This is a genomic window from Amycolatopsis sp. NPDC043887, from assembly GCF_056435665.1.
The window spans coordinates 85,606-198,187 of the sequence record NZ_JBWKEB010000009.1 but is presented as its reverse complement, the minus strand read 5'-3'; the positions used below and the strand labels follow the sequence as shown (position 1 = coordinate 198,187).

Here is a 112,582-nt window from a genome sequence, read left to right as displayed (position 1 = left end):
CCCGGGATCGCGATCTACGGGCTGAACCCGGTGCCGACCGGCGACGATCTGCGCCCGGCGATGACCTTCAAATCGTCCGTCGTGCTCACGAAGCGGATCCCGGCCGGCGAATCGGTCTCGTACGGCCACAGCTGGACGGCCGAACGCGACACCACGCTCGCGCTGGTTCCCGTCGGATACGCCGACGGCGTGCCGCGGTCGCTGTCCGGGCGGATGGACGTCCTGCTCGCAGGGAAGCGGCGGCCGGTCGTCGGCCGCGTCTGCATGGACCAGCTCATCGTCGACTGCGGAGACGACGAGTCGTCCATCGGCAGCGAAGTGATCCTCTTCGGCCAAGGCGCTTCCGGCGAGCCGACGGCCCGGGAATGGGCCGACAAGCTGGGGACGATCGACTACGAGATCGTGACTTCGATGTACCGCCCGCGTATCCACCGGACGTATCTGGAGGCAGGCTCGTGACACCTTCACGAAGACTGCTGGCCATCGTCGGCGGTGTCGGGGCGGTGGCCACCGGCACCGCCGCCGCGATCGCCGTCGCCGCACAGCAGCGGCGGCAGAGTGAGGATCCGTTCGTGGACGAGCCGTTGGGGGATCTCGCACCGGCTCGGACATCGACAGTGGCGGCGGAGGACGGCACGCCGCTCGCGGTCGAGGAGATCGATCCGGCCGATGGAGGAGAACCGGAGCTGACCGTCGTCGGCGTGCACGGTTTCGCGTTGTCGAAGCGCTGCTGGCACTTCCAGCGGCGAGACCTCGCGTCGCTGAAGCTGCCGCGCGTGCGACAGGTGTACTTCGACCATCGCGGGCACGGGCAATCCGGCGCCGCGACCGCCGAGACCAGCACCATCGAGCAGCTGGCGCGCGACCTCGACATGGTCCTTCGCTCGGTGGTGCCGGAGGGGCCCATCGTGCTCATGGGGCACTCGATGGGCGGCATGGTGATCATGGAGCTCGCCTCGGAGCATCCCGAGCTGTTCGACGACCGTGTCTGCGGAGTCGCGTTCATCGCGACCGCGGCGGGTGAAGTCGGCGCTCGGGGACTGCCGAGATCACTGCTCTCGAAGTACAACCCGCTCACACGAGGCGTCGGCGGGCTGGCTGGCTGGCAGCCGGGGCTCGTCGAGTTCGTGCGCGCGGCGGGTGGGCAGCTGACCCGGCAGGCCGTGCGCAGGCTGGCGTTCGGCAGCCGTGACGTGTCGCCGCGACTCGTCGACTTCATGCTGGAAATGCTCGAAGTCACGCCGGTGCGCGGGCTCGTGAACTTCGTCGACACGCTCGGCAGCCACAACCGGTACGCCGCGCTCGCCGGGTTGAAGCACGCGCACGTGCTGGTCGTCGGCGGGGATTCCGACCGGTTCACGCCGATCGCGCACGCCGAGCGGATCGCGGCGGAGCTGCCGGACGCGGAGCTGGTGCGCGTCCGCGGCGCGGGGCACATGGTGCAGCTGGAACAACCCGAACTGGTGAACAGCCACCTGATCGACTTGGTGCAACGATGCACGGGCACCGATGGTGAGACTTCCGAACGGCGGACCTGGTGGTGGCAACGCTGATGAATTTCGCTTTCCCGACTCCCGAGTCGACGATGGACTTCGGGCGTGAGCTCGGACGCTCGCTGCGCGCGGGCGATCTGGTGCTGCTCGCCGGGCCGCTCGGGGCGGGCAAGACGACGCTGACCCGCGGGATCGCGGACGGTCTCGGGGTCGGAGGGCGGGTCAGCTCGCCGACGTTCGTACTGGCCAGGGTGCATCCGGCGGGGGCTTCCGGGGTCGCGCTGGTACACGTGGACGCGTACCGGCTCGGTGGGGATCTCTCGCAGCTGGACGACCTGGACCTCGACACCGAACTGGAGCGATCCGCGCTGGTCGTCGAATGGGGCGAAGGGTCCGCTGAACGCCTGTCGGACGACTACCTCGTCGTGCGGCTTGAGCGCCGTGAGGACGATGTCCGCTTGGTCACCCTGGAGCCGCACGGCACCTGGACGTCCCGCACGCCAGACCTGCGTTTAGCGGGCTAATCGCGATCTGGGGCGTGGGCAGGGCGACCTGCGTTTAGCGGGCTAATCGCGATCTGCGGGCCGACCTGCGTTTAGCCCCCTAATCGCGATCTGTGCTGTCCGACTTGTGTTTCGCGGGCTAAACGCGATCCGCCGGGCCGACGACGGAGCGCGCGATCCCCAGGTCGACAAGGTCTTGGGGGCGTAGCCGCAGTCGGTCCGCGAGGGCGGGGGCTTCGTCGGCGGACAGCTTGAGGATCGCCGCGGCCGCTTCCGGCGAGGTCACCGAGAAGTACGCGCTGGGCGTCACCCACGTCGACCCCGGCGCCGCGAACGCGAGCGCGCCTCCGGACCCACCTTCCCCGATCACCAGGGTCGTGATCGGCACGGCCGCGCTCGCGACCGCCTCGAACAACTCCGCGATCGCCGCGCCGGCCCCGGCCCGCTCGGCCGCCTCGTCGTTCGCCGCGCCCGGGGTGTCGACGAGGGTGAGGACCGGGATTCCGAGCCTCGACGCGAGCCGCACCAGACGCGCCGCCGTCCGAAAACCCGCGGGCGACGTCGGCGTTCCGCATTGCGCGGCGTACGCGATCGCTCGGCCGCCTCGCCAGCCGAAGCCGCATAAGACACCGGAGTCGAGTCCGCCGCACCTGTCGCCCGAGACCTCCTCACGCCAGTCGAAGTACGCGTCGAGGTACTCCGCTGCCCTCGGCCGCTCGGCGGAGCGCGCGGCTTGGACCGCGTCCCATCCGCTGTCGGGCAAGTCCGTCACCCCGAGCGCGCCAGGCGGCTCCGCGGCTTCCGGCGTCGGCGAAGTCAGGAGGCCCAGCCACCGTTCCAGTGCGGCGGGAAGGTCGGCAGACGCCACGATCTGATCGACTTGGCCCCACGCGAGCTTCGCTTCGGCCGTGTACGCCTCCGCGGGGGCGCCGACGGGCCGCACGCGGGAACCGGCGAAACCGACCTGTGCCTCGGGCAGCGCGAGAACGACGTCGGCGCTCGCGCCGAGGGTCGCCCAGCCGCCGCCCGTGGTCGGATCGCGCAGCACCGAGATCTGCGGCACCGACCGGGCTCCGGCCGCCGCCCGCGCGATGCGCTGCAACTGCGAAAGGGCCCGCATCCCATGCTGCATGCGGCTGCCGCCGGTCGCGATCAGTGACACCACGGGCAACCTGGATTCGACCGCCCGCGCGAACGCCGCTTCGACGCGGTCACCGGTCCGCAGACCGATCGACCCGCCCAGGAAGCCGAACTCGAAGGCGATCACGACCGCTTCGACGGCGCCGATACTGGCGGTCCCGCAGACCACGGACTCGTCTTCTCCAGTTCGCTCTTCGGCGGTCTCGCGTGCCGAGCGGTAACCCGGCCAGCCGATCGGCCCGTCGCCTGGCTCCTCGGAACGCGGGACGTCCAGATCCTCGAAACCGGTCGCGATTCCCTTGATGACGGACCGCGCCGAGGGACTTCTCATCCGAGCGCCCGCTTCATGACCTTGCCCATGTCGTTGCGCGGCAACGCTTCCAGATAGCGGACCACCCGAGGCCGTTTGTGCGGCGACAACAGGCGCGAGACGTGGTCGGCGAGTTCCGACTCCGCCGGGCGTTCTCCTTCGGGCACCACCCAGGCCACGATGCGCTCGCCGAGGTCGTCGTCGGGCTCGCCGGTCACCGCCACCTCCGCGACGCCGGGATGCTCCATGAGCGCGTTCTCGATCTCGCCCGCGCCGATCTTGTAGCCGCCGCTTTTGATCAGATCCGTCGCCTTCCGGCCGACGATCTTCACGTATCCGGCCCCGTCGCGGGTCGCCATGTCGCCGGTCCGGAACCAGCCGTCGTCGAAGGCGGTTTCGGTGGCGTCGGGGCGGTTGAGGTACTCGGTGAACAGGTTCGGCCCACGGACCTGGATCTCGCCGACGGTCTCGATCTCCTCGACGGGCTTGCCCGCTTCGTCGACCAGCCGGAGATCGACGCCGCGCAGCGGGACACCGACTGTGCCGGGCACGTGTTCGCCGTCGGCGCGAATGCTGGTGTTCATGAGGGTCTCGGTCATCCCGTAGCGCTCGATCACGCGCCGGCCGGTCGCCGCGGTGATGCGCTGGTGATCGTGGACGGGCAGCGCGGCCGATCCGGAGACGAGCAGCCGGGCGCCGCCGAGGGCTTCGGCGAGCGACGGGTCTTCACCGACTTCGCCCGCGATGCGGTGGTACATGGTCGGGACGCCGAACATCATCGTCGCTCCGGAGGCGAGTTCGCGTGCGACGCCTTCGGTGGAGAAACGACCGAGATGCCGGACCGAGCCGCCGCGCCGGAGCGGCCCGAGGATGCCGAGGATCAGGCCGTGCACGTGGAACAGCGGCAGACCGTGGACCAGGACGTCGTCGGCGGTCCATTCCCAGGCGTCTTCGAGCGCGTCGAGAGTCGTCGAGATGGCGCGCCGGGGGAGGACGACGCCCTTGGGCGGGCCGGTGGTGCCGGAGGTGTAGACGATCAGCGCCGGGGCTTCGGCGTACGGTTCGGCGGGGAGATCGACAGGCGTGCCTTCGAGGACGACGTCGCGGCGCGGCAGGCCGCTGAGCCCCGCGGGCAGGTCGACGCCCGGTTCGGCGAGTACGAGGACGGGCTCGCTGTCGGTGAGGATGTGCGCGAGTTCGCGCTCGCCGATCTTCGGGTTGAGCGGGATGGCGGGGACGCCGGCGAGCAGGGCGGCGATGACGGCGACGCTGGTGTGCACCGACGGCGTCGCCCAGACGGCGACGCGGTCGCGCGGCAGGTCGCGGGCGAGTGTGCCGGCGATGGCCGCGACGTCGTCGTAGGTGAGGGAGATGTCGCCGAAGCGCAGCGCCTCCTTGGCCGAGCCGCTCGCCAGCGTGGGGAACAACCGATCGGGCACCGTGTGACCTCCTGCTCGATTCCGCCGGCCGGGCACGTGGCCCTCGCAGGACCGTACCGCGCTGCCCACCCGCACCCCTGCGACCAGCTTCACACCCGCGGCGGGATCGCGTTTAGCCCCCTAATCGCGATCTGCGGGCCTGAGGCGCCAAGCTCCACCGGATCGCGTTTGGCGGGCTGAACGCGATCTGCGGGCGGAGAGCGGGAGCGACTTTAGCCCCCTAAACGCGATCCGGCGTCAGGGGAGCGGCGACGCCACCCGATCGCGTTCAGCCCGCTAAACGCGACCCGGGACGCTGGTCGTAGGCTGGGTAACCGTGCTGGTACTGGCCATCGACACCTCGACCCCGGCGGTCACCGCGGGCCTCGTCGCCCTGGACGGCGACGTCCTCGAGTCGCGCGGCGACCGCGTCACGGTCGACCCGCGCGCGCACGGCGAGCTGATCACGCCCCACGCCCTCGAAGCCGTCAAGGCCGCGGGTGTCACGCTTCGCGACCTCGACGCCATCGTCTGCGGCGTCGGCCCCGGCCCCTTCACCGGCCTTCGCGCCGGCATGGCCACCGCCGCGTCGCTCGCCCACGCCCTCGGCATCCCCGCGTACCCGGTGTGCAGCCTCGACGCGATCGCCGCCGACGTCGCCCCCGGCGAAGCGCCCTTCCTCGTCCTCACCGACGCGAGGCGTCGCGAGGTCTACTGGGCCGCGTACGCCGCCGACGGCTCCCGCACCGACGGCCCCCACGTCGAGCGGCCCGCCGACCTCGAGACCACCATCAAGGTCGCGGCGGGTGACGGCGCGCTCCTCTACGCGGACACCCTGGGTGTCCAGCCGATCGAGCCGCGCTTCCCGTCACCCGTCGGACTGGTCAAGGCCGCCCGCGAGGACTTCAACAAGAAGCCAAGCCCACTTACCCCGCTGTATCTCCGCCGCCCGGACGCCGTCGAACCGGCCGCGCGCAAGAAGGTGACCACGCCGTGAGGCTGGAACCCTTACGCCGCAAGGACATCCCCCGCTGTGTCGAGATAGAGAAGATCCTTTTCCCCGGCGATTCGCCGTGGAGCGCCTACGCCTTTCACGCCGAACTCGACGTTGGCGGCTACTACCTGGTCGCCCGTCCGGACGAAAGCGACGAGGTCATCGGTTACGCCGGGCTCGCCGTCGTAGGCCGCCGCGGCGACTACGAGGCGAGCATCCACACGATCGGCGTCGACCCCGGCCACCAGCGCAAGGGCATCGGCACCACGCTGCTGAAGGCGCTCCTCGACCGCGCGGACGAACTCGCCGCGCCGGTCTTCCTCGAAGTCCGCACCGACAACGACGCGGCGATCACGCTCTACGAGCGGCACGGTTTCGAACGCGTCGGCCTCCGGAAGCGCTACTACCAGCCTTCCGGCGCCGACGCCTACACGATGGCCCGCCCGCGGGCCCAGGTCCGAGACGAGGTGGCGGGCTGATGCCGCGCATCATCATGGGCATCGAGAGTTCGTGCGACGAGACCGGTGTCGGCCTCGTCCGCCTGCACGACGACAACACGGTCGAACTCCTCGCCGACGAGGTCGCCTCCAGCGTCGACCAGCACGCCCGCTTCGGTGGCGTCGTGCCCGAGGTCGCCAGCCGCGCGCACCTGGAGGCGATGGTCCCGACGGTCGAGCGGGCCTTCGAAAAAGCCGGGCTCCAACTGTCCGATGTGGACGCGATCGCGGTCACCGCGGGACCCGGGCTTGCCGGCGCGCTCCTGGTCGGCGTCGCCGCGGCCAAGGCCTACGCCGCCGCGCTCGACATCCCGCTCTACGGCGTCAATCACCTGGCCGGGCACATCGCCGTCGACACGCTCCAGCACGGCCCGCTGCCCGACCGCTGTCTCGCCCTGCTCGTTTCGGGCGGGCACACGCAATTGCTGCTGGTGGACGACATCGCGTCCGAGATCACCGAACTCGGGTCCACTGTGGACGACGCGGCGGGCGAGGCCTACGACAAGGTCGCCCGCGTACTCGGCCTGCCGTACCCCGGCGGCCCGCCCATCGACAAGGCCGCCAAGAACGGTGACGGCGCGGCCATCGCGTTCCCCCGGGGGATGACCGGGCCGCGCGACGCGAAGTTCGACTTCTCCTTCTCCGGCCTGAAAACCGCCGTCGCGCGCTGGGTCGAAGGCGCCGAACGCCGCGGTGAGGACATTCCCGTCGACGACGTCGCCGCGTCGTTCCAGGAGGCCGTCGCCGACGTGCTCACCATGAAAGCCATCCGTGCCGCAAAGGAACACGGCGTGGACACGCTGGTGATCTCCGGCGGCGTGGCGGCGAATTCGCGACTGTCCGAACTCGCCGCCGAGCGTTGCGCCGAAGCCGGGATCACCCTGCGGGTTCCGCGGCCGCGGCTGTGCACCGACAACGGCGCGATGATCGCCGCGCTCGGCGCGCACGTGGTCGCCGCCGGACGGCCGCGGGCATCACTCGACTTCTCCGCGAATCCGGCGCTGCCCGTGCAGATCGTCTCGATCTAGCGCGATTCGGCGGCGGTGCGTGGCGCCGGGGCGAGGTCGAGCAGTTCCTCCAGCGCGGCCACCGACAACGCGGCGGCATCGCCGTCGCCGTAAGGGTTTCCGGCATGTGTCGGATGGAGGTCGCCACACAGGATCTTCGCCGCGGTGTCCGCGATGAGGCCGGTGTCCGTCCCGACCAGCCAGGCGCAGCCGGCCTCGACGGCTTCGCGTCGTTCGGTGACGTCGCGGAGCACGAGGACGGGCGTGCCGAAAGTCGGCGCTTCCTCTTGGATACCACCGGAATCGGTCAGGACGAGCTCGGCGAGCCGCAACGCGCGCACGAGGTCGGGGTATTCGAGCGGCTCGGTGATCGTCACCCGCGGGGTCCCGCCGAGCGCGGTCTTCACCTGATCCCGCACGGCCGGATTGGGATGCACCGGGAACAGCACCTGGACGTCGCTGTGCTCCGCGACGATCAGTTCGATGGCCGCGAGCGTGCGGCTCAGCGGCTCGCCCCAGGACTCGCGCCGATGCGACGTCACGAGGACGAGGCGTTCGCCCGCCTCGGCGATTTCCATCTCCAGCAAGGCGAGCGCGGTGTCCCTCGCCGGGAGATCCCGCTCGGCGATCGCGATCACCGCGTCGACGACGGTGTTGCCGGTGACGGCGATCCGCTGGCGCGGAACACCTTCCGTGCGCAGCGCGGCCGCGGCGGCCGGCGTCGGCGCGAGATGCAGGGCGGCGATACGCGAGATCATCTGCCGCGTCCCCTCTTCGGGGAACGGTGCGGCGAGGTCGTGCGTCCGCAGGCCCGCCTCCAGATGCACGACCGGGATGCCCTGCCAGAACGCGGCGAGCGCGCCGGCCAGCCCCGTCGTGGTGTCACCCTGGACGACGACCGCGGCCGGTGCGACGCGTCGCAGCACATCGTCGAGCGCGGGCAGCAGCCCGGAAACGAGTTCCGCCTGCGTGCCGGTGGTCCGGGGCGGGGTGTCGAGCCAGGCGTCGACCGGCAGTCCGAACGGGATCAGCGCCTGTTCCACCATGCCCTGATGCTGTCCGCTGTGGACGACGAAGGGCCGTAGGTGCGGGTGCTCCGCCAGCGCCAATGCCAGCGGCGCGAGCTTGACCGCCTCCGGCCGTGTTCCGGCCAGCAACATCACATCCACGCGTTCGCGCTCCTCATCCACATTTCGAGTGTCCCGCAAAGCGCGGGTGAAGGCCGCCGGCGTGCGAGGGGCCCACGCCGGCGGCCGTTCCGTCCGGGGAAGCGTCAGCTCCCCATCTCGCCGAGCCGTTTCGTGCGGCGATAGCCCGCGATGACCGCGATGGTTCCGAGAACCAGCAGGATCACCCCGGCGGCCAGCCACCAGCCGACATCGGCCCCGGTGGCGGCGAGGGCACCCACCCCGCCACCGGCGACGCCGACTCCGGCGCCAGGCAACTTGTACATTTCGACCTCACTTCACCCAGGTCAGGCGGTGGTCGCCGGACGCCGGTTGCGGACGACGCGGATACCGACCGGGATGGCGACGGCGCCGAGCAGGCCGAGACCGATCCACAGTCCGGCGCCCGAAGCGAGCGGCACCGGCAGACCGGCCGGACCACAGGTGGCCGACGAGACGATCACGTCGCCGGAACCGAGCGGGTTGAGCGCCTGTCCCAGCAGTTTCACGTGGATGGCGTTGACCGTGAGGCTGCCGTCACCGTTCTTGATCTGCTCGTTGAGGATGATCGTCGCGACGTTGGCGTCGCCGAGACCGACCTTGACCTGTGTGTTCGGTGCCGGCGTCGAGTCGACGGCGCCCGCGCTGCCGAGGTTCGCACCGACCAGGTTCGTCGCACCCTGCACACCCTTCTGGGTCGCGGTGCAGGTGGCTTCGACGACCTTGACGCCGACATTACCGAGTGCGCTCTTCAGCAGCGGCAAGCCGACATCGGCGGTGCTGGCCTTGGCGGTCACGGCACCGGAGTTGTCGTCGCGCTTGGCTTCGGTGTTGATCGCGCCCGCGGTCAGCACACCGGTGAGGTTGGCCTTCGCGAGGCTGTTGGTGGTCGGCCCGGAGGTCTTCGCTTCGGCGAGCGGCCCGGCCTTCACCGCGTCGAGGCCGAGGAGTTTCACATCGACCTTGACGCCATACGCGGAGCCGTCACCGGGGGCCGCCGAGGCGGGCGCCGCACCGGCGATGGCCACACTCGCCACCACAGCGGCGAGCAGTCCGCCTCGTCGCAAGAGGTGCGTGTTCTTCAACTGGTCCTCCGAATTGATTCGTGGGGAGTTTCTCTTGATCTGCGGTCGGCGCGAGGGCGCAACCGTCGCGGACGAATCCTCAGCTGGCCTGACTCGGCTCGCGGATCGTCTATCGCCGAGTGTTTCTTAAATTGAACAAAAAACTGCGAGGATCACCGGATCAGGTGGTCTTGCGAACATTTCCCGCAGGTCGCCGAAGGGTTCACCCTTTCGGCCTAGTCAGTTTCTGCACGATCGTGCCGAAAGGGCTCATGATCACGTTGGAAATGCGAACCCCGGTCGAAAGGGCCGGTTCCCGCTGACTTACTCTCGTCGGCGAGTTCCTGTCCGCTGCGCCGGATCCCGTCGTCTGCTGCGTCTTTCCTGAGAGGGTCACCGTGGCCGTTGCGAGCGCTCCCTTGCCGAGTTCCAGCCGGTTTCCGCTGCGTATGGCGGTACTGGCGGTGCTCGCCGTCGCGGTCGGCCTGGTGCTGGCCGAACGTCTGTACCGGGTTTTCGAAGTCCAGCTCTCCGGCCTGATACTGAGGGTCATCACCACATCGGGTGTCTTCGTCGCCGGTGAACGCGAGACTGTCTACTTTGGGTTGTCGGGCGATACTCCACTCGGGTTAAGAATGACTCCGGAATGCTCGTCGGCATTCATGTTGCTGCCTCTGTTGCTGGTGACCGCCGTCATGTTGTATTTCCGTCCAGGAAATGCGAAGAGGCTCTTCGTTTCGCTGGCCATTTCCGCGATCGTCGTCATTCTTGTCAATCAGATGAGGGTTTTGGCCATTGTCGGGCTCGTGAACGTGATGGGTATCGACGAAGGCTATTACTGGGGTCACACCCTGCTCGGTTCGATGGTCAGTGTCCTCGGCGGCGCGGTCGCCCTCGTGCTGTTCGTCTGGCTGGGCACCCGCAAGCCGCGTGCCGAACGAGGGGCCGCCTGATGGGCGGCGGCTCGATCAAGATCCTTCTCGCGATCACGCAGGCCTTCGCGCTCACCATGAGCGTGGCGTTCATCGTGTACGTGGTCGTGATCGTCGTGCCGTACCTGCGGCGCAAACCCGCTCCCGTCGGTGACGCCGCCGACTTCACCTGGCACTTCTTCGTTCCGTGCCGGGACGAACAGACCGTCATCCGGGAAACCGTGCGGTACCTGCGGTCGACGTTCCGGCACGCGCACGTCTGGGTCGTCGACGACGACTCCGAGGACCGCACGGCGCGGGTGGTGAGGTCGATCTGGCGCCGCAACGGCGGCTACGACCCGTACCTGCACCTCGTTCCCCGGCGTCGTCCGGAGGCGCGGACGGGCAAGGGGGACGCGCTCAACGCGGCCTATCAGGCGCTCAACGACTGGATGGGACCGGACGCGAGCCGTGACGACGTGGTGGTCGTGGTCGTCGACGCGGACGGGCGGCCGGCGGCGAACTGTCTCGAGGTGTGCGCCGCGGACCATCTCTTCGGCGACGAAACGATCGGCGCCGTGCAACTGGACGTCTGGATGGGCAACGCCGACACCCGCCCGCCGGGGAAGAACTGGTTTTCGCGCGCTTTCGGGCTGAAGCTGGCCCAGATGCAGGATCTCGAGTTCCGCACGGCCATCGCGGCCATCCAGACCTCGCGCGGGTTCACCGGCACGATCTCCATGGGCGGCAACGGTCAGTTCACGCGACTGTCCGCATTGGACTCGATCGCCGGACCGGACGAGCAGCCGTGGCGCGGTTCGCTGCTGGAGGATTTCGAACTCGGCGTACACCTGCTGACCGCGGGCTGGCGGACCGGCTACACCCCGGATTCCCATGTGAAGCAAGAAGGTCTGTACAGCCTCCGGCGGTTCCTGGTGCAGCGCACGCGCTGGGGCCAGGGCACGATGCAGTGTTCGCGGTATCTCCGGCGGATCTGGGATTCGCCGCATGTGAGCACGCTGGGTGCGGCGGAGATGATGTACTACCTCGCGCAGCCGTGGATGCAGCTGCTCGGCTCGCTGCTGTACCCGATCCCGTTCATCCTGCTGCTCTTCAGCACCGCGGGTGATCCGGCGCAGGTGTGGACCTGGTTCGCCGACGACGGCGCGTGGATCCTGTTCGCCATCTACGGCTCGTTCGGGCTGCTGCCGTTCATCGTGTGGGGCCCGATCTACCAGTTCAAATGCCTGAAAAGCCGCAATGTCCTGCGTGGACTGGGCATGGGCTTCGCCTACGCGCTGTACATCTACACGTTCTACATCACGTCGTGGCGGGCGCTGTTCCGGCTGGTGCGCGGCCGCAACGGCTGGTCGAAGACGAGGCGGAACACCGAGCACGCCCCCGGGGTCAAGGTCGCGCTGGACTCCTGACCCCGGGGACGGTTTCAGAGCGCGGGCAGGATCCGGACGTCGTCCGCCTTCACGAAGGCGATGCGGTGTCCGAACTGGATCTGCACGTACTTCGTCTTGCCCTTGACGACCACGTGGTTCGCCGGGTCGAACGTCGTCGCCGAGTAGTACTCGGAACCGAGGACGTTGCCGAGCGAGTACCGCTGTCCCGCCGAGAACGTGTACGGCAGCGGGACGACCTGCTGCACCGGCACGTTCGCCGGATAGGCCTCGGCTTCGGGATACGCCCGCCCGAACACCGGCACGGTCGCCAGGCCGGGCTTCGGCGTGACGACCAGGCCGAACGCCGGACTCGTCGTGCGCTGGTCGCGGAACCAGCCCTTCTGGCCGAGGTACCAGATAGCCGTCCAGCCGTCACGCCGCTCGGCGACCACGTACCGCTGGCCGGTCTCCGCCCGGCTGCCGATGTCGGAAACGGCCATCGTGCTCGCCGAACCGTCCGGGCGCAGGCCGATGTCCTTGAGCAGCGGCGCCGAGTCGCTCGGCTCGCTGCGCAGCACGACCGAACCGGAACCCCTTGCCGGGCAAGGCTTTCCGGCCGTCTCGCAGCCGGTGAACGCGGGCTGGTTCGTGGCGAAGTCCGGGGTGATGGTCACCAGCGGTGAGCCGGGACGGCCGAAGCCGGAAAGCGGCGCGCCCATCAGCTCGAAGTAGTGCGCCCAGTTCCAGTACGGGCCCGGATCCCAGTGCATGCCCCTGATGGTCGAGGGGATCGTGCCGGGGACGTTGTCGTGGCCGAGAATATGCGCGCGGTCGAGTGGGATGTCGTACTTCCGCGCGAGGTAGGCGACGAGCTTCGCGGAGGTGCGGTACATCGCCTCCGTGTACCAAGTGCCCTTCGCGGCGAAGCCCTCGTGCTCGATGCCGACGGACTTCGCGTTGACGTACCAGTTGCCCGCGTGCCAGGCGACGTCCTTGGTCGGCACGTGCTGCGCGATCTGGCCGTCGGACGAGCGGATCGTGTAGTGCCAGCTCACGTACGTCGGGTCGGTGACAAGGTCCATCGCCGTGTCCCAGTAGCCCTCGGTGTCGTGGATGATGATGTATTCGACCTTCTGACTCTTCGGCCGGTCCGCTTTGTCGTGGTTGCCGTAGTCGTTGTCCGGCAACTCCTGGTACGGCGCCGGCACGGAAAGGCACGAGACCTTCTTCGGACACTCGATCTTCGGGGCTCCGGCCTGGGCGCGCGCCGGGCTCACCGGTGAAGCGGCGAGGGTGACGTTCTGGCCGTCGTCGGTCCTGCGGCTGACGCCCTTGGAGATGGTGTCGAAGACTTCGTCGGCGAAGACCTGCGCTCCCTCCGCGTCCTTCGCGCCGCTGTAGCGCGCGATGGCGGCCCTCCAGTCGCCGGTCTCGCGCTGGTACTTCGCCAGCAGAGCGGCGCCACCGCGGATGTTCTGCGTGGTGTTCGTGCGCAGCGTCGCGACGTCCTGGCCGATGAGCGCGGCCGCGTCGTCGATGGTCTGGAGGCCGGGCGGGGGAGGCTTCGGCGCCGGAGTCACCGGGAGCTTCGCCGGGCGGGCGTCGTCGCCGCGCGGGTCCTCCTCGCCTTCGTCGTGATGCGTGCCCGTGCCCGCCTCGCGGAGGTCGGTCAGGTGCATCGGGCCGTACCCCGCGGACGTGCTCGGGGTGCCGGCGTTGAAATCCCAGCGCGACTCCAGGAAGGAGACGCCGAGCAGGACGTTCTCCGGGACGCCGAACTCCCGCGCGGCGGCCGCGAAGTCCCGCTGACGCTGCTGGTCCGCAGGGGCGGCTTCGGCGGGGACAGCGGCGAGGAGGCCTGCTGCGAGGGCGAGGACGGCGAGCCCGGCGGTCCGTTTGGACCGGCGTCGGAGTGGCTCGAGGGTTACGGGACGGAAGGGACGCGGCATGGGCGTATACCCCCAGTGACTAGGTCTGCTGAACAGGACCGACCCCAATGGTCGGAACCTAACCAGAAACCGGCTTCGTCCGTAAGGTCCCTCCAGATCGCGATTAGGGGGCTAAACGCAGGTCGGTGGCAAGGTGGGGGCATGACTGGGGTGAAGGAGCTTCTGCAGGAGAAGGACCACGTCTTCCTCGACTTCGACGGTCCGGTGTGCGACGTGTTCGCCAGGCTTCCGGCGAGCGAGGTGGCGGACAGGCTCAAACGCCTCATCGAGCCGGAGGTGATCGCCTCGTCCGATCCGTTCGACGTGCTCCGGTACGCCGCCTCGTGCGGACCGAACGCCGCGCACGTCGTCGAGCGGCAGTTCAACCGCTTCGAGGGGGAGGCCGTCGCCCTGATCTCGCCGGCTCCCGGTATCGCGGAAGTGCTCCGCGAATGGCGCGCGCAGGGGTTCACGGTGACGATCGTCAGCAACAACTCCGTCGACGCGATCAGGTCCTTCCTGGGGCTGCACGAACTCGCCGTGCACATCCGCGGGATCAGCGCGCGGACGACGAGCGATCCCGCGCTGCTGAAGCCGGGGCCGGCGCTCCTCGACGCCGCGGTGAAGGCCCTGGTCACGTCGCCGGGGCAGTGCGTCATGGTCGGCGACTCGGCCGCGGACATCCTGGCCGCCCACGCCGCGGGCGTCGCTTCGATCGCTCTGGCGAAGACGCCTGCGAAGCGCAGGGCCCTCGCGGCTCTCGACCCCGATGCCCTGGTGACCGACCTCGCGGACTTGCGTTTAGCCCCCTAATCGCGATCCGGTGGTACCGGGCTCAACAAAACGGCCGGTCACGGGCTCGGAGGCCGAGTTTTCACGGGGTGAGCGGACCCTCCTTGCGAAGCTGGCACTCACATGGCTAGAGTGCTAATTGCACGGCCCGAACACGCCCCGGCACCCGCGACGGCGGGGGTGGTAGGAGCCGTAACTCATCCTGCCAACGCTTTCGACGACCGTGGAGGTCAACCCGGTGAGCGTGAACATCAAGCCGCTCGAGGACAAGATCGTTGTCCAGACGAGTGAGGCCGAGGAGACGACCGCTTCCGGCCTCGTCATCCCCGACACCGCCAAGGAGAAGCCCCAGGAGGGCAAGGTTCTGGCCGTGGGCCCGGGCCGCATCGACGACAAGGGCAACCGCGTCCCGCTCGACGTTTCCGTCGGCGACGTCGTCATCTACTCCAAGTACGGCGGCACCGAAGTGAAGTACAACGGTGAGGACTACTTGATCCTTTCCGCTCGCGACGTGCTGGCCGTCATCAACTGACGTCCGCTCTCAGCGCATGACGCCCCGGGCCCCGCATTGCCGGGGAACGGGGCGTTCGTGTTTTCCGAGCTTTAGAACTGGAAGGTAAGCGGAACAGGCCATGCCCAAGCAGATCAGTTTCGACGAGGACGCTCGTCGCGCGCTCGAGCGCGGGGTGAACAAGCTCGCCGACGCGGTCAAGGTCACCCTCGGCCCGCGCGGTCGCCACGTCGTGCTCGACAAGAAGTTCGGTGGCCCGACCATCACCCTCGACGGCGTCACCGTCGCTCGTGAGATCGAGCTCGACGACCCGTTCGAGAACCTCGGCGCCCAGCTCGCCAAGAGCGTCGCCACCAAGACCAACGACGTCGCCGGTGACGGCACCACGACCGCGACCGTGCTCGCGCAGTCGCTGGTGAAGGTCGGCCTGCGCAACGTCGCCGCCGGTGCCAACCCGACCGCCGTCGGCCGTGGCATCGAGGCCGCCGCGGAGAAGGTCATCGCGGTCCTCAAGGAGAAGGCGACCCCGGTCAAGGGTCGCGACAACATCGCCCAGGTCGGCACCGTCACCTCGCGTGACGCGGCCATCGGCGCCCTGCTCGGCGAGGCCGTCGAACGGGTCGGTGAAGACGGTGTCATCACGATCGAGGAGTCGTCCACGCTGGCGACCGAGCTCGTGATCACCGAGGGTGTGCAGTTCGACAAGGGTTTCCTGTCGGCGCACTTCGCGACCAACCCGGAGGAGCAGAAGGCGATCCTCGAGGACGCCTACATCCTGCTGGTCCGCGAGAAGATCTCGGCGCTGGCCGACCTGCTCCCGGTGCTGGAGAAGGTCGTCGAGGCCAAGAAGCCGCTGCTGATCATCGCCGAGGACGTCGACGGTGAAGCGCTGTCGACCCTCGTCGTGAACTCGCTGCGCAAGACGATCACCGCCGTCGCGGTCAAGGCGCCGTTCTTCGGCGACCGCCGCAAGGCGTTCCTGGATGACCTCGCGGTCGTCACCGGCGGCGAGGTCATCTCGGCCGAGATCGGGCACAAGCTGTCCGAGACCACGCTGGCCCAGCTGGGCAACGCCCGCCGGATCGTCGTCACCAAGGACGACACCACGCTCGTCGACGGTGCCGGCACCAAGGACGACATCGCGGCCCGCGTCGCGCAGATCCGCAAGGAGATCGAGAACACCGACTCCGACTGGGACCGCGAGAAGCTGCAGGAGCGGCTGGCGAAGCTCGGCGGCGGTGTCGCGGTGATCAAGGTCGGCGCGGCCACCGAGACCGAGCTGAACGAGCGCAAGCACCGCATCGAGGACGCCGTGGCTTCGACCAAGGCGGCCGTCGAAGAGGGCATCCTGCCCGGCGGTGGCTCGGCGCTGGTGCACGCGGTCAAGGAGCTCGACGGCGGCCTCGGCCTCGAGGGCGACGAAGCGACCGGTGTGCGCATCGTCCGCGACGCGCTGTCCGCCCCGCTGTTCTGGATCGCGACCAACGCGGGCCATGAGGGCGCGGTCATCGTGAACAAGGTCCAGGAGCAGAGCTGGGGGCACGGCTTCAACGCCGCCACCGGTGAGCTCACCGACCTGCTGGCCGCCGGCATCGTCGACCCGGTCAAGGTGACCCGGTCCGCGGTGGCGAACGCCGCTTCCATCGCCCGGCTCGTGCTCACGACGGAGAGCTCCATCGTCGAGAAGCCGGTCGAGGAGGAGCCCGCCGCGGCCGGTCACGGCCACGCGCACTAGTTCCACCCCTGAAGCGGGGCGGTACTCCATCCGGAGTGCCGCCCCGTTTTCGTGCCCGCCGCCGACCTGCGTTTAGCCCCCTAATCGCGATCCGGCGCGCTCTGCGGTGCCGCGCCGCGGACCTGCGTTTCGCGGGCTAATCGCGATCCGGCGGTCGGGAAGCGGCGTCCGAGGCCGACCTGCGTTTCGCGGGCTAAACGCGATCTGGGTGGCGCGGGTGCCCAGGGTCGCACCGACCTGCGTTCAGCCCCCTAATCGCGATCCGGGGCGGGAGACGCGGAAGGGCGGCACCCCACCCGGATGCCGCCCTTCCGCGTCGCCGACTCGGCCGGTTCAGCCGTTCGACATGCTCAGTGTGCGCTTGTCCGCCTTGATGATGTGCTCGCGTTCCGATTCCGACAGTCCGCCCCAGATGCCGTACGGCTCGTGCACGGCGAGCGCGTGGTTCCGGCACATGGCCAGTACCGGGCAGGCCAGGCACACGGCTTTGGCCCTCGCCTCGCGGCGGGCTCTGGCTGGCCCGCGCTCGCCGTCAGGGTGAAAGAAGGACGCGCTGTCCATGCCTCGGCACGACCCTTCGAGCTGCCAGTCCCATACATCCGCGTTGGGCCCCGGGAGCCTGCGTGTGTCCGCCATCCTGACCGCCTCCGTCATCCGGTCGAAGCGTTTACCTGCTCTGCTGCGCTGCGGATACTCCATTCGGTGCAACGGCGGTAACGTTAGAAGCGCGCCAATACTTGTTCAAGAGATTCAAGACGATTCAGCCGTTAGGCATCCCCCGGATGTGTGAGCGGTACTTTCCGTTCCGGTTGCCTCGGTCCCTGCCTGCCTGGATATTGGGTCGAGTGGGATCTCGGATCAGCAGTGAAGAACCCACCCTGCCGGTGGCCTCGGTCGCTCGCCGGCTCGGGGTCGCGCCGTCCACCCTGCGCACCTGGGACCGCAGATACGGCGTAGGACCGAGCCGCCACACCAACGGCCGTCACCGTCGCTACGGCAGCTCCGACATCGGCCGCCTCGAACTGATGCAGCGCGCGTTGCTTCGGGGCGCCTCGACGGCTGAAGCGGCGAAGTACGCGCTGGAGCAGATGCCCCGGACGGCGACGGAGCAGCCGGAAGCCGTCGTGGTCCAAGTGGAGGAGCGGGCCACCGCGCCGCCCGCCGACGATCATGACGTTCCTTCCCGTCTCGCCAGGCGTTTGAGCACCGCCGCGCTCGCGATGGATTTCGGCGCGGTCCAGCGCATGCTCGCCGACGCGATCCGCGAACTCGGCGTCCTGCCGGCCTGGACCGGTGTCGTGTCGCCGGTCCTGACCGCGCTCGGCGCGCGCTGGCGCGGTGTCAGCGCCGGCGCGGAGGTCGAATACCTGCTCGCCGAGTGCGTGTACGCCGCGCTCGTCCGCGCCACGCCGGTGCTGCGCGAACCGCGTAACCAGCGCCCAGTCCTGCTGACCTGCGTCCCGGACGAGCGCGACAACCTGCCCATGTACGCGCTCGCCGCGGCGCTGGCGGGACGCCGGATCGGCGCCCAGCTGTTCGGGGCGTCCCTGCCCGCCGAAGTGCTCGCCGTGACCGTGCGCCGCAGCGTCCCGGCCGCCGTGGTCCTGTGGTCGGGACGGCGTGCGACCGCGGACCCTCGCCTGTTCGCCAGGATCTCCCGCGGCCGTCAGCGCAGCAGGCTCTTCGCGTGCGGCCCCGGCTGGGATCCCGCCACCCTCCCGGACAAGATCGAACTGCTCGGCGAACTGACGACCGCCGCCGACCGGATAGAGCACGTTCTTGTCGGTGCGAGGCGATAGAAAGGACGCATGGAATCGTCCTTGCGGTCCGCCGCGTTCGGTGACGGCGTGCCGCCGCCGAGCTTCTTCGCGGTGCCCGCGTCGCCTCGCGGACGGTTGCTTGCCGCGATCGGGCTCGGCGCCCGCGGCCGGTACGCGGCGGCGGCCACGCTGCTGAACGGTTTGCGCACGGGCAAGGATCCGGTGGTCGCGTCACTGGCCGCGAGCACGCTGGCGTCGCACCGGCGGCAGCTGGGCGGGCACGCGGCGGCCCTCGTCCTCGACGGCGAGGCGCTCGCACGGGTGATCACGGAGCCGCGAGGCGAACCCGACCCCGACGGTCTGGACGCCGAGGGCGCGCGGGCGGACGCACTCCTCGGTCTCGCGGCGGACAACCTGGGGCGCGGCAGGCTGGCCGCCGCTCGGAGGTTGCTTGCCCGCGCGGAAGTGCACACCGGCAACTGGCGGACCCGGACGAGGGCGGGCTGGGTCGGCGCGGAAATCGAACTGGCGAGTAACATTTCCGCCGCGGCGATCGCACCTGCGGAAATGGCGTGGGAAACCGCGCGTGCCAGGGGGGCGTGCCGACACGTCGTCAAATCACAGCTTGTACTCGGCGTGACGATCGCGAATGCCGGTTCCGCTGAGCGGGAGCGCGCGAAAGCGCTGGTCGAGAGCGCGCGCGAAACCGCCGAAAAATACGAATTCAATTCACTTCTGTGGGTCGCATGCCTGGTAGAGGCGGACTTCGGGGCAGGACACGCCGATGAGTATCGATTCAGAGGCGCGGAAGTGTTGCACGCAGTGTTACGGCATGCGGATCCTTGCGGGAGGTGGCTCGCCCGGGAATCTCCGTGGGTACCCCTCTGATGGCGTCTAGCCTGTTGGAGGGCCCATTCCGGCAACCGGGCTAAGAACTTTCAAAAAAAGCCACCGGATCGTGTCAAGGTTCGGGCTAAAGCGTCCGATAGGGGAAGTGGAATGTCACCCGGCTGCAGGAAGGAAACCCCGTGACGACGGTCTTGATCTGCGACGACCGACGCAGTGTCCGCGAAGGGCTCACTCGAGTGATGTCCGCGGTCCCAGGGGTCAGTCGCATCGACTGCGTAGCGCACGGTGACGAGCTGCTGGCCCGGTACTCCCGTCAGCCGGTCGACGTCGTGCTGGTCGGTACCCAGCGCGCCGTCCCGACCGGCGTCGAAGCCACCCGGCGGCTCGTCTCGGCGAACCCCCAAGCGAACGTGATCGTGTTCGGCGCCCCGGACGACGCGGGCAGCATCGCCGCCGCCATCGCCGGCGGCGCCCGCGGCTACCTGCGCTGGGACGCCTCGCGTCCCGAGCTGGTCGCCGCACTGGCGCACACGCTCGCCAGCACCTCGGTGCCAGCGCCGCGTCAGCCGTCCGACCCTGGCGTCCAGCTCACCGAGCGAGAGCTTCAGGTGCTTCGCGGGATGAGCCAGGGCAAGAGCAACGGGCAGATCGGCCGCGAGCTGTATCTGTCCGAAGACACCGTGAAGACCCACGCGCGCCGCTTGTTCCGCAAGCTCGGCGTGCGAGACCGCGCTCAGGCGGTCGCCCACGGATTCCGCCGTGGACTTGTTTCCTGACAACGCTTTCTTGATTTCAACGGCGAGATCGCACAACGGGTGACGAACGGGCCGGGGGCGTACCCCTGGCCCGTACCTGTGTTCCCTGTCACGCTTCGCGCATTTATGTTCACCGCTCGGGCACCCTTGCCCGAGCGAGTCCGCCTCCGGGTGGACCGTCGTACACCACTGTGTCCCGGCTCGTTGAAAGTTCGACTACGAGCGAAAGGGACCAGGAAGATCCGGGTTCAGCGTGCTCGCCGGCAGGTCGGCGCGCCGATGGCGGCCGTCAACGAAGGCGGCGAGCCCGGGCGGTACGGTAACTGTCACCGGTAGTGGATTCCGAAGTCACACGCCGGACTCTTTGCACGCCTATACGTAACACTGGGACTGTTGTCTGCGATGGCCAATGTGGGGGACGGACTGGATGAGCCGGTCGCCGCTGCTGTTGAGGGTGATCCTCAAGCGGTCGAGCGGTTGCTGGCGGCCATCCGTCCTTTGGTAGTGCGGTACTGCCGCGCTCGGGTTGGCAGGCAGGAGCGTTCGTTCGCTTCCGCAGACGACGTTGCTCAGGAGGTGTGTCTCGCGGTGCTCACGGCATTGCCTTCGTACCGTGATCAGGGCCGCCCGTTCCTGGCCTTCGTCTACGGGATCGCCCAGCACAAGGTGGCCGACGCGCATCGCGCCGCGGCCCGCAACCGCGCCGAGCCGGTCGCCGAAGTCCCCGATGAGATCGAGGGCGGCGTCGGTCCCGAGCAGCGTGCCCTTCAAGGCGAGTTGAACGAGCGCATGTCGCAGCTGCTGCGCGTCCTTCCCGACAAACAACGTGAGATCGTGGTCCTGCGGGTGGTCGTGGGATTGTCCGCCGAAGAGACGGCCGAGGCCGTGGGGTCCACCCCCGGCGCCGTCCGGGTGGCCCAGCATCGGGCCCTCGCGCGCCTACGTAAGGTTCTGGCCGCTGAGGAGGTGATCTGAGTGACCGATCGCGACCATCGGTTCTCCCCTGAGACCGATCGTGAACTGACGGCCTTCGAAAGAGGGCTGACGCCCTCGGAGGCCGAGTTCGCCGCGGATCTGTCGGCCGTCCAGGCCGATGACGCGCTGCTCGACGCACTCGGTGGCTCGGACCCGAAGATGGCCGACGACCTCGGCGATCAGGAACTCAACGCGCTGCTGCTGGCCTGGCGGCGTGACATCGACAGCGAGCCGCTCGCGGAACTAGTCGACGTCGACACCGCCGTCGTCACCGTGAAGACAGCCGCGCTCGCCCGTAAACACGGGGGAAGACGCCGGCTGCTGGTCCCGGTGGCCGCCGCGGCGGCCGTCCTGGCCATCGCCTTCGCCGGTACCGGTCTCGCCGCGAAGGAGGCGCAGCCTGGTGACACGCTCTGGGGCCTGACCAAGGTGCTTTACGCCGACCACGCCCGGTCGGTCGAGGCCGCCGCGGCGGCCAAACTCGATCTCGAGAAGGCCAACCTCGCGCTCGCCGGCGGGCGCCTCGACGATGCCCGCAAGGCGCTCGACGAGGCCCAGGCCGCGCTGAGCCAGGTGACCGACGAAGAGAACCGCGATCAGCTGCTCGAACAGCACCGCCAGTTGAGTGCTCAGCTGCAGAACCCCGGCCAGCAGCCTTTGCCGCCGGATCAGCAGCAGCCGTCGCAGACCCCGGCCGCGACCACACCGCAGCCCACTCCGCAGCCGACCGCTCCGCCGACGTCACTGCCCGGAGGCGGCAACCCCGGCACGAGTCTGCCGGGCACCACGACTCCCTCGCCGACTCCGCCGACCACGACCAGCGAGCCGCCGCCGCCCACGACGTCCACGACGCCGCCGGCCTCGGGCAACGACCCCGGTGGCTCGCGGAATGAGCCGACGCCGGGCGCCGGAGCGCAGGCTCCCGCCGCGGGCGAGACGACGTAGCACCCCGAAAACGCCGAAGGGCCTGGTGAGATCTCTCTCACCGGGCCCTTCGCCTTTAGCGGGCTAAACGCGATCAGTAGGCGCTTTCGTTGGCCGTGACACCGTCCGCGAACCCGCGGCAGTAGTCCCAGCTCACGTAGTCACCGGGGTTGGGGTCGAACGCGGGCTCGTGCGGCCGCATGCGGCCGTCGGCGAGCAGCTGCTCGAGACTGGCGCGCAGCAGATGCCAGTCGTGGTAGTGGGGCTCGTCGCATTCACCGCAGTCGACCACGATCCCGCGCACTCCGCGCGGCTCTAGGAGCGCCTGGTAGACGGCGAGATCGGAGAGGTCGGCCAGCAACTCGGTGCGTTCTTCGTCGCTGATCGGCTCGTCGAGCCGGTCGGCGTCGTCGATGAACGCGCGGGCCGGGTCGTCCGGGTCATCCGCGAACGGGTCTGGGGGCAACGCATCTTGCGGCACGCCTGCACGCTACCGGGCGCCCACCCGGGCCGGGCGGCCGCCCGGCCCGGATATCATGAGGGGCAGGCCCTCGCGTCGCCACAGCGACACGTTCATCACCGCTAGGAAGGCCCTTCGCCTGCTATGACCAGCGACAGCGTCACCGCCCCCGTCCCGAGCAAGTTCGCCATGCTCGGGCTGACCTTCGACGACGTGCTGCTGCTGCCGGCCGAGTCCGACGTGGTGCCCAGTGCGGTCAGCACCCGCACCCGGCTCTCCCGCAACGTCACCCTGAACATCCCGCTGGTCTCCGCCGCCATGGACACCGTCACCGAGGGCCGGATGGCCATCGCGATGGCCCGCCAGGGCGGGATGGGCGTGCTGCAGCGCAACCTGCCGATCGACGACCAGGCGGCCGCCGTCGAGGTCGTGAAGCGCTCCGAAGCGGGCATGGTGACCGATCCGGTCACGTGCTCGCCCGAGGACACCCTCGCCGAGGTCGACGCCCTGTGCGCGCGGTTCCGGATCTCCGGTGTGCCGGTCACGGACGCCGCCGGGTCGCTGGTGGGCATCATCACCAACCGCGACATGCGGTTCGAAGTCGACCACACCCGCGCGGTGCACGAGGTGATGACGAAGCCGCCGCTGGTCACCGCGCAGGTCGGCGTCACCGCGGAGGCCGCGCTCGGGCTGCTGCGCCGCCACAAGATCGAGAAGCTGCCGATCGTCGACGGCGCGGGCAAGCTGCGCGGGCTGATCACGGTCAAGGACTTCGTCAAGACCGAGCAGTACCCGAACGCCTCCAAGGACACCAACGGCCGCCTGATCGTCGGTGCCGCCGTCGGGGTCGGCCCGGACGGGCACAAGCGCGCGATGGCGCTGGCCGACGCCGGGGTCGACGTGCTGATGGTGGACACCGCGCACGGGCACTCCCGCGCCGTCGTCGAGACCGTCGCGCTGTTGAAGAAGGAGCTGGGCGACACCGTCGACATCGTCGGTGGCAACGTCGCGACCCGGGCCGGCGCGCAGGCGCTGGTGGAGGCGGGCGCGGACGGGATCAAGGTCGGTGTCGGCCCCGGCTCGATCTGCACCACCCGCATCGTCGCCGGGGTCGGCGTGCCGCAGATCTCCGCGATCTACGAGGCCGACCAGGCGGCGCGTCCGGCCGGGATCCCGGTGATCGGTGACGGCGGCATCCAGTACTCGGGTGACATCGCGAAGGCGATCGCGTCCGGCGCGTCCACGGTGATGCTCGGCAGCCTGCTCGCGGGCACCGCCGAATCGCCCGGCGACCTGATCCTGGTCAACGGCAAGCAGTTCAAGACCTACCGCGGGATGGGCTCGCTGGGCGCCATGCAGTCGCGCGGCCAGGCGAAGTCCTACTCGAAGGACCGCTACGCCCAGGACGACGTGCTGAGCGAGGACAAGCTGGTCCCCGAGGGCATCGAGGGGCGGATCCCGTTCCGCGGGCCGCTGGCGAACGTCGTCCACCAGCTGGTGGGCGGGCTGCGGTCGGGCATGGGCTACGCGGGCGCGTCGACGATCCCCGAGCTGCAGGAGGCGCAGCTGGTGCGGATCACCGCGGCAGGCCTCAAGGAGAGCCACCCGCACGACATCACGATGACCGTCGAGGCGCCGAACTACACCACCCGTTAGTCCGCCCCCTCAGGACACTTACCCATCCGGTTCCGTTCCCGGGAGACTTGGCTCGCTGATCAAGTCTCCTGGGAGGAACCGATGTCTTTCACGTCGCGCCGGACCGCTCTGGCCGTCTTCGCCGCCGCGGTCCTCGGGCTCGGCGGCGGGGTGGCCGCTTCCGCCGCACCTTCCACGTCCGAGGCCGTCGCCTTCCAGGCGTCACCGGGTGAGCTGTGGAAGCGCACCGAGCTGTACTTCGGGACGACGAAGCCGGGCGGCGGGGAGCTGACCGACGCCGAGTTCGCCGCGTTCACCGACAAGGTCGTCACGCCGAGGTTCCCGGACGGGTTCACCGAGCTGACCGGACGCGGCCAGTGGCGCGGTTCGGACGGCGTGATCTCGCGAGAGAAGTCGAAGGTGGTCGTCGTCGTGTACCCGTTCAGCGACCGCGACGCGAACCGCGAGATCGAAGAGATCCGGACCGACTACAAAAAGGCCTTTGCGCAGGAATCCGTCCTCCGGACCGACTCCGTGGAGAAGGTCTCCTTCTGACCCCAACGCCCGGGAGCGCCTTTAGCGGGCTAAACGTGAAACGGGTGGGGCGCATGGGGCTGGTGTGACCTCCGGCCCGGTTCGGGTGCCCCGTGCGCAGGTCACCCACGCGGCCTAGCGACAATGGGGTGTAACGGTCGTCGGTGAGAAGGGACTTGACGTGCGGGATCTGGTCGAGATCGGCATGGGCCGCACCGCGCGGCGGGCGTATGACCTCGATGACGTGGAGATCGTGCCGTCGCGGCGCACCCGGTCGTCTTCGGTCGTGTCCACCGCCTGGCAGATCGACGCGTACCGGTTCGAGCTGCCGCTGGTCACCCACCCCACCGACGCGATCGTGTCGCCGGGAACCGCGGTGGCCGTCGGCGAACTCGGCGGGCTGGGCGTCCTCAACGCCGAAGGGCTGTGGGCGCGGCACCCGAACGTCGAGGACGCAATCTTCCGCCTCGTCCGGGCCGCCGAGGACACCGAGGATCCGACCGCGATCGTGCGTGAGCTGCAGGAACTGCACTCCGCCCCGATCCGGCTGGACCTGCTGACCGAGGCGATCAAGACCGTCCGCGAGTCCGGGGTCACCGTGGCCGCGCGGGTCAGCCCGCAGCACGCCGCCGAGCTGACGCCGGACCTGCTCGCGGCGGGCGTCGAGATCCTCGTCGTGCAGGGCACGATCATCTCCGCCGAGCACGTCCAGCGGGACGCCGAGCCGCTGGACCTGAAGGACTTCATCGGACGGCTCGACGTCCCGGTGATCGCGGGCGGCGTCAGCGACTACCGCACCGCGATGCACCTGATGCGCACCGGCGCGGCCGGCGTCATAGTCGGGCACGGGGCCAGCCGCGGCGTGACGAGCACCGACAGCGTGCTGGGGATCGGGACGCCGATGGCGACCGCGATCGTCGACGCCGCGGCCGCTCGCCGTGACTACCTCGACGAGACCGGCGGCCGGTACGTCCACGTGCTCGCCGACGGCGGGATGAGCACGTCCGGCGACATCGCCAAGGCCATCGCCTGCGGTGCCGACGCGGTCATGCTGGGCGCGCCGCTGGCCGCCGCCTCCGAGGCGCCGGGGCAGGGGCTCTACTGGACGTCGGCCGCCGCGCACCCGTCGCTGCCGCGTTCGCGCGTGGCGCTGGGGCCGGACTACGCCGTCGACCTGAAGACGCTGCTCTTCGGGCCGTCCTCGGACGCCGAGGGCGTCGTGAACCTCTTCGGCGCGCTTCGCCGCGCGATGGCGAAGACGGGCTACTCGGACCTGAAGGAGTTCCAGCGGGTCGGCCTGACCGTCCGCCGCTGACGCTCGCTCCCGGCCTGGATCGCGTTTAGCCCGCTAAACGCGATCCGGGCCGTCTTCGTGTTCTGGAGCCCCATCAGCCCCATGCGTCCCTCCTGTGTCGCGTTTAGCCTGCTAAAGGCGCTCCGGCGGCCGGGGGCGGTAGTGGGACGAGCCGAGAGCCCGGGCGATCTTCCGCTGTAGGTCCCGCAGGATCGGGAGGGTTTCGTCGTCCGCGAAGCCCGTGGTGATCGACCAGTCCATCCCGGAGCCGAAGACGTCGCTGGCGAACACGATTTCGGTGGCCACGAGGGCCCTGCGCCAGTCCGAGGCGCTTAGTGGTTTTTCGTCGGCCAGCGCCCCGCGCAACCTTCGCGCTTGTTCGAAGAGGTCGGGCACGTCCTTGAAGCCCATCGCGATGGCGAGGTCGTCGGTGCACGCGGCCGGTCCACCCCATTCCGCCAGGCCACAGCGCAGTACCGTGCGCTCGTCACGCGTCAGGTCGATCGTCAGCAGTGCATCCGTATCCACCGGTCGATGATGCCCCAGCCGCGTTCGTGCATTCGGCTGGAAGGTAACCGGCCAGTAACTTACCTCTGGTCAGAAGGGGTGGCCGGGGTTACAGTCGAGGGTGTGACTGCGAGTAACACCACCACTGAAGACGACTTCGACTACGACGTGATCGTCGTCGGCTCCGGGTTCGGCGGCAGTGTCGCCGCTCTCCGGCTGACCGAGAAGGGCTACCGCGTCGCCGTCATCGAGGCGGGCCGCCGCTTCGCCGACGACGAGTTCGCGAAGACGTCCTGGGACCTTCGCCGCTACGTCTGGGCGCCTCAAGTCGGCTGCTTCGGCATCCAGCGCATCCACATGCTCAAGGACGTCATGGTGCTCGCCGGCGCGGGCGTCGGTGGCGGCTCGCTGGTCTACGCGAACACGCTGTACCGGCCGTTGAGGCCGTTCTACGTGGACCCGCAGTGGTCCCACATCACCGACTGGGAGTCCGAGCTCGGCCCGCACTACGACCAGGCCAGCCGCATGCTGGGCGTCGTCACCAACCCCAGCGTCACGCCGTCGGACGTGGTCATGAAGGGCGTCGCCGAGGACATGGGCGTGCCGGACTCGTACCATCCGACGCCCGTCGGCGTGTACTTCGGCAAGCCGGGGGAGCGAGCCGAGGACCCGTACTTCGGCGGCGCGGGCCCGGCGCGCACTGGCTGCACCGAATGCGGCTCCTGCATGACCGGCTGCCGCGTCGGCGCCAAGAACACGCTGGTCAAGAATTACCTGTACCTCGCGGAGAAGGACGGCGCGAAGGTCATCCCGCTCACCACCGTGAGCGCGATTAGCCCGCTAAACGCAGGTGGGTACGAGGTGAGCATCAAGAAGACCGGGACCACCTCTCGCAAGTTCCGGCACAAGCTCACGGCCGCGCAGGTGGTGCTCGCCGCCGGCACGTGGGGCACGCAGAACCTGCTCCACAGCATGCGCGACACCGCCAAGCTGCCGAAGCTCTCGCCGCGTCTCGGCGAACTGACCCGCACGAACTCCGAGGCCATCATCGGCGCCGCCCGGACCTCGGTCGACGAGGAGCGGAACTTCAGCCGCGGCGTCGCGATCACGTCGTCGATCCACCCCGACGAGAACACGCATATCGAGCCCGTCCGCTACGGCAAGGGCAGCAACGCGATGAGCCTGCTCCAGACCATCGCCACCGAAGGCGATTCGGCGGTCCCGCGCTGGCGCCAGGCCGTGAACTTCATGCTCAAGCACCCGGTCCAGACGGTGAAGCTGCTCAACGGATACCGCTGGAGCGAGCGCACGGTGATCCTGCTGGTGATGCAGAGCCTCGACAACTCCATCACCACGTACACCAAACGCGGGCTCTTCGGCCGCCGCAAGTACACGTCCAAACAGGGCCACGGCGAGCCGAACCCGAGCTTCATCCCCGCCGGGCACGAGGCCAACCTCCGCACCGCCGAGCGCATCGGCGGCATGGCGGGCGGCACCTGGGGCGAGATCTTCGACATCCCGCTCACGGCGCATTTCATCGGTGGCGCCCCGATCGGCACGGCGCCCGACAACGGCGTGATCGACCCGTACCACCGGGTGTTCAACTATCCGGGATTGTCCATTGTGGATGGTTCGGCGATCACGGCGAACCTCGGTGTGAACCCCTCGCTCACCATCACCGCGCAGGCCGAGCGGGCCTTCTCGTTCTGGCCCAACAAGGGTGAGCAGGACAGCAGGCCGCCGCAGGATTCGCCGTACACGCGGCTCGAACCGATCGCGCCGAAGAACCCGGCTGTTCCGGCGGACGCGCCCGCGGCGCTTCGGCGGTAACTTGGGAGTGTGACAGCATCTGAACGCGCACACGCCCTGCTGAACCGCGTCCGTGCCCTGCACGGCGAATGGGAGCGCGTCGTGCGCGGGATGGACGAGGAGGCCGTGCGCGGCCCCAGCGCGCTGCCCGGCTGGACGCGAGCGCATCTGCTGTCCCACCTCGCGCGGAACGCCGACGGCCTGGTCAACCTGCTCACCTGGGCGAAATCCGGCGTCGAGACACCGATGTACGCCGGCGAGGCGGCCAGGGACCACGACATCGAGAAGGGCGCGTACCGGTCCGTCGAGGAGATCGCCGACGACGTCATCGGCTCCGCGGCGCGCTTGGTCGAGGTCGCGGAGAGCATGCCGGACAGCGCGTGGCAGGTCCGCGTGCGCGCCCGGCAGGGACGCGAGATCCTGGCGGAGTTCGTGCTTTGGCTTCGGCTCTCCGAGACCTCGATCCATCTCGCCGATCTGGACCTCGGCTACGACTTCGCCCGCGTCGCCGATCTGCTCGGTGACGAGTTCGACACCGTCGTCGGCAACGCCATCGGGATGTACGGCGGCGAACTGCCCGCCGTACTCCTGGTCGCCGCCGAAGAGAACGGCTATCGCCACGAGTGGCGGATGAGCGAAGGGGAACTGACGACGCTGACCGGGACCCGCGGCGAGGTATTGGCCTGGGTCACCGGCCGCGGCGATGGTTCCTCTTTGGACGGTGACGTGCCTGCGCTGCCGCGCTGGCTGTGATGGCACCGTCCGAAGAGGACAGGGTCAGCTTCGGAACGAGTCCACGCCGAACTGCTTGGCGAGGTCGTCGAGCATGGCGTGCGCGCCCTGCAGGCTCACCGACGTGAACCAGGTGGTGTCGTTGACGTCGATCTTCTTTCCCTTGAGGGTTCCCCAAAGCGGGTTCGACTGGAACTTCGTCATGGGGTTTTCGGCCTGCTTGGTCTCATCGGTGTAGCTGGCGATGAAGATGGCTTCGGCGTCGAGCTTCCCGATCTCCTCCTGGCTCAGGTCGTTGGAGATCTTCGTCTTGTTGTCCGGCTGGCCCGCGGGGCGCTGGAGCCCGGCGTCGGCCATCACGGTCCCGGGGAACGACGCGCTGCTGTAGAGCCGCACCGTCGGCTCCCCCTCGATGAAGCGGACCACGGAGACGGCCGCGGGCTTGCCGAGCTTCGCCTTGATCGCGTCGCCGACCTTGCGGGCCCGCTCCTCGTAGGACTTGATCTTCTGCTCTGCCAACGCCTCCTTGCCCAGCGCCTTGCCGAGCATCCGGATGTTGTCCTTCCAGGTGGCACCGGTGGTCTGGCTGAACACCGTGGGTGAGACCTTGCTGAACTCCGCGTAGAACTTCTCGTGGCGCACCTTCGCGGACACGATCAAATCCGGCTTGATGTCGTACAGCTGCTCGATGTCCGGACTCTCGAGCGCGCCGATCTCCTTGGCGCCCTCGGCGTACTTGCGGTCGTCGCCCAGGTAGTCCGGCAGCTTGTCGTAGTTGCGATATTTGGTGTACGCCACCAGTTTCGTCTCGAGCGCGAGCGTGGCATCGACGTAGCTGGAGTCGAGCGCCGCGACGGTGGCGGGCTGCTTCTCGATCTGGGCGGACCCCATCACGTGTTCGACGGTGCGCGGGAATCCACTTTGGCCGGTGCCGGTGGAAGCGGATTCCTGTTCACCGCCACCGCATGCGGAGAGTGCCAGGCAGGCTGTCACGGCGATGGCGAGGACTGCGCGCCGGGGTGGGGTCATGGGCCACTCTTTCTGTGCGGTTAGGCTTTCCTAACCGGAGCATAGGATGGCGGATGTCCACAGTGGAAGTTCGTGTTGGAAAGGCGACAGTAGGCGCTCTGCTCGTCACCTTTCTGGCTGTGATCTGCGTCGCGAGCATCGCCCTGGGTGCGCGTTCGATTCCTTTGGGTGTCGTCTGGGACGCGATCTTCCATCCCACGGGCGTGCCGGACCACCTGATCGTCCGTTCGTTGCGGGTCCCGCGCACACTGCTCGGTGTCCTCGCCGGGCTCGCGCTCGGCGCGGCCGGGGCGCTCATGCAGGGCCACACCCGCAATCCGCTCGCGGACCCCGGTCTGCTCGGCGTCACGCAGGGCGCCGCGTTCGCGGTGGTGCTCGCCGTCGTCGTGCTCGGCATCGACGATCTGTACGCGTTCATCTGGTTCGGTTTCGCCGGTGCCCTCGTCGCGAGTGCGGTGGTGTTCCTGCTCGGCGCGGTCGGCGGCCGCGGCGCCACACCGGTGACGCTCGCGCTGGCCGGGGCTGCGGTGAGCGCCCTGCTCAACGGCGTCATCTCCGCGATCGTTCTCGGCGACGACCGCGGGATGGAGACCTACCGGTTCTGGCACGTCGGTTCGATCGCGGGCCGGGATCCCGCGATGATCGGCCAGATCGCCCCGTTCGTGGCCGCGGGCCTGCTTCTCGCGGTGATCAACACCCCTGGGATGAACACGCTCGCGCTCGGTGACGACGTCGCCGTCGCGCTCGGACGGCGGGTCGGCCGGACGCGGCTGCTCGGGGTCGTCGCGATCACGCTGCTGACCGGTGCCGCCGTCGCCGCCTGCGGCCCGATCGCGTTCCTGGGCCTGCTGGTCCCTCATTTCGCGCGGGCGATCAGCGGACCCGACTACCGGTGGCTGGTGCCGTTCTCGGCCGTGCTCGGCGCGATCCTGCTGCTGGCGGCGGACCTGCTCGGCCGCGTCGTCGCGTCGGACAACCTGGAGGTCGGCATCATGCTGGCGGTGCTCGGCGTGCCGGTGTTCGTCCACCTCGTCCGCAAGAAGGGCCTGGCACGGATATGACGGCTCCCAAGGTGATCTCGCTCGGCCCGGCGGCCTGGACCGTCCGGCCGAGGACGCTCGCCGTCGTGACCCTCGCGGCGGTCGCACTGGTGCTGGTCGCGGCGCTGAACATCGGTATCGGCACCTCCCACATCGGCCTCGGCGACGTCCTGAAGACGTTGTTCGGCGGCGGCACCGCGCGGGAACGCGGGATCATCTTCGACCTGCGGATGCCGCGCACCTTGACCGCGATCGGCGTCGGCGCGGCCCTCGGGCTGTCCGGCGCGTTGTTCCAGACCATCGCCAGGAATCCGCTGGCCAGCCCGGACATCCTCGGCATCACCTGGGGCGCGGGCGTCGGCGCGGTCGGCGTGATCGTCGCGGGCGGCACCGGCGGCCAGGTCAGCGGCCTGGCGAGCACGCTGGGTGTCCCTCTCGCCGGACTGGCGGGCGGCGTGATCGCGGGAATCCTGCTGTACGCGCTTTCGTGGCGGCGCGGGATCGACGGCTACCGGCTCGTGCTGATCGGTATCGCGCTTTCGGCCGTCGGCTACAACCTCGTGTACTGGCTGCTGACCATCGGAGACGTCGACAACGCCGCGCGGGCGACGACGTGGATCGTCGGCAGTCTCGCCGACGTCGGCTGGGAGTCGGTCGCCCCGGTCCTGCTCGCGCTGGCCGTGCTCGCGCCGATCACGCTGGTCGCCGGGCACACCATCGGCGGCCTCCAGTTCGGCGACGACACCGCGCGCGGCCTCGGTATCCGGGTCGACGCCGCCCGCGGGACCCTGCTGCTGCTCGGAGCGGCCTTGGCCGCCGTCGCCACCGCGGCCGCGGGCCCGATCACCTTCGTCGCGCTGGCCACCCCGCAGATCGCCTTGAGGCTGGTCCGCTCCGCGCAGCCGCCGCTGTTCGGCTCGATGGTCCTCGGCGCGTTGCTGACCGTCGGCGCGGATTTCGTGGTGCGGGTGACGCCCGGCCTGTCCGGGCTCCCGGTCGGCGTGCTCACGGCGATCCTCGGTGCGCCGTACCTGATCTTCCTGTTCATCCGCAGCCGTAAGGAGGAGCGCGCGTGAACGCCAGACTGCGTGCCCGGGAATTGGAACTCGGCTACGGCGAAACGCCCGTCGTGACCGGGCTGGACCTCGACGTCCTCGACGGGACCGTCACCGCGATCATCGGCCCCAACGGCTGCGGAAAGTCGACCCTGCTGCGTGCGCTGGCGCGGTTGCTCAAGCCACGGCAGGGCGCGGTGCTGCTCGACGGTGAGCGCATCGACAAGCTGCCGACCCGCGAGGTCGCCAAGATCATCGGCCTGCTGCCGCAGACGCCGTCCGCACCCGAAGGGCTGACCGTCTCGGATCTGGTCCGGCGGGGGCGGCATCCGCATCAGAGCTGGTACCGGCAGTGGTCTTCCTCCGACGACGAGGCGATCGAGCGGGCGCTGCGGCTGACCGGGATGGAGGAGCACGCCGGCCGGGTCGTCGACCAGCTCTCCGGCGGGCAGCGGCAGCGGGCGTGGATCTCGATGACGCTGGCGCAGGAGACCGGCCTGCTCCTGCTCGACGAGCCGATCACGTATCTCGACCTGGCGCACCAGATCGACGTGCTGGACCTGGTGTACCGGCTGCACGACGAACGCGGGACCACCGTGGTGATGGTGCTGCACGACCTGAACCTCGCCGCCAGGTACGCCGACAAGCTGGTGGCGATGCGCGACGGCAGGATCGTCGCGCAGGGCCCGCCCGCCGAGGTGCTCACCGAGCCGCTGCTCGAGGAGATCTTCGGTCTGACGGCGAAGGTCATGGCCGATCCGGTGTCCGGTACGCCGCTCGTCGTGCCGGTGAGCGCACACCTTCGGGGGTAGGGCCGCAACCTGCCCGTCCGCTGGGCGTCTAACGGGCATGGAGAGAAGGGCGTTCCTCAAGCTCGCCGGCGCGACCGTGGCCGGGGCGGCCGCGACGGCGTGTTCCGCCGCCCCTCCCGCGCAGGCGCCCAGCTCGGCTCCAGGCACGTCGTTGCCGCCGAGCACCGGCGTCGCGCCGCCGTCCGGCCCGCCGGACTGGGCCGCGCTGCGGAACAAGGTCTCCCTGCTCCTGCCCGGGGATTCCGGTTATGACAGCGCCAAGGGTGTGTTCAATCCGGCCTTCGACGGCCTCAAGCCCGCTGCCATAGCGAAATGCGCCAAGCCCGAAGACGTCCAGGCGGCTGTTTCCGCTGCCGCGAGGCGGGTTCCTATCGCCGCGCGCAGTGGAGGCCACAGCTACGCCGGCTACTCGGTTCCCGACGGTGGCTTGATGATCGACCTCAGCGGAATGTCCTCAGTGGACGTCCAAAGTGATCAGGTCGTGATCGGTGCGGGCGCGAAGCTGAAGGACGTCTACGCGACGCTGGGCGCCGCGGGCCGTTGCCTGCCCGCGGGTTCCTGTCCGAGTGTCGGGATCGCCGGGCTGACGCTCGGTGGCGGAATCGGTGTCCTGGCCCGCAAATACGGTCTCACCTGTGACCATCTGGTGTCCGCGCAGGTTGTCACGGCGGACGGGGAACTCCGGACGGTGTCGGCGGATTCCGAGCCGGAGCTGTTCTGGGCGTTGCGCGGTGGGGGAGGTGGCAACTTCGGTGTCGTCACCTCGTTCACCTTCCGCACGGATCCCGCGCCGTCGGCCGTTTCGGTGTTCTCCTTGCACTTCCCGGCGGGCAGCGCGGACGATGTCGTCGCCGAGTGGCAGCGCCGGCTTCCCGAAGCCCCGCCGGAGTTGTGGGCGAACGTCGTGCTGTCCGGCGGGTCTCCGGTCGGTGCGCGTATTTCCGGTTGCTACGTCGGCGATTCCGCTTCCTTGGGTAAGATGCTGGACGGATTCTCCGGTGCGACGCGTTCGGTCAAGCAGCTCGACTATCTCGGCGCGATGAAGTACTTCTCCGGCAGCGAGAATCGTCAGTCCTTTGTGGCCTCATCGCGGATTCTCGGCGAACCGGCGGATCCCGCGAAACTGACGTCGATCCTCAAGGGCAGGCGCGGAATGGACCTGCTGGTCGACGGTCTCGGTGGCGCTGTCGCCGACATTGCCCCGGACGCCACCGCGTTCTGGCACCGGAAAGCGCTCGGCAGCGTCCAGATCTACAGTCAGGCGGACGCGCGTAACCGTTCCGTGGCAACGGATTCCGTCGCGGAGGTGGTGACGGGGCTCGGGCTGGACGGGGGCTACGTCAACTACATCGACCCCGCCCTGCCCGACTGGATGACGGCCTACTACGGCGGCAACGCCACCCGCCTCAAGCAGGTGGCGAAGACCTACGACCCGGACAAGGTGTTCGGATTCGCGCAGGCCATCACCCCGGACTAGAGGTCGATGCCGGTGAAGACGGTGACCCGTTCCTCGGTGAGGTCGTGCATCGCGGCCAGGACGCCTTCCCTGCCGACGCCCGATCCCTTGACGCCGCCGTAGGGCATCTGGTCCGCGCGGTAGCTCGGGACGTCGCCGATGATCACGCCGCCCACTTCGAGTTCCGTCGACGCGTAGAAGGCGAGATGCACGTCGCGGGTGAACACTCCGGCCTGCAAGCCGTAGGCGGATTCGTTGACCGACGCGAAAGCCTCGTCGACACCGTCCACAAGGGATACTGCGAGTACCGGCCCGAATATCTCCTCCGCCCAGGCCTTTGTGGACGGTGGCACGTCGGTGAGCACGGTCGGCTGCACCGTCGCGCCCTCTCGCTTGCCGCCGGTGAGGATCTTCGCCCCCGCGGCGACGGCCTCGTCGATCCAGGCGACGATCCGCTCCGCGGCGGCTTCGTCGACGACCGGGCCGACGTCGGTGTTCTTGTCGTACGGGTCACCGGTTCGCTGTGCCCGTACGGCTTCCACCAAGGCGGGCACGAATTCCTCGGCGACCTCGCGTTCGACGATCACGCGCTGCACGGCGATGCAGGACTGCCCGGCCTGGTAGTTGCCGAAGGTCGCGATGCGCTCCGCGGCACCTTCCGGATCCGGCCAGTCGCGGAGCACGACGGCGGCCGCGTTGCCGCCGAGTTCGAGCACGACGTGCTTGCGCGGCGCGGCATCCGCGATCGACCAGCCGACCGGACCCGAACCGGTGAACGACACGACCGGGAGCCGAGGATCCGCGACCAGCGCCGAAGTCTCCTCGTTGCCGAGCGGCAGCACCGAGAACGCGCCTTCCGGCAGGTCCGTCTCGGCCAGGATCTCGCCGAGGATCAGCGCGGACAACGGCGTGCGCGGCGCGGGTTTGACGATGATCGGCGCGCCGACCGCGAGCGACGGCGCGACCTTGTGCGCCACCAGGTTCAGCGGGAAGTTGAACGGCGCGATGCCCAGCACCGGGCCGCGCGGGATGCGCCGGGTGAGCGCCAGCCTGCCCTCGCCCGCCGGGTCGGTGTCCAGGCGCTGCAGGTCGCCGCTGAACCGGCGGGCCTCTTCGGCCGCGATCCGGAACACCGACACCGCGCGCCGGACCTCGGCCTCGGCCCACTTGAGCGGCTTGCCGTTCTCGGCGGTGATGACCTCGGCGATCTCCTCGGCCCGGCCGGCGATGACCCGCGAAACGTGGTCGAGCGCCGCGGCGCGGCTGTGCGCCGAGGAACGCCGGAACTCCTTCGCGACGCTCGCCGCAGCGCTCACCGCTCGTTCGACCTGCTCCGGTCCGGGCACCGCGACGGTGGCGACTTCGCTGCCGTCGTAGGGGTGATGCACGGTGATCGTCGAAGCGCCCTGCTCGGGGCGTCCGGCGATCCAGGCGGGGCGCGGCTCCGGGGTGATCATGTCCATGGGGACAAGGTATTCCAGTCAGGGTTTGACGAGCACCTTGAGCGCTTCGCGGTCCGCCATCGCACGGTAACCGTCGGGGACCTCTTCGAGCCCGATGGTCCGGTCGAAGACCTTGCCCGGCTGGTACTTGCCCTCGACGACGTCTTCGAGCAGCTCGGGGATGTAGTGGCGGGCCGGGGCGACGCCACCGGTGACGGTGATGTTGCGGCGGAAGAGCGCGGGGCCGATCGGGCCCTCGGCGTACTGCGGCACGCCGACGCGGCTGAGTGTGCCGCCGGGGCGGACCGCGCCGACGCCCATCTCGAAGGCGGGCTTCGTGCCGACGCATTCGAGGACTGTGTGCGTGCCTTCGCCGTTCGTCAGCTCTCGGACCTTCTCGATGCCTTCGTCGCCGCGCTCGGCTACGACGTCTGTCGCGCCGAACTCGCGGCCGAGGTCCGTGCGGGTCCGGTGGCGGCCCATCAGGATGATGCGCTCGGCTCCGAGGCGCTTCGCCGCGAGAACCGCGGAGAGACCGACGGCGCCGTCACCGATGACAGTGACGGTGGCGCGCTCGTTCACGCCCGCTTTGACCGCCGCGTGGTGGCCGGTCGCGAACACGTCGGAGAGCGTGAGGAACGAGGCGAGGAGGTCGTCGTCCTCGGTGTGCGGCAGTTTCACGAGCGTGCCGTCGGCCTGGGGGACGCGGACGGCCTCGCCCTGGCCGGCGTCGACGCCCTTCGCGCCCCAGTTGCCACCGTGCAGGCAGGAGGTGTGGAGGCCTTCGCGGCAGAACTGGCACGTGTTGTCGGAGTAGACGAAAGGCGCTACGGCCAGGTCTCCCGGCTTGAGCGTGGTGACGTCGGAGCCGACGGCCTCGACGACGCCGAGGAACTCGTGCCCGATCCGGACGCCGCGCTCGCGCGCGGGCATGCTGCCGTACGGCCAGAGGTCGCTGCCGCAGATGCAGGAGCGGACGACGCGGAGGAGGGCGTCGGTCGGTTCGCTCAGCTTCGGGTCCGGGACGGTCTCGACGCGTACGTCGCCGGCGCCGTAGATGAGAGTCGCTCGCAAGACGGGTCCTTTCCTCGGCTGGCCCCAGTATGGGCGCGTCGCGTTTAGCCCGCTAAACGCGATCTGTTCGGGGACGGGACCGATAGAGGTCGCGGAGCAGCAGGACCTCGGCGCCGTGGTGGATGGCCTCCCGGTTGATGTGCAGGACGAGGGTCGCGAGCGGGTACTCCGCGTACGGGCCTTCGGCCTCGCCGCAGGGGCGCGCGAGGTCCTCGGCGGTGAGGCCGCGGACGCCGTAACGCCAGCGCGCGTAGGCGTCGTCGAGCTGCTTCAGCGCTTCTCTGGCGGAGCCCGCGTAGGGGAAGGTCTGGTAGTCGACGGGCGGACCGCCGAAATGCGACGCGTTTCGCATCGCGAACACGCCGATGATGATGTGGGCGAGGCGCCACGCGATCGTCGTCACCGGCGGCGGAGACGGCTCCGGATACGCCCAGTCGATCATGAAAGTGCCGTTCTCGTCCGGCCGGATCGTCCAGCAGTCCTCGACGGGTTCCCAGAGGTATTCGTCGTCGCCGAGGGTGTCCAGCCGGGGCCGGAGATGCTGTGTCCAATGCCAGTCGAGCTGTTCGGAGAGTTCCTTGCTCCAGTCGATTTCCATGTCTCGGACGTTAGGACGCCTCGCGGTCATCCGCTGTCCTGAATCGTGAGGGGGTTGGCGGCGAGGTGACCCGGCCCACCTGGGACGATGGTGGGGAAGCGTACTGCTCTGATCTGGAGGTTTCAGGTGCCCAGTCCCACCGGTCCGGTACTCGTCGTGGACTTCGGGGCGCAGTACGCGCAACTGATCGCGCGGCGTGTGCGTGAGGCGCAGGTCTACTCCGAGGTCGTCCCGCACACCGCCACCGCCGAGGACATCCTCGCCAAGGACCCCGCCGCGATCATTCTTTCCGGTGGTCCTTCCAGCGTGTACGCGGAGAACGCCCCCGCCCTCGCCCCCGGACTGGTCGACGCGGGCGTGCCGATCCTCGGCATCTGCTACGGCCACCAGGTGCTCGCTCAGGCCCTCGGCGGGACGGTCGAGCCGACCGGGATCCGCGAGTTCGGCCGCACCGAGGTCCGCGTCGCCGGTGAGGGCGGTGTCCTGCACGCCGGCCTCCCGAGCAACCAGCCCGCCTGGATGAGCCACAACGACAGCGTCACCAAGGCTCCCGAGGGCGCCACCGTGACCGCTTCGAGTGACGGCGCCGCCGTCGCCGGGTTCGAAGACGTCAAGCGCCGCTTCGCCGGTGTCCAGTACCACCCCGAGGTGCACCACTCGCCGCACGGCCAGGAGGTGCTTCGCCGCTTCCTGCACGACATCGCGGGCATCAAGCCGCAGTGGACGACGTCGTCCATCGTCGACGACCAGGTCAAGCGCATCGCCGAGCAGGTCGGCGACGGCCGGGCGATCTGCGGGCTCTCCGGCGGCGTCGACTCCGCCGTGGCCGCCGCGCTGGTCCAGCGGGCCATCGGCGACCGGCTGACCTGCGTGTTCGTCGACCACGGTCTGCTCCGCTCCGGCGAGCGCACCCAGGTCGAACGCGATTTCGTCGCCGCGACCGGGGTCAACCTGGTGACCGTCGACGCGCGCGACCGGTTCCTCGACGCGCTGGCCGGGGTCACCGATCCCGAGGAGAAGCGCAAGATCATCGGGCGCGAGTTCATCCGCGTGTTCGAGCAGGCCGAGCGCGACCTCAAGGCCAAGGGCGACTACAAGTTCTTGGTCCAGGGCACGCTGTACCCGGACGTCGTCGAGTCCGGCGGCGGTGAGGGCGCGGCGACCATCAAGAGCCACCACAACGTCGGCGGACTGCCCGACGACCTGCAGTTCGAGCTCGTCGAGCCGCTGCGCCTGCTGTTCAAGGACGAGGTGCGCCGCGTCGGGCTGGAGCTCGGGCTGCCGGAGACGATCGTGCAGCGGCAGCCGTTCCCCGGCCCGGGGCTCGGCATCCGGATCATCGGCGCCGTCGACGCCGAGCGGCTCGAGACGCTGCGCGCGGCGGACGCCATCGCGCGCGAGGAGCTCACCGCGGCCGGGCTGGACGGCGAGATCTGGCAGTGCCCGGTGGTGCTGCTGGCCGACGTCCGCAGCGTCGGCGTCCAGGGCGACGGGCGGACCTACGGGCACCCGATCGTGCTGCGGCCCGTGTCGTCCGAGGACGCGATGACCGCGGACTGGACGCGGCTGCCCTACGAGGTGCTGGAGCGGATCTCGACCCGCATCACCAACGAGGTCGCCGAGGTGAACCGGGTGGTCCTGGACGTCACGTCCAAGCCGCCGGGCACCATCGAGTGGGAGTGACCGGCCCCGCCCGGACCTGCGTTTAGCCCCCTAATCGCGATCTGGCGCCTCTGGGCACCCCGGGCGCCCGGATCGCGTTTAGCCCGCTAACTGCGCTCTGGGGTCTTGGGCGCCGGCCGCGGCCCGGATCGCGATTAGCCCGCGAAACGCAGGTCGGTGGCCGTGGGCACCCAGCGCCGCCCAGATCGCGATTAGGGGGCTAAACGCAGGTCGGGCGCCGGGGTGGGAGCAAGGCGAAGGCCCCGGCGAGGGGCCGGGGCCTTCGGAGTGAGGTGGGGCGTGAGCGGCGCCGCTAGCGGCGGCTCTTGCGCAGCGAAGCGGCGAGCAGCAGGACGCCGACGAAGATCGCCCCACCCGCCATGACCCACCGGAAGTCGAACTGCGGCAGCCACGAGGAGCCGTCCGAGAGGACGTAACCCGACACCAGCAGCGTCGCGATGCCGATGATCAGGGTGAAGACGTCCACCCCGCGCTTCGACGGCTGAGCCGACTGGGTCTGCGTGTTGTCGTAGTCGTACTCAGCCACGACGCACCTCCACGTTCCCGACACCGTTCTTGACCTGCAAAGTGATCTTCTGCCCGTTGTCGCCAGGCGCGGTGAAGTCGACGGCGTCCTCGCCGACCCCCGAGCGGGACTGACCGAGGCAGTCGACCTCGCCCGCGCCCGTCTCGCAGGAGACCTTCACTTCGGCACCCGCCGGCACGAGCACCGTCGAGTTGCCCGCCCCGTTGGAGACCTTCGTGGTCACCGAAGCGCCCGCCGGCAGCTTGGTCAGGTCGACGTCGATGTTGCCCGCCGAGCGGTGGTACTCCGGCAGTACCTCGGACACCTGGCTCGGCGTCGCCGTCAGGTCGCCGACGCCGCCCTTCACGGAGAAGTTCTCGAACGGCACCGTGGTCAGCGCCATCCCGACGATCGCCAGCGGCACCGCGAGCCCGATCAGCCCGCGACCACCCCGAACGAACGAACCGGCCACCAGACCGATACCGACCACACCCAGGGTGAGCCCGATGACGTGCTGCGGTGTGAACCACGCCTCGCCGTCCAGGCCGAGGACGGTGCCGATCCCACCGACCAGCACGGCGATCCCGAAGGTCGCGGCGCCGATCTTCGACTTGCGGCGACGGGGCATCGGCGGCGCGGGAGGCGGCGGAGGGGGCTGCGGCGGCATTCCGCCGGACAGTGAAGCGTTCGGCAGATCCCAAGCGGACGGGTCGGCCGCGAGCGGGTCCCAGCCGCCCTCGGTCGCCGTCGAGGTAGAGGCGGCCGAGGCCGACGCCATCGAGAACGCGGCGGCAGGCTGAGCCGGGGCGGGCATCGACGGCCGGTTGAACTGACCGCGGTTGCGGTGCAGCAGATACAGCGCGACGGCCATCAGCGCGAACCCGATCAGCCCGGTGCCGTCGGTCATCCAGCCGCCGCTCAAGGTCCAGGTGAGACCGGGGAACAGCAGGATCAGCAGCAGCACCGCGAACGCGGGCGAACTCGACGCGCGGCCCCGTCCGATCAGACCCTCGAAAGCGGAAACGCGGTCGCCCTCCTGCGGCAGGAACAGCCAGCCCAGCAGATAGACGAAGACGCCGAAACCGCCGAACACGGTCGCCGCGACCAGCGCGACACGGACCACGGTCGGGTCGATGCCGTACCGGTAGCCGATGCCGGCGGCCACACCGGCGAACTTGCGGCCCGCCACCGGGCGGACCGGCCTGCTCCGCCAGAAATCCTTGACGGTCTCCTCGAAGCCGGCCGCGGGGCCGCGCTTCGGAACCTGTGTCTCACTCCCACTCATGCCACAAAGAATGCGCCCCGGCGGCCCCCGCCACATCCGGGAACGTCCCTGAGGTTTCCCCCAGCGGGAAGAGTCAGGGGTTTCCCCGATGGATCAGTACCCCACTCCGTGTGACCATGGAGAACGTGCAGGAATCCGCCCCCAACGACCTCGCCGAACAGGTGAAGCCGACGATCATCGAGCGCACTCCGGTGCCCGTTCCCGGCAGCCTGTCCCCGGCACCGTTCGAGCCGCCCAAGATGTACCGCCGCCGCTCCGGCCGCGCCATCGCGGGTGTCGCCGGCGGTCTCGCCGACCACCTCGGCGTCAAGGTGCTCTGGGTCCGGACCGCGTTCGCGTTGCTGGCCGCCCTGAACGGCGCCGGACTGCTCGCGTACGGCCTGCTCTGGGTGTTCGTCCAGCAGCAATCCGGCGAGGTCGAGCCGGAGAAATCAGCGCCGAAGGAGAAACAGCAGGCGTTCGGCCTGATGGCGCTGGGTGTCGGTCTCGCCGTCGCCAGCGGCACGTTGACCGGCCTGATCAGCGGCTGGGTGGCCATCCCGCTGGCGCTGGCGATGATCGGTGCGGCCGTCGTCTGGCGGGAGGCCGACGAGTCGCAACGACGGCGCTGGCGCGTCAGTGCCAAGGGCGGTGTCGCCACGGCGTTCCTCGGCGGCGGAGGCTGGTCGGCCGCGATCCGCGTGGTCGCCGGTGTCGCCCTGGTGATGACCGGCATCGGCGTCGTCGTCCTGGAGAGCGGCAGCATCGACCAGGTCAAGTTCGCGCTGGTCGCCGTGATCGCGACGCTGTTCGGGGTCGCCGTGCTGACCGTCCCGTTCTGGCTGCGCCTGGTCCGCGACCTGTCCGACGAGCGGATGGCGCGCATCCGCACCGACGAACGCGCCGAGATCGCCGCGCATCTGCACGACTCGGTCCTCCAGACCCTCGCGCTGATCCAGAAGCAGGCGGAATCGCCGCGTGAGGTCGCGAGGCTCGCGCGCGGTCAGGAACGCGAGCTGCGTGGCTGGCTGTACGGGCCGTCGGGGTACGGCAAGAGCAAGAAGACCGAGGAAGAGGCCGTCAGCGGTCAGCTGTCCGAAGTGCTCGCCGCCGCGTGCGGCGAGGTCGAGGACGCGTTCGCGATTTCGGTGCAGCAGGTCGTCGTGGGGGAGGCCACGCTGAACGAGCCGCTGACCGCGCTGGTCCAGGCGGCACGCGAAGCGATCGTCAACGCCGCCAAGCACGCGGGTGTCGACGAGGTAAGTGTGTACGCCGAGGTCGAGCCGACAGCGGTGACGGTCTTCGTGCGGGACAGGGGCAAGGGGTTCGACCCCGACGTCGTGCCGAGCGACCGGCACGGTCTCGCCGATTCCATCCGGGGGCGGATGGAACGGCACGGGGGCAAGTGCAAGCTGCGTACCGCACCGGGTGAAGGAACCGAGGTCCAGCTGGAGATGCCGGTCAAGGCGGGGAAGGGCGCGGCGTGAGGTCGCTATGCTCACGGGACAGGGCGAGCGAGGGAGCATCGTGACGGAGAACCAGCAGACGCGGGAGCCGGTCAAGGTCTTCCTCGTCGACGACCACGCGCTCTTCCGCGCGGGTGTGCGCACCGAACTGGACTCGATCACCGACGACGTCCGCGTGGTCGGCGAGGCGGGCTCGGTCGCCGAAGCGGTCGCGGGCATCGCCCGGACCAAACCGCAGGTCGTGCTGCTCGACGTGCACATGCCGGACGGCGGCGGCGCCGAGGTGCTGCGCCGGGTCCGGCCGGAACTGCCGGACGTCGTGTTCCTCGCGCTGTCGGTCTCCGACGCCGCGGAGGACGTGATCGCCGTGATCCGCGCGGGGGCGCGGGGCTACGTCACGAAGACGATCTCGTCGAAGGAACTCGTCCGTGCCGTCGTGCGGGTCTCGGAGGGGGACGCGGTGTTCTCGCCGCGGCTGGCCGGATTCGTGCTCGACGCCTTCGCCGACCGGCCGGGTTCCGCGCCGATCAGCGACCCGGATCTCGACCTGCTGACCCCGCGTGAGCGTGACGTGCTGCGGCTGCTCGCGCGCGGGTACGCGTACAAGGAGATCGCGTCGGAGCTGTTCATCTCGGTGAAGACCGTCGAGACGCATGTGTCGAGCGTGCTGCGGAAGACGCAGCTTTCGAACCGGTACGAGCTTTCGCGCTGGGCTTCCGACCGGCGTCTCGTCTAGGTGGCGCCTGTTCTCATCGGCCTGGTGGCCGTGTTCTTCCTGGGCATGGGGCTGCTCGGGCTCGTCGCGCCGAAACGGCTGATCCGGCCGTTCGGCATCTCGCTGGAGTCGGCGACGGCGCGGACCGAAGTGCGCGCGGTGTACGGCGGCTTCGGGGTGGCTGTCGCGGTGCTGCTCGGGTTCGCGGCTTTCGACGTCGGCGGGATACAGCGGGGCGCCGCGATCGCGGTGGCCGTCGCGCTCGCCGGGATGGCCTTCGGACGGCTGGTCGCGCGGTTCGCGGAGCGGCCGGAGCGGTTCTATCCGAGCTGGCTCTACTTCTGGGTCGAGATCGTCCTCGCCGCCCTGCTCATCCTCGCGACCCTCTGACGCCCTGACCTGCGTTTAGCGGGCTAATCGCGATCCGGCGAGCCCCCAGGCCCCACCGCATCGCGTTTTGCCCGCTAAACGCAGGTCAGCGGAATTCGTGGGTGACCTCGATCTTCCCGACGATGTGCGCGTTGAACTCGGCGAGGTCCTCGGCCGGGACCCAGAGCTCCAGGATCGTCTTCCCGCCCGCCTGCTGGACGGGGTACCGCTCGACGAACGCGGTCTCGACCTCGAACCGCGTCACGAACCCGGCGCCGTCGTACCGCACGTTCCAGTCGCGGGCGATCTTGATCGCGTAGTCCTCGTTCAGCACCGGGTAGAAGATCGGCTGCTCCGGCAGCCGCGGCGGCCACTCGCGCCAGCCCGACTCGCGGACGAGGTCGAGCTCCGCCGGGCCCGTCGGCCGCCACAACGTCGTCGTGGCGGTCACGGCGCGGCCTCCCCGGCGGCGGCGAGGGGGCGCTCGACCTGCGGAGTGGTAGCAAAGGTCCCTTGCTCCCGCGGGCGGAGCCGGGTCAGCGCGACCCCGCCCAGCACGACGACCATTCCGGCGATCACCCGCAGGTTCAGCGGCTCGGCCAGGAACACCGCCCCCAGCAGTACCGAAACCACCGGCAGCAGGTAGCCGACGATCGACGCCGCGACGGCGCCCTCGCTCGCGAGGAGCTGGTAGTTCAGCGCGAACGCGATCCCGGTCGACCCGATCCCCAGGATCACGACCGCGACGATCGCGCCGGTGCTCAGGTTCACCGGTTCGAACCCGCCCATCGGCATCGCGAGCAGCAGGAACCCGGTCGCCAGCAGCATCTGCCCGCCGGCCAGCGACAGCGGCGAGTCACCGGTACCGGTGAGGTACTTGCCCTCGTAGACGAACGCGAACCCGTAGCTCGCGGCCGCCGCGAGGCACGCCAACGCGCCCCAGCTGAGCAGGCCGGAGGCCTCCCACGGCGCGAAGATCAGCAGGATCCCGGCGAGCCCGACGACGAGTCCGGTGACCCGCACCGCGGTCATCTTCGTCCGCGCGCCCATCATCGGCGCGGCCAGCAACACCCACAGGGGTGTCGTCGAGTTCAGCACCCCGGTGATCCCGGAGTCGACGGTCAGCTCACCCCACGCGAACAGTAGGAACGGCAGCGCGTTGTGGAAGAACGCCGCGACGGCCAGGTGCCCCCAGATCCGCCGTCCCGACGGCAGCCGGTCCCGGCCGAGGTAGCAGAGCCCGATCAGCACCGCCGCGCCGAGCGCCACCCGCGCCAGCACCAGCTGCACCGGCGAGAACGCGCCGAGCCCCAGTTTGATCCAGAAGAAACTCGATCCCCACATGAGCGCCAGCGCGCCGATCCGCAGCAGGGTCTTCGTCTCGCCCACCCCAGTCCTCCTTAAGTGCCTGGCCCAGCTTCGCCGCGCCGACGCGTAAGGACAAGCGAAAATAACTGCAGGGAGCCTTAAGAAGAACTGTACGATCGGAGCATGCTGGACGTCCGCCGCATGCAGGTCCTCCGAGCCGTCATCAGCAGCGGTTCGATCACCGCCGCCGCCCGGAACCTCGGCTACACACCTTCCGCGATCAGCCAGCAATTGTCCACCCTGGAAAGGGAAGCGGGCGTCGAACTGCTCGAACGCGTCGGCCGCGGCGTGCGGCCGACGCCAGCCGGTTCGCTGCTGTCCGAACACGCGGAAACGCTGAGCACGCAGCTCGCCAAGGCCGAAGCCGCGCTCACCGAACTCAAGGAAGGCCGCACGGGCAGGCTCGCGATCCGCTATTTCGCCACCGCGGGCGCGTCGCTGGTGCCCTTGGCCGTCGCCGCGCTGCGCCGGGACTTCCCCGGTGTCCGCCTCGACCTGAAACTGGTCGAACCCGACGATTCGATGCCCGAGATCGAGTCGGGCAAGGCCGACGTCGCGATGATCGTGCTCCCCAGCAGCACTCCCCGGATCAAGGGGGTCGAGTACGTCCACCTGCTCGACGATCCGTACCGCGCGATCCTGCCGAAGAACCACCGGCTCGCCCGCAAACGCGTCCTCGATCTCGGCGAACTCGCCGAGGATCCGTGGGTCGGCGTCGACGGTCTCCCCGGCGCCTGCCGCGACATCCTCCTCGACGCCTGCGGCGCGGCCGGATTCGCCCCGAACCACGTCGTCGAATCCGAGGATTACCAGACGGCACAAGGGTTCGTGGCCGCCGGGCTCGGTGTCGCGCTGATCCCGGAGCTCGGCCTCGGCGCCCCGCATCCCGGCGTCGCCATCCGCAAGGTCCGGCGGCCGGATCCGGTGCGGTCCATCCACGCCGCCGTGGCCGCGCACGCCAGGGAACACCCCGCGGTGCGACGGTTCCTCCTCGCGATCCGCGAAGGGGCCGGACAGGTAAGCGGGACTGGCCGAGTGGGCACGAAAACCGGCTGAGCTTGAACAGCCGCACTGGCGGTCGACAACCTGGCAGGGAACCCGCCAGCGAAAGGACCCCGGTGCGTCCCCTGATCGTCCTGCACGGCTCATGGCACCAGCCCGCTCACTTCGACGACGTCGTCGAACGCCTGCGCAGGGAAGGCGCCGTGGTCACCGTCCCCGACCTGGGCGGGCGTCCGATCGCCGAAACCACCCGGACCGTCCAGGAAATCGTCGACAAGGCGACCGAGCCACCGGTGGTGCTCGCGCACTCCTTAGGCGGGCTGACCGCCAGCGGCCTCCGGGGGGCCGCGCACCTGGTCTACCTGGCCGCGATCGTCAGTGAACCGGGGGAAACCGCCCAGTACTGGATCGAGCGGACCAGAGAAGAAACCGGACGCGAGCCCCAGCAGCTGCCCTTGACCTTCGACGACCAAGGCCTGACCCACCTCGACCTCGCCGCCGTCCGCGAGGCCATGTACGCCGACTGCACGGACGCCGTCGCCGAGCGTGCCACGGCCCTGCTGCGTCCCGAGCCTGTCACGATCTTCGACGAGTCACCGGAAGGCTCGGCGTGGAAGGACACCCCGACCACCTACATCACCTGCACCGAAGACCGGGCGCTCGTCCCGGAAATGGTCGTCCACTTCGCCGCCCGGTGCGACACGACGGTGACCTGGCGGGCCGGCCACAGCCCGTATCTCAGCCGTCCTGTCGAGTTGGCGACGCTGGTCCTCGAGCGGCTCTAGCTCAGATCAGGAACAGCTCCGCGAACAGCACACCGATGAGGATCGCCGCCACCACGGCGCCAGCGACGATCAGCCATTTCCGGGTGTTCGGCGACTTCGCCGCCACCGGCGCGGCGGGCGCGTACTGCTGCGCCGGCGGCGCGTACTGCGGCTGCGGCGGCTGATACTGCTGCGGCTGGTGCTGGGGAAACTGCGGCGCCTGCTGCTGCATGGGCACCGGCATCGAGGCCGGGACCGTCGGCATGGCGGGCGCGGTCGGCGGGATGAACGCCGTCTGCCGCCCTTCGGTGATCGCGTTCAGGGAGCGCACCGTGTCGGCCATCGTCGGCCGCGCGTCCGGCTCCGCCCGCAGCATCTTGCGCAGCGCGCCCGCCAGCGGCCCGGCGGTCTGCGGCGGCCGTTCCGAGGACTCGCCGTCCTCACCGAACGGCGGCACCCCCTCGACGGCCGTGTACAGCGTCGCGCCCAGCGAGAACACGTCGGACGCCGAAGTCGCCGGTTCGCCGCGCGCCACCTCGGGCGCCCGGTACGCGGGGCTCGGGCCGCCGCCGGTGATGCCGATGTCGGTGAGCTTCACTCCGCCGTCGTCGGCCAGCAGGACCGTGCCCGGCTCGACGGTCCGGTGCACCACCCCGGCCTCGTGCATCGCGGCCAGCGCGCGGCCGAGCACGATGCCCAGCCCGGCGGCCTGTTCCGCGGTCAGCCTGCCGTGCTCGGCGAGGAAGGTCGCCATCCCGCGGGACGGGATGTACTCCATCACCAGCCACACGTCCGGCCCGTCGGGCAGCACGTCGTACACCTTGATGGCGGTGGCGTGCTCGAACTTGGCCGCGTCCTTGCCTTCTTGGACGACGACGGCCTTGGCCTGCTCCGCCCGGTCCGGCGGCAGCCCGACGGGCAGGTACATGCGCTTCATCGCGACCGTGCGCAGCAGGCGTGTGTCGAACGCCAGCCACACGATGCCCGCCCGGCCTCGCCCGATGGGCTGGTCCAGGCGGTACCGGCCGCCGACGATGGAACCCTCAGAACTCAATTGCAGCCTCGGATCATGCTCCGCCGGGCTCGCCCGTCTGGCTGGTCGGGGTCGTCGGCGTAGGCGTCGTGGTCGGTGTCGTGGGAGTCGGCGTCTTCGTCGGAGTCTTGCTGGGCGTCTTGGACGGTGTCGTCGGGTCGGGCTCGTCCGTCTGACTCGCCTTGGTCGACGTCTTCTTCGACGCGCTCGTCTCCTTGGGCGGCTCGGCGGACTCCGTCTCCGTCGGCGTGTCCGTCGTCTCCGGAGCCGATGTCTGCGCCGACGAACTGGGTGCCGGCTTCGACGACGAGTTCCCCACCTGCGCGGGCGTCTCCGGGTTGTTCGGGGTCAGCAGCCAGAACCCCAGCGCGGCCAGCGCCACCACCACGACACCGCCGATGATCGCGGGCTTCTTCCACGCGCCCGGCTTTTCGTCGTCGTCCTCGTCCACCGGGCTGGTCTGCGCGCGGGTGGGCGGCGGCGGGGGCGGATTGTCGTAATCGTCGTCGTAGGGATCGTCGTCGTAGTCGCCCGCGGGGATCGGGACGGCGCGCGTGGGCGCGGGGCCGCCGCCGGGGTGGCCGCGTTCGGCCAGCAACGCCGTCTCGTCGTAGTTGTCGTACCCGTCGTAGTCGTCTTCCGGGTAGCCCGACGCGGGCGGCTGGTGGTAGTCGTCCTCGTCGTCGTAGTACGACCCGGCCGCGTCCTGGTCGTCGAGGAGCGAGCCCGAGTGACCGGCGGCCTCGCTGTCGAGCGCCTGGGTCACGCCACCGCCGGCGAGCGCGCCCGCGATCGGGGCGGCGAGCACGGTGTCGTCCGCGGGGCCGCCCAGCGGCGTTTCACCCCGCGCGACGGCGGCGAGGAGCTCTTCGCACTCTTCGGCGGTGGGGCGGTGCCGCACCTCCGGATGCAGCAGCACGGCCAGCACGCTGGCGAGCGGGCCGGACTGGCGCGGCGGGATGATCTGCCCGGCCGCGACCGCGTGCAGCAGGCTCAGCGTGTTCTCGCTGAGGCCGAACGGCGGCTGGCCTTCGCAGGCCGCGTAGAGCGTCGAGCCGAGCGAAAAGACGTCCGACTCCGGGCCGGGGTCGCCGCCGATGGCCACCTCGGGCGCCAGATAGGCGGGGGTCCCGGCGATCATCCCGGTCTTCGTGACCGTCACGTCGTCCTTGGCCCGCGAGATGCCGAAGTCGGTGATCTTCACCGTGCCGTTGGGCGCCAGCAGGATGTTGCCCGGCTTGATGTCCCGGTGCACGATGCCGACCGCGTGCGCTTCGGTCAGCGCCGCCGCGACCTGCGCGCCGATCCGCGCGACCTCCGTCGGCGGCAGCGTGCGCTGCTCCTGCAGCACCTGGGCGAGGCTGGTGGAGTTCAGGTACTCCATGATCAGGCACGGCTGGCCGTTGTCGTCGGTGACGACGTCGAACACCGAGATGGCGTTCGGGTGGTGCAGTCTGGCGGCGATACGCCCCTCGCGCATCGTGCGCTGACGGGCGTCTTCGGCGTCGTGAGCCTCAAGTCCGGGTTGCAGAAGCAACTGCTTGATCGCCACCGTGCGGCCGAGTACCTCGTCGTGCGCTTGCCACACGGCCCCCATCGCGCCCGTGCCGATCCGCCCGGCGATGCGATATCGACCGGCGACCAGGCGACCCTCGTCGCTCACGCGACCTCCCTTTGGGCTCCGTCTTCACGACGCGGAATCGTCCGCGTACGCGGTGCGGCCTTCAGCACGCCACAGCGTTGGAGCGTATGCACATGTAGTGGTCTGTGTGCCGGCTTTTCCGAGACCGACTCGTGACAAGGCTAGGCGCTCACTCTGCGCACACACACGCGGCACACTCTGATCGCCCTGGGTGGAGGGCTGTTACACGCGCGGTGTCCGTCACATGTGCTGCGCGGACAGCAGGCGCGCGTCGGTGATCAGGCCGGAGGTCTCGTCGGCGAATTCCAGCACCTGCGTGACCCGCAGCAGGCCGCCGTCCGGGTTGCGCATGGTCACGACGGCGAGGATGGTGCCGTCGGCCTGTTCCCGGACGTCCTGGATCTGGATGGCGTCCATGGCGCTCCACGCCTCGATCAGCTTGCCCGCTTCGGATTCGGCCAGCACCGGCGTGATCAGCGACATCGCGCCGTACGGATCGGCGTCGACGGTCTGGTAGAACTTCCGGACCGCGTCGATCTTGTCCTCGGCCGTGCTGACCGCGGCGGGCTTGGCGGCAGGCTGCGAGCTGGTGCTGCTGGACGACGAGCCCTGCGGCGGGAGCGAGCCCGAGCCGGTGCCTGAGGACGGCTGGGGCCTCGCGCTGCCGCCCGACGACGTCGGCGTCTCCTGCTTCCGCTGCGGCTCGGTGGAGTCCGGGACGGCGAGCCCGCCGAGCGCGGCTGCTCCGCTCATCACCTCGGGTACGGCGGCAGCCGGCACGGTGCCCTGCGGCTGTGTGCCCGCGAGCACGCCCGCGGTGACGACGGCGCCCGCGACCAGGAGCCCGGCGGCGACCAGGCCTGCCAGCTTCGCCCGCCGGATGGCGCGGCTTTCCGGCTCGTCCACCTCGGGTTCGGGCCGCGGTGACCGCTCTTCGCGGGCACGCGCGGGAACGAACTTCTGCGGCTCGCGGAAGACCTGCTCGAGGTACTCGCGGTCGACGCGGGTGTCGTTCAGGATCTCTTCCGGGATGACGTCCTCGACACGTACGGCGTCCTCCCGCCGTATGCGCTGTCGATCAAGCACGAAATTCCTCGCTCTGGTCCGGGGCAGGCGCTGGGCCGTTCGGCCCGACGCCTCTGGTCCGCGCGGCCGTCTTCTGAACGGTGCGGACCCTGCCGTCGTCAGGTAACCCTGTGCGGACGGTCCACGGCCAGACTCCATCGCCGGAATGCCGTCGCGATACGACGAACGGCAGCTTAGGTCACCCACCCGGACCAGGGATGACCGCTCGGCGCACCGCACGTGCAGAGGAACAGGACACTTGCACGTGCGCGGTCGCCTACATGCCGTCGTCGACGATCTTGTCGTCGTCGCCGAAGGTGAACGTACGCTGCTCCATGGTCTTCGTTCCGTCTTTGTGAGTGACCTCGACGGTGTTGACCGTGACGCCGCGGCGCTGGTCGATGCTGACCTTCTTCACCTCGAAGTAGGCGACATCGCGGTAGCGGTCCCGGAGGCCCTCCGCGCCTTCTTCGCGGAGGCCGCCGGAGGTCACCGAGGACGCCTCTTGGGGGTTCGTGGTGACCGAGTTGAGGAAGAGCTCGGTGTTGTCGCCCATCGCCTGCGCGTCCGGCTGCGACGCGTACCAGGGGGCCGGCGTGGTGGTGCGGTTGGCCGGGACGACCGGCGGCTTCTGCGGCCGATCGCTCGACGGCGGCGCGGGCCGCCCGGACGTCGCCGGCCCGCTCGAGTCGGGCCGCGACGAGCCGGTCCCGGCGCTTTCGCTGTCCGAGGGGGTGCCGGAATTTGCGGCACTGCGGTCGTCCCTGGTGGAGGACTCCTTCTCGGATTCAGACGGGTTGCCCGCCGCGCCACCCTGCGGCGGCGTGGCCGGATGGCCGGCGAGACCGTCCTGGGTCAGCGGGCTGCCACCGCGGTATCCGGGCCAGCCGCCCTGGCTCTGCTGCTCCGGGAGGGGTTTGCCGACCAGGTACGAACCGGCGAAGAGCAGGCCGACCACGACCAGCGCGGACGCCGCCGCCGCGAACCAGGCGGCCTTGCGCCAGGTCTTGGGCGGAGTCACCGAAGCGGGCACCGAACCGAGGTCGAAGGTGCTCAGACCGTCGACAGGCGGGGCTAGGTAGACACGGACGTCTTCGTTGTCGTCGACCTCCACCGGCTCGGGACGGCGGGGAGCGGGGGCGGTCAGCGTCACCTTCGTGCGCTGGGCGGCCTTCGCGCGCCGTTCCTCGGCGGGAGGCGGGACGGGTTCGGTGAACGAGACCTCGACGCGGGCCGGGCGGACTGGGGGCTCTACGGGGACCTCGCGAGCGGGCTGGGGGAGCGGCAGACGGCCGCTCGATGGGGCGTAGCCGGGGCCCGGCGCCCTCCTGTCCCGCGGCGGCGGCAGGGGAAGGGAACCGGTGGCGGGCGGGGCGAACTCGCGGTGCGCGTGATGCCCGTGCCCGCCTGCGCGCTGCCCCCGCGGCGGCACGGCGGGAGTCCAGCCTTCGGTACCGCCCGCCCGGTGGCGGCCCGCTTGCGTGGCGCCGTTCCGTCCCTGGTGTTCCGCCCAGCCGTTCATGTCCGAGCGACCCTCTCGCAGGCCGGCCCTGACGGCGATGTGACACCGGTTAAGCCGAACGGAGCAGCGGGTTCACGGGATCCCTCGCTTGCAGACTCCCAAGCAGTCTCGTGAGCAAATGCACGCGCATACGACTGGGGGCGCGCGGGGCCATCGCCCCCGCGCGCCATACGGGCATCGCCCGACCCAGACGCAAGGGTCCACACGAGGACCACACTAAAAGTTCGACACCCGCAAGTCTTCACCCGCTCTGCAAGTTGCAGATGTTTCACTCGGTCGGGCGCGGCCGAACGGGCCTCGGTGACGTTACGGAGTGCTATCGGCGCTGGTGAGGCCGTTCAGTTGCCGCTGCGGTACTTCTGCTGGGTCGACTGCAAGGCTTTCGTGGCCGTGATCCCGCTACCCGCTGCAAGCAAAATGGCGATGACGTCGAGCGTCGTTCCCCCACTCGTGAGCAGCCAGGCGAAAAGCGACGCGGCCGTGGTACCCGCCGCGATCGGCCAGCGCGTCTTGACGTACTGGGCGATGGGGGTGCCGCCCGCGCGCTTACCCGCCGCGTTGTTCAGCATGGCGAGATAGCCCAGATGGCCCAGCGCGGCGAGCACACCGGCGATCGCGATCACGACGGCGATGAGGTTAATCATGTGTCCAGTTTGCCCTGTCCCGGGCCGTCGTGGCTCGGGGAACACCCTGAGTTCCGCCTCACGGCACTGGATCGTGACGTGGCCGGATCGCGTTTAGCCCGCTAAACGCGATCCGGGTGCGTCGCGGGAGCAAGGGACCTTTGCTACCACTTACCGTCCCAGCCTGCCCCGCCCGAGGTTGAGCAGCGCCATCGCCAGCTGCCGCCCCTCCGGCCCGAGCTCGCGGTAGCGCGCGAGCACGTCCATCTCGCGGTTGTAGACGATCCTGGTGCCGCCCGCGGCCATCCTGGCCGCACCGATCGTCTTGGAGACTTCGACCCGGCGTTTGACCAGCCGCAGGATCTCGCCGTCGAGGAAGTCGATCTCCTTGCGGAGCTCGCCGATCTCTTCGGCGGTGGCGGTGGGTTCTTCGGCGTCCGGCTTCTGTGTGGTGCTCATCGGGACCTTTCTTCGGTCCGGATTCCCTGCTGGCCCCCGGAACAGCGTAAAGCCCCGGGGTCCGTGGACTCCGGGGCTTCGGGTGATGGCATTCGCGGCACTATGCGATCACGGGAGCCGGAGTCCGGGTCCCGTAAAAAAATCGCGTCGAGTGGTGCCGCATGCCGGTCATTATGCCACAGCGATGCCGTCCTCCGGCTTGAAGCGGCGGCGCGCTCCGCGGACACGGGCGTGCACGAGGACGCTCATGGCCAGCCAGAACATCGGCATCGCGGGCCAGAAGAACGGCGCCCCCGAGGCCGTCCATCGGACGATCAGCAGCACCGAAAGCACGACGGCGACCGCGAGATGGATCCGCACCGCTGGATGCCCGAAGGCGACCAGGCGCCGCTTCGGCACGGGTTTCGGCAGATCCGAAGTGAGCGCGACGAGATCGTCCGTGTATTCGGCGGAATACACAGCGCTCAGCCGGTCTTCCACTTCTTCGAGAGTGAGACGGCCTTCACCGCCGGCGGCCTGGATACGGGTCGCGACCCGCTCCCTGTCGATGTCGGCGGCCCTGAGCCGGGAGGGAATTCCGTTGGTGTCCATGGCATCCGATCCTCCGCCGCGAACACCGCTCGCGCGTCGGACGGCAGGCGTCAACACCGCCTACGCCCGGCGCTGTAGCGTGGACCGGCGATGAACACCCTCTTCGATCTCCCAGCGGACGGTCCGGCCAAGTCCCGGCACTCGGACCTGCTCGACGACCTGAACCCGGCACAGCGCGAGGCCGTGACCCATGCGGGCTCGCCGCTGCTGGTCGTCGCGGGCGCGGGTTCCGGCAAGACCCGGGTGCTGACCCGGCGGATCGCGTACCTGCTGGCCGAACGGGACGTGCACCCCGGCCAGATCATGGCGATCACGTTCACCAACAAGGCGGCCGCGGAGATGCGGGAGCGGGTGAGCGACCTCGTCGGTTCTGGCGCGCGCGCCATGTGGGTGTCGACGTTCCACTCCATGTGCGTGCGGATCCTGCGCCGTGAGGCCAAAACGCTGGAGATGTCGTCGAGTTTCTCCATCTACGACTCGGACGACACGAAGCGGCTCATCACCCTCGTCGCCCGCGATCTCGACATCGACCCGAAGAAGTACGCGGCGCGCACGCTGGCCGTGCACATCTCGAACCTCAAGAACGAGCTGATCGATCCGGAGACGGCGGTCGCCGACGCGGGCAACGACCTCGAACGCCGCGTCGCCGAGGTCTACGTCGAGTACCAGCGGCGGCTGAACCAGGCCAACGCGTTCGACTTCGACGACCTCATCATGCGGACGGTCGAACTCCTGCAGCGGTATCCGGACGTCGCCGAGTACTACCGGCGGCGGTTCCGGCACGTGCTGGTCGACGAGTACCAGGACACGAACCACGCGCAGTACACGCTGGTCCGCGAGCTGGTGGGCACCGAGGCGAACGAGGCCGGGATCGAGCAGGCCGAACTCTGCGTCGTGGGTGACGCGGACCAGTCGATCTACGCCTTCCGCGGCGCGACGATCCGCAACATCGAGGAATTCGAACGCGACTTCCCGAACGCGCGGACCGTGCTGCTGGAACAGAACTACCGCTCGACCCAGACGATCCTGAACGCGGCGAACGCGGTCATCGCGCGAAACCCCAACAGGCGCGCGAAGCGGCTGTGGACCGATTCCGGTGACGGCGAGAAGATCGTCGGCTACGTGGCGGACAACGAGCACGACGAAGCGGCGTTCGTCGCGGGCGAGATCGACGCGCTGGCGGACAAGGGCGAAGCGGACTATTCCGACGTCGCGGTCTTCTATCGCACCAACAACCAGTCCCGTGTCTTCGAAGAGATCTTCATCCGCTTGGGCCTGCCGTACAAGGTCGTCGGCGGGGTGCGGTTCTACGAACGGCGCGAGGTCCGCGACATGCTCGCGTACCTGAGGGTGCTGGCGAACCCGGAGGACACGGTCAGCCTGCGCCGCATCCTCAACGTCCCCAAACGAGGCATCGGCGACCGCGCCGAAGCGGTCATCGCGACGTACGCCGAGCGCGAGCGGATCTCGTTCGCGCAGGCGTTGCGCGGCGCGGTCAACGGCGAGGTGCCGCTGCTGAACCCGCGCTCCGCCAAGGCGATCACCGGTTTCGTCGAGTTGATGGACGAGCTCGGCGAGGTCGTCGAGAGCGGCGCGGAAGTCGCCGACATCCTCGAAGCGGTCCTGGAGCGCACGGGCTACCGCACGGAACTCGAGGAGTCCGAAGACCCGCAGGACGCGTCGCGGGTGGAGAACCTGACGGAACTCGTCACCGTCGCGCGGGAGTTCACCGAATTCACCACGGAGGTCGCCGGTCCGGACGGCGAACTCCCCGAAATCGACACCGCGGACCCCGGTGTGCCGGAGCCGGGTTCGCTGCCCGCCTTCCTGGAGCGGGTCTCGCTGGTGGCGGACGCGGATTCGGTCCCGTCGCCCGACGGCGGCGACGATAGCGGCGAGGGGCACGACGCCGGCGTGGTCACGCTGATGACCGTGCACACCGCGAAGGGCCTCGAATACCCGGTCGTCTTCGGAACGGGCTGGGAAGACGGAATCTTCCCGCATATGCGTGCGCTCGGTGACACGACCGAACTCGCCGAAGAGCGACGGCTCGCCTACGTCGCGATCACGCGGGCGAGGAAGAGGCTGTACGTCTCCCGTTCGATGGTGCGCTCCGCCTGGGGCCAGCCGCAGATGAACCCGGCCTCGCGGTTCCTCGACGAGCTTCCCGCGGACCTGGTCGATTGGCGCAGGCTCGCGCCTTCCTCGTCCTCCGGCGGTTTCGGTTCGTCGGGTGGATCGCCGCGTGCCGCGACGACCTGGGGGAGCCGCGGCGGTGGCTCGTCGCCTTCGAGGTCGGCGAGCACGAGCCCGTTCGGCAAGGGTTGGAAGGACACCGTCGCGCTCAAACTGGACGTCGGCGACAGGGTCAGCCACGACAAGTACGGGCTCGGGACCGTCGTCGCCTGCGACGGCGCGGGCCCGCGGGCCACGGCGACGATCGACTTCGGCGCCGCCGGCAAGGTCCGGCTGATGCTCATCGGCAGCGTCCCGATGGTCAAACTCTAGCCCTGACCTGCGGTTTCTTTGCCGCGCACGAAAACTGTCGGACCCCTCCCGTATACCTGTGTCATCGAACACGAGTTCGATGTGCTGGGGTAGGCTGGATGAGCCGGTGTGCCCCTGATCAGAAGGAGGGGGCACACGGTGTGGACGGGGTCTTGTTTGGGGTTCTCTCGAGTGGGGTACTCGAGTACTTGCGGGGTGTTGAAGAAGGGGCGGGGACGGATCGGGGTCCGGAGCCGCCGGAAGTGCTCAGGCTGGTCGCGGCCTGGCGCGCGTTACTGCGGACACACGAACCGGACGGGGCCGGACGGTGCGTCGTATGCGGTCACGCGCGGCGATGGCTGTTCGGGCCGCGGCCAGCCGGGTGCCGAACTTTTTTCCGGGGACTTTTCGCCGGATGGCGGCCGATCGAACGGCGCCCGGCCGGTCTCTGCACGGTCTGGCAGATCGCCGTGGGGTACTTCGTCCGGAAGTCGGCCGACGGCGTCGCTTGAGGGCATTGAGGGCCCGAAAGAGGGCACGCGCGCCGCGGTGGATGGCCTGCGACGCTTCCCGATGTCTTCGAAGGGGGAAGCGGAGGCCTTGAAGGCGCGCCAGAGCGTCGTTGCCCGGCGCGCCCTTGTCGCGGGCGGGGTCACCGGTGTGGTGAAGGGGACTGCGGCAGGATCAGCCGACGCTCACGCCACGGGCGGCGAGCCACGGGCGCGGGTCGATCTTCTTCGTGCCGTTCTGCCACACCTCGAAGTGCAGGTGCGGGCCGGTGCTCTGACCACGGTTGCCGACCTCGGCGATCTCCTCGCCGCACTTGACCTTCTGGCCTTCGCGGACGGAGAACGAGTTCATGTGGCCGTAGACGTGGATGGTGCCGTCGGCGAGCTGAACCTTGACCCAGAGGCCGAAACCGCTCGCCGGGCCCGCTTCGACGACCGTGCCGTCGGAGGCCGCGACGATCGGCGTGCCGATCGGGGCCGCGATGTCGATGCCGAGGTGGCTCGTGCCCCACCGGGCACCGAAGCCCGAGGTGAAGGTGCCCTTGGTCGGCATGCAGGTCTTGGGCCGCTTGGCCTCTTCTTCGGCCTTGCGGGCCGCTTCGGCCTCGCGCTTGACGCGGGCCTGGGTGATGCTGTTGTTCTCCGAGAGCTTCTGGGCTTCGGCGGAGGCGTTCGTCGACTGGCTCGTCGGCAGCAGCTCGGGGGCGCCACCACCGGCTCCGCCGCCGAGGGCGAACGAGGCGCTCGCGTCCTGGGTGCTGGCCAGCGGGGTGACGGCGGCGTCGGAGGATTCCGAAACGGACTTCAGGGTCTGCCCGGCAGCGGCGGCCGCGAAGGCGCCGGCAGCGACGGCTGCGACCACGACACGACCGCGAAGGGCCGAGGACGGGGGCGACAGGCGGTGCGAGCCCCGGACGCGAACGACCGCACCATCGAGTGCGTTCTCGAGCGCCGGGGAAGGAGCTTGGCCGCCGGGGGAGCGGTGTGAAGCCAAGACGGGGCCTTCCGTGTTCGGGGAGTCGGATCAAGAGCCCGGGCGGGGGATCCCGGTGAACGACCTCGGGGGTGGTTCGTTCGATGCTCTCATTCGTGATCTGACTGTAATGGGGACCCCGGGACAGTAACGAAGCGGCACCCCGATCAGCAAGATCTGGCGGCGCTCTCGGCCGATCGGGCGACGGTGATCTGGCCGTTGTCCAGTGAGGATTACCCAAAGTTAGACCAGGTTTACTCGCAACCGTGTGACTTGCGTTACAAGATCAGAGGGCCGTTCGGGGGTACCGGAGGGCCGGAAAGGGGGCAAACGAGGGAAATAAGTGGTTGCACGACGGTGTTGAAGCAGGTTTACCCGGACCCGGCCCTTCAGTGGCCTGGTCGAGCGCCGATGAGACCTGGGGCGCCCCTGCTGCGGGGCCCCGCCGACCCTGGCTTGCTAGCGTCGCCGTCGATGACTTCGCGCTCACGGCACCCTGGCGACTCCGCCGGGCAAGCCGACCCCGGTACCGCGTCCGCCGAACTTCTCCGGAGCGAACCGGGCTCCCGCCCGCGAGCGCTCCTGCTGTCGGCGGGGTTGGTGTCGGCCGGTGCGGTCGCGCTGGCCGCCGGCGCGCTGCTGCCCGTCATCCAGGGCGGTTCGCCTGGTTTGACCGCCGCTCCCCTGCTGGTCGTGCTGGCCTTGGCGCCCGCGGCGGCCGTGCTCTACGCGGTGGTCACCGGCCGCTCCGGGCTCACGGCGGGTCTGGTGCTCGGGCTCACCGCGCTCGCGCCCGGACGGCTGCTGCTGGACCTGCAGCTGCTCGCCGACGGGTCCCTCGCCGCGCGTCCGGAACTGTTTCTCGCCGACAGGCTGCTCGCGCTGCCTCCGTCGGGGCCGGGGCTGTGGCCGCTGGTGGCGGGTCATCTGCTCACGCTCGCGGCTGGGGCGTTCGCCGCCGGGGCCGCTCGCGACGAGGCGGAACTGGCGGGTGAACTCGACGGACGGCGCCGCTGGCGGCTGCTCGGCCCCGTACTCGGCGTGGCGGGCGGGGTCGGCTTGCTGCTCGCGCCGCTCGGTTCGGGCAACGCTTACCTCCTGGCCAAGAACGCCTTCGAAGGCCCGACCGTCGCGATGGCCGGGTACCTGTTGCTCGCGGCCTTGCTCCCGCTGACCGTGCTCGTGGCGGTGAGTTCGCCCTCGGCCGGGGTCGGCAAGGGCGGATTCGCCGGAGCGGGGCTGGCGGTGCTCGCGGTCGGTGTCCCGCCCGTGATCGCGGGGCTGGTCGTGGACCGGCTTTCGGTCGCGCCGGGTTCGGTGGTCGTGACCGTCGCGGGCCTGGCGCTGGTGGGCCTTGCCTTCACGCGGTTCGACGTCGCGGAAGCGGGCGAGGCCGTCACCGGCGACCTGGCGGGCGAGGCCAAGCTGCCGGGGCTGTTCTGGTGGCGGCTGGCCACCGGTGGGCTGGCGCTGCTCGCCGCCGCGGCCGCGGTCGCGGGGGCGCTGGCCCCGGTACTGAAGGCCAACGGTCCGACGCCGGTACCCGAGACTCCGGCGCGCTGGCTGCTGCTCGGCGCCGCGGTCGTGCTCGCCGTGCCCGCGCTGTTCGTCTTCGTACCGCGGCTCTCGGCGTTCGCGAGGGGAGTCGTCGCGGCCACGTGGGCGGGTGTCGTCCTCGCGGGCGCGGCGGTGCTGAGCGCGGCCTTGTCCGTGACCGAGGACAAGGCCGTGGACCCGGCGCTGTTCGGAGTCGATCTGCCGTTACCGCTGCCGGACAAGGTCGGCTTCTCGGCGGGTCCCGGGGTCACGTGGACGTTCATCGCGCTCGTGCTGGCGGCCGTGGCCGCGCTCGCGGCGGTGATCACCGGCGTCGTGGAGCGTGACGTCTCCGACGACGACGCGGAACTGGACACCGGCCTGGACGGAACGCGGGCGAGGGGGAACGTGCTCACCCCGCTCGTCGCGGCGGCGGTACTGGCGATCGCCGCGTTCGGCACGCCGGTGTTCACCGCGCCCGGCTACGCCGCCCCCGGGCTGTGGTCGGACTTCGGCGCGGCGTCGTGGGGCCTGCTCGGCGCGCTCGCGGTCGTCCTCGGCCTGTACGCGCTCGTCCCGCGTTCACGGCCGGCCGCGGCGGCGTCCGCCTTGTCCGGGGCCGCGCTGGTGCTCGGCCTGCGTGCGGCGGAACTTCCGCTCGTCGGCTCGGAGTACGACGGCTCCTCGGCCGGGATCGGGTTTTGGCTCGCGCTGGCAGGCGCCGTCGTCACCCTCGTCACGGCCGGGATGGCCGTCGCGGGCGCACGGCGGGCCGGATGACGCGCCGTCTTCTTCGGGTCGTGCTGGCCGAGTTCGACGTGGAGGAAGGTGCCGCGGTCGCTCTCGGGCGGTTGCTGCGTGACGACGGCGTCGAGGTGGTCTACGTCGGTCGCCTCGACACGGTCGACCAAATGGCCAGGACGGTCGAACAGGAGGACCCGGACATCCTCGGCGTCCTGTGCGGCGCGAACGAACCGGAAGGATTGGCCGAAGCCGTGCCGGGCGTTCTCCTCTTCGCGGTCGGTAACGGCCCGAGCGGGTTCGAGAACGCCTTCGAAAGCCTGGAAAACGCGGCGAACTGGGTCTCCGGTGTGCGGTCTCACACCGTGGAAACACCGTCTGACCGCGTACGGTGACCGACTTCACCAGGTGCGGAGTCCCCTGCTTCTGCGCAGGTCGCTAACCTCGACTGGTCCGACAGCGCGGTCCGGCAACGGACCACCACAGTGGCGTGTCGTCAGGAGACTGGAGTAGTGGACCTCTACGAATACCAGGCGAGGGATCTCTTCGCCGCCCACGGAGTACCGGTTCTGCCGGGTGCCGTGGCAAACACCCCCGAAGAAGCCAAGGCCACCGCCGAGAAGATCGGCAACCAGGTCGTCATCAAGGCGCAGGTCAAGACCGGCGGCCGCGGCAAGGCGGGCGGCGTCAAGCTGGCCCAGACGCCGGATGAGGCCGCCGAGAAGGCCGAGGCGATCCTCGGCCTGGACATCAAGGGCCACATCACGCGTCGCGTGCTGGTGGCCGAAGCCTCGGACATTTCCGAGGAGTACTACTTCTCCTTCCTGCTGGACCGTGCGAACCGCACCTTCCTCGCGATGGCTTCCGCCGAAGGCGGCGTGGAGATCGAGCAGCTGGCCGTCGAGCGTCCCGAAGCGCTCGCGAAGATCCCGGTCGACGCGATCGCCGGTGTCGACAAGGCGAAGGCCGTCGAGATCCTGACCGCGGGCAAGTTCCCGGAGAAGGTCGTCGACGAGGCCGCCGACGTCGTCGTGAAGCTCTGGGAGACCTTCGTCTCCGAGGACGCCACGCTGGTCGAGGTCAACCCGCTGGTCCGTGACCCGCAGGACAAGATCATCGCCCTCGACGGCAAGGTCACCCTCGACGAGAACGCCTCGTTCCGTCAGCCGGGCCACGAGGCCCTGGTCGACAAGGACGCGGAGAACCCGCTCGAGGCGAAGGCCAAGGCCAAGGACCTCAACTACGTCAAGCTCGACGGCGAGGTCGGCATCATCGGCAACGGCGCGGGCCTCGTGATGTCCACGCTGGACGTCGTGGCGTACGCGGGCGAGAAGCACGGCGGCGTCAAGCCCGCCAACTTCCTCGACATCGGTGGCGGCGCTTCGGCCGAGGTCATGGCGGCCGGTCTGGACGTCATCCTCAACGACACCGACGTGAAGAGCGTCTTCGTCAACGTCTTCGGTGGCATCACCGCTTGCGACGCGGTCGCGAACGGCATCGTCGAAGCGCTGAAGATCCTGGGCGACGAGGCCACCAAGCCGCTCGTCGTGCGGCTGGACGGCAACAACGTCGTCGAGGGACGTCAGATCCTGGCCGACGCGAACCACCCGCTCGTCACCGTGGTGGACACAATGGACAACGCGGCCGACAAGGCCGCCGAGCTCGCCGCGGCAGGTGCGTGAGATGTCGATCTTCATCAACGAGAACAGCAAGGTCATCGTCCAGGGGCTCACCGGCTCCGAGGGCATGAAGCACGCGACCAAGATGCTGAAGTCCGGCACGAACATCGTGGGTGGCGTCAACGCCCGCAAGGCAGGCCAGACCGTCTCCATCGAGGGCAAGGACCTCACCGTGTTCGGCACGGTCGAGGAGGCCATCAAGGAGACCGGCGCCGACGTTTCGGTCATCTTCGTGCCGCCGAAGTTCGCCAAGGACGCGGTCATCGAGGCGATCGACGCCGAGATCCCGCTCGCCGTGGTGATCACCGAGGGCATCCCGGTGCACGACTCGGCCTACTTCTGGGCGCACGCGGTCGCGACGGGCAACAAGACCCGCATCATCGGGCCGAACTGCCCCGGCGTGATCAGCCCCGGCAAGTCGAACGCGGGCATCATCCCGGCCGACATCACCGGTGCCGGCCCGATCGGTCTCGTGTCGAAGTCGGGCACGCTGACCTACCAGATGATGTACGAGCTGCGTGACATCGGTTTCTCGACCGGTGTCGGCATCGGCGGCGACCCGGTCATCGGCACGACGCACATCGACGCCCTCGAGGCGTTCGAGGCCGACCCCGAGACCAAGGTCATCGTGATGATCGGCGAGATCGGTGGCGACGCCGAAGAGCGTGCCGCGGCCTACATCAAGGACAACGTGACCAAGCCGGTCGTCGGCTACGTCGCGGGCTTCACCGCGCCAGAGGGCAAGACCATGGGCCACGCCGGCGCCATCGTCTCCGGTTCCTCCGGCACGGCCGCCGCCAAGAAGGAGGCCCTCGAGGCCGCCGGCGTCAAGGTCGGGAAGACCCCGAGCGAGACCGCCGTCCTGGCGCGCGAGCTGTACAACAGCCTCTGATCCTTCGGAGACTGAGCTTTCCCCGGCGGGCCGGGCACCTTCACCGGTGCCCGGCCCGCCTCTTTGCGCCCGGATCGCGTTTAGCCCGCTGAACGCACGTCGGGGGCGGACCTGCGTTTAGCCCCCTAATCGCGATCCGGCGGCCGCGTCGCGTTTAGCCCCCTAATCGCGATCCGGTCGTCGCCGAGGGGTTCCGCACGGAACCCGACCGGGTGTAGAGACGTCTCAGAGCCCGAGGCGTGGGGTGTCCGCGTGTGCGCTAGCGTTCGAGCATCACAGCCGCCTCGTTTGTCCCGGGAGTCCCGCGCGCCCCGGGGTGCCGGTCGAACGACAGGAGAGCATTCGGATGTCCTATCCCAGCGGTGGGCCCGGCTACCCCCAGCAGGGTGGCGGCCAGCAACACCCCAACCCCGGCTCGGGAGCCTTTCCTCAGCAGCAGGCGCCGTCGCAGGCGACTCCGCTGAACCTGGCGTTGCTGCTCGCGCTCGCCGTGACCGTTCTCGGCCTGGTGCAGTTCTTCATCGGTTTCTCCGACGAGGCCGACGCCGCCGGGCAGATCTCGGTCTTCCTCCTGGTCAGCGGTCTGCTCGCGGCCTTGCACGCGCTGCCGCGCGGTCCGAAGACACTGCCGTTCGCCGCGTTGTTCAGCGTCCTCGGCGCGTTCGGAGCGCTGGATCTGGTCATCGGCTACGGGAGTGGTCGTGAGGATGTCTCGGTCCCCGGCATCCTCACCGTGGTGCTGATCCTCGGCATCCTGCAGATGCTGGTCGCGGTCGCCGCGCTGCTGTTCGAGCACGACGTCATCAAGCTGCCCGCCGCGAAGCCGCAGCAGCAGGCGCCGCAGGCCCCGTACAGCCAGCAGTTCCCGCAGCAGGGCCCGCAGGGTCCGTTCGGCCAGCAGGGTCAGCAGGGCCCGGCCGCCACGCAGGTCCAGCCGTTCCCCGGTTCGGGCCAGCAGGGGCAGCAGCAGGGTGAGCAGTCCGGTCCGTACTCGCAGCCGGGCGGGTTCCAGCCGCCGGTCACGCAGCCGCCGGGCCAGCAGGCCACGACGTACGCGCCGCAGCAGGGCCAGTTCTTCCAGCAGCCGCCGTCCTCCTCGTCGGAGTCGGGTCAGAACCCGGGCACGCCGCCCGGCGGTTTCGGCCAGCAGAGCTGACCTCTCGCACGAAAAAGCACCCGCTGTGACTCTCCGTGTCACAGCGGGTGCTTTTCTTTTCCGGGTTACCCGACCGGGTGGGTTGGGCCACGTGCGCCGACGGGCGGCGGCGTGCCTCACCCGGACGGCCCAGTCCGGATGTCATGGTGCGGTTCATGAAGCTGCTCACCCGCGACGAACGCCCGCCGGGCGAAGAGCCGGTGAGCGACCTCGTCCCCGAGCTGGAGGTCTCCAGGGCGAAGCGGGTTCGTGTGTTGCTCGCGGCGGCCTGCGCGCCCCTGTTGTTCTCCTTCACCGCCATCGCGGCCGTCCTCGCGGTGGTTTCGTTCGCCGCCGACCGGTCCCGGTTCTCCGCCACCGGCGCCCTGCTCGCCGCCGGCCCCGGCTGGCTCGCCTCGTGGCAGGTGGAACTCGACCTCGGTGGTCATCCGCTCGGCGTGCTGCCGCTGCTGCCGACGCTCGTCGTCGGCTGGCTCGTGGCGAGGGCGGCCGCGCGCGCCGCCCGCCGGAGCGGCGGCCGGACCCCGGCGGACGCCATTCCCGTGGTGACGGTGATCGCCGGCGCCCACGCCCTGTTCGGTGTGCTCGTCGCCCTGCTGGCGGGCGGATCGCCGGTCGACGTGAACCCGCTGACCGCTTTCTGTGTACCGGGCCTCCTCGCCGGACTCGCCGCCATCGCGGGGGTCGCCAAGGCCTGCGGGCTGCCTGCCGCGGTGCGGGACCGGTTCGATCCGGTGGCGGTCCAAGGCCTGCGGGCGGGCGCGCTCGGGCTCGCCGCGTTGATCGCCTGCGGCGCCGTGGTGTTCACCGCGGCCACCGCGCTTTCTTGGTCCACTGTGGACAGTCTGTTCGAGCCGGGATTCGGTGCGAGCTTCGGCCTGTTGGTGCTTTCCGTCGCCTACCTGCCGAACGCGGTCGTCGCCGCGCTGTCGTTCACCACCGGGCCGGGGTTCTCGGTCGGTTCGCTGACCGTCGGCATGTTCGGCTACCAGGAAGGCAAGCTGCCCGGGGTGCCGCTGCTGGCGGGGATCCCGTCGCACCACGCGGTCTGGTGGCCGGCGTTGCTGCTCCTGCCCGCGCTGGTCGGCGCGCTGGTCGGCTGGCGGATCCGCGCGATCGACGAGGATCCGATGCTGCGGATGAGGGCGGTCGCCGTCGCGGGCGCGTTCGTCGCGTTCGGCTGTGTCATCCTCGGGACCCTTTCCGGTGGCAGGCTGGGAGACGGGCCGTTCGATCCGGTCAGCGTGCCGGTCGGGGTCGCGTCGGTGATCGCCTTCTGCTGGATCGTCGTCCCCGGTGGGTTCGTCGCGTTCTTCGCCGGAGCGCACGACGCCCCCGAACCGCCGGGCGAACCCGAGGTCGAGGAAGACCTCGTCGAGCCGGAAGAGGATGAACCGGCGGAGGAAGAAACCGAGCCCGAAGCCGAAGAACCGGCGGAGGACGTCGACGAGACTCCTGCCGAAGACGAGCCGGACGCGGAGCCGGAAGACGAGCCCGAGCAGGACGTCGCTGTGACCGACTCCACCGAGGGGTCCGGCGACGAAAGCGCCCCCGGTGACGACCGTTAGGGTTGTCGCGACCAGGTGAAGCGCCGTACGCCCGAGTGCGTACCGCCGTGGCAAGGAGCCCGTTCTGGCTAGTCGGTTGGACCTGCCCACTCCGGTGAAGCTCGTCGTCCTCGCGTCCGGTTCCGGCACGCTGCTGCAAGCCGTGCTCGACGCGGTCGAAAAGCCGAACTTCCCGGCGAAGGTGGTCGCCGTCGGAGCGGACCGCGCCGGGATCGAGGCGCTCACCCGGGCCGAACGCGCCGGCGTGCCGTCGTTCGCCGTGCGGATGGCCGATCACCCGGACCGCTCGGCGTGGGACAAGGCGATCACCGAATCCGTCGCCGCCTACCAGCCGGACCTGGTCGTCTCGGCCGGATTCATGAAGATCCTCGGCGCCGAATTCCTCGCGCGGTTCCCCGGCCGCGTGATCAACACACATCCGGCGTTGCTGCCATCGTTCCCCGGCGCGCACGCCGTGGCCGACGCGCTGGCGATGGCCGTCAAGGTCACCGGGTCGACGGTCCATTTCGTCGACGCCGGAGTCGACACCGGGCCGATCATCGCGCAGGAGCCGGTGATCGTGGAGCCCGACGACGACGAGCACGTCCTGCACGAGCGGATCAAGGCCGTGGAACGCAGGCTCCTGGTGGAAACGATCGAAAAACTCGGCCGGAGCGGGTGCGCGGTCGAGGGACGAAAGGTGAGGTTTTCGTGAGTACCGCACAGGGACAGCGTCCCGTCCGGCGCGCGCTGATCGGCGTCTCCGACAAGGCCGGCCTGCTCGAACTCGCCACCGGGCTGCACGCGGCGGGTGTCGAGATCGTGTCGACCGGCGGCACGGCGAAGGTCATCGCGAACGCCGGGGTGCCGGTGACGCCGGTCGAAGAGGTCACCGGGTTCCCGGAGTCCCTCGACGGCCGGGTCAAGACGCTGCACCCGCGCGTGCACGCGGGCCTGCTCGCCGACCGTGAGCGCCCGGAGCACGTCGAGCAGCTCAAGCAGCTCGACATCGCGCCGTTCGACCTGCTCGTGGTCAACCTGTACCCGTTCACGCAGACCGTCGCGTCAGGTGCGAGCCCCGAGGACTGTGTCGAGAACATCGACATCGGCGGTCCGGCGATGGTGCGCGCCGCGGCGAAGAACCACAACAGCGTCGCCGTCGTGGTCGACCCCTCCCGTTACGAGTGGGTGCTGGAGCGCGTCGCCGCCGGTGGGTTCGAGCTGGCCGACCGCAAGCGGCTCGCCGCGCAGGCCTACGCGCACACCGCGGCCTACGACACCGCAGTCGCATCGTGGTTCGCGAACGTCTACGCGCCCGCGGACGACTCCGGTTTCCCGGACTTCACCGGCGCTTCGTGGGAGCGCGGCGACGTGCTGCGCTACGGCGAGAACCCGCACCAGAAGGCCGCGCTGTACAAGCACTGGCGGCCGGGCCTCGCGCACGCGGAACAGCTGCACGGCAAGGCCATGTCGTACAACAACTACGTCGACACCGACGCCGCGCGCCGTGCCGCCTACGACTTCGAGGCCCCGGCCGTCGCGATCATCAAGCACGCCAACCCGTGCGGGATCGCGGTTGGCGAGGACATCGCCGAGGCGCACCGGAAGGCGCACGCGTGCGACCCGGTTTCGGCCTACGGCGGGGTGATCGCGACCAACCGGCCGGTGAGCCGCGAGGCCGCCGAGCAGATCTCCGAGGTGTTCACCGAGGTCGTCCTGGCGCCGGACTTCGACGCCGAGGCGCTGGAGATCCTGCAGCGCAAGAAGAACGTGCGGCTGCTGAAGCTGCCCGCGATCACGTCGCCGGATCCGATCGAGTTCCGGCCGATCTCCGGCGGCATGCTGGTGCAGACCGTCGACACGATCGCCGCCGAGGGCGACGACCCGGCGAACTGGACCCTGGCGACCGGCGCGCCCGCCGACGAGCGGACGCTGGCCGACCTCGAGTTCGCGTGGCGTTCGCTGCGCGCGGTGAAGTCGAACGCGATCCTGCTGGCGAACGAGGGCGCGACCGTCGGCGTCGGCATGGGCCAGGTGAACCGGGTCGATTCCTCGCGGCTCGCGGTTTCGCGTGCGGGAGAGCGGGCGAAGGGCTCCGTCGCCGCGTCGGACGCCTTCTTCCCGTTCCCGGACGGGCTCGAGGTCCTGCTGGAGGCCGGCGTCCGCGCCGTCGTCCAGCCGGGTGGCTCGATCCGCGACGCCGAGGTCATCGCCGCCGCCGAGGCCGCCGGGGTCACCCTTTACCTGACCGGCACACGCCACTTCGCCCACTGACGCGGACCTGCGTTTCGCGGGCTAATCGCGATCCGGCCACGGACCTGCGTTTAGCCCCCTAATCGCGATCCGGGTGCCCGCGACGGGACCACGGCATTCCCGGTGCCCGGCCCCGGCCGGCATGCCATGCTGGCCGCAGATCGCGTTTAGCCCGCGAAACGCAGGTCCGGGCGCGTGTCGCCTTTAGCGGGCTAAACGCGACGCGGACGTACGCGAATCGGTAGGGGAGGATCGGTGCACCAGCCGCCGCAGGGGTACGGCCAAGGGCCGGGTTACGGCCCGCCACCTGGGCAGGGAGGTCAGCCGGGCTACGGGCAGCAGCCGGGTTACGGCCCGCCGCCCGGGTACGGTCCGCCCGGGTACGGTCCGCCGCCCAAGAAGAAAAAGACCGGGCTGATCGTCGGCCTGATCGTGGGCGGCGTCGTGCTACTCGGGCTGGGCATCCCTGGCGGCATCTTCGCGTCCGAGTACTACTCGTCGGTCGGCAAGGCACCGGTCTCGCAGCAGCCGCCCGCCGAGTGCTCCCTCTCCCCGGAGACCCTGAACAAGACGTTCACCAGCAGCTTCCAGGGCGTCCGCGACAACGAGTTCAAAGCGGGCGAGATAGTCACCAAGCAGCAAGGCTGTTCCTGGCTGCCGCCGGAGAGCGACAACGTCCACGACCGCGCCCTCCAGGTGATGGTGTACCGCTACGAGGGGCCGGACGCAGAGAAGCGCGCGTCGGAGTCTTCCACCGGGTCGGCCGCGCCGTCCGAGCGTCAGCAGCAGGTGCAGGGCATCGGGGAGAAGGCGGTTCTCGTCTCCCTCGACACCGACAGCGCCTTCAGCGGCGCGGAGCTGCGGGTCACCCAGGGCGTGTACGTCGTCATCGTCACCTACAAAGGATGGGACAAAGGGTTCTTCACGAACTCGCCGATCCCGCCCGCGGAGTCCGCCGAAGTGGCGAAGTCCGTGGGCGCCGAGCTCGTGAAGAACCTGCCCCGCTAGGCGTACAGGTCGTTCAGCCAGGCCGTCCACGCCTTCGCAGCCGCGTCCGCGTCGGCGTCTTCGGCGAACAGGTGGTGCCCGATGCCGACAGGCCAGCCCCAGACGTTCCGGCCGTAGAAGCGGTACAGCGCGTCTTCGGTCCGGACGCCGATGAAGGCCGGTGTCAGGTAGTCGACGACGCCCTCGACGCCGGGGACATCGAGATACACCCGGTCGCCCACGGCCTTCGCGCCTATCACCGCCCGGACCGCCTCGAACGCCTTCGGAGCCTTCGACGCTTCGGGGGCGTCGGCCTTGAAGTACTTCGCCTGACGCCGGTTGAAGTGCTTCAGGTACTCGCCCAGCGAGTGGTAGTAGAACGACGTGTGCTGTCGGCACGCGTCGTATTCGACGTCCCAGTCGTCGAGGACGGTGGTGTGTTCGTAGCGCAGATACGTGCCCCCGTCCTTCGGTTCGAGGACGTATTCGAGCGTGTTGAACCAGCCGCTCTCGTCTTCCGCGTAGGTGACGAAGCGCTGTGAAGGCTTCCAGACGGTGACCATGCCGCCGTCGGGGGTGAGGCCGGACTCGGCGCCGCCGTCGCGGGGTTCGTACTGGATCGGCCAGAGCCAGCCGCCGCTGCCCGTGGTGATCGCGGCCCAGGTGTCCGCGGGTGTGGTGGGGAGGAAGCCCTCGAAGCGGACCTCGGATTCCTTCGCCATTTCTGTCCCTCTCTCGCTGCCTTTACAAGAGCGACGCCTGGCCAGGGGCGCTTTCGACAACCGGATCGCGTTTAGCCCGCTAAAGTTGATGTGATGCATGTCACATTCTGGAGTGTCGAAGTGCGCCGGGCAGCGGCGTCCCTGGGGAGTCCGCGAAGACAACGACCCGAGGAGAGCGACATGCGGCAGAACACGATCGACGAGATCCTGAACCGCCCACTCAGCCAGGAACTCCTGGCCCGTGACCTGGCCCGCCTGGCCTACACCGCGCTCGACGGCACGCCGCGCGCGATCCCGATCGGCATCCACTGGAACGGCACGGAGATCGTCATGTGCACCTCGACGAACGCCCCGAAGCTGCCGGCGCTGCGCCGCAGCCCCGCCGTCGCGCTGACGATCGACACCGAATCGCACCCGCCGAAGATCCTGCTCCTGCGTGGCACCGTCGAACTGGATTACGTCGACGGCATCCCCGATGAGTACCTCCAGTGGAACGGCACCTACGAGATGACGCCCGAGCAGCGGGTCGAATGGGAGGAAAACGTGCGGTCGCTCTACGACGGCATGGTCCGCATCGTGCTGACCCCGACCTGGGTCAAGCTCATCGACTTCGAGACCGCCCTGCCTTCCGCCGTCGAGGAGCTCATCCGCCGGAAGAGTGCCTGAACATGACACTCAAGAAGCTGGAACACGTCGGTGTCGTGGTCCACGATCTCGACGCGGCCAAGGCGTTCTTCACCGCGCTCGGTCTCGAACTGGAAGGCGAAGCGTCGCTCAAGGGCGACACGGTCGCCGGACGGTCACGGCTGCCTGGAACTGATCAAATACCACACGCCGGAGGGGCCGGAAGCCGATCCGCGCGCCGATGAACACACCCGGCATCCGCCACTTCGTGTTCTCGGTGGAGGACATCGACGACGTCCTCGATCGCTTGCGGCCGCATGGCGGCACGCTCGTCGGCGAGCTGGTGCGGTACGAGGACAGCTACCGGCTCTGCTACGTCCGCGGTCCGGAGGGGATCGTCGTCGAGCTGGCGGAAGAGCTCGTACGCCGGGAAGCGTAGACGAGAAGCCGCGTCTCGACGGATTCCCGCGAAGCCTTGCGCTGTCAGCATTTCCACCATGACCTTGACAGGAATCCTGGCCGCCGCGCTGATCGTCACCGGCGCGCCCGCCATCGTGACGGACGACGTCCGCGTGCGCACCGGGGCGATCGACGGCGCCCGGTACCGGGTCGAGGTGCCGTCGAACTGGAACGGCAAATTGCTGCTGTACAACCACGGCATCTACCCGCCGGGCTACGTGCCCGAGGAGATCGAGCTCGCCAACCGGGAGGAGGCGAAACCCGTTCTCCTCGGCGAGGGTTATGCGCTGGCCGCGTCGCTCTACAGCAAGCCGCACGGTTTCTCGGCCCGCGAAGCCGTTCACGACCAGACGGCGCTGCTGTCCTGGTTCGACCACGCCTTCGGACGTCCGGAGCAGGTGCTCACCTGGGGAGCTTCCGGCGGCGGGCTCAACGCGGTCCTGCTGTCCGAGCGGCTTCCGCGCCGGATCGACGGCGTGCTGGCGATGTGCGGTCCCGTCGCGGGCGGGTCCGCGGTGTTCGGCCAGGCGCTCGACCTGGGGTTCGCGGTCCGGACGCTGCTGGCGCCGGAACTGGAGGTCGCCCGCATCGCCGACCCGCGGGCGAACCTCGCGAAAGCCCGTCAGGTGGTCGCGACGGCGCTGGAATCACCCGATGGACGGGCGCGGCTCGCCCTCGCCAACGCGTTCGCCGACGTCCCCGGCTGGTCGACGGCGCATCATCCCCGATCCACCGATGTCGCCGCACAGATCCGCCAGCAGACGGAATTCGTTCTGGCCGTCTACGACCAGCTGTCCTGGGGCGCGCACCGAGCTGATCTGGAGGTGCGGGCGGGCGGGAACCCGACCGGGAACACCGGAGTGGACTACCGTGACATGCTCGCCCGGTCCAGTGAACGTGACCTGGTGAAACAGGCTTACCGTGAGGCAGGCCTGGACCTCGGCGCCGACTTGGCCGCGCTTGCCGAAGCGCCCCGGGTCAAGGCCGACAACGCCGCCTCCCGATGGCTCACCCGCGTCGGGACGCCGACAGGACGTGGCCGTCCGCCCGTCGTCACGCTGCATCCGATCGGCGACGGCGTCGCCCCCGAACACGAGCGGACCTACGGCGACCGTGTCGATTCCGGCCTGATCCGGCAGCTGTTCGTGAACCGGGGCGGCCACTGCCAGCACACCGCCGCCGAGGAACTGACGGCGTTGCGCGTGCTGCGGGACCGCGTCGAGACCGGCCGCTGGCCGTCGATGTCACCCGAGCGGTTGAACGCCGAGGCGAACCGGTTCGGCCCGGAGTTCCGCTTCCTCTATGACTGGCTGCACGGTGAAGGGGGTACCGCCGCACCCGCGTTCCGGCGGTACCACCCGGCTCCGCTTCCTCGCTAGGGCTGAGCGCGGAACCGGTCCGTCGCCGCCAGCAACGCGGCCAGGATGCCGGGCTCGTCGTACACGTGCCCGGCATCCGGCACGATCACCAGTTCCGACTCCGGCCACGCCTTGTGCAGGTCCCACGCGGAAACCGCGGGCGTGGCGAGGTCGTACCGCCCCTGCACGATCACGCCGGGAATGTCCTTCAGCACGGCGGCGTTTCGGATCAGCTGTCCCTCTTCGAGCCACCCGTTGTGCACGAAATAGTGGTTCTCGATGCGCGCGAACGCCAGCGCGTACTCCGGCACGGCGAAATCCGCCACCAGTTCGGGCCGGGGGAGCAGCGTCCCCGTCGCGCCCTCCCAGGTACTCCACGCGACGGCGGCGGGCCCGTGCACCGCGGGGTCGGGGTCGGCGAGCAGCTTCGCGTACAGCTCGACGGGATCGCCGTCGAGCCCGGCGATCGGCGCCGTGAACTTCTCCCACAGATCCGGGAAGACGTTCGCCGCGCCACCCCGGTAGTACCAGTCCACTTCGGACGAACGCAGCGTGAACACCCCGCGCAGCACCAGCTCCGACACCCGTTCCGGATGCTTCTCGGCGTACGCCAACGCCAGCGTCGACCCCCAGGACCCGCCGAACACCTGCCACCGCGAGATGTCCAGCGACTCCCGCAGGCGTTCCATGTCGTCGACGAGATGCCAGGTCGTGTTCGACGAAAGATCACCCGACACCGAAGCGTGCGGCAGCGACCGCCCGCACCCGCGCTGGTCGAACAGGATGATCCGATAGGCGGACGGGTCGAACAGCCGGCGGTGCGACGGTGAGCAGCCGCCGCCGGGCCCGCCGTGCAGGAACACCACGGGCTTGCCGTCGGGGTTCCCGCATTCCTCCCAGTACACGAGGTTGCCGTCTCTGGTGTCCAGGTGGCCTGACGCGTGGGGCTCGATCTCCGGGTACATGGGCCTATCGTCGGACACGCGGCGCGGTTCACGGAGAGACAGGGCTGTCCGCCCGGCGGCCGACCCCGGCTCGCTTGACAACCGCTGCGCCACCCGGTCTACTGGAGTCATCGAACAAGCGTTCGAAGTGCCGCCTTCCCCGTGGCACGCCGGTGCCGTCCACAAAGGACGGTCTAGGTGTCGTGGGGAGGCGAGGTCCGGTGACAGCGGAGGTGGTCGAGGCGCGGGCCTTGCCGTTGGCGAGGCTGGCGGCTTTGCCAGGTGTGAGCACGGCCAGTGGCGTGGCTTCCGCGGCCGAACACGCGAGGACGACGGGAAGGGTGCTCCCGGTGTCCCCGGCGTTGTCCGGTCTGCTGCCCGCCGCGGGGCTCCGGCGCGGGAGCACCGTTTCGGTGCTGGGGTCCACGTCACTGATGCTCACCCTGCTGGCCGCCGCGACCGCCGGCGGTGCGTGGGCGGTCGCGGTCGGCCTGCCCGCGCTCGGGGTGGTCGCCGCCGCGGAACTCGGGGTCGAGGTGGGCAGGCTGGCGCTGGTCCCCCGTCCCGGTGCCGAGTTCCCGGCGGTGACCGCGGCCCTGCTCGACGGCTTCGACCTCGTGGTCGTCGGTCCGGGGCTCGCCCGGCCCGAGGTGGCGAGAAAGCTGTCCGCCCGCGCGCGCAACCGTGGTTCGGTGCTGCTTTCGCTGGGCTCCTGGCCCGGTGCGGAGGTCGAACTGAGCTGCCGTCGCTCGCGCTGGACGGGCTTCGAGGGCGGTGGCGCGGGCTACCTGCGCACCCGTGAGGTGGAGGTACGGGCGGGTGGCCGGGGTGCGGCCGCCCGGCCGATGTCGGCCTTGCTGCGATTTCCCGGCCAGGGCGAGGTCGAGCGGGCCGACTTCCCCGCGACCAGGTGGGGGACGGCGTGAACCCACCCGTGCGCATGCTGGTGCTGTGGTGCCCGGACTGGCCCGCGGTCGCCGCCGCGGCCGTCGCGGGCGAACCCGTCGGCCGCCCCGCCGCGGTCTTCTCGGCGAACCGCGTGGTCGCCTGCACCGCGGTGGCCAGGGGATACGGCGTCCGCCGCGGGATGCGGCGGCGCGAGGCCCAGTCCTGCTGTCCGGAGCTGGCGGTCTTCGGCGAGGACGACGGTCGTGACGCCCGGCTCTTCGAGTCCGTCGCACGGGCGGTGGAGGAGCTGGCTGTCGGTGTCGAGGTGGTACGCCCGGGGATCGTCGCCGTCCCGGTCGACGGCGCGGCCGGTTACTTCGGTGGTGAGCACGGCCTTCTCGAAAGACTCGTGGACGAGGTGTCCGTGGCGGCGGGAGTGGAAAGTCAGGTCGGCGTCGCCGACGGCCTGTTCGCCGCGACGCTCGCCGCCCGCCGTTCGACGCTGGTCGAACCCGGTGGCACGGCGGAATTCCTGGCCCCGTTGCCCATCCGCGAGCTCGATCAGCCCGAGGCGGGCCGCGCCGAGCTGGTCACCTTGCTCAAACAGCTCGGCCTGCACACGCTGGGCGCCTTCGCGGCGCTCGACGAAAGCGACGTCTCCGCGCGCTTCGGGGCGGAGGGTGTGCTCGCGCATCGGCTGGCGCGAGGACGGTCCGAACGTCCGCCGTCGCGTCGACGGCCGCCACCGGAACTCTCCCTGGAGAAGGCGTTCGACCCGCCGATCGACCGGGTCGACGCCGCCGCTTTCGTGGCGAAAGGACTCGGCGAACGCTTCCACGCCGGGCTCGCCGCGCACGGGCTGGCCTGCACCCGGCTCGGCATCTACGCCACCACCGAGACCGGCGAACAACTCGGCCGGGTGTGGCGCTGCGCCGAACCGCTGACCCCGCTCGGTGTCGCGGACAGGGTGCGCTGGCAGTTCGAAGGCTGGCTGAAGGCCAAGGAGCGCCCCAATTCCGGCGTCGTGCGGTTGCGGCTGGAGCCGGAGGAGACGGTCGAAGGGCGGTCGCTGCAGCTCGGGTTGTGGCAGGCGGGCGCGACGGGTGTGCTGCGTCCGTCCACAGAGGACGAAGACCTGTCCGGTGAACGTGCCGGCCGCGCGCTGGTGCGGGTGCAGGGATTGCTCGGCCCGGAGAGCGTCTTCACCGCGGTGCTCGACGGAGGTCGCGATCCCGCCGAGCGAGTCCGGCTGGTGCCGTGGGGAGACCGGCGCGAGAAATCGGCGCAGGCGAACGCGAACTGGGCAGGGCGGCTCCCGTCGCCCTCACCGGCGACGGTGTTCGCCCGCCCGGTATCCGCTCAGGTGCTGGACGAGAATGGACGCGTCGTGGAGATCACCGCGCGGCGCCGGGTGACCGCCGCTCCGTTCCTCGTGAGTTTCGAGGGTGGTGAGCCGCGCGAGGTGATCGCCTGGGCGGGGCCGTGGTTCGTCGGTGTCCGGGCCGGCGCGGGGCACGCCCGGTCGGGGACCCGGATGCGGGTGCAGGTGCTGCTGGCAGACGGGCAGGACGCCGAAGAGGCGGTGCTGCTGCGCTTCGAGCACCACAAGAATCCGATGTGGACACTGGAAGGGAAGTACGACTGACCATGGACGAGGAGTACACGCGGCTGGTGCGACGCTGGCTGGAGGAACCGGCCATCCCGGTGCAACGTGCCGAGTTGGACACCGCCTGGGCGGCCTGCGTCCCGCGCGCGGAAGTGTTCGTCCCCGCGCCGAGAATCTCGACCGAGAACCGGTGACCGATGGGCTGGAACAACCCTCCGCGGCCATGGAAGGACCTCGCCCGCGAGCTCGCGGGCGAGGTGCCGTCCGGCGACGGCGGGGACAGCCCCGCCTGGAGTGCCAAACGGCAGGGTTATCAGCCGCCCGCGGATCTGACCGGGCTGATCGGTGACGACGACGGCGCCACCGCGCACCGGGTGCCGTACGCCGAACTGCACTGCCATTCGAACTTCAGCTTCCTGGACGGGGCGAGTCATCCCGAGGAGCTGGTGGAGGAAGCGGCGCGGCTGGGCCTGGACGCGATCGCGCTCACCGATCACGACGGCATGTACGGAGTGGTGCGCTTCGCCGAAGCGGCGAGGGAGCTGGGCGTGCACACCGTCTTCGGCACGGAGCTCAGTTTCGGCCTTTCGGGGCCGCAGAACGGGTCCGCCGACCCCGAGGGCGAGCATCTGCTCCTGCTGGCCAAGCAACAGGACGGGTACCTGAGCCTGAACCGGGCGATCACCGCCGGCCAGCTGTACGGCTTCGACAGGCAGTCGTTGTCCCCCAAGGAAAGGGCGGAGAAGGGCAGGCCGGTCTACGACCTGCGCGCGGTCGCCGAAGAGGTACGCGGGAAGTGTGTGGTGCTCACCGGTTGCCGCAAGGGCGCGGTGCGCAAAGCGCTCGTCACCGAAGGCCCCGCCGCGGCCGTCGTGCGGCTGAAGGAACTCATCGACTGCTTCGGCCGGGAGAACGTCTACGTCGAGCTCATCGACCACAGCCTTCCCTTGGACAGCACGCACAATGATCTGCTGAGCGAGATGGCCGACGAGTTCGGCCTGCCGACGGTGGCGACCACGGCCGCGCACTACGCCCGGCCGGAGCGGGCTCCGCTCGCCGACGCGCTCAGCGCCATCCGCGCCCGGCGAGGCTTGGAGGACATGGAGGGCTGGCTGCCCGCCGCGGGGACGGCGTTCCTGCGGTCGGGGGAGGAGATGGCCGAGATCTTCGCGCGGTACCCGGGCGCGGTGCAGCGGGCGGCGCTGCTCGGCCGGGAATGCGCGTTCGAACTCCACCACATCGAGCCGAAGCTGCCACCGTTCGACGTTCCGGAAGGCCACACCGAAGCGTCCTACTTGCGGTACCTCACCGAGAAAGGCGCGGAGGAGCACGAGAAGAACAAGGACGAGGAGTACCGCGAAAAAGCCAGGAAGCTGATCGACCACGAACTGGACATCATCGAAGAACTGGGCTTTCCCGGCTACTTCCTGATCGTCTGGGACATCGTGAACTTCTGCCGGGCCAACAAGATCCTCTGCCAGGGCCGGGGATCGGCCGCGAATTCGGCGGTCTGTTACGCGCTCGGCATCACCAAGGTCGACGCCGTGCGCTACGGCCTGCTCTTCGAACGCTTCCTCGCCCCGGATCGCGACGGTTACCCGGACATCGACCTCGACATCGAATCCGATCGCCGCGAGGAGGCGATCCAGTACGTCTACGAGAAATACGGGCGGCTGAACACCGCGCAGGTCGCGAACGTGATCACCTACCGGGCCCGGTCCGCGGTCCGGGACGCGGCGCGGGCACTCGGGTACTCGCCAGGCCAGCAGGACGCGTGGAGCAAGCAGATCGACCGCTGGGGGGCGTTGCGCGCCACGGAGAAGGACCACGATCACGACATCCCCGAGGAGGTCGTGGAACTCGCCTGCGCGCTCGAAGACTTCCCACGGCATCTGGGCATCCATTCCGGCGGGATGGTGATCTGCCGTCAGCCGGTGAGCGAGGTCGTCCCGATCGAATGGGCCCGCATGGAGAACCGCAGTGTCGTGCAGTGGGAGAAGGACGACTGTGCTGCGGCGGGGCTGGTCAAATTCGATCTGCTCGGCCTCGGAATGTTGTCGGCCCTGCATTATATGATCGATCTGGTTCGTGACCACAAAGGGGAAGAGGTCGACATCTCCGAATTGGATCTCAAGGATCAGAACATCTACGAAATGCTCTGCCGCGCCGATGCGATCGGTGTCTTCCAGGTGGAGAGCCGTGCGCAGCTGGCCACGCTTCCTCGCTTGCTTCCCAAGACGTTCTACGATCTGGCGGTCGAGGTCGCGCTCATTCGCCCCGGCCCGATCCAGGGTGGTTCGGTGCATCCCTACATCCGGCGAAAGAACGGCCAGGAGAAATGGGATTTCGACCATCCGAAACTGGCCAACGCGCTGGGAAAGACCCTCGGTGTCCCGTTGTTCCAGGAACAGATGATGCAGATCGCCCTCGATATCGCCGATTTCACGCCGGCGGAGGCGGATCAGTTGCGCCATGCCATGGGGGCGAAACGTTCCGAACAGAAGATGGAGCGGCTCAAACGGCGCTTCCTCGAAGGCGCCGCGAAGAACGACATCGAGGACGAGCTGGCCGAGAAGATCTTCGGCAAGCTCAAGGCGTTCGCGAATTTCGGCTTCCCGGAGAGTCACGCGCTGAGTTTCGCCCTGCTGGTGTTCGCGAGCGCGTACTTCAAGTACTACCATCCGGACGCGTTCCTGGCGGGTTTGCTGCGCGCGCAGCCGATGGGGTTCTACTCGCCGCAGTCGCTGGTGGCCGACGCGCGGCGGCACGGGGTGCGGGTGCTCGGCCCGGACATCAACGCGAGTCTTCCGCACGCGACGCTGGAACCCTTGCCGGAAGGGGGAGAACTGCTCGCGGTGCGGGGTGGTCTTTCCACGGTGCGGATGATCGGCGAGAACCTGGCGAAGAAGATCGTCGAGGAGCGGGAACGCGGCGGCCCGTTCGCGGATCTGTCCGAGGTCGCCCGGCGGGTGCGGCTGACCAAACCGCAGGTCGAGGCGCTGGCCGCGGCCGGTGCCTTCGGGTGTTTCGGCGAGAACAGGCGAAGCGCGCTCTGGGCGGCGGGCGCGGTCGCCGACGAAAGCCCGGAGAAACTGCCGGGACTCATCACCGGGGCCAAGGCGCCGATGTTGCCGGGGATGGACGAAATCGACATCGCGGCCGCGGACGTCTGGGCCACCGGAGTGTCGCCGGACAGCTTCCCGACCCAGTTCATCCGGGAGCACCTCGACGAACTCGGCGTCGTCACGGCGGCGGGCCTGCGCGGGATCCCGCACGGCGCGCGGGTGCTGACCGGCGGCGCGGTGACCCATCGCCAGCGGCCGGCGACCGCGGGCGGCGTCACCTTCATGAACCTCGAGGACGAGACGGGGATGATCAACGTCATCTGCACGATGGGGGTGTGGCAGCGCTATCACCGGGTCGCCCGCGGCAGTCCCGCGCTGCTGGTCCGGGGCGTGGTCGAGCGCACGGGCGAGGTGGTGAACGTCCTCGCCGAACAGATCCGGCATCTGCCGCTACGGATCACCGCCAAGTCCCGTGACTTCCACTGAACCCTCTTGACGATCATAAGAGGGGCGTGCTGAAGTTGATCCAGCGTCGCAGTGCACCCGGCAAAGAGACCGTCGCGGGCATGGAGGCGCCGGACCATGGGAAATCATGGAAACCCCTTCTCGAACGGACGGCCGGTTGACGGCGTTCGGAAATCAACTCGTTCAGGTTCACAACTGGCTGCGTGAAGAGCTGGCCGCACTGCACGACGACCTCGAATCGGTCGCGGTCGGGCGCGCGGAGCGGCTGCGCGATCTCCGGGCTCATTGCCTCACCTTCTGCTCGGCGCTGACCAGGCATCACACCGGGGAAGACGGTGGCGCTTTCCTTGTGCTGGCGGAGAAATTCCCCGAATTGCGGCCGTCGCTCGAAGAGCTCGCGCACGACCACGAGGTCATGACCGGGATCATCGAACGGCTCGAAGAGCTGGTCGCCGGTGTCGGCCCTGGGTCGAGTGAGGCCGAGATCCTGCACGTCCAACGGGAACTGGACGGCCTCACGGCGATCATGGAGACGCATTTCCGCTACGAAGAGAAGCGGATCGTCGAGGTGCTCAACTCGCTGGACATGCCGGAGTGGCAGGAGTCGAAGCCGCCTTTCCTGCTGAAATCGCATTAGGACACGATCTGTCCTATACGGGCTCTAGCGTTCTTCTCATCGCACACGACGACTGAGGAGAACCCCGATGAGCAACCCGATCCCCGATGGCTACCACTCGGTCACCCCGTGGATCATCTCGCGCGACACCGCGAGCGTGATCGACTTCTTGAAGCGGGTCTTCGATGCGGAGCCGATCGGTGAACCGGTGTACGTCGAAGGCGGGAAGATCGGGCACGCCGAGGTCCGGATCGGCGACTCGGTCGTCATGCTGTTCGACTCGCGTGACGACTGGGTCGACACCCCGGCGTATCTGCGGCTCTACGTGGAGGACAGCGTGGAGACGCAGCGCCGGGCGGTCGAGGCGGGCGCCGAAGAGGTGACGAGGCAGACCGAACTCTTCTTCGGCGACCGTGTCGGTCGGGTCCGCGACCCGTTCGGCAACCTGTGGTGGATCCAGACCCGGCTGGCCGACCTCGACTATCCGGAGATGGAGCGCCGGATGAACGACCCGAAGTTCATCGAGGCCATGCGCTACGTCTCCGGCACGGAGATCATCCCCAGTCGCTGAAGTCGGTAGGGTGGCGATAGCGACGCGGAGGTGAGCCGGTGGATCGCCACCCACTCCGGGGCAACCCCGGGGAGCACGAAGACAGCGAGACAAGGCGCCCCGCGCGAGGGCGGCACGCTCCGCGTGCGAGTCCGCGCGGATGACAGGAGAAAGAGTCACCTCCGCGTCGCTCCTCGAACCCATGCCGGTCTGGCGATTCCAGGTGGCCCGTTGGGCGACCTTCGACGATTGCGCCACCGCCCTCGACCTGACGCCCGGCGAACTCTCGTGGTTCGCCGACGCGAGGAGCTGGAACAGGCGTGCGGCCGATCCGATCCGGCACTACACCTACCGCTGGATCCCGACCGCTTCGGGCGGCGTGCGGCTCATCGAGCGGCCGAAGCCGCGGATCGCCGAACTGCAACGCCGGATCGTGCGGCACGTCGTCGACGCGCTGCCGGTGCACGAGGCCGCGCACGGATTCCGGCGCGGCCGGTCACCGCTGTCGTGCGCGGCACCCCACGCCGGCCGCGAGACCGTGGTCAGGATGGACCTCGAAGGGTTCTTCCCGGCGGTGTCCGCGCGCCGGATCTCGGCGCTGCTCGCGCTCGCCGGCTATCCGCCCGCCGTGGCGGAAGCACTGGCGGGCGTGCTCACCACGGCCGTTCCGCCGGATGTCCTCGCCACCGTGTCGGGGGGACGGCGGGACCCGGCGCGCGTGCGGCTGCTGAACAACCTGGCGGCCACGCATCTTCCGCAGGGCGCGCCATCGTCGCCCGCGGTCGCGAACGCGGTCACGCACCATCTGGACCGCCGGCTCGACGGCCTCGCCCGTGCGCTGGGCGCGGTCTACACGCGGTACGCCGACGATCTGGCGTTCTCCGGGGATTCCCTGCCGCTGCACCGGTTGCTGCCAGGGGTCCGGCGGATCGTGACCGACGAGGGGTTCCGGCTCAGGGACGACAAGACGTCGATCGCCGCCGCGCACCAGCGGCAACGGGTCGCGGGACTGGTGGTCAACAGCGCGCCCGCCGCGACGCGGGCCGACTACGACGCCCTGCGCGCGCTGCTCCACAACTGCGCCCGGACCGGCCCGGAGGAGCAGAACCGGGCCGGTCATCCGGACTTCCGCGCCCATCTGCTCGGCCGGATCGGCTGGATCGCCGCGTCGTCCGAGCGCCGGGCGGCAAAGCTGCGCGACTTGTTCGACGGCATCACCTGGACGTGAGCGGGTATGCGATCCTGGACGGGTGATCGAGACCGCGGAGGACTACCGAGAAGCCGTTCTTTCCAAGCAGTGGTGGGAAAAACGCAGTTTCGTCGGCTGTGATTTCACCGAAGCCGACCTGCGCGGGCTGCGTACCCAGGGCTGCACCTTCGACCAGTGCGACTTCACCAAGGTCGACTTCGAAGGCTCGCGCCACGAGGCGTCCGCGTTCCGCTCGTGCACCTTCGATCGCAGTGTGCTGGCGAGCACGCGGTGGAGCTCCTGCTCGATGCTCGGATCGTCCTTTGTGGACTGCCGATTCCAGAAGGTCGCCTTCACCGAATGCGATCTCTCGCTGGTCTCGCTCAGCAAGGCGCGATTGTCCAAAGTGGACCTAGGTGGCCTGCGGCTACGCGAGGCGAACCTGCTCGAAGCGGACCTGACCGGCGCCGACCTGCGCGGTGCGGACCTCACCGGCGCCCGGCTGGCGGGCGCGAAACTCGAGGGCGCGGACCTGCGCGGCGCGCGGCTCGACGCCAACGGCCTGGTGCAGGCGAACCTCTCCGGTGTCCACGTGGACACCGAGACCGCGATCGCCTACGCCGCCGCGCACGGCCTCGTCATCCACTGACCCCAGATGCAATGAAGGGGCCTTTCATCGCAAAATTTGCGATGAAAGGCCCCTTCATTGCAGAACGCCCTAGTCGATCGGCGGTTCGCCCGGGTCCAGCTCGATGAGGTCGCCCTCGGCGAGCAGCTCCTCGATGGACGCCGGCAGCAGGTACGCGGACCCGCCGCCGGGCTGGTTGAACCACGGGATCGCGACACCGGCGAGGGCTTCGAGCGGACGCTGCACGCGATAGACGTGGTACGGCCGGTTCACCCACTCCGGCACGAGCGAGCGCTCCTCGAACGGCGTCCCGGCCGCGTAGGTCAGGTTGCCGTTCGGGCCGCCGAAGCGGTCCAGCTCGCTGCCCGCGGGCAGCTCACGCAGCTCCTTGCCGCGGAACAGCGTCAGCGGCGGCTCACCGTTGAGCGGCGAGATCGGCCAGTTCTGCTTGGCGTCTGGCGCCCCGGCGGCGTTCGCCGCCGCGGGCGGACGGGCCAGCTCCTCGCGCCGCATCGGCGGCGGAGGCGGCGTCACCGGCGGCTCGCGCCGCGGCGGCGCGGGCGGCGGGCTCGCCAGCACCGGGTTCGGCCGCGCCGGGGGTGCGGGCGGGACCGGCGCGGGGGCGGGCTCGTCGTCCAAATCGTCCCCGAGCAGCTCTTCGGCCGTCGTGAACGCGGTCTGTTCCTGTGCCGGGATCGACTCCCGCGGCGGCACCGGATGCGAACCGGTGGCGATCTCGGGGGACAGCGTCGCCAGCACGGGCGGCGCCGGAGGCTCCTCGACGGGTTCCTCTTCGACGGCGGGCTGCTCCGCGGGAGGCGGAGCGCCGTTCGGGTTCAGCAGGACCTTGCCGAGCATGAACGCGGCCGCGTCCTCGGCGTCACCGAACACCGCCGGATTGGCCAGCTTCCCGTCGTACCAGCCGACCCGCCAGCCGCCGCCGTCGACCTGCTCGACGCTCCAGCCGTGCTTGGCGGGCGAGCCGATGCGGTAGACGTCGCCGGGCACGTCGAGTTCGTCGAACTTCGCCTGCAACTCGTTCAGCACCGGCTCGGTGTGCTCGACGCGGCGCGGTTCGGGCTCGGGGCGGACCTCGGGCGCGGGCGGCGGGGCGTCGACCTGCGTGACCTCGGTGTCCGACGGCGGGGGTGCCACGTTCGGCTCCGCGTCGTGCGTGAGGAGAGGCAGCTCGGGACCGGCGTCGGCCTGCTCGACCGGCGTGTAACCGGTCGTCGTCTCCTCTTCGGGGGGCGCGTACGGCTGGTCTTCCTCCTGCCGGGCGTACGCGTCCTGCTCTTCCTCGACCGGCGGCCGCTCATAGGCGTCGGCCTGCGGGACCCGCGCGTACGTGGTGGCCTCCGGGTCGGCCCGAGGTTCCGGCTCGGGATCGGTGCCCTGCCGGTCCTCGTCGGCGAAGACGTCCTGTTCGGACTCGTGGAACCGCGCCTCGTCGTGCGCGTACGGGTCTTCGTAACCGGCTTCGTACTGCTGCTCGGCGGCGGCTTCGTGGAAGTCCTGCGCCTGGTAGTCCTGGGTGTCGTAGTCGTCTTCGTACCGCTGGGCCTGCTCGGCCTGGTCCGGGACACCTGTCTCCGCGGAGGGGACGGCCGCGGCCGCGGCGACCGGAGCGGCGGCCGCGGCGGCCACCGCTGCCTGGTCCGGACCCTGCTGGTGCGGCGGCGGGACGGGCGGCTGGGCGGCGGCCTGGTTCGGACCGGGGCCCGCGGGACCACCGGGTCCGGCCTGACCGGGCGCGGCCTGCTGCGGGGGCGGCACCGGGCCGTTCTGCGGCGGACCCTGCGGAGGCGGGCCCGCGGGCGAGCCGTTGGTGGGGCCACCCGGCCCGCCGGGCCCACCCGGACCGTTGGGGCGCTGCTGCGGAGGCTGATTCCCCCGGGTGAGGTACCCCGCCGCGGCCTGCAGCGTCGGGCCGTCGACCTCGGGCAGCGTGAAGTCGTTCTGCCGGACGTGCTCGATCAGGTCGAGCTCCGGGGAGACGCCGTACTGGCGCAGGTAGAAGTTCACGGCGGCGGGCCAGATCCACTGCCCGTCGCTGTGGAAGGCGACCGGGACGGTGGCCTCGGGGGTCTGCGCGAGCCGGTCGATGTCGTAGCCGCGTTCGGTGACCACCAGCGGTGCGTGGTCGAGGTACTCGAGCAGCCTGTCCTGCTCCTCGATCTCCAGGTCGGGCCGGTTGATCACCGGACGCCCGGCCGGGCCGATCGTGTCGAAGATGCGGGCGATGCGGAAATGCGGTCCGGGCTGCTCGGGGCCGAGGCCGGACATGCGCCGGATCAGCCATTCGGGCACGTTCTCCTCGGAACGGGGGAACATGCGCAGTTCGTCGGAGAGCGCCTGCGGAGGCGGCGCGAGGCGCCACTGCGGCTCGTCGCGGTTGTATTCGAGGTTGTAGCTGGACGGGTGGTCGAGCTGGTAGCGGGCGTTGAACCAGGTGCCGCGCCCGTCGCGATACATCCCGGCACGGAGCCTGCCGAACAGTGTCGCGATGTCGTGCGTCGCGACCCATTCGTGCGAGCTGCCGTCCTCGGTGATGATCTCCCCGGTCATCTCGTGGTACCTGCCGACGGCTCGGTACTCGGCGGTCACCTTCCGCCAATCACGCGGAGCGGCCCGCAGCAGGGCGAGGCCGATCTGTTTGACCAGGGTGTCCTGCTCGGTCGCGTTCAACTGAGTCGTCGGTTGTGCCACGGTCACATTTTGACCGTATCCGCGCTCGCGTGCACCCCGCATGTGGGTTTTGCCGCTATTGACTCCTCGGAAGACGCCCTGACCTGGTGCCGGGTCACTCACCCGGGATACTGACCGAGTGAACCGAATCGCCGACGCGACCCTGAAGGACGAGGACTGATGGCGGTGGCCGGACAACGGCGTGACCGTGGGGCACTGCTCCATCACCTGCCGTTCCTGCTGGTGATGCTGGTGGTGGCGGTCGCCGCCCTCCGGATCGGCCAGTACCACTGGCGGCAGGGGGCCGCGCTGATCGGCGGCGCGTTGCTGCTCGCCGGCCTGCTCCGGGCGGTACTGCCCGAGGCGAAGGCCGGACTGCTGGCGATCCGGAGCAAACCGGTCGACGTCCTGACCTACGGCGCGCTTTCCGTCTTGATCCTGTTCATCGCCTTCACGATCACCGGCGGACCTCTGTCCTGATGCGCGTGAGGGCCCCCTTCCTCGACTGAGCCGAGGGAAGGGGGCCTTCACGCGCGTTGATGAGGTCAGGAAGCCATGGCGGGGGCGAGCCGGGCCTCGCGGCGGTCCATGCCGCCGGACACCACGGCCAGCGAGAGTCCCAGCACGGCCAGCGACGCGCCGACCCAGTTGGGCGCGACCAGGCCGAGCCCGCCCGCGATCACCAGGCCGCCCAGGTACGCGCCGATGGAGTTCGCGATGTTGAACGCCGACTGCACGGCGGCGGAGACCAGCGACGGCGTCCCGCCTGCCTTCTCCATGATCCGGGCCTGCATCATCGGGCCGATCATGAACCCGGCGAGGCCGACGAAGAAGATCGTCACCGCCGCGCCGACCTTGCCGTTCGCGGTGAAGGTGAAGATCGCCAGCACCGAAGCGAGCCCGATCAGCGAGACGTAGAGGCTCGGCATCAGCGCCTTGTCGGCGAGCCTGCCGCCGAGGTAGTTGCCGATCGTCATGCCGACCCCGGCCAGCGAGAGCAGCAGCGTGACGTCGGACGGCGAGTAGCCGGTGACGTCGGTCAGCATCGGCGCGATGTAGGACAAGCAGGCGAACACGCCGCCGAGGCCGAAGGTGACGATCGCGAGCGCGAGCCACACCTGCGGGCGGCGGAAGGCGCCGAGTTCGCCACGCAGCGACGGCTCGACCGGTTTGCCCTGGTAGGGGACCAGTTTCGCGATCGCGGCCATGGCGAGCAGGCCGATCACGGCGACGACGCCGAAGGTCGCGCGCCAGCCGACCTTCTGGCCGAGCAGCGTCCCCAGCGGCACGCCGACGACGTTGGCCAGGGTCAGGCCCATGAACATCATCGAGACGGCCTTCGCGCGTTCGCCCGGCTTGGCCAGGCTGGACGCGACGACCGCGCCGGCGCCGAAGAACGCGCCGTGCGGCAGGCCGGCGAGGAAGCGGAAGGCGACGCCGAACTCCTGGTTCGGTGAGAGCGCGAAGAGGGCGTTGCCCAGCGTGAACAGCCCCATCATCGCCAGCAGCATCGTCTTGCGCGGCAGGCGGACGGCGGCGGCGGTGAGCAGCGGGGCGCCGACCACGACGCCCAGCGCGTAGCCGGAGATGAGGTAACCGGCGGACGGGATCGACACGCCGAAGTCCGCGGCGGTTTCGGGCAGCACGCCCATCATGACGAATTCGGTGGTCCCGATGCCGAAGGCACCGATGGCGAGCGCGAGCAGCGCGACGGGCACGGCTCTCCTTCCGGGGGTCGTACTTGGGTAAACGATTACTCGCCCAGCGTCGCGGATGGGAGCTGAATCGATTTAGGTCTCGAGCACAAAAGAAGACAGCGCGTGCGGCCCCGCTGTCCTGCGTCCAGTTCAACCGATCGGGGGTGCCTTTGTCATCCCGGTTTCGGGTGAGGCTGACCACCCTCAGCGGCGGGCGGCGAGCACGCCCTGGAGCAGGCCGGGGAAGAGTTCGTCGAGATCCTTGCGGCGCAACGAGTTGTAGCGGGCGGTGCCCTGCTGGCGGCCCATGATGATGCCCGCTTCGCGCAGCGTGCGCAGGTGATGGGTGAGTGTGGACTTGGTCACGGCGACGTCGAATCCGCTGCACGAGATCTCGGTGCCGGGTTCGGCCAGCTGGCGGACCATATCGAGCCGGACCGGGTCCGCGAGCGCGGCGAGGACCGCCTCGATCCGGATCTCGTCCTGATCGGGATAGACGTACTGCTGCGTCGCGGCCATCCGTCCATAGTACGACGCCCCTCGAACTTCCGGCGAGTTCGTAGTACGGTCTCCATCGAACTACGACAACCATCGAACAACGACCCTCATGTCGCCTTTAGCGGCCTAATCGCGATCCGGCGCCGACCTGCGTTTCGCGGGCTAATCGCGATCTGAGGGGTCTGGAGCTGGGGAGTCATGACTTTCGCACCACCCAGGACCGCGGTGCTGGCGCTCGGCACGTTCGCGGTCGGCACCAGCGGCTACGTCGTCGCCGGGCTGCTGCCGGCGCTGACCGGCGAACTCGCGGTCTCCGAGACGGCCGCCGCGCAGCTGGTCACCGCCTTCGCCATCGCGTACGCGGTCGGCTCACCGCTGTTCGCCGCGGTCACCGGCCGCTGGGAGCGGCGCACGCTCCTGGTCGCCGCCCTCGTCGTCACCGCCATCGGCAACGCCCTCGCCGCCCTCGCGCCCGGCTACGTGACCCTGCTCCTCGCCCGGGTCGTCACCGCGATCGGCGCGGCGGTCTTCACCCCGGCCGCGAGCGCCGTCGCCGCCGAACTCACCTCGCCGGAACGCCGGGGCCGCGCGGTCGCCCTCGTCTTCGGCGGACTCACCGTCGCGACGATCCTGGGCGTGCCGCTCGGCAGCGTCCTTTCGCAGAGCGTCGGCTACCAGGCCGTCTTCGCACTCGTCGCGGCCTTCTCGCTTCTCGGTGCCTTCGCGGTCCGGCTGGTCCTGCCCGCCGTCCCGGCGCCACCCCCGGTCCGGCTGGCCGAACGGTTCACCGTCGCCAAGGATCCGCGCGTCCTCGCCATGCTCGGCGCGACCGTGCTCGGCTGCCTGGCCGCGTTCTCCGTCTACACCTTCATCTCGCCGGTCCTGTCCGCCACCGCGGGTGTCCACGGCACGACGGTCAGCCTGCTGCTGTTCGTGTACGGCGCGGGCGGCGCGCTCGGCAACGTCCTCGGCGGCCGCGCGACCGACCGCTGGGGCGCCAGGGGACCGCTGCTGGTCGTGTTCGGCGGGATCACCGTGGTGCTCGCGCTGCTGCCGCTGGTGGCGACCACCGTCGCGGGCGCGGCCGTCGTCCTCTTCCTGTGGGGTCTGGCCACCTGGTCGGTCAACCCGCCGATCCAGCACCGGCTGATCGAGCTGTCCAAACACAACGCCGGGCTCGTCCTCTCGCTCAACGCCTCCGCGATCTATCTCGGCGTCGGCCTTTCCGGCCTGGTCGGCGGAGCGGTGCTGAGCGGCGGCGGGCCGCTCCTGCTGCCCGAGATCGCGGCGGTGCTGACCGCGCTCGGCGCGGCCGTGGTCGTGGCGGGCTGGCGGAACCGCGTGCCGCGGCCCGCGTTGGCCGAGTGACGACTACTCGGCGCGGGTCTGGACTTCGCAGTCGGGGCCGGGGAACACCAGCCCTTCGTGTCCGTCCGCGAACCGGACGAGGTACGGCGGAGCACCGTGCTCGCCGCGGACCTCGAGGATCTCACCGTGTTGCTCTGCCGAGCCGACCGTGCGCCCGTGCACGTGGATCTCGTCTCCGACGGCCGCCTGCATGAGAAATCACCTCCGACGCTTACAAGGTTAGGAGTGTCGGGGTGATTCTCGCTACAGTGTCCTCATGATCCTCGAAATCCTTGGAGGCGCGACGCCTCACGTCCGGTGAGCCCGTCGATCCGGGTCCGCACGCCTTCGGAATTGCGTGCGGCCAGAAGAAGCAAAGCCCACTCCTGTTGGGGACATCTCGTCGCCGCGCCGCTGTGGCCACTGCACGGAGCGAACCTCGGCACCCTGCTGCGAACCTGTGACGCGGTGGGGGCCTGCCTCGCCGTGCCGCGGTTTCCGTGGGTGCCCGAGGCGCTGCGCCGGGGGAACACGTTGCGCCGTCCGGCTTGTGTGCACTGGGTGCACGATCCGCCGGGCTGGCTGGAGCGGGAAAGGGCGGCGGGCACGGCGATCGTCGGTGTCGAACTCGCCGACGAGGCCGTGCGTCTCGCCGATCTCGCGCCCGCACGGGGGCGGACGATCGCCGTGCTCGGCCATGAGCAGCAGGGCATTCCGCCGGACGCGCTCGACCTTCTCGACAACGTCGTCGAAATCCCCATGGTGGGCACCGGCGCGAGTCTCAACGTCGCCGTCGCCGGCAGCCTCGTCCTGTACAAATTGGCGGGACTGCTGTGACCGTCGCCGATAAGCTGCCCGGATGACCGACGTACTCGACAAAGTCGCCGGGAAAAGCGGCGAACTGGTGCTCCGCCGGGCGGGAGACGATTTCGAGGTCATCGCCAACGGCGTCTTCCTGATGGACACCCGGAACGGTGAATCCGAACGGTTGCTCGTGTCGGTGGCGGCGGACCTGGTGCCGGGCAAGGCACGCATGCTGATCGGCGGCCTCGGCGTCGGCTATTCGCTGCGCGCCGCGCTGGACCATCCCGGGGTCGGCGAGGTCGTGGTCGTCGAGCGCGAGCCCGCCGTGATCGGCTGGAACCGCGAGGGCCCGCTCAGGGACGTCCATGACGACGCCCTGTCCGACGACCGGGTCACCGTCGTCGAGGCCGATCTGGTGAAGTGGTTGCGCCGGACGGAAGAACGGTTCGACGCGCTGTGCCTCGACATCGACAACGGTCCTGAGTGGACGGTCACCGACGGGAACGCGAAGCTCTACCGGGACGAAGGCCTCGACATGCTCGCCGCACGGCTGCGGCCCGGCGGCGTGCTCGGGGTGTGGAGCGCCGAGTCGGTGTCGTCGTTCGCGAAGCGGCTCCGGGCGCGTTTCGGTGAGGTGCGCGAGCTGAAGATCCCAGTGCCGCAAGGGGAACCGGACGTGCTGTGGTTCGCGCGGGTGTAGCGGACGCCGTGCGGGTCAACGCCCGCTGGTGCGACACGGTGTGCCGGACGGGCACTTTCACCACCCGCGTCTGGAAGTCGGCGAGCCGGACACCACCGTTGTACCCCGACGCGATGACCCTGACGCCGGACGCGACGGCGGCGGAGGTGCTGGACGGGATCGACACCTCGCCGGGCTGCGCGGTCAAGGACAGTTTCGGCTACCTGGATCTTTCGCAGGCGGGCTTCGAGGTGCTCTTCGAGGCCACCTGGATCACCCGCACGGTTCGGCTGCCGCTCGAACCGGGCTGGGCCCGGGTCGGCGACCGGTTCGACGACCCGTCCGTCGCCCTGTGGTCGAACGGGGTCGCAGGGGTGACGGCCAACCGGGACGGCGACTTCGCCGGACTGTCCAATTTGTACACCCAGGGCGATCTGGACGAAGCCTGGCGCGGTGCGACCTCGGCCGTCGCGGCGAGCTTCCCCGGCTTGCCGATCACCGGCTACGAGCACGGCGAAGATCTCGACGCCGCCCTCCGCAACGGCTACACGGCCCTGGGGCCGCTGCGGGTCTGGCTGAAATGATCGCCGTATGGAGATCACGACCTGGCACCTCGAGCAGACCTCACCGGACGATCTGAGCGCCGCGAAACCGCCGGCCGTCCCGGTGACGGTCACCCGTGCCGAGCTGGTCAGCCCGGAACTGAACCGCTACCTCTACACCGCCGTCGGCGGCGACTGGTTCTGGATCGACCGGCTCGGCTGGACGTGGGCGCAGTGGGTCGAGTGGCTGGACAGGCCGGGGGTCGAGACCTGGGTGGCCTACGCGCAGGGGACGCCGTGCGGCTACTTCGAACTCGACGGCACTGTGGACGGCGAAGTCGAGCTCGCGTACTTCGGCCTGATGTCGTCCTTCGTCGGCAAGGGCGTCGGCGGGCACCTGCTGACCGTCGCACTGCGGGAGGCCTGGGCGCTCGCGGAGCGCTGGCCGGGCAAGGCGACGACGCGCCGCGTCACGGTCCACACCTGCACCACGGACGGCCCGGCCGCGCTCAAGAACTATCAGGCACGCGGCTTCCGGCTGTTCCGCACCGAGGTCGAGCAGGCCGAACTGCCCGCCGAGACACCGGGACCGTGGCCGGGAGCGGGGAGGAAGTAGCCACCGGCTCAGACCGTCTTCATCATCCCGCCGTCGATCACCAAATCCGCACCGCTCATATTGGCCACCTTGCCGGAGGCGAGGAACACCACGAGCGCCGCGATCTCGTCAGGGTCGGCGAACTCGCCGGTCGAGGTGCCGACGGTGGCGGGCAGCTGGTCCTTGAACGTGTCCAGCGTGGCACCCGCTCGCTTGGCGATCATGTCGCCGGGACCGCCGGGCGACGTCCACAGGTCGGTCCACACCGGGCCGGGCGAAATCGTGTTCACCCGCAGACCGCGGCCGCCGAACTCTTCGGCGAGCGCCTTACCGAGGTTCGACACCGAGGCCTTGACCGCGGATTGCGCGACCAGCCGTGGTTGGGGCAGCTTCGCGTTGACGGAACTGATGTTGATCACCGCGCCGCGGCGCTCCAGAAGGCTCGGCAGCGCGGCCCGCGTGGCACGGACGTTCGACATGAAAGTCACGTTGAAGGTATGCAGGAACGCCTCGTCGTCGAGCGCGAGGAATCCGCCGGGCGGCGTGGACGTGCCCGCGACATTGTTGACCAGCAGGTCGATCCCGCCGTGCTGGTCGAGAGCGTGCCGCACGACGCGGGCGGGCTCGCCGGGGTGGCCCAGATCGGCTTCGAGCGCGTCCGGCGTCAGCTCCTTCAATCCGGCGGTGACGGTGCGGCTTGCCGCAACGACCGTGAATCCGTCTTCGACCAGCGCGCGAACGATCGCCAGGCCGATCCCCTTCCGGCTCCGGTCACTACAGCGATACGCGAAGTCTCCATCGTCATAGGACGTGTCCTCCACCGCTTCAGCGGCGATAGTCGTGCTGGATCGATGTTCGCCCGGGCAAGCGACCGTCCCGGAAGTTCGTCAGCAGAGTGGGGTCAGACCGCCGTGGTGCTCGGTGGTTATTCAGCGGTCGCCTTGGCGGCTTCTTTGGCCGCTTTCTTGAAGGCACGGACTTCGGCGAGGCTTTCGGGGCTGGTGACGTCGGCGATGGAACGGCGGGAGCCGCGGTCGCCATAGGCGCCGGCGAGGGCGCGCCAGCCTTTGGGCTGGACGCCGAGTTGTTTGCCGAGGAGCGCGAGGAGGATTTTGGCTTTTGTTCGCCGTAACCGGGGAGGGCTTTGAGGCGTTTGAGGACCTCTTCGCCGTTGGGTTTCGGCCGCCCGGCCGTCCAGATCGCGGCGGTGTCGCCGTCGTAGTGCTCGATGACGTACTGGGCGAGGGTTTGGACGCGCCGGGCCATGGAGCCGCCATAGCGGTGGATGGCCGGTGGGGTGACGCAGAGTTCGACGAAGGTCTCGGTGTCGGCTTCGGCGATTTTGTGGATGTCGAAGCCGTCCATCCGGTCGGCGATCTTCTTCGGTCCGCGGAAAGCGTGTTCCATGGGGTATTGCTGATCAAGCAGGAGACCGGTCACCAGGGCGAACGGATCGTCGTTGAGCAGCTTGTCGGCGTCGGCGTCGCCGGTCAGTCGGAGCTCGTTCGGCATGGCCTCATCTTCCCGGATCAGAGGTGGCACGGCGGCTACCCGCGATGCGCGTCCTGCGCCCAGGATCTCACGACCCGGCCGATCCGCGCGTCTTCATCCTTGTGGGTCGACCAGCAGGTCCGCGGCCGCCGTGGTGATGGCGGCCGAAACCGCCGCCAGCGCGGGGGAGTCGAGTTTCCACTGCTGCCAGAACAGCGGTACGTCGATCGGGTGATCGGGGTCGAGGCAGACGAAACTGCCGTCGCGCAGCCGGTCGCCGATCTGCGCGAGTGGCACCATGCCCCAGCCCATCCCGGCCGCGACGGCGTCGAAGAACCCTTCGGATGACGGGACGTAGTGCCGCAGCCGGCTCGCGATCGTGCCGCGCTCGCGAGCGAAGCGGTCTTGGAGGTCGTCACGGCGGTCGAAGACGACGACGGGTGCTTCGGCGAGGTCGAGGTCGGTGCCGAGTGCCGGGCTCACGACGGCGAGGTAGCGCATGTGCCCGAGCCGCTGCACCGAACACCCCGCGACCGGGTCGGGTGACGACGTCACGGCGGCCATCACCAGGCCCTCCCGCAGCAGGGTCGTGGTGTGGTCCTGGTCCTCGCGATGCAGTTCGAAGCAGATCTTCTGCTCGGACGGCACCCTCGTGAGGGCGGGCAGGAACCAGGTCGCCAGCGAATCGGCGTTCACCGCGATCGGCAGCCGGACCGGCTCGTCGCCGGTGGTCAGGCCGAGTTCGGCCCGGGTGTCGGCCTCCAGCAGCGCCACCTGACGGCCGAACCGCACCACCGCCTGCCCGGATTCGGTCAGGCGCACGGGTTTCGTGCGGATCAGCAAGACACGGCCGGTGCGCTGTTCGAGCGCCTTGACGCGCTGGCTGATCGCCGACGGGGTCACGTGCAGTGCCGAGGCCGCCGCGTCGAACGTGCCTTCGTCGGCGACCACCAGCAGCGTGCGGACCAGGTCGAGAGGCAGATCTGTCATCACGAACGCTAATCTTACGTAAGAATCTTTAGTTGTACTGTTGACGAGTGGCTTCCTAGTGTTGTCCGCATGGGAGACGTTCTGTTCAGCGCGGTCGCCGGGTTCGGCGCCACCATGGCCCTCATCGTCGCGATCGGCGCGCAGAACGCCTTCGTGCTGCGCCAGGGCATCCGGCGCGAAGCCGTACTCGTCGTGGTGCTGATCTGCATCTTCTCGGACGCCATCCTGGTCAGCCTCGGCGTCGGTGGGGTCGGAGCGCTGGTGGGGACGTCACCGGAAGCGCTCACCATCGTCGCGCTGGTCGGCGGCGCTTTCCTGCTCTGCTACGGCGCCCTCGCGGCCCGTCGCGCGTTCAAGCCGTCCGCGCTGGAGACCGGCGGCCCGGAGACCGGCGGATCGTTGCGCCGCATCGTGCTGACCACGCTGGCGATCACCTGGCTGAATCCGCACGTCTACCTCGACACCCTTCTCCTGCTCGGCGCCATCGCGGCCGGACACGGCAGCGATCGGTGGGCGTTCGGCGTGGGTGCGGTGTCGGCCAGCGTGATCTGGTTCCTCGCGCTCGGGTTCGGCGCGCGGCTGCTCAGCGGGTTCTTCCGCAAGCCGTCGTCGTGGCGGGTGCTGGACGGGCTGGTCGCCGCGACGATGATCGGCCTGGGCGTGGCGCTGGTGGCCGGGGCCTGATCACGGCAGGCGAGCCAGCATTTCGGCGGTGAGCACCAGATCGGCCGCGGCCGCCGAATCGCGGATGGTCGCGGGCCTCGTCGAACCGGGGATCGCGATCATCGACGGCGACTTCGCGAGCAGCCAGGCCAGACACACCCGTTGCGGGCTGACCCCGAGATCTTCGGCCACGGAAAGGAATTCCCCGTCGATGCCGCGGAGCGGGCCCCACGGCAGGTAGGCGAGCCCGAGCTCGGTGCACAGGGCCAGTTCCGGTTCGTGCGACAGATTCGCGGGCGCGTGCTCGTTCTGCACCCGAAACCAGTGTCCCGCCGAGGATTTCCCGCGCTTCGAGGATCTGCGCGCGGGACACGTTGGATATCCCGGCGAGCCGGATCTTGCCTTCGTCGGCCAGCTCCTTGATCGCACCCACGGAATCCGCCCACGGCACGTTCTCATCGGGCTTGTGCAGCTGATAGAGCCCGATGGCGTCGACGCCGAGGCGTTTCAGCGACCCCTCGCAGGCGTTCCTGAGGTGCGCGGGAGTCCCAGTGACGGTCCACGAACCGTCACCGGGACGGCCACGGCCGCCCTTGGTCGCGACGAGGACCCCGTCCGAGTCGCCGCGGACGGCCAGCGCGTCGGCGATGAGCATCTCGTTGTGGCCGGTTTCGCCCGCGTGCCAGTGGTAGGAGTCGGCCGTGTCGATCAGCGTGACACCGGCGTCGAGCGCGGCGTGGATCGTGGCGATCGCGCGGTCCCGATCAGGACGGCCCTCGATCGACAGGGGCATCGCGCCCAGCCCGATCGCGCTCACTTCGACGTCTCCGATGTTGCGGTAACGCATGGGGGTCATGCCTTTCTGGCGTCTTCGATGGCTGCGCCGAGCCAATCGGTGGTGGAGGAGAAGGAAAAGCCGAGGCCGGTCGCGCGCGAGGTGTCCAGGACGGCGTACCGGTCGAACGAGAACGGCGAGGCGTCCCGCTCGACGACCCGGAACCGGGGCTCGATCGAGATCGCGCGGGCGATGTCCACGGCGGTAAGTCCGCCGTGGGAGCCGGCGTTGACCGGACCCGTGAAGTCCGCGAGCGTGGCCCAGGTCAGGAAGTCCGCGATCTCACTCGCGTGGATGAACGTCGACGGCCGCGGTCCCGCGTGGATGTCCACGGCGTCCCCCGCGTCCAGCCGTTCGACGTAATGGCGCAGCCGCCCGGTGAAATCCTTTCCGCCGAGGACGTGCGCGACGCGCACCGACGCGAACGGTGGTTCTCCCGCCGCGAAGACCGTCTCGGCCTGCCGCTTGCCTTCGCCGTAGTCGTACGAAGGTGCCCCGAGGTCGACCGGCACGGAGGAGACCAGCGATTCGGTCATCGGCGTCTCCGTCCTGACCTGGTCGTAGACCTCGATCGTGGACGTCATGACGTAGCGGTCCGTGCGGAGCACACGGCGCGCGATTTCCGCCTGGACCGGCGTGTAGCAGACCTGGTCGAGCACGACGTCGAAGGAACGAGACCGCAGAGCGGCCTTCAGGCCGGCTTCGTCGTCGCGGTCGGCGAGCAGGTGAGCGACGCCGGACGGGGCAGGTGCGGAGCCACGGTTGAGGACGGTGACGTCCGAGCCGGCGTCCCGCAGCCGCTCGACCACCCCGCGGCCGAAGTACCGGCTTCCGCCGAGAACGAGCACTCTCATGTGCACGAGCTTCATGTCCACAAGTGTTACGGTGGCGATCCGGGCACTTGAAGGGGAGAACATGGGTGAATCGGCGGAATCGCTGAAAGAATCTCGGTCGAATCGCGGTTTCGCTGAAAGCTCACTGGACGTGATCGACCGGCGACTCCTGGAACTCCTCCAGGAGGAAGGCCGCATCACTCTGAGCGAGCTCGGGCGCCGCGTTTCGCTGAGCCCCGCCGCCGTCGGCGAGCGGGTCAAACGGCTCGAAGCCGACGGCACGATCACCGGTTACGCGGCGCTCGTTTCGCCCGCCGGGATCGGACTGGGGCTGCGGGCGTTCGTGCGGATGGCGCCGCACAGCGGGTTCACCGTCCGCCATCCGCGCACGCGGAAGATCATGGACCGCCCCGAAATCCTCGAGCTGCACCATGTGGTGGGCGAGGACTGCTGGATCCTGAAGATCGCCGTGCGCGACACCACCCACCTGGAGGAGTTGCTGGAGGACCTCTCCGTGCTGGGCGCCACGACGACGTCGATCGTCATGTCCAGCCCGATCGAACGACGAGTGCTCCTGCCCTTGTGATCCATCACAAGAACTGACAGGCAAGTCTGGTCGTTCTCCTGGTTCAGCTCGTCGCTTTGTGACGCAGGATGACTCGCATCACATACTGACGAGTAACCGGAGGCAGGGATGCGGGCTCGGATCCTCACCACGCTGATCGCGGCCTTGACGTTCACGATCGCCGTCCCGGCGGCGGCGAGCGCGGCGCCGTCGAGCGGCTGGAACGACTGGTCGTGCAAGCCGAGCGCGAACCATCCCGAGCCCGTCGTGCTGGTGCACGGTCTCGGCGGCAACGCGACGACCAACTGGTTCCACCACGCGCCGAAGATCGAGAACGCCGGCTACTGCGTCTATTCGCTGACCTATGGTGCGACCGTCCTGGGTGGACAGTTGTTCGGCGGGCTCGCCTCCATGCGGAAGAGCGCCGTCGAACTCGGCGTGTTCGTCGATCGCGTGCGAGCGAGTACCGGTGCGGACAAGGTCGACATCGTCGGGCATTCCGAGGGCACGACGATGCCGGCGTACTACCTCAAATTCGAGGGAGGTGCGGAGAAGGTGAAGCATTTCGTCGGGTTCGGCTCGAACTTCAAGGGCACGTCGCTCAACGGCCTCTCCGGCCTCGCCAAGGCCGTGCTGTCGTTGCCCGGTATCGATCTCCTCGCTGACGGCGTCTGCGGGGCGTGCCGCGAATACCTGGCGCCATCGGACTTCCTCGACGACCTCGCCCGTGACGGCGTGACCGTGCCGGGGCCGACCTACACGAGCATCGTGAGCCGCCACGATCGAGTGGTCACGCCGTACACCAGCGGTGTGCTGGACGAGCCGGGCGCGACCGACATCGTGCTGCAGGACAAATGCGGCTCCGACGTTTCAGGGCACCTGAGCCAGGCGATCGATCCGAACGTGACGAGCCTGATCCTCAAGGCGCTCGACCCGGAGAACGCGCCCGCGCCGAAGTGTGTGCCGTTCTTCGCGCCGCTGTAGGGGTCAGGGCCTGGTCGCGTGCACCACGAACACCGACCGGACCCGATCCTCGGTTTCGACGTCGAGCCGTTTCACGGTCACCTCGGTGAAGCCGGCTCCGGAGGCCAGTTCCGCCGCGTCGTCCTCGGTTTCCGGCAGCTTCAGGTCGGTGGGGACGATCGCGGCGAACGCCTCCGACGGCCGGAACGCCGACGCGATCGGCAGGCTGAAGCCGACGCGTCCGCCGGGGCGCAGCGCGCGCAGCCAGTCGCGCAGGGCGGCCGCGCCGAGGAAGTGCAGCGAAGACGCGCACAGCACGGCGTCCGCGCCCTCGTCCTCCACCGGCGACGGAACCGCGGAAGCCACCTGCCAGGTGATGCGCTTGCCGGGATCGTGCGTCGCCGCCTTCGTCTCGGCCTGGGCGATCATGCCCGGCGAGATGTCGATCGCGAGCACTTCACCCGGCTCCAGGCGCAGTGCGGCGAACGCGGCCACCCCCGTCCCGGTCGCGACGTCGAGAACACGCTCGGGTGCCGTGCAGCCGAGGCCGTCGACGAGCGCGTCGGCGACCAAGCCGTGAAAGGTGTCTTCGTCGTAGCGCGCGGCGATGCCGTCGAACAGCCCGGCCGCGATCTCCTCGCTCACGACCGCGACCTTATCCGGGAGGCGGCGGCGTCCGGCGAAACCCAGGTCGGCGCGGTGATACCAGGACAGCTCGGCGTCGCCTTCGAGCCAGCAGAGCAGGACGTCGGCGCCGTCGAGTTCGGCGGGGAAGTCGATCAGGAGCGGGGCGAATCCCTTCAGCTCCGCGCCCGTCCTCTGGACGGTGGTCATCAGGTCGTCCAGCCGGGCCTGCGCGGCCTTCCATTCCGGCATCCCGCCGAGCGAGGTCTCGCGGCCGCCGGGGCGCAGGGACGCGGCGAGTTCGGCCGCGTCGGCGCGGAGCCGGACCAGTTCGTCGAGCACGGGGCGTAGCCGGGCGAGCTCGGCGCGGGCTTCGGGAACGGTGAACAAACCCATGCGCCGATGGTCCCAGCCCGCTCAGCGGCGCCGCCGGGCGAGTCTCGACGCGAGGCCCGCGCCGGTCAGGAGGAAGCCCGTCGCGAGCAGTCCGCCGATGAACAGCCAGCTCGTGACGCCGTAGGTGACGTCGTTCTGCGGCAGATACTTCACCAGCCGGAAGCCCCATTCCGGGACCGCGATCGTGGCCACGCCGGGGGCGACACCCCAGACGAGGCCGCCGAGGATCGGGCCGGTCGCCGAGAGCGCGCCGAGCAGTCCGACCGACAGCAGGAGGACCCCGCCGCCCACCAGGAGACCGATGCTGAGGACGTCACGCTGGGTGCTGAGCGTCGCCTGGACGAGCATCTGCTGCCGCAGGCCGCCCCAAGCCAGCAGGCCGAGGGCGACCGGCGTCAGGATCAGCCCACCCGCGCCGCTGAGGACGCGACGCACGCCTCGGCCCGCGCGCGGGTCTTCGGATCCCAGGTCGTCGTCGAAGGGCTCGTACGGTTCATACGACTCGACGTCCTCGTACGGCCTGCGCGGGTCCTTGGGTTGCTCGTACTCGCCGTACTCCTGGTAGTCCTCGTCGTCGTACTCCGCGACGTACCGGTGCGTTGACATGGGCGGGTCACCTCCCTGCACCGGACTACGGACGCCGGCCCCCTTCGGTTCACTTCGATCTCCGGCGGATCGCGTTTAGCCCCCTAAACGCGATTTGAGCGGCGCCGCGAGAGGGTGCCGACCAAACCGGCTCCGATCAGCAGGAAACCACTCCCGACCAGCGCGCCCATCACGAGCCAGGTCACCAGGCCGACGCCGAGGCCGCTGCCGCCGACGTCGTAGACGAGGCTCATGGCATCTCGCGGGCTCAGGAGGAACGCCAGGCCCGGCAGTACTCCCCACAGCAGCCCGCCCAGTACCGGCCCGAGTCCGGACAGCGCCCCGAGGAACGCGACGCCGAGCAGGAGCAGGCCGCCCAGGACCAGGAGGACGATGCCGAGCGGGTCCTCGCTGATGGACAAGGAGCGCGAGAAACCCCGCTGGAGCAGCGAGCCGCCGTAGATCGTCAGGCCGAGCGCGACCGGCGTGAGCAGGACACCGCCGAGCCCGCTGAGCACCCGGGGCACCGCGCGACCGCTTTGCCTAGGCTGGGCGTAGGGATCCGGCGCCTGAGGCTGCTCGTACGGAGGCACGGCGTAGGGGTTGGTCGACATGGGATCGCCCTTTCCGGTGGGCCGGCGGAGGAGTGTTGTTCGATGATGACGCGGTCGCCATCGTTCCCGTGACGGCCGGATGGCCGTCGTACGACCGAGTGACGTCGGACACATTCGCCTCGTGGAGACTTGATACCGACCACTACTGGAACCATCCAGCACCGTTAAGCAGTACGCTTGTACCGCTACCGGAGACTGAAGTAGAACGCGAAGATCCGCGGAAGGAGCACCGCTGCTCATGGCCAAGATCAAGGTCCAGGGCACCGTCGTCGAGCTCGACGGCGATGAGATGACCCGCATCATTTGGCAGTTCATCAAGGACAGGCTGATCCACCCGTACCTGGACGTGAACCTGGAGTACTACGACCTGGGCATCGAGGAGCGGGACCGCACCGACGACCAGATCACCATCGACTCCGCCAACGCGATCAAGAAGCACGGCGTCGGCGTCAAGTGCGCCACGATCACGCCGGACGAGGCGCGCGTCGAAGAATTCGGCCTGAAGAAGATGTGGCTCTCGCCCAACGGGACGATCCGCAACATCCTCGGCGGCGTGATCTTCCGCGAGCCGATCGTCATCCAGAACATCCCGCGCCTGGTGCCGGGCTGGACCAAGCCGATCATCATCGGCCGTCACGCGCACGGTGACCAGTACAAGGCGACCAACTTCAAGGTCCCCGGCCCCGGCACGCTGACGATGACCTACACCCCGGCCGACGGTTCCGAGCCGATGGAGTTCCAGGTCGCGCAGTACCCCGAGGGCGGCGGCGTCGCCATGGGCATGTTCAACTTCCGCAAGTCCATCGAGGACTTCGCGCGCGCCTCGCTGCAGTACGGCCTCGACCGTGAGTACCCGGTCTACATGTCGACCAAGAACACCATCCTGAAGGCCTACGACGGCATGTTCAAGGACGTGTTCGAGGAGATCTACCAGGCCGAGTTCAAGGCCGACTTCGACGCCAAGGGCATCTCCTACGAGCACCGCCTGATCGACGACATGGTCGCCGCGGCGATGAAGTGGGAGGGCGGCTACGTCTGGGCCTGCAAGAACTACGACGGTGACGTGCAGTCCGACACGGTCGCGCAGGGCTTCGGCTCGCTGGGCCTGATGACCTCGGTGCTGCGCACCCCGGACGGCAAGACCGTCGAGGCCGAGGCCGCGCACGGCACGGTGACCCGGCACTACCGCCAGCACCAGCAGGGCAAGCCGACCTCGACCAACCCGATCGCGTCCATCTTCGCGTGGACTCGTGGGCTCGAGCACCGCGGCAAGCTGGACTCGAACCCGGAGCTGATCGGCTTCGCGAACAAGCTGGAGCAGGTCGTCGTCGAGACCGTCGAGAGCGGCAAGATGACCAAGGACCTCGCGCTGCTGATCAGCAAGGACCAGCCGTTCCAGACCACCGAGGAGTTCCTCGCGACGCTGGACGCCAACCTGGCCGAGAAGATCGCCCAGGGCTGAGTCTCGTGAACGCTTGAAGGCCCCCTTCCCTCGCGGTAGGGGGCCTTTTCGCGTGGTGACGGTGGGTAGCCCGTGACCGGCCGGGGTTGGCGCCTCCGGGTGGTTGGCAATCCGGGATCTGGGCGACCGCCCCGGCTTCTGCCACTCTGGACCGGACAGAAAACGATTCCCTTGTTCGAGGAGTGACCATCATGGCCATCTCGAAACCGGTCTTGTTCATCGGCGGCGGACTGGCGCTGATCGTCGTCGTCGCCATCTCGGGGCAGGACAGGGAGTCGAGCGCGTCGAGCCCGACCGGTTGCCAGGTCGTGGTGACGGCCGACGTGCTCAACGCGCGCGACACCCCCGGTGGGCAGAAGATCGTCGGCAAGTACGTCAAGGACACGAAGATCGACGCGCAGCCGGTGGTCGAGAAGGGCTTCCGCAAGATCGCCGAGGGCAAGTGGGTCTCCGCCGAGTTCGCGCCCCCTGTCGAAGGCGCGAAATGCGGCCCGTGACCTGGGGGTTCGCGTTTTGCCCGCGAAACGCAGGTTGGGCGCTGGCCTGGGGGTTCGCGTTTTGCCCGCGAAACGCAAGTGGGTGCCTTCCTCGGCCGCCAGCACCTCGCCGCTGAACTCCTTCCGCGCTTCGGCCACCGAGATCCCGCGGTCGGAACCGGGCCAGAAGTGGGTCAGCAGCAGCCGCCGGGCGCCGCCTCGCTCGGCCCAGTACCCGGCCTCGCCCGCCGTGGACACCAGACGCGGCGTCTCGTCGGGCGACGGTCCCTGAAGCGTGGCGTCGGCGATGAGGAGGTCGGCGTCGCGCGCCAGTTCCGCGAGGATCGGGCTTGGCCCGCTGTCGCCGGTGTAGGCGACGGTGAGCCCGGGCGCGGTCAGGCGGACCCCGTAGTTCGGCACATGGTGCGGAAGCAGGAACGTGGTCATCCGGAACGGGCCGACCTCGCGCGGCGGGCCGAGTTCGCGCACGTCGAAGATCGTCGTCGGATGCGGTCGCGGCTCCAGCGCTTCGAGCCGGCGCACCGTGCCCGGCGTGCAGTGCAGCGGGATCTTCGGCTCGTCCGGCAGCCCATAGGCACGGGCCCGGCCGAGCGCACTCACATCGGCGCAGTGATCGGGATGCTCGTGCGTCACCACCACGGCGTCGATCCGGCCGCCCGGGCAGTGTTCGAACAGCCGTGACGCGGCGCCGTAGCCGAGGTCGAGAACGACCTTGAAACCCTCGTGGACCAGGAGGAAGCCGGCGCAGGCCCGGCCAGGTTCCGGCCAGGCGCCGCAGCTGCCCAGCACGGTCAGCTCGCTCATGCGCGCAGTCTCGCAGAGCGAACGCCCTGCCGGTTCTGTCGGACCCCCCAGGTAGCGTGCGACGGGTGCTGACCGTCTCCACTGTGAATGTCAACGGCCTTCGTGCCGCCGCGAAAAAGGGCTTCGTCGAGTGGCTGGGCTCGACGAAGGCCGATGTCGTCGCCTGCCAGGAGGTCCGGGCCGAGCTCAAGGAGCTCCCGGCCGGTGCCGCCGCGCCCGAAGGCTGGCACGTGGTGCACGCGCCGTCGGCGCAGAAGGGGCGCAACGGCGTCATGCTCTTCAGCCGGGCGGAGCCGGAAGAGGTCCGCATCGGTTTCGGCGAGCCCGAATTCGAAGACAGCGGCCGCTACGCCGAGATCCACCTGCCGAATGTCGTGGTCGCGAGCCTGTACCTGCCCAGCGGCGACGTCGGGACCCCGCGCCAGGACGAAAAGGAGCGCTTCATGACGGCGTTCCTGCCGTACCTCGTCGACCTGCGCGCCAAGGCCGAGGCCGGCGGCCGTGAGGTCGTCGTCGTGGGCGACTGGAACATCGCTTACGACAAGATCGACCTGAAGAACTGGCGGGGAAACCAGAAGAGCTCGGGCTTCCTGCCGGAGGAGCGGGACTGGCTCGGCCGCGTGTTCAGCGAGGCCGGCTACGTCGACGTACAGCGCAAGCTCGACCCGGAAGGCCCCGGCCCGTACACCTGGTGGTCGTACCGCGGGAAGGCGTTCGACAACGACACCGGCTGGCGCATCGACTGCCAGATCGCCACCCCCGGCCTGGCCGAGCGGTGCACCTCCGTCGTGGTCGAGCGCGCCGAGTCCTATGACCGGCGCTGGTCCGACCACGCGCCGGTGACGGCCACCTACTCAGGCTGAGCAGCCGGCAGGCAATTCCGGATCCCGGCTGTTCGCCGTGACCTCCGGGATCCGGTCAGGCACAGCTGCTCGATCTCAAGAAGCGCGAGATCGAGCAGCTGTGCCGGGCACTCAGTGCGCCGCCTCGATCTGTTCGGCTCAGCCGTGAGTGACAGGTTCGACCTGCGGTCCAGCGGCGTCGACGTGTTCGTCGAGTTCGATGCTGGGCCGGGGTTCGACTACTTCGTTCGGAAGGAAGGCCTTGAGCGGGTCCTGGGTCGTCCCGTGGACCTCATCAGTGTGACCAGCATTCGCAATCCGTACTTCAAGCATCAGGTGCTGGAGACTCGGGAGCTGCTCCATACAGCGTGATGCTCGGGCTTACCTTTGGGACGCCTTGAGGGCAGCGGAACTGCTGAGTGAGTTCAGCAAAGGCGAGGGCTGTCGAGCGTCGGTGCGAAATCATCGGTGAGGTGCTGAACCAGCTGTCCAAAGCGGATAGCGACTTGGCGGCGCAAGTGCCGGATCTTCCGTAACATCCTCATCCATGGGTACGTGACGGTCGACGATGCCTTGGTGCGGCAGGTGCTCACAGAGCGGCTTCCTGGGCTGATCGGCGTCCTGCGGCGGTGGCAAGACGCGTAGGTCCGACCACGCGCGCCCGTAACGCCGATGTACTCCGGATAGGCTGCACGCCGGGAGAATCGGGGGTCGCGATGGAGACGAACGAAGCCAGGCGCATCGAGGCGACGAACGCCGAGCGCTACGCGATGTCCGGCCAGTACGGGTGGGAGTTCAGCCCGGACGCGCCGAACATGCTGGAACGGTGGACGGTGCTGCCGTTCAACCAGCGCGGCGACAAGCGGATGGCGTTCGGCGCGCTGAGCGGCATGTATCAAGGGCTGCGGTTCAGCGTCTTCGACTACCACCGCCGCCCGACGGTCACGAGTGTGCACACGCGGTGGACCAACAAGAAGGTCAACGAGCTCGACACGATCTCGATCGACACGGTCTGGGCCGTCACCCTGCCCGCGCCGATGCCGAACTTCCAGATCGTGTCGAGCATCGAGTCCGCCTGGGACGTCGAGCAGTATCCGGAGCCCGCCACCGCGGACCGGAAGTTCAACCGCTGGTACAAGCTGATCGACACCGACCCGAACGTCGCGGTCGGCGTGCTGACGCCGCAGGTCGCCGCCACGATGCGGTCCTTGAAGCTGCACACCTGGTCGCTGGTGGGTGCGGAACTGGTTTACGTCGAGAATCCGACCTTCGGCCGGACCAAGCCGGATGACTTGCTCTCGACGCTGGGGCGTCTCGCGCAACTCGTGTCGCTGCTGCCGTTCCACCTCGGCGGCGGTCAGCCCGCCCCGCAGCAGCCCCAGTACCCGCACCAGCCGTATCCGCCGCAGAACCCCGGCTATCCGCAGCAGTACCCGCCTCCGCCGCAGTACGGACAGCAGCCGTATCCGCCGCAGCATCACGGTTATCCGCCACCGCACTACCCGCCACCGCAGTACCCGCAGCCCGGGTATCCGCCGCCGGGGTACCCGCCGCGCGGCTACTGACGGGACTTCGCGCTCTCCGTCCACACTGGACTCTCGACGAAGTGGTTGTCGAACTTTTCCTGGCTGTCCAAGAGATCCTGGACGGTCGCTTCGCCGTGTCCGACCTTCTCCAGTAGGCGGAAGTAGTCGAACCGTTCCACGCCGGGGATGAACACGATCAGGACGTCCGCCGACGAGTCGACGGCCGCGCGGAACGCGTGTGTGGTCAGTGGCGGGACGACCAGCATGTCGCCTTCGGAAACGGTGACGATTTCTTCTCCCACAAGGACTTCCAGCTTTCCGCCGAGTATGAAGAACATCTCGGAGGAGTCGGTGTGGTAGTGCGGCGCGGCCCCATCGGCGCCGACGCCTAACCGTGTTCGCGCGCTGCTCATGACTCCGCCTGTGGTCGAGATGTCGGCGAGCAGGGTGACAAGGGTGGGGGCCGCACCGACGGTTTCGGCTTCGGCGGCGCGGACGAGGACGGCTTCACGGGTTTCGATGCGCTGGGTCATGCCTGCGATAGTTCCATCACTGATAGTTCGCTGTCAAACTATCTCCTGTCGAATAGACTGCGTCCGTGAGCGAAGAACGAAACACGGACGCGATCGACGCGGTCGTCGGCGCGTGGCGCCGCGAGCGGCCGGAGCTGGACTTGACCGCGATCGGGGTCGCCGGGCGACTCGGTCGCGTGGCGATGCTGACCACCCCCATGGTGGAAGCCGTGTTCGCGAAGCACGGCTTGAAGCAAGGGGAGTTCGACGTGCTCGCGGCGCTCAGGCGATCCGGGAAGCCGTACACGCTGATCCCGTCCGAGCTTTCCGCGACGCTGATGATGTCCAGGGCCGGGATGACCAGCAGGATCGACCGGCTCGAGTCGGCGGGGCTGGTGGAACGGGCGCTGGATCCGGAAGACCGGCGCAGCTTCCGGGTCACGCTGACCGGGCGCGGGTTCGAAGTCGTCGACGCCGCGATGACCGAGCATACGGCGAACGTCGCGAAGCTGCTCGCGCCGCTTGGTGACGACCTCGGCGTCCTGGACGCTTCGCTGCGACGACTGCTGACGTCCCTCGAAAGCTGAAGGGGCCCTTCGCCGCGTCACATGCGGCGAAGGGCCCCTTCAGCACCCTGGATGGATCAGCAGTACAGGTTGCCGCCCGGGCTCACGCCGAGGATGCCGGTGAACTGCTGGTACTTGTTCACGCGGCTCTGCACCTGGGCGGGGTTGCCGCCGTTGCACTCGATGCTGCCGTTGATGCTGCGGATGGTCTCGCCGAAGCCGCGGCTGTTGACCATCGCGTTGTGCGGGGTCATCGTGCCGGGACCGTTCTGGGTCATCCAGTACCAGATGCCGGTTTTCCAAGCGACCGCCGCGTCGTTCTGCACCAGCCACGGGTTGGTCAGCAGTGGCAGGCCCAGCGCGTCGCCGGCGGCCTTGTAGTTGAAGTTCCAGCTCAGCTGGATCGGGCCGCGGCCGTAGTACGCGGCGTTGCCCGCCGGGCAGCCGTAGGACTGGCTCGTGTCGCAGTAGTGCGGGTAGTTGGCCTCGTTCTGTTCGACGATGTGGACCAAGCCGCCGGTCTCGTGGCTGACGTTCGCCAGGAAGGCCGCCGCTTCCTGCTTCTTCACGGTGTCGCTGCCCGTGCCCGCGAAGGCCGGGTATGCGCTCAGGGCGGTGACCAGGCCGTTGTAGGTGTAGAAGGGGTTCCGGCTCGGGAACATCTGGTTGAACTGGGCCTCGCTGACCACGAAGCCGGACGGGTTCGGCGGGTTGGTCGTGCCGCCACCGCAGGCGCCCTGATCGGCCCAGACCTGCGCGCTACCAGGGGTTTCGTTCTGCGTCCACCACTTCGCGGACCAGTTGTGCCCGTTGTGGGAGGCGGTGTTGCCGCCCCAGTAGACCGAGCTCGCGTTCCACGGCGCCACGCAGTCCGCGGCGGAGGCGGACTGGGCCGGGACGACCACGGCGACCGTGGTGGCGGCGAAGGTGGCGGCGACCGCCGCGAGAATACGTCGAAGAGACATCGGTGGCTCCTTCGTACGAGGGGACCATGCAGGGAGATTGGTCTATACCTTTTAAGGGGTATGGCCAACAGGTATAAACCATTGCGGACAAGAAACCAACCGCGGAAAGCCGGATACCGCCTGTTCGGCCGCGTGTGACAGTCGAATGGTCCAACCCTGTCCGGTTTTGTCGGAAACCGATCTTGAGCTCGACAACTCTGAGAAGAGGGGTGCTCGAAACATCCCCCCTGTGAGGGGCTACTCTCGTGCCCCGAGTTGATCAGAACCCACAGGTCTTGACACGCTCGGTAGTTTTTTGACCAGCAGCCTGGAAATGCTCACTCGTTCGGGTTAGCGTTCCGGTTCGGCAAAGTCACGTCACGGGAGGCACTCCGGTGCGGAACCCAGTTCATCTCCTGGTGCGATCGGCCATGCCCGCGGCGAGGGCCGCGGCGGTCGTCGCGATCCCGGTCGCGCTGCTCGTCGCGGGCGCGGTACCGGCATCGGCCGCGGACACGACGTCGCGGTCGGAGATGGCGTTCGGTCTTCTGGGCCCGGTCGGCTTGATCGCCGTCGCGCTCGGCATCGTCGGGATGGCCTTCGGGGTGTTCCGCCAGCGCCGGAAGGCCCGCGCGGCCGCCGTCGCCCCCGCTCCCGCCCCGGCGCAGCCCGCCACCCCGCACGTCGCCGCGATGGCCGAAGCCGTGCTCGCGGACGACGCCCTCACTCGCCAGCAGCGCCCCTGACCTGCGCCTCCCGGCCCCGGATCGCGATTAGGGGGCTAAACGCAGGTCGGTGCCCTGGGCCAGGCAGATCGCGATTAGGGGGCTAAACGCAGGTCGGCGGATTTCTTGGGTAGGTACACCTAGTCCGGCCCGGATTGTTTAGCCGCTCGCTGATCGCCACGCTCGGGTCCATGACGGTGACACGGCGTCGCAGCCGGCCCGGTGACCCCTTCCCCCGCGCCCTGGACCGGGCGATCACGGACAGCGGCCTCGGCCTCGACCGGATCCGGCACCGGCTCGCCCTGGAGGGTGTCCGGGTCAGCGTCGCGACCTTGAGCTACTGGCGGACAGGAAGAAGCCGCCCCGAGCGATGCGACTCCCTGAAGGCGGTCGCGCTGCTGGAGCGGCTCTTCGAACTTCCGCACGGTTCCTTGCTGAACCGGCTGGGCCCGCGTCGCCCCCGGGGACGGTGGGGTGACGCGGGGACCGGATCAGACGCCGGAGTTGGTGCGGATCCAGCTGCGGAAGTAGGGGACGTCCACGTAGATCGACGGCCCGGTCGCGCAGGTGCTGCTGTTGTTCCCGGCGCGGCTGGTCGCGCCGACCAGCTGCCAGACACCGCTGACCTGCTTGACCTGCGGGCCGCCCGAGTCGCCGTAGCAGGCACCCGAGTTGCCGTTGGGGTTGTTGGTGCAGATCTCGCTGGCGGCCCGGATGCCGCTGCACCGGGTGTCGGCGACGATCGAGGTGTTCAGCTCCTGGAGGTTGATCGGGGCGCCACAACCACCGCGGACGGGGCAGGTCTGGCCCCAGCCGATGATCCGCGTCGCGGTGCCAACGGCCCCGGACGAAGCGGCGATCGTGACCGGCGCCTGCGACACCGCCGTCGAGAGACGCAGCAGCGCCAGGTCGGCGCTCGGGTGGGCGATGCGCTGGGCCACGCGGGCGACGGTGCCGCCGCTGGTGCGGTTCGTGGTGCCGACGCGCACCTGGTACGGCGTGCCACAGTGCGCCGCGGTGACCACCCAGGTCGAGCTGATCAGTGAGCCACCACACTGGTGGCCGCCGGAGCTCGACTGCTGGGACACCATGAACGAGTAGACCTGGGTCGCGTTGCCGCCGCCGACGATGTTCGGCTGGACGCCTCCGGTGGGCTCGGCCGCAGCCGCGACGCCGGAAAGCGAGAAGACGGCCGCGGCCGCCATGGCCAAGCCCATCAGTAGGGATCGTGCCTTCATCTGGGTTCTCCTTCGGTGTGGCCGGAAGATCCGGTGCCTTGAACGCTAGGAATCGGGCACCGCGCCCAGAACCGTCGGAAGTATGTGGCGTTTAACCGTTTAGACCGTTCGGCCGGGACGAGGCCGGATGACCCGCCGCGGCGTGGCCTGAGAGAATCCGGGCGTGTCCGACGAACAGAAGCGCCCGCGCGTGCTCTCCGGGATCCAGCCGACCGCCGACTCGTTCCACCTCGGCAACTACCTGGGCGCGCTGCGGCAGTGGGTTCGGCTGCAGGACACCCACGACACCTTCTACATGGTCGTCGACCTGCACGCGATCACCGTCGAGCAGGATCCGAAGGTGCTGCGCGATCGCACGCGCCGCTCGGCCGCGCAGCTGCTCGCGCTCGGGGTCGACCCGGCCCGCAGCGCGCTGTTCGTCCAGAGCCACGTGCCCGAGCACGCCCAGCTGGGCTGGGTGCTGGAGTGCCAGACCGGCTTCGGCGAAGCGAGCCGGATGACGCAGTTCAAGGACAAGGCCGCGAAGCAGGGCACCGATCGCGCCAGTGTCGGCCTGTTCACGTACCCGGTCCTGCAGGCCGCCGACATCCTGCTGTACCAGGCGAACGAGGTTCCCGTCGGCGAGGACCAGCGGCAGCATCTGGAGCTGACGCGCAACCTCGCGCAGCGGTTCAACAACCGCTACGGCAAGACGTTCACCGTGCCGGAGCCGCATATCGTCAAGGACACGGCGAAGATCTACGACCTGCAGGACCCGACCGCGAAGATGAGCAAGTCCTCGTCGACCGGCAACGGCCTCATCGAGCTGCTCGAAGAACCGAAGAAGTCGGCGAAGAAGGTGCGCTCGGCGGTCACGGATACCGGCCGCGAGATCGTCTTCGACGCCGAGAACAAGCCGGGCGTCTCGAACCTGCTGACGATCCTCTCCGCGCTGACCGACCAGCCGGTCTCCGAACTCGAGAACTCGTACGAGGGCAAGGGCTACGGCGACCTGAAGAAGGGTGTCGCGGAGGCGTTCGTCGACTGGGTCACGCCGGTGCAGGAACGCGTCCAGTCCTATCTGGACGACGTCGCCGAGCTCGACAAGGCCTTGGCGCTCGGTGCGCAACGAGCCAGGGAAGTCGCTTCGGTGACTTTGCGGAACGTCTACGAGAACATCGGGTTCCTTCCCCCGGCGGGCTGATTCGCGCTGCGATGTCGTCGCGGTGTGGTTAGCGTTTGACGGTGGCGAATGATGACGGCGCGAAGCCGGAACAGGACAAGCTGTTACCGCGCCTGAGGCGGAAGTACGGCTGGCTCGATCACCTCATCCGGGCCAACGACGCCTTCACCGAGCGCTACGGCAATCACTATGCCGCCGCAATCACCTACTTCAGCGTGCTTTCGGTGATCCCGATCTTGATGGTCGCCTTCGCGGTCATCAAGATCGTGCTCGCCGGTGACCAGGTGGTGACGAACCAGCTCGTCGACGGCATCAAGAAGTCGGTCCCGGAAGGGCTGAGCGATCTCGTCGGCAGCATCATCAAGGCGGCGCTGGACTCCGGCGGCGGTATCGGGGTGTTCGGCCTGCTGCTCGCCCTGTATTCGGGGGTCGGCTGGATGTCGAACCTGCGTGACGCGCTGACCGCCCAATGGGGGCAGGAAAAGCAGAAGCTCCCGCTGGTTTCGACCACCATCAAGGATCTGCTGTCCCTCGTCGGGCTCGGGGTCGCGCTGGTGATCTCGTTCGGGCTCACCGCCGCGGGCAGCGGCGTCGGGCGGTTCCTGCTCGAACTGGTCGGCCTCGAGAACCAGGGCTGGGCCGTGTTCCTGTTGAAGGCCGCGACGATCCTGCTCGGCCTGCTCGCGAACACCCTGGTCTTCCTGTGGGTCATCGCGAGGCTTCCGCGTGAGCATGTCGCGCTGCGCAGCGCGGTCAAAGGCGCGATCTTCGCCGCGGTCGGTTTCGTCGTGCTCCAGCAGGCCGCGACCGTTTACCTCGGCAGCGTCACGAAATCACCGGCGTTCACCTTGTTCGGCCCGGTGATCGGCCTGCTCGTGTTCGCGAACCTCGTTTCGCGGTTCCTGCTGTTCGTCACCGCGTGGACGGCGACGGCGAAAGAGAACCTGAAGACGGTCATCGAGCCACCTGCCCCGGTGCTGATCCACCCGAGGGTGACCGTTCAGCAGGGGCCCGGGCTCGGCGCCGTCGGCGGGGCTTTCGCGACCGGCGCGCTCCTGGGCTGGTTCGGCCGTCGCAAGTCCTGACGTTATTCGCCGGCCATGGCCTTCTTGCGCTGGTGGCCGACGACGAACGACGCCACGATGATCAGGAAGACGACCAGCGTGATGATCCAGCCCGTCACGCCGAACGGGTCTTCGGCCGCGGCCGCCGCTCCGCTGTTCGACGCGCCATCGGCGTTCGGCGCGGCGTTGGCCGGGTCCGCGTTCACCGTTTCCGGTGACCGGTATTCGATGCGTCCCACCGATTCGGCCTTGGACTCGCGCAGCGCGATGCCGTAGTCGAGGAGCTTCGCGGCCTGCTCGGTGACCCGGGTCGGACGCTGCTCGGCGCGCAGCATCACGACCCCGACCCGGTGACCGTTCTGGACCGCGCTGCCGGCGTAGGTGTGGCGCGCGTCGTCGGTGAAGCCGGTCTTCCCGCCGGTGAACCCGGGATAGCTGCCGAGGAGCTTGTTGTCGTTGTAGATCGTGACGACCGGTTTTCCCGCGGTGGCCGGGACTTCGAAGCTCTTGGTCTTGACCACCTTGGCGAATTCGGGGTTCTTCATCGCGTAGTGGAAGATCAGGCTCATGTCGTAGGCGGAGGTCGACATACCGGGGCCGTCGAGCCCGGACGGTGTGGCGGCCCGGGTGTCCGTGGCGCCGATACGGGTGGCCAGCGCGTTCATCTTCGCGAGGGTCGCGTCCATGCCGCCGAGCACGGTGGAGAGCGCGTGCGCCGCGTCGTTGCCCGAGTGCATCAGCAGTCCGTGCAACAGCTGGTCCACTGTGTACTGACCGCCCGCGGCGATGCCCATGCAGGTGCACTCCTGCTCGGCGTCCTCCTTGGTCGGCACGACGATCTTGGCGGGCGGGAGCTCGGTGACCACGACCAGCCCGAGCAGGACCTTGATCAGCGACGCCGGCCGCTGACGGGCGTGCGGATCCTTCGCCGCGATGACGTCGCCGGTGTCGAGATCCTGCAGCACCCACGACGCGGAGGTGTTCCCCTCGGGCGGGTTCAGCGCACGCTTCGGGAGCACGAGCCCGCATTCGGCCATCCGGTCGCCACCCACCGGAACCGGCGGCACCGGCAGCGGCGCCGGAGCGGCCTCGCCGGGGCGCGGTTTCTCGGAGGTGTCGACGGGCGGTGGAGGCGTCACCTTGTTCGCGCACGGCTGCGCCTGGGCTGGTGGCTTCGGGGCGGCTGTGGCCACCGGCGTCACCGCGAGGGCGAGCACACCGGAAACTAGGACCAGGAGCGACCGGGAGATAGCGCTGTGCACCCGAGCAATGTAGCGTCGCCGGGCTCGCTGCATACTCAGGGGCATGCGCATTTCGCGAGGTACTTCGATGTTCCTGCTGGGTTTCGGCGTGTGGTCGTGGATCATCTGGATCACGTTCGCCAAGAACCTCTGGGACAGTGACCGCGCCTGGGCCGCGGACGGCTCGCCCACCGCCTACTTCATCGTGCACGCCGTGCTGACGGTCGTCTCGTTCGTGCTCGGCACCATCATCGGGCTCATCGGTCTGCGCACGCTGCGTGGCGCCGAGTCACGGGACGCGGAAAAGGCTGACGCCTGATCAGGTTTGTCGTCCTTTTGACGGTGGTGGCCGGCCTTCGGCTCCCTTACGTTCACTCCACCGAATCATGGAGGTGGAATGTCCCGGATCAGACGCCTGCTCGTCCCCGCGCTCGTCGCGGCGGCGGCGGGAAGCGTGTTCGCGGCTCCGTCGGCGAGCGCCGCGCCCGCGCCGCAGTGCGACACCGCGAGCGCCCCGTTCAACTACGTGGTGCTCTACGACCCGCGCACCCCGGAGCGCAAGGTCGACAACGAACTGCGCGCCAAGTGCGGCGAGAAGGTCGCGTACTACCCGGAGATCGGGGTCGCGGTCGCGACCTCGCGCAACGCCGACTTCCAGGCGAAGATCGGCGTCTTCCGCGCCTACTCGGGCGGCCGTGACGTCGCGTTCCCGCCCGCGGCCACCACCCGCTCGACCCGCTCCGCCGTGGTCGACACCAAGGAAAACGAAGAGACCACCAGCGTCGCCGTCGAAGAGGACCTGTCGGCCCAGCAGTGGGACATGCGGGCGATCCAGGCTCCCGAGGCGAACAAGATCTCCGGTGGCAGCCGGTCGGTGACCGTCGGCGTGCTGGACTCGGGCATCGAGCCCACCCACCCCGCGCTGAAGGCGGCCCTCGACCCGAAGGTGTCGGCAGGCTGCAACAGCGGCGCGCCCGACACCACGCCCGCCGCCTGGGCACCCACGAACTCCGACCACGGCACGCACGTCGCCGGCACGATCGCG

Annotated in this window: 115 protein-coding genes and 4 pseudogenes (2 of these 119 running past the window's edge); 74 read left to right on the top strand and 45 right to left on the bottom strand. The window is 69.3% G+C overall.

The features are described 5' to 3' along the window. The 3 genes in view from alr to tsaE are tightly spaced (each overlapping or abutting the next) and all read left to right on the top strand, a layout consistent with a single transcriptional unit that may run on beyond the window. Positions 1–459, top strand: partial view of an alanine racemase gene (gene alr, locus AC069H_RS24790; protein ID WP_478233970.1) — the 3' portion only. 681 nt of this gene lie to the left of the window's left edge; 459 of the gene's 1,140 nt are visible here — the last part of the coding sequence; the start codon falls outside the window, past its left edge; it ends in the stop codon at positions 457–459. Next, positions 456–1,553, top strand: a complete 1,098-nt coding sequence (locus AC069H_RS24785) for an alpha/beta fold hydrolase (RefSeq protein WP_478233969.1) — start codon at positions 456–458, stop codon at positions 1,551–1,553. The genes alr and AC069H_RS24785 overlap by 4 nt, the downstream gene beginning before the upstream one ends. Continuing rightward, entirely contained in the window at positions 1,553–2,017 is a 465-nt protein-coding gene (tsaE, locus tag AC069H_RS24780) for a tRNA (adenosine(37)-N6)-threonylcarbamoyltransferase complex ATPase subunit type 1 TsaE (protein ID WP_478224994.1), read from the top strand. The genes AC069H_RS24785 and tsaE overlap by 1 nt, the downstream gene beginning before the upstream one ends. A gap of 118 nt (positions 2,018–2,135) precedes the next feature. Here the strand turns inward: tsaE and AC069H_RS24775 are convergent, their stop codons facing one another. Next, positions 2,136–3,467 (bottom strand): carboxyl transferase domain-containing protein, encoded by a 1,332-nt coding sequence (locus AC069H_RS24775; RefSeq protein ID WP_478233968.1) that lies wholly within the window; start codon positions 3,465–3,467, stop codon positions 2,136–2,138. Continuing rightward, positions 3,464–4,885, bottom strand: coding sequence for an acyl-CoA synthetase (locus AC069H_RS24770; RefSeq protein ID WP_478233967.1), 1,422 nt, complete (start codon positions 4,883–4,885; stop codon positions 3,464–3,466). The genes AC069H_RS24775 and AC069H_RS24770 overlap by 4 nt, the downstream gene beginning before the upstream one ends. A gap of 316 nt (positions 4,886–5,201) precedes the next feature. Between AC069H_RS24770 and tsaB the strand changes: the two genes are divergently transcribed. From tsaB to tsaD, 3 genes are read left to right on the top strand one after another with little or no spacing between them, the layout of a single operon-like run. After that, positions 5,202–5,861: a tRNA (adenosine(37)-N6)-threonylcarbamoyltransferase complex dimerization subunit type 1 TsaB gene (gene tsaB / locus AC069H_RS24765; protein ID WP_478233966.1), complete on the top strand. Its 660-nt coding sequence runs from the start codon at positions 5,202–5,204 to the stop codon at positions 5,859–5,861. After that, positions 5,858–6,337, top strand: a complete 480-nt coding sequence (rimI, locus tag AC069H_RS24760; protein WP_478224998.1) for a ribosomal protein S18-alanine N-acetyltransferase — start codon at positions 5,858–5,860, stop codon at positions 6,335–6,337. Before tsaB ends, rimI begins: the two co-directional genes overlap by 4 nt. Continuing rightward, the gene (tsaD, locus tag AC069H_RS24755) at positions 6,337–7,383 is read left to right on the top strand and encodes a tRNA (adenosine(37)-N6)-threonylcarbamoyltransferase complex transferase subunit TsaD (RefSeq protein ID WP_478224999.1); all 1,047 of its coding nucleotides are present in this window, start codon (positions 6,337–6,339) and stop codon (positions 7,381–7,383) included. The genes rimI and tsaD overlap by 1 nt, the downstream gene beginning before the upstream one ends. Here the strand turns inward: tsaD and wecB are convergent. From wecB to AC069H_RS24740, 3 genes are all read right to left on the bottom strand, one after another. Beyond that, complete coding sequence (gene wecB, locus AC069H_RS24750; RefSeq protein WP_478234054.1) at positions 7,380–8,531, bottom strand: non-hydrolyzing UDP-N-acetylglucosamine 2-epimerase; 1,152 nt, start codon at positions 8,529–8,531, stop codon at positions 7,380–7,382. The genes tsaD and wecB overlap by 4 nt on opposite strands. A gap of 104 nt (positions 8,532–8,635) precedes the next feature. Beyond that, the gene (locus tag AC069H_RS24745; protein ID WP_478225000.1) at positions 8,636–8,815 is read right to left on the bottom strand and encodes an LPXTG cell wall anchor domain-containing protein; all 180 of its coding nucleotides are present in this window, start codon (positions 8,813–8,815) and stop codon (positions 8,636–8,638) included. A gap of 21 nt (positions 8,816–8,836) precedes the next feature. Beyond that, complete coding sequence (locus tag AC069H_RS24740; protein ID WP_478225001.1) at positions 8,837–9,613, bottom strand: choice-of-anchor P family protein; 777 nt, start codon at positions 9,611–9,613, stop codon at positions 8,837–8,839. Positions 9,614–10,041: 428 nt separating this feature from the next. Here AC069H_RS24740 and xrtP point away from each other — a divergent pair, with 428 nt between their 5' ends. Continuing rightward, a complete protein-coding gene (gene xrtP, locus AC069H_RS24735; protein WP_340684720.1) occupies positions 10,042–10,545 on the top strand; it encodes an exosortase P in 504 nt (167 codons plus the stop codon). Beyond that, on the top strand, positions 10,545–11,933 hold the full coding sequence (locus AC069H_RS24730; protein ID WP_034304376.1) for a glycosyltransferase: 1,389 nt from the start codon (positions 10,545–10,547) through the stop codon (positions 11,931–11,933). The genes xrtP and AC069H_RS24730 overlap by 1 nt, the downstream gene beginning before the upstream one ends. Before the next feature lie 14 nt (positions 11,934–11,947). Here AC069H_RS24730 and AC069H_RS24725 read toward each other — a convergent pair whose 3' ends face one another. Next, positions 11,948–13,843 (bottom strand): N-acetylmuramoyl-L-alanine amidase, encoded by a 1,896-nt coding sequence (locus AC069H_RS24725; protein WP_478233965.1) that lies wholly within the window; start codon positions 13,841–13,843, stop codon positions 11,948–11,950. 141 nt (positions 13,844–13,984) lie between these two features. Here AC069H_RS24725 and AC069H_RS24720 point away from each other — a divergent pair, with 141 nt between their 5' ends. The 3 genes from AC069H_RS24720 (at position 13,985) to groL (ending at position 16,860) form a co-directional block, all read left to right on the top strand. After that, complete coding sequence (locus AC069H_RS24720) at positions 13,985–14,635, top strand: HAD family hydrolase (RefSeq protein WP_478233964.1); 651 nt, start codon at positions 13,985–13,987, stop codon at positions 14,633–14,635. A gap of 217 nt (positions 14,636–14,852) precedes the next feature. After that, the gene (gene groES / locus AC069H_RS24715) at positions 14,853–15,146 is read left to right on the top strand and encodes a co-chaperone GroES (RefSeq protein ID WP_007031106.1); all 294 of its coding nucleotides are present in this window, start codon (positions 14,853–14,855) and stop codon (positions 15,144–15,146) included. A gap of 100 nt (positions 15,147–15,246) precedes the next feature. Beyond that, positions 15,247–16,860 (top strand): chaperonin GroEL, encoded by a 1,614-nt coding sequence (groL, locus tag AC069H_RS24710; RefSeq protein ID WP_034304382.1) that lies wholly within the window; start codon positions 15,247–15,249, stop codon positions 16,858–16,860. Positions 16,861–17,193: 333 nt separating this feature from the next. Here groL and AC069H_RS24705 read toward each other — a convergent pair whose 3' ends face one another. Further along, positions 17,194–17,514, bottom strand: coding sequence for a WhiB family transcriptional regulator (locus tag AC069H_RS24705; protein WP_007031108.1), 321 nt, complete (start codon positions 17,512–17,514; stop codon positions 17,194–17,196). Between the two features lie 230 nt (positions 17,515–17,744). Between AC069H_RS24705 and AC069H_RS24700 the strand changes: the two genes are divergently transcribed. From AC069H_RS24700 to AC069H_RS24680, 5 genes are all read left to right on the top strand, one after another. Further along, positions 17,745–18,659 carry a MerR family transcriptional regulator gene (locus AC069H_RS24700; protein ID WP_478234053.1) on the top strand — a complete coding sequence of 305 codons (915 nt, stop codon included), beginning with the start codon at positions 17,745–17,747 and terminating at the stop codon, positions 18,657–18,659. Between the two features lie 9 nt (positions 18,660–18,668). After that, positions 18,669–19,508: a hypothetical protein gene (locus AC069H_RS24695; RefSeq protein WP_478233963.1), complete on the top strand. Its 840-nt coding sequence runs from the start codon at positions 18,669–18,671 to the stop codon at positions 19,506–19,508. Positions 19,509–19,648: 140 nt separating this feature from the next. Then, entirely contained in the window at positions 19,649–20,245 is a 597-nt protein-coding gene (locus tag AC069H_RS24690; protein WP_003073605.1) for a response regulator transcription factor, read from the top strand. A 381-nt stretch (positions 20,246–20,626) separates the two neighbouring features. Then, positions 20,627–21,199 carry a sigma-70 family RNA polymerase sigma factor gene (locus AC069H_RS24685; RefSeq protein ID WP_037314832.1) on the top strand — a complete coding sequence of 191 codons (573 nt, stop codon included), beginning with the start codon at positions 20,627–20,629 and terminating at the stop codon, positions 21,197–21,199. Continuing rightward, positions 21,200–22,144 (top strand): anti-sigma-D factor RsdA, encoded by a 945-nt coding sequence (locus AC069H_RS24680; protein ID WP_478233962.1) that lies wholly within the window; start codon positions 21,200–21,202, stop codon positions 22,142–22,144. 73 nt (positions 22,145–22,217) lie between these two features. On the opposite strand, the gene AC069H_RS24675 is transcribed toward AC069H_RS24680, so the two are convergent. After that, positions 22,218–22,604 (bottom strand): DUF5319 domain-containing protein, encoded by a 387-nt coding sequence (locus tag AC069H_RS24675; RefSeq protein ID WP_005166667.1) that lies wholly within the window; start codon positions 22,602–22,604, stop codon positions 22,218–22,220. Between the two features lie 123 nt (positions 22,605–22,727). Between AC069H_RS24675 and guaB the strand changes: the two genes are divergently transcribed. From guaB to AC069H_RS24660, 3 genes are all read left to right on the top strand, one after another. Then, positions 22,728–24,239 (top strand): IMP dehydrogenase, encoded by a 1,512-nt coding sequence (guaB, locus tag AC069H_RS24670; RefSeq protein ID WP_340684712.1) that lies wholly within the window; start codon positions 22,728–22,730, stop codon positions 24,237–24,239. A gap of 81 nt (positions 24,240–24,320) precedes the next feature. Further along, a complete protein-coding gene (locus tag AC069H_RS24665) occupies positions 24,321–24,773 on the top strand; it encodes a DUF3574 domain-containing protein (protein ID WP_478233961.1) in 453 nt (150 codons plus the stop codon). 160 nt (positions 24,774–24,933) lie between these two features. Continuing rightward, positions 24,934–26,067: a GuaB3 family IMP dehydrogenase-related protein gene (locus tag AC069H_RS24660; protein WP_034304399.1), complete on the top strand. Its 1,134-nt coding sequence runs from the start codon at positions 24,934–24,936 to the stop codon at positions 26,065–26,067. A 111-nt stretch (positions 26,068–26,178) separates the two neighbouring features. On the opposite strand, the gene AC069H_RS24655 is transcribed toward AC069H_RS24660, so the two are convergent. Continuing rightward, positions 26,179–26,574: a hypothetical protein gene (locus AC069H_RS24655; protein ID WP_478225009.1), complete on the bottom strand. Its 396-nt coding sequence runs from the start codon at positions 26,572–26,574 to the stop codon at positions 26,179–26,181. Between the two features lie 102 nt (positions 26,575–26,676). Between AC069H_RS24655 and AC069H_RS24650 the strand changes: the two genes are divergently transcribed. Then, complete coding sequence (locus tag AC069H_RS24650) at positions 26,677–28,383, top strand: GMC family oxidoreductase N-terminal domain-containing protein (RefSeq protein WP_478233960.1); 1,707 nt, start codon at positions 26,677–26,679, stop codon at positions 28,381–28,383. 9 nt (positions 28,384–28,392) lie between these two features. Further along, entirely contained in the window at positions 28,393–29,115 is a 723-nt protein-coding gene (locus AC069H_RS24645) for a maleylpyruvate isomerase N-terminal domain-containing protein (RefSeq protein WP_478233959.1), read from the top strand. Between the two features lie 24 nt (positions 29,116–29,139). On the opposite strand, the gene AC069H_RS24640 is transcribed toward AC069H_RS24645, so the two are convergent. Next, positions 29,140–30,123: an ABC transporter substrate-binding protein gene (locus AC069H_RS24640; protein WP_478233958.1), complete on the bottom strand. Its 984-nt coding sequence runs from the start codon at positions 30,121–30,123 to the stop codon at positions 29,140–29,142. Positions 30,124–30,242: 119 nt separating this feature from the next. On the opposite strand from AC069H_RS24640, the gene AC069H_RS24635 reads away from it, so the two are divergent. Genes AC069H_RS24635 through AC069H_RS24620 form a run of 4 tightly spaced genes read left to right on the top strand, consistent with a single transcriptional unit; the run spans position 30,243 to position 34,507 of the window. Continuing rightward, complete coding sequence (locus AC069H_RS24635) at positions 30,243–31,184, top strand: FecCD family ABC transporter permease (RefSeq protein WP_378443504.1); 942 nt, start codon at positions 30,243–30,245, stop codon at positions 31,182–31,184. Next, positions 31,181–32,239, top strand: a complete 1,059-nt coding sequence (locus AC069H_RS24630; protein WP_478233957.1) for a FecCD family ABC transporter permease — start codon at positions 31,181–31,183, stop codon at positions 32,237–32,239. Before AC069H_RS24635 ends, AC069H_RS24630 begins: the two co-directional genes overlap by 4 nt. Then, a complete protein-coding gene (locus AC069H_RS24625) occupies positions 32,236–33,030 on the top strand; it encodes an ABC transporter ATP-binding protein (RefSeq protein WP_034304416.1) in 795 nt (264 codons plus the stop codon). The genes AC069H_RS24630 and AC069H_RS24625 overlap by 4 nt, the downstream gene beginning before the upstream one ends. Before the next feature lie 37 nt (positions 33,031–33,067). Then, complete coding sequence (locus tag AC069H_RS24620) at positions 33,068–34,507, top strand: FAD-binding oxidoreductase (protein ID WP_478233956.1); 1,440 nt, start codon at positions 33,068–33,070, stop codon at positions 34,505–34,507. Here the strand turns inward: AC069H_RS24620 and AC069H_RS24615 are convergent. Genes AC069H_RS24615 through AC069H_RS24605 form a run of 3 tightly spaced genes read right to left on the bottom strand, consistent with a single transcriptional unit; the run spans position 34,504 to position 37,600 of the window. Further along, the gene (locus tag AC069H_RS24615; protein ID WP_478233955.1) at positions 34,504–35,949 is read right to left on the bottom strand and encodes an aldehyde dehydrogenase family protein; all 1,446 of its coding nucleotides are present in this window, start codon (positions 35,947–35,949) and stop codon (positions 34,504–34,506) included. The two genes, AC069H_RS24620 and AC069H_RS24615, sit on opposite strands and share 4 nt — an antisense overlap. Before the next feature lie 18 nt (positions 35,950–35,967). Continuing rightward, positions 35,968–37,002: a zinc-dependent alcohol dehydrogenase family protein gene (locus tag AC069H_RS24610; protein ID WP_478233954.1), complete on the bottom strand. Its 1,035-nt coding sequence runs from the start codon at positions 37,000–37,002 to the stop codon at positions 35,968–35,970. A gap of 52 nt (positions 37,003–37,054) precedes the next feature. Beyond that, the gene (locus AC069H_RS24605; RefSeq protein WP_478233953.1) at positions 37,055–37,600 is read right to left on the bottom strand and encodes a DinB family protein; all 546 of its coding nucleotides are present in this window, start codon (positions 37,598–37,600) and stop codon (positions 37,055–37,057) included. Between the two features lie 126 nt (positions 37,601–37,726). Between AC069H_RS24605 and guaA the strand changes: the two genes are divergently transcribed. Further along, positions 37,727–39,283, top strand: coding sequence for a glutamine-hydrolyzing GMP synthase (gene guaA, locus AC069H_RS24600; RefSeq protein ID WP_478233952.1), 1,557 nt, complete (start codon positions 37,727–37,729; stop codon positions 39,281–39,283). 292 nt (positions 39,284–39,575) lie between these two features. Here guaA and AC069H_RS24595 read toward each other — a convergent pair whose 3' ends face one another. Both AC069H_RS24595 and AC069H_RS24590 read right to left on the bottom strand, forming a co-directional pair. Next, positions 39,576–39,809: a hypothetical protein gene (locus AC069H_RS24595; protein WP_478225022.1), complete on the bottom strand. Its 234-nt coding sequence runs from the start codon at positions 39,807–39,809 to the stop codon at positions 39,576–39,578. Continuing rightward, entirely contained in the window at positions 39,802–41,073 is a 1,272-nt protein-coding gene (locus AC069H_RS24590) for a PspC domain-containing protein (RefSeq protein ID WP_478233951.1), read from the bottom strand. The genes AC069H_RS24595 and AC069H_RS24590 overlap by 8 nt, the downstream gene beginning before the upstream one ends. 110 nt (positions 41,074–41,183) lie before the next feature. Here AC069H_RS24590 and AC069H_RS24585 point away from each other — a divergent pair, with 110 nt between their 5' ends. Genes AC069H_RS24585 through AC069H_RS24575 form a run of 3 tightly spaced genes read left to right on the top strand, consistent with a single transcriptional unit; the run spans position 41,184 to position 43,623 of the window. Next, a complete protein-coding gene (locus AC069H_RS24585) occupies positions 41,184–42,539 on the top strand; it encodes a PspC domain-containing protein (RefSeq protein ID WP_478233950.1) in 1,356 nt (451 codons plus the stop codon). 40 nt (positions 42,540–42,579) lie between these two features. Continuing rightward, positions 42,580–43,254 carry a response regulator gene (locus AC069H_RS24580; protein WP_478233949.1) on the top strand — a complete coding sequence of 225 codons (675 nt, stop codon included), beginning with the start codon at positions 42,580–42,582 and terminating at the stop codon, positions 43,252–43,254. Beyond that, entirely contained in the window at positions 43,255–43,623 is a 369-nt protein-coding gene (locus AC069H_RS24575) for a DUF4345 domain-containing protein (protein WP_465372262.1), read from the top strand. 85 nt (positions 43,624–43,708) lie between these two features. On the opposite strand, the gene AC069H_RS24570 is transcribed toward AC069H_RS24575, so the two are convergent. Together AC069H_RS24570 and AC069H_RS24565 are read right to left on the bottom strand one after the other, a co-directional pair. Further along, complete coding sequence (locus AC069H_RS24570) at positions 43,709–44,053, bottom strand: hypothetical protein (protein WP_478225028.1); 345 nt, start codon at positions 44,051–44,053, stop codon at positions 43,709–43,711. Then, a complete protein-coding gene (locus tag AC069H_RS24565) occupies positions 44,050–44,991 on the bottom strand; it encodes a DMT family transporter (RefSeq protein WP_478225029.1) in 942 nt (313 codons plus the stop codon). Before AC069H_RS24565 ends, AC069H_RS24570 begins: the two co-directional genes overlap by 4 nt. A gap of 102 nt (positions 44,992–45,093) precedes the next feature. On the opposite strand from AC069H_RS24565, the gene AC069H_RS24560 reads away from it, so the two are divergent. Together AC069H_RS24560 and AC069H_RS24555 are read left to right on the top strand one after the other, a co-directional pair. Continuing rightward, positions 45,094–46,026, top strand: a complete 933-nt coding sequence (locus tag AC069H_RS24560) for a LysR family transcriptional regulator (protein WP_340684692.1) — start codon at positions 45,094–45,096, stop codon at positions 46,024–46,026. A 62-nt stretch (positions 46,027–46,088) separates the two neighbouring features. Beyond that, complete coding sequence (locus AC069H_RS24555; protein ID WP_478233948.1) at positions 46,089–46,757, top strand: alpha/beta hydrolase; 669 nt, start codon at positions 46,089–46,091, stop codon at positions 46,755–46,757. Between the two features lies 1 nt (position 46,758). Here AC069H_RS24555 and AC069H_RS24550 read toward each other — a convergent pair whose 3' ends face one another. From AC069H_RS24550 to AC069H_RS24520, 7 genes are all read right to left on the bottom strand, one after another. Beyond that, positions 46,759–47,790 (bottom strand): serine/threonine-protein kinase, encoded by a 1,032-nt coding sequence (locus AC069H_RS24550; RefSeq protein WP_478233947.1) that lies wholly within the window; start codon positions 47,788–47,790, stop codon positions 46,759–46,761. 13 nt (positions 47,791–47,803) lie between these two features. Beyond that, positions 47,804–49,432 (bottom strand): serine/threonine-protein kinase, encoded by a 1,629-nt coding sequence (locus tag AC069H_RS24545; protein WP_478233946.1) that lies wholly within the window; start codon positions 49,430–49,432, stop codon positions 47,804–47,806. A 219-nt stretch (positions 49,433–49,651) separates the two neighbouring features. Then, the gene (locus AC069H_RS24540; protein WP_478233945.1) at positions 49,652–50,497 is read right to left on the bottom strand and encodes a hypothetical protein; all 846 of its coding nucleotides are present in this window, start codon (positions 50,495–50,497) and stop codon (positions 49,652–49,654) included. Positions 50,498–50,753: 256 nt separating this feature from the next. Continuing rightward, entirely contained in the window at positions 50,754–51,998 is a 1,245-nt protein-coding gene (locus AC069H_RS24535; protein ID WP_478233944.1) for a hypothetical protein, read from the bottom strand. Between the two features lie 338 nt (positions 51,999–52,336). Further along, positions 52,337–52,642 (bottom strand): hypothetical protein, encoded by a 306-nt coding sequence (locus tag AC069H_RS24530; RefSeq protein WP_125680026.1) that lies wholly within the window; start codon positions 52,640–52,642, stop codon positions 52,337–52,339. Between the two features lie 150 nt (positions 52,643–52,792). Beyond that, positions 52,793–53,080: a chorismate mutase gene (locus AC069H_RS24525; RefSeq protein WP_034304455.1), complete on the bottom strand. Its 288-nt coding sequence runs from the start codon at positions 53,078–53,080 to the stop codon at positions 52,793–52,795. Positions 53,081–53,251: 171 nt separating this feature from the next. Further along, complete coding sequence (locus AC069H_RS24520) at positions 53,252–53,671, bottom strand: DUF1707 SHOCT-like domain-containing protein (RefSeq protein WP_478233943.1); 420 nt, start codon at positions 53,669–53,671, stop codon at positions 53,252–53,254. 90 nt (positions 53,672–53,761) lie between these two features. Here AC069H_RS24520 and pcrA point away from each other — a divergent pair, with 90 nt between their 5' ends. Then, positions 53,762–56,179: a DNA helicase PcrA gene (gene pcrA / locus AC069H_RS24515; protein ID WP_478233942.1), complete on the top strand. Its 2,418-nt coding sequence runs from the start codon at positions 53,762–53,764 to the stop codon at positions 56,177–56,179. A 663-nt stretch (positions 56,180–56,842) separates the two neighbouring features. Here pcrA and AC069H_RS24510 read toward each other — a convergent pair. After that, positions 56,843–57,529 (bottom strand): M23 family metallopeptidase, encoded by a 687-nt coding sequence (locus AC069H_RS24510; RefSeq protein WP_340684684.1) that lies wholly within the window; start codon positions 57,527–57,529, stop codon positions 56,843–56,845. Positions 57,530–58,114: 585 nt separating this feature from the next. Here AC069H_RS24510 and AC069H_RS24505 point away from each other — a divergent pair. From AC069H_RS24505 to AC069H_RS24465, 9 genes are all read left to right on the top strand, one after another. Beyond that, the gene (locus AC069H_RS24505) at positions 58,115–59,956 is read left to right on the top strand and encodes a hypothetical protein (protein WP_478233941.1); all 1,842 of its coding nucleotides are present in this window, start codon (positions 58,115–58,117) and stop codon (positions 59,954–59,956) included. Next, on the top strand, positions 59,953–60,312 hold the full coding sequence (locus tag AC069H_RS24500) for a hypothetical protein (RefSeq protein ID WP_478225039.1): 360 nt from the start codon (positions 59,953–59,955) through the stop codon (positions 60,310–60,312). The genes AC069H_RS24505 and AC069H_RS24500 overlap by 4 nt, the downstream gene beginning before the upstream one ends. Positions 60,313–60,429: 117 nt before the next feature. Next, positions 60,430–61,599: an ADP-forming succinate--CoA ligase subunit beta gene (sucC, locus tag AC069H_RS24495; RefSeq protein ID WP_126736646.1), complete on the top strand. Its 1,170-nt coding sequence runs from the start codon at positions 60,430–60,432 to the stop codon at positions 61,597–61,599. A 1-nt stretch (position 61,600) separates the two neighbouring features. Beyond that, positions 61,601–62,488: a succinate--CoA ligase subunit alpha gene (gene sucD, locus AC069H_RS24490; RefSeq protein ID WP_005165134.1), complete on the top strand. Its 888-nt coding sequence runs from the start codon at positions 61,601–61,603 to the stop codon at positions 62,486–62,488. 346 nt (positions 62,489–62,834) lie between these two features. After that, complete coding sequence (locus AC069H_RS24485) at positions 62,835–63,644, top strand: DUF5336 domain-containing protein (RefSeq protein ID WP_478233940.1); 810 nt, start codon at positions 62,835–62,837, stop codon at positions 63,642–63,644. Between the two features lie 143 nt (positions 63,645–63,787). Next, positions 63,788–65,212, top strand: coding sequence for a cell division protein PerM (locus AC069H_RS24480; protein WP_478233939.1), 1,425 nt, complete (start codon positions 63,788–63,790; stop codon positions 65,210–65,212). Positions 65,213–65,288: 76 nt separating this feature from the next. Beyond that, positions 65,289–65,906: a phosphoribosylglycinamide formyltransferase gene (gene purN / locus AC069H_RS24475; RefSeq protein ID WP_478225042.1), complete on the top strand. Its 618-nt coding sequence runs from the start codon at positions 65,289–65,291 to the stop codon at positions 65,904–65,906. Beyond that, entirely contained in the window at positions 65,903–67,465 is a 1,563-nt protein-coding gene (gene purH / locus AC069H_RS24470; RefSeq protein ID WP_478225043.1) for a bifunctional phosphoribosylaminoimidazolecarboxamide formyltransferase/IMP cyclohydrolase, read from the top strand. The genes purN and purH overlap by 4 nt, the downstream gene beginning before the upstream one ends. Positions 67,466–67,699: 234 nt before the next feature. After that, entirely contained in the window at positions 67,700–68,452 is a 753-nt protein-coding gene (locus AC069H_RS24465) for a hypothetical protein (RefSeq protein ID WP_478233938.1), read from the top strand. Here the strand turns inward: AC069H_RS24465 and AC069H_RS24460 are convergent. Continuing rightward, positions 68,449–69,153, bottom strand: a complete 705-nt coding sequence (locus tag AC069H_RS24460; protein ID WP_478233937.1) for an SRPBCC family protein — start codon at positions 69,151–69,153, stop codon at positions 68,449–68,451. The genes AC069H_RS24465 and AC069H_RS24460 overlap by 4 nt on opposite strands. A gap of 180 nt (positions 69,154–69,333) precedes the next feature. Here AC069H_RS24460 and AC069H_RS24455 point away from each other — a divergent pair, with 180 nt between their 5' ends. The 3 genes and pseudogenes from AC069H_RS24455 to AC069H_RS24445 all read left to right on the top strand — a co-directional run bounded on the left by AC069H_RS24455 (position 69,334) and on the right by AC069H_RS24445 (position 71,615). Beyond that, a complete protein-coding gene (locus AC069H_RS24455) occupies positions 69,334–69,819 on the top strand; it encodes a pyridoxamine 5'-phosphate oxidase family protein (RefSeq protein ID WP_478233936.1) in 486 nt (161 codons plus the stop codon). Between the two features lie 2 nt (positions 69,820–69,821). Beyond that, a pseudogene (locus AC069H_RS24450) lies at positions 69,822–70,216 on the top strand (VOC family protein). Between the two features lie 58 nt (positions 70,217–70,274). Then, complete coding sequence (locus tag AC069H_RS24445; protein ID WP_478233935.1) at positions 70,275–71,615, top strand: DUF6351 family protein; 1,341 nt, start codon at positions 70,275–70,277, stop codon at positions 71,613–71,615. Here the strand turns inward: AC069H_RS24445 and pip are convergent. Continuing rightward, entirely contained in the window at positions 71,612–72,559 is a 948-nt protein-coding gene (gene pip / locus AC069H_RS24440) for a prolyl aminopeptidase (protein WP_478225047.1), read from the bottom strand. The genes AC069H_RS24445 and pip overlap by 4 nt on opposite strands. A gap of 230 nt (positions 72,560–72,789) precedes the next feature. On the opposite strand from pip, the gene AC069H_RS24435 reads away from it, so the two are divergent. The 8 genes from AC069H_RS24435 to AC069H_RS24400 all read left to right on the top strand — a co-directional run bounded on the left by AC069H_RS24435 (position 72,790) and on the right by AC069H_RS24400 (position 81,566). Further along, positions 72,790–73,464, top strand: coding sequence for a hypothetical protein (locus tag AC069H_RS24435; RefSeq protein ID WP_478225229.1), 675 nt, complete (start codon positions 72,790–72,792; stop codon positions 73,462–73,464). 14 nt (positions 73,465–73,478) lie between these two features. Then, positions 73,479–75,071 (top strand): DNA polymerase Y family protein, encoded by a 1,593-nt coding sequence (locus AC069H_RS24430; protein WP_478234052.1) that lies wholly within the window; start codon positions 73,479–73,481, stop codon positions 75,069–75,071. A 2-nt stretch (positions 75,072–75,073) separates the two neighbouring features. Then, on the top strand, positions 75,074–75,226 hold the full coding sequence (locus AC069H_RS24425; RefSeq protein WP_478225048.1) for a hypothetical protein: 153 nt from the start codon (positions 75,074–75,076) through the stop codon (positions 75,224–75,226). 3 nt (positions 75,227–75,229) lie between these two features. Next, entirely contained in the window at positions 75,230–78,583 is a 3,354-nt protein-coding gene (locus AC069H_RS24420) for an error-prone DNA polymerase (RefSeq protein ID WP_478233934.1), read from the top strand. 106 nt (positions 78,584–78,689) lie between these two features. Beyond that, positions 78,690–79,199: a hemerythrin domain-containing protein gene (locus tag AC069H_RS24415; protein WP_478233933.1), complete on the top strand. Its 510-nt coding sequence runs from the start codon at positions 78,690–78,692 to the stop codon at positions 79,197–79,199. 67 nt (positions 79,200–79,266) lie between these two features. Continuing rightward, positions 79,267–79,749, top strand: a complete 483-nt coding sequence (locus AC069H_RS24410) for a VOC family protein (protein ID WP_478233932.1) — start codon at positions 79,267–79,269, stop codon at positions 79,747–79,749. A 139-nt stretch (positions 79,750–79,888) separates the two neighbouring features. After that, positions 79,889–80,956, top strand: a complete 1,068-nt coding sequence (locus AC069H_RS24405) for a reverse transcriptase family protein (RefSeq protein WP_478233931.1) — start codon at positions 79,889–79,891, stop codon at positions 80,954–80,956. Positions 80,957–80,978: 22 nt separating this feature from the next. Beyond that, on the top strand, positions 80,979–81,566 hold the full coding sequence (locus AC069H_RS24400; protein WP_478225052.1) for a pentapeptide repeat-containing protein: 588 nt from the start codon (positions 80,979–80,981) through the stop codon (positions 81,564–81,566). Between the two features lie 69 nt (positions 81,567–81,635). Here AC069H_RS24400 and AC069H_RS24395 read toward each other — a convergent pair whose 3' ends face one another. Further along, on the bottom strand, positions 81,636–84,260 hold the full coding sequence (locus tag AC069H_RS24395; RefSeq protein ID WP_478233930.1) for a TNT domain-containing protein: 2,625 nt from the start codon (positions 84,258–84,260) through the stop codon (positions 81,636–81,638). Between the two features lie 153 nt (positions 84,261–84,413). Here AC069H_RS24395 and AC069H_RS24390 point away from each other — a divergent pair, with 153 nt between their 5' ends. Beyond that, complete coding sequence (locus AC069H_RS24390; RefSeq protein ID WP_478233929.1) at positions 84,414–84,713, top strand: DUF3017 domain-containing protein; 300 nt, start codon at positions 84,414–84,416, stop codon at positions 84,711–84,713. Between the two features lie 65 nt (positions 84,714–84,778). Here AC069H_RS24390 and AC069H_RS24385 read toward each other — a convergent pair whose 3' ends face one another. Together AC069H_RS24385 and AC069H_RS24380 are read right to left on the bottom strand one after the other, a co-directional pair. Next, a complete protein-coding gene (locus AC069H_RS24385) occupies positions 84,779–85,951 on the bottom strand; it encodes an MFS transporter (RefSeq protein ID WP_478233928.1) in 1,173 nt (390 codons plus the stop codon). Between the two features lie 183 nt (positions 85,952–86,134). After that, on the bottom strand, positions 86,135–86,449 hold the full coding sequence (locus AC069H_RS24380) for an ArsR/SmtB family transcription factor (protein WP_034304518.1): 315 nt from the start codon (positions 86,447–86,449) through the stop codon (positions 86,135–86,137). A gap of 177 nt (positions 86,450–86,626) precedes the next feature. Here AC069H_RS24380 and AC069H_RS24375 point away from each other — a divergent pair, with 177 nt between their 5' ends. Next, complete coding sequence (locus AC069H_RS24375; protein ID WP_478225056.1) at positions 86,627–87,796, top strand: MFS transporter; 1,170 nt, start codon at positions 86,627–86,629, stop codon at positions 87,794–87,796. Between the two features lie 3 nt (positions 87,797–87,799). Here AC069H_RS24375 and AC069H_RS24370 read toward each other — a convergent pair whose 3' ends face one another. Next, entirely contained in the window at positions 87,800–87,988 is a 189-nt protein-coding gene (locus AC069H_RS24370; protein ID WP_478233927.1) for a DUF1918 domain-containing protein, read from the bottom strand. Between the two features lie 105 nt (positions 87,989–88,093). Here AC069H_RS24370 and AC069H_RS24365 point away from each other — a divergent pair, with 105 nt between their 5' ends. From AC069H_RS24365 to AC069H_RS24350, 4 genes are read left to right on the top strand one after another with little or no spacing between them, the layout of a single operon-like run. After that, positions 88,094–88,612: a TrmH family RNA methyltransferase gene (locus tag AC069H_RS24365; RefSeq protein WP_478233926.1), complete on the top strand. Its 519-nt coding sequence runs from the start codon at positions 88,094–88,096 to the stop codon at positions 88,610–88,612. 22 nt (positions 88,613–88,634) lie between these two features. Next, entirely contained in the window at positions 88,635–89,279 is a 645-nt protein-coding gene (locus tag AC069H_RS24360) for a spermine/spermidine synthase domain-containing protein (RefSeq protein WP_478233925.1), read from the top strand. 8 nt (positions 89,280–89,287) lie between these two features. Continuing rightward, entirely contained in the window at positions 89,288–89,842 is a 555-nt protein-coding gene (locus tag AC069H_RS24355; protein WP_478233924.1) for a hypothetical protein, read from the top strand. Between the two features lie 7 nt (positions 89,843–89,849). Continuing rightward, positions 89,850–90,416: a GNAT family N-acetyltransferase gene (locus AC069H_RS24350; protein ID WP_340684663.1), complete on the top strand. Its 567-nt coding sequence runs from the start codon at positions 89,850–89,852 to the stop codon at positions 90,414–90,416. Between the two features lie 8 nt (positions 90,417–90,424). Here the strand turns inward: AC069H_RS24350 and AC069H_RS24345 are convergent, their stop codons facing one another. From AC069H_RS24345 to AC069H_RS24335, 3 genes and pseudogenes are all read right to left on the bottom strand, one after another. Continuing rightward, a complete protein-coding gene (locus AC069H_RS24345; protein ID WP_478233923.1) occupies positions 90,425–91,216 on the bottom strand; it encodes an SDR family NAD(P)-dependent oxidoreductase in 792 nt (263 codons plus the stop codon). 104 nt (positions 91,217–91,320) lie between these two features. Beyond that, positions 91,321–91,907, bottom strand: a pseudogene (locus AC069H_RS24340) (HhH-GPD-type base excision DNA repair protein). A 93-nt stretch (positions 91,908–92,000) separates the two neighbouring features. After that, entirely contained in the window at positions 92,001–92,879 is an 879-nt protein-coding gene (locus AC069H_RS24335) for a LysR family transcriptional regulator ArgP (RefSeq protein WP_478225063.1), read from the bottom strand. Positions 92,880–92,945: 66 nt separating this feature from the next. On the opposite strand from AC069H_RS24335, the gene AC069H_RS24330 reads away from it, so the two are divergent. After that, positions 92,946–93,560: a LysE/ArgO family amino acid transporter gene (locus AC069H_RS24330; protein ID WP_378443405.1), complete on the top strand. Its 615-nt coding sequence runs from the start codon at positions 92,946–92,948 to the stop codon at positions 93,558–93,560. Here AC069H_RS24330 and AC069H_RS24325 read toward each other — a convergent pair whose 3' ends face one another. Continuing rightward, the gene (locus AC069H_RS24325) at positions 93,561–93,854 is read right to left on the bottom strand and encodes an aldo/keto reductase (protein ID WP_478233922.1); all 294 of its coding nucleotides are present in this window, start codon (positions 93,852–93,854) and stop codon (positions 93,561–93,563) included. Positions 93,855–93,945: 91 nt separating this feature from the next. Then, positions 93,946–94,290, bottom strand: a pseudogene (locus AC069H_RS24320) (aldo/keto reductase); the annotation flags it as partial. On the opposite strand from AC069H_RS24320, the gene AC069H_RS24315 reads away from it, so the two are divergent. Further along, on the top strand, positions 94,241–94,381 hold the full coding sequence (locus AC069H_RS24315) for a hypothetical protein (RefSeq protein ID WP_478233921.1): 141 nt from the start codon (positions 94,241–94,243) through the stop codon (positions 94,379–94,381). The pseudogene AC069H_RS24320 and the gene AC069H_RS24315 overlap by 50 nt on opposite strands. Positions 94,382–94,391: 10 nt before the next feature. On the opposite strand, the gene AC069H_RS24310 is transcribed toward AC069H_RS24315, so the two are convergent. Continuing rightward, positions 94,392–95,243, bottom strand: a complete 852-nt coding sequence (locus tag AC069H_RS24310) for an NAD-dependent epimerase/dehydratase family protein (protein ID WP_478233920.1) — start codon at positions 95,241–95,243, stop codon at positions 94,392–94,394. Positions 95,244–95,358: 115 nt separating this feature from the next. On the opposite strand from AC069H_RS24310, the gene AC069H_RS24305 reads away from it, so the two are divergent. Next, positions 95,359–95,793, top strand: coding sequence for an Lrp/AsnC family transcriptional regulator (locus AC069H_RS24305; RefSeq protein ID WP_340684637.1), 435 nt, complete (start codon positions 95,359–95,361; stop codon positions 95,791–95,793). A 108-nt stretch (positions 95,794–95,901) separates the two neighbouring features. Next, positions 95,902–96,756, top strand: coding sequence for an alpha/beta fold hydrolase (locus AC069H_RS24300; protein ID WP_478233919.1), 855 nt, complete (start codon positions 95,902–95,904; stop codon positions 96,754–96,756). A 3-nt stretch (positions 96,757–96,759) separates the two neighbouring features. Here AC069H_RS24300 and AC069H_RS24295 read toward each other — a convergent pair whose 3' ends face one another. The 3 genes from AC069H_RS24295 to AC069H_RS24285 form a co-directional block, all read right to left on the bottom strand. Further along, the gene (locus AC069H_RS24295) at positions 96,760–97,755 is read right to left on the bottom strand and encodes a DUF2203 family protein (RefSeq protein ID WP_478225067.1); all 996 of its coding nucleotides are present in this window, start codon (positions 97,753–97,755) and stop codon (positions 96,760–96,762) included. A gap of 21 nt (positions 97,756–97,776) precedes the next feature. After that, on the bottom strand, positions 97,777–98,361 hold the full coding sequence (locus AC069H_RS24290; protein ID WP_478233918.1) for a hypothetical protein: 585 nt from the start codon (positions 98,359–98,361) through the stop codon (positions 97,777–97,779). Between the two features lie 83 nt (positions 98,362–98,444). After that, a complete protein-coding gene (locus tag AC069H_RS24285; protein WP_478233917.1) occupies positions 98,445–98,954 on the bottom strand; it encodes a hypothetical protein in 510 nt (169 codons plus the stop codon). A gap of 238 nt (positions 98,955–99,192) precedes the next feature. Here AC069H_RS24285 and AC069H_RS24280 point away from each other — a divergent pair, with 238 nt between their 5' ends. Together AC069H_RS24280 and AC069H_RS24275 are read left to right on the top strand one after the other, a co-directional pair. Further along, positions 99,193–100,416 carry an NADP-dependent isocitrate dehydrogenase gene (locus AC069H_RS24280; protein WP_340684632.1) on the top strand — a complete coding sequence of 408 codons (1,224 nt, stop codon included), beginning with the start codon at positions 99,193–99,195 and terminating at the stop codon, positions 100,414–100,416. Between the two features lie 191 nt (positions 100,417–100,607). Further along, positions 100,608–100,913 (top strand): SH3 domain-containing protein, encoded by a 306-nt coding sequence (locus tag AC069H_RS24275; RefSeq protein ID WP_340684631.1) that lies wholly within the window; start codon positions 100,608–100,610, stop codon positions 100,911–100,913. A gap of 66 nt (positions 100,914–100,979) precedes the next feature. On the opposite strand, the pseudogene AC069H_RS24270 reads toward AC069H_RS24275, so the two are convergent. Continuing rightward, a pseudogene (locus AC069H_RS24270) lies at positions 100,980–101,717 on the bottom strand (MBL fold metallo-hydrolase); the annotation flags it as partial. A 56-nt stretch (positions 101,718–101,773) separates the two neighbouring features. Here AC069H_RS24270 and AC069H_RS24265 point away from each other — a divergent pair. From AC069H_RS24265 to AC069H_RS24250, 4 genes are all read left to right on the top strand, one after another. Beyond that, positions 101,774–102,580 (top strand): exodeoxyribonuclease III, encoded by an 807-nt coding sequence (locus AC069H_RS24265; protein ID WP_478225071.1) that lies wholly within the window; start codon positions 101,774–101,776, stop codon positions 102,578–102,580. Positions 102,581–102,694: 114 nt separating this feature from the next. Further along, the gene (locus AC069H_RS24260; RefSeq protein ID WP_478233916.1) at positions 102,695–102,931 is read left to right on the top strand and encodes a nucleotidyltransferase family protein; all 237 of its coding nucleotides are present in this window, start codon (positions 102,695–102,697) and stop codon (positions 102,929–102,931) included. 183 nt (positions 102,932–103,114) lie between these two features. Then, a complete protein-coding gene (locus AC069H_RS24255) occupies positions 103,115–103,204 on the top strand; it encodes a hypothetical protein (protein ID WP_478225073.1) in 90 nt (29 codons plus the stop codon). A 71-nt stretch (positions 103,205–103,275) separates the two neighbouring features. Then, entirely contained in the window at positions 103,276–104,124 is an 849-nt protein-coding gene (locus AC069H_RS24250) for a hypothetical protein (RefSeq protein ID WP_478233915.1), read from the top strand. Here the strand turns inward: AC069H_RS24250 and AC069H_RS24245 are convergent. Beyond that, positions 104,118–104,618: a cupin domain-containing protein gene (locus AC069H_RS24245; protein WP_478233914.1), complete on the bottom strand. Its 501-nt coding sequence runs from the start codon at positions 104,616–104,618 to the stop codon at positions 104,118–104,120. The two genes, AC069H_RS24250 and AC069H_RS24245, sit on opposite strands and share 7 nt — an antisense overlap. 65 nt (positions 104,619–104,683) lie before the next feature. Between AC069H_RS24245 and AC069H_RS24240 the strand changes: the two genes are divergently transcribed. After that, complete coding sequence (locus tag AC069H_RS24240) at positions 104,684–105,184, top strand: MarR family winged helix-turn-helix transcriptional regulator (RefSeq protein WP_478225076.1); 501 nt, start codon at positions 104,684–104,686, stop codon at positions 105,182–105,184. A 56-nt stretch (positions 105,185–105,240) separates the two neighbouring features. Here AC069H_RS24240 and AC069H_RS24235 read toward each other — a convergent pair whose 3' ends face one another. Beyond that, on the bottom strand, positions 105,241–106,128 hold the full coding sequence (locus tag AC069H_RS24235; protein WP_125798268.1) for a glycoside hydrolase family 19 protein: 888 nt from the start codon (positions 106,126–106,128) through the stop codon (positions 105,241–105,243). Positions 106,129–106,526: 398 nt separating this feature from the next. Between AC069H_RS24235 and AC069H_RS24230 the strand changes: the two genes are divergently transcribed. After that, positions 106,527–106,853, top strand: a complete 327-nt coding sequence (locus AC069H_RS24230; protein WP_219154100.1) for a hypothetical protein — start codon at positions 106,527–106,529, stop codon at positions 106,851–106,853. A gap of 470 nt (positions 106,854–107,323) precedes the next feature. Here AC069H_RS24230 and AC069H_RS24225 read toward each other — a convergent pair whose 3' ends face one another. Beyond that, positions 107,324–108,070, bottom strand: coding sequence for a S1 family peptidase (locus tag AC069H_RS24225; protein WP_478233913.1), 747 nt, complete (start codon positions 108,068–108,070; stop codon positions 107,324–107,326). 163 nt (positions 108,071–108,233) lie between these two features. On the opposite strand from AC069H_RS24225, the gene trpS reads away from it, so the two are divergent. Beyond that, positions 108,234–109,253, top strand: coding sequence for a tryptophan--tRNA ligase (trpS, locus tag AC069H_RS24220; RefSeq protein WP_478233912.1), 1,020 nt, complete (start codon positions 108,234–108,236; stop codon positions 109,251–109,253). Positions 109,254–109,288: 35 nt separating this feature from the next. Then, complete coding sequence (locus AC069H_RS24215; RefSeq protein WP_478233911.1) at positions 109,289–110,317, top strand: YhjD/YihY/BrkB family envelope integrity protein; 1,029 nt, start codon at positions 109,289–109,291, stop codon at positions 110,315–110,317. Between the two features lie 2 nt (positions 110,318–110,319). Here AC069H_RS24215 and AC069H_RS24210 read toward each other — a convergent pair whose 3' ends face one another. Continuing rightward, complete coding sequence (locus AC069H_RS24210) at positions 110,320–111,558, bottom strand: D-alanyl-D-alanine carboxypeptidase family protein (RefSeq protein WP_478233910.1); 1,239 nt, start codon at positions 111,556–111,558, stop codon at positions 110,320–110,322. Between the two features lie 43 nt (positions 111,559–111,601). Here AC069H_RS24210 and AC069H_RS24205 point away from each other — a divergent pair, with 43 nt between their 5' ends. Both AC069H_RS24205 and AC069H_RS24200 read left to right on the top strand, forming a co-directional pair. After that, positions 111,602–111,856, top strand: coding sequence for an SCO4848 family membrane protein (locus AC069H_RS24205; protein ID WP_478233909.1), 255 nt, complete (start codon positions 111,602–111,604; stop codon positions 111,854–111,856). 78 nt (positions 111,857–111,934) lie between these two features. Continuing rightward, positions 111,935–112,582 carry the 5' portion of a S8 family peptidase gene (locus tag AC069H_RS24200; RefSeq protein ID WP_478233908.1) on the top strand. 765 nt of this gene lie beyond the right edge of the window, so the window shows 648 of its 1,413 coding nt (coding positions 1–648); it begins with the start codon at positions 111,935–111,937; its stop codon lies beyond the right edge, outside the window.

Bases quoted from the DNA above. Each gene is read 5' to 3' on its own strand.
- tsaE (WP_478224994.1), top strand. From the start codon at position 1,553: ATGAATTTCGCTTTCCCGACTCCCGAGTCGACGATGGACTTCGGGCGT.
- AC069H_RS24775 (WP_478233968.1), bottom strand. From the start codon at position 3,467: ATGAGAAGTCCCTCGGCGCGGTCCGTCATCAAGGGAATCGCGACCGGT.
- tsaD (WP_478224999.1), top strand. From the start codon at position 6,337: ATGCCGCGCATCATCATGGGCATCGAGAGTTCGTGCGACGAGACCGGT.
- AC069H_RS24745 (WP_478225000.1), bottom strand. From the start codon at position 8,815: ATGTACAAGTTGCCTGGCGCCGGAGTCGGCGTCGCCGGTGGCGGGGTG.
- xrtP (WP_340684720.1), top strand. From the start codon at position 10,042: ATGGCGGTACTGGCGGTGCTCGCCGTCGCGGTCGGCCTGGTGCTGGCC.
- AC069H_RS24730 (WP_034304376.1), top strand. From the start codon at position 10,545: ATGGGCGGCGGCTCGATCAAGATCCTTCTCGCGATCACGCAGGCCTTC.
- AC069H_RS24725 (WP_478233965.1), bottom strand. From the start codon at position 13,843: ATGCCGCGTCCCTTCCGTCCCGTAACCCTCGAGCCACTCCGACGCCGG.
- AC069H_RS24720 (WP_478233964.1), top strand. From the start codon at position 13,985: ATGACTGGGGTGAAGGAGCTTCTGCAGGAGAAGGACCACGTCTTCCTC.
- groL (WP_034304382.1), top strand. From the start codon at position 15,247: ATGCCCAAGCAGATCAGTTTCGACGAGGACGCTCGTCGCGCGCTCGAG.
- AC069H_RS24705 (WP_007031108.1), bottom strand. From the start codon at position 17,514: ATGACGGAGGCGGTCAGGATGGCGGACACACGCAGGCTCCCGGGGCCC.
- AC069H_RS24695 (WP_478233963.1), top strand. From the start codon at position 18,669: ATGGAATCGTCCTTGCGGTCCGCCGCGTTCGGTGACGGCGTGCCGCCG.
- AC069H_RS24685 (WP_037314832.1), top strand. From the start codon at position 20,627: ATGGCCAATGTGGGGGACGGACTGGATGAGCCGGTCGCCGCTGCTGTT.
- guaB (WP_340684712.1), top strand. From the start codon at position 22,728: ATGACCAGCGACAGCGTCACCGCCCCCGTCCCGAGCAAGTTCGCCATG.
- AC069H_RS24665 (WP_478233961.1), top strand. From the start codon at position 24,321: ATGTCTTTCACGTCGCGCCGGACCGCTCTGGCCGTCTTCGCCGCCGCG.
- AC069H_RS24640 (WP_478233958.1), bottom strand. From the start codon at position 30,123: ATGACCCCACCCCGGCGCGCAGTCCTCGCCATCGCCGTGACAGCCTGC.
- AC069H_RS24630 (WP_478233957.1), top strand. From the start codon at position 31,181: ATGACGGCTCCCAAGGTGATCTCGCTCGGCCCGGCGGCCTGGACCGTC.
- AC069H_RS24620 (WP_478233956.1), top strand. From the start codon at position 33,068: ATGGAGAGAAGGGCGTTCCTCAAGCTCGCCGGCGCGACCGTGGCCGGG.
- AC069H_RS24615 (WP_478233955.1), bottom strand. From the start codon at position 35,949: ATGGACATGATCACCCCGGAGCCGCGCCCCGCCTGGATCGCCGGACGC.
- AC069H_RS24605 (WP_478233953.1), bottom strand. From the start codon at position 37,600: ATGGAAATCGACTGGAGCAAGGAACTCTCCGAACAGCTCGACTGGCAT.
- AC069H_RS24590 (WP_478233951.1), bottom strand. From the start codon at position 41,073: ATGAGTGGGAGTGAGACACAGGTTCCGAAGCGCGGCCCCGCGGCCGGC.
- AC069H_RS24560 (WP_340684692.1), top strand. From the start codon at position 45,094: ATGCTGGACGTCCGCCGCATGCAGGTCCTCCGAGCCGTCATCAGCAGC.
- AC069H_RS24535 (WP_478233944.1), bottom strand. From the start codon at position 51,998: ATGAACGGCTGGGCGGAACACCAGGGACGGAACGGCGCCACGCAAGCG.
- AC069H_RS24530 (WP_125680026.1), bottom strand. From the start codon at position 52,642: ATGATTAACCTCATCGCCGTCGTGATCGCGATCGCCGGTGTGCTCGCC.
- AC069H_RS24525 (WP_034304455.1), bottom strand. From the start codon at position 53,080: ATGAGCACCACACAGAAGCCGGACGCCGAAGAACCCACCGCCACCGCC.
- AC069H_RS24520 (WP_478233943.1), bottom strand. From the start codon at position 53,671: ATGGACACCAACGGAATTCCCTCCCGGCTCAGGGCCGCCGACATCGAC.
- pcrA (WP_478233942.1), top strand. From the start codon at position 53,762: ATGAACACCCTCTTCGATCTCCCAGCGGACGGTCCGGCCAAGTCCCGG.
- AC069H_RS24505 (WP_478233941.1), top strand. From the start codon at position 58,115: ATGACTTCGCGCTCACGGCACCCTGGCGACTCCGCCGGGCAAGCCGAC.
- AC069H_RS24500 (WP_478225039.1), top strand. From the start codon at position 59,953: ATGACGCGCCGTCTTCTTCGGGTCGTGCTGGCCGAGTTCGACGTGGAG.
- sucD (WP_005165134.1), top strand. From the start codon at position 61,601: ATGTCGATCTTCATCAACGAGAACAGCAAGGTCATCGTCCAGGGGCTC.
- AC069H_RS24485 (WP_478233940.1), top strand. From the start codon at position 62,835: ATGTCCTATCCCAGCGGTGGGCCCGGCTACCCCCAGCAGGGTGGCGGC.
- AC069H_RS24480 (WP_478233939.1), top strand. From the start codon at position 63,788: ATGGTGCGGTTCATGAAGCTGCTCACCCGCGACGAACGCCCGCCGGGC.
- AC069H_RS24460 (WP_478233937.1), bottom strand. From the start codon at position 69,153: ATGGCGAAGGAATCCGAGGTCCGCTTCGAGGGCTTCCTCCCCACCACA.
- AC069H_RS24455 (WP_478233936.1), top strand. From the start codon at position 69,334: ATGCGGCAGAACACGATCGACGAGATCCTGAACCGCCCACTCAGCCAG.
- AC069H_RS24445 (WP_478233935.1), top strand. From the start codon at position 70,275: ATGACCTTGACAGGAATCCTGGCCGCCGCGCTGATCGTCACCGGCGCG.
- pip (WP_478225047.1), bottom strand. From the start codon at position 72,559: ATGTACCCGGAGATCGAGCCCCACGCGTCAGGCCACCTGGACACCAGA.
- AC069H_RS24430 (WP_478234052.1), top strand. From the start codon at position 73,479: ATGCTGGTGCTGTGGTGCCCGGACTGGCCCGCGGTCGCCGCCGCGGCC.
- AC069H_RS24425 (WP_478225048.1), top strand. From the start codon at position 75,074: ATGGACGAGGAGTACACGCGGCTGGTGCGACGCTGGCTGGAGGAACCG.
- AC069H_RS24420 (WP_478233934.1), top strand. From the start codon at position 75,230: ATGGGCTGGAACAACCCTCCGCGGCCATGGAAGGACCTCGCCCGCGAG.
- AC069H_RS24415 (WP_478233933.1), top strand. From the start codon at position 78,690: ATGGAAACCCCTTCTCGAACGGACGGCCGGTTGACGGCGTTCGGAAAT.
- AC069H_RS24410 (WP_478233932.1), top strand. From the start codon at position 79,267: ATGAGCAACCCGATCCCCGATGGCTACCACTCGGTCACCCCGTGGATC.
- AC069H_RS24405 (WP_478233931.1), top strand. From the start codon at position 79,889: ATGACAGGAGAAAGAGTCACCTCCGCGTCGCTCCTCGAACCCATGCCG.
- AC069H_RS24390 (WP_478233929.1), top strand. From the start codon at position 84,414: ATGGCGGTGGCCGGACAACGGCGTGACCGTGGGGCACTGCTCCATCAC.
- AC069H_RS24380 (WP_034304518.1), bottom strand. From the start codon at position 86,449: ATGGCCGCGACGCAGCAGTACGTCTATCCCGATCAGGACGAGATCCGG.
- AC069H_RS24375 (WP_478225056.1), top strand. From the start codon at position 86,627: ATGACTTTCGCACCACCCAGGACCGCGGTGCTGGCGCTCGGCACGTTC.
- AC069H_RS24370 (WP_478233927.1), bottom strand. From the start codon at position 87,988: ATGCAGGCGGCCGTCGGAGACGAGATCCACGTGCACGGGCGCACGGTC.
- AC069H_RS24360 (WP_478233925.1), top strand. From the start codon at position 88,635: ATGACCGACGTACTCGACAAAGTCGCCGGGAAAAGCGGCGAACTGGTG.
- AC069H_RS24350 (WP_340684663.1), top strand. From the start codon at position 89,850: ATGGAGATCACGACCTGGCACCTCGAGCAGACCTCACCGGACGATCTG.
- AC069H_RS24330 (WP_378443405.1), top strand. From the start codon at position 92,946: ATGGGAGACGTTCTGTTCAGCGCGGTCGCCGGGTTCGGCGCCACCATG.
- AC069H_RS24310 (WP_478233920.1), bottom strand. From the start codon at position 95,243: ATGAAGCTCGTGCACATGAGAGTGCTCGTTCTCGGCGGAAGCCGGTAC.
- AC069H_RS24300 (WP_478233919.1), top strand. From the start codon at position 95,902: ATGCGGGCTCGGATCCTCACCACGCTGATCGCGGCCTTGACGTTCACG.
- AC069H_RS24295 (WP_478225067.1), bottom strand. From the start codon at position 97,755: ATGGGTTTGTTCACCGTTCCCGAAGCCCGCGCCGAGCTCGCCCGGCTA.
- AC069H_RS24290 (WP_478233918.1), bottom strand. From the start codon at position 98,361: ATGTCAACGCACCGGTACGTCGCGGAGTACGACGACGAGGACTACCAG.
- AC069H_RS24285 (WP_478233917.1), bottom strand. From the start codon at position 98,954: ATGTCGACCAACCCCTACGCCGTGCCTCCGTACGAGCAGCCTCAGGCG.
- AC069H_RS24280 (WP_340684632.1), top strand. From the start codon at position 99,193: ATGGCCAAGATCAAGGTCCAGGGCACCGTCGTCGAGCTCGACGGCGAT.
- AC069H_RS24275 (WP_340684631.1), top strand. From the start codon at position 100,608: ATGGCCATCTCGAAACCGGTCTTGTTCATCGGCGGCGGACTGGCGCTG.
- AC069H_RS24250 (WP_478233915.1), top strand. From the start codon at position 103,276: ATGGAGACGAACGAAGCCAGGCGCATCGAGGCGACGAACGCCGAGCGC.
- AC069H_RS24245 (WP_478233914.1), bottom strand. From the start codon at position 104,618: ATGACCCAGCGCATCGAAACCCGTGAAGCCGTCCTCGTCCGCGCCGCC.
- AC069H_RS24235 (WP_125798268.1), bottom strand. From the start codon at position 106,128: ATGTCTCTTCGACGTATTCTCGCGGCGGTCGCCGCCACCTTCGCCGCC.
- AC069H_RS24225 (WP_478233913.1), bottom strand. From the start codon at position 108,070: ATGAAGGCACGATCCCTACTGATGGGCTTGGCCATGGCGGCCGCGGCC.
- AC069H_RS24205 (WP_478233909.1), top strand. From the start codon at position 111,602: ATGCGCATTTCGCGAGGTACTTCGATGTTCCTGCTGGGTTTCGGCGTG.